Raw genomic sequence first — 115,343 nt, forward strand, 5'->3', positions numbered from 1 at the left:
TGTATTAGTCACAGGCTATGATGAAGATCATATCTATGCAAATGATCCGCTTAAGGAGAAAAATACCCAATACCAAAAGGACAAGTTCATTGCCGGATGGGAACAGATAGGAAGACAGGCAATCACTTATGTGGATAAATAAAAAACCCGGATGTATGGGGATAACTTTTTGTTTTAAATCAAGATCACCTATGTGGATAACTCTATTGTCTTCTTGGATTATCCACTTAGTGTGGATGAATCGGGGTTTAATTGTGGATACTTCAGAATAATTGAAAAAGTCAATGAACTAGTTATGCACATTTTGAAATAATGGGAAGCTCTAACATGAAAATAATCCTAAATCCGTGGATGATTTGTGAATTACAAATTTTAAACTAAGCCGAAAGCTTCGGCCAGCAGTTTGTACGAATTCAGTTTGTCTTGAAAGCCATGAATATTGGTAATGACCATAAACTCATCTGTTCCGTAGATTTCGCTGAGCAGCTTCAATTCCTCTTTTACTTTTGCCGGGGTGCCGACTAACATCCGCTTGCGGTTTTCAGTAATTTTTTCGTTTTCCACATGTGTGAGCTGGATACCTTCAGCTTCTATGCTTGGGATTAATCTCGTATCTCGCCCTTTTTCAACTGCCAGAAGCCACATATCCTGGCTCAAAGCCAGCTTCTCGGCCTCTTCCTGTGTCTCAGCGCATACAACAAAAATACACACATTTGCTTTCGGCTCAGACAAAGCTGATGAAGGATGGAATTGGCTGAAATATGTATCAATTGCTTTCTTTCCGTTGGCAGGATTGATAAAGTGGCCATACGTAAAGGCAGTTCCATATTCCGCTGCCAGTCTTGCTCCCCGATGTGTAATTCCAAGAAGCCACAATAGTGCAGGATCTTCAGCCTGTGGAAAAGCTTTCACTTGCTGATAAGGATGGCCTTCTGGAAGCTCTTTGTTCAAAAACCCCTGCAAATCCCTAAGCTGTCTCGGAAACTCATTTAGACTTTTCCTTACTCCATCTGTCAGCGCAAGCCGGGTGGATGCGGATCCTCCGGGAGACCTCCCAATGCCTAAATCGATTCGTCCAGGAAATAGAGTTTGGAGCACATTAAAATTTTCGGCAATTTTATAAGGGCTGTATTGCGGCAGAAGGATTCCGCCTGAACCGACATTAATTCTGCTGGTGCTTGATGCAATATGGGAGATAAGAATTTCCGGTGAGGAGCCAGCCATTCCATTCGAATTATGATGCTCAGCCACCCAAAAACGGGAGTAGCCAAGCTCTTCTGCCACTTGGGCAAGCTTCACTGTTTTACGAAAAGTTTCAGCTGCAGTATCCCCTTTTGCCACGACAGATTGATCCAAAACACTGAGCTTCATTAGAACACCCCCTTTTATTGAAGATGATCTTATCACAAGAAATACATTTTCCTCAAATGTCTCAACTGCGCAAGCGATTTATTAGGAAATTTACAGCCTTTCTGGTAGTATATGAATGATTTTTTTTGAGGAGGAAAAACAATGCATACATTAAAAGGCAAAACAGCTCTAATTACAGGAGCAGGCAGAGGAATCGGGCGTGCAGCAGCTATCGCGCTCGCGAAAGAAGGCGTCAATATTGGTTTACTTGGCCGCACGATTGAAAATCTTGAAAAAATGGCGGATGAACTTAGCCAGTACGATGTGAATGTATCTGCTGCTGCAGCCGATGTTGCCGACCTTGAAGCCGTTACCCATGCAGTTGAGCATATTAAGTCAGACCTTGGCTCTGTGGATATCCTGATTAACAATGCCGGAATTGCCAAATTTGGAGGATTCCTGGAACTATCTCCTGATGAGTGGGAAAGCATCATCCAGGTCAACTTGATGGGTGTTTATAATGTTACAAGAGCCGTTCTTCCTGAAATGATCGAACAGAAGTCCGGAGACATTATCAACATTGCATCCACAGCCGGCCAAAAAGGTGCACCTGTCACTAGTGCATACAGCGCATCCAAATTTGCCGTTTTAGGCTTAACAGAGTCCCTGATGCTTGAGGTTCGAAAGCATAATATCCGAGTTAGCGCATTGACTCCAAGCACGGTTGCCACTGACCTTGCGATTGAAACAAACCTGACAGACGGCAACCCGGAGAAAGTTATGCAGCCGGAAGACCTCGCAGAATTCATGGTTGCACAGCTGAAATTAAACCCTCGGGTGTTTGTGAAGACAGCAGGCATGTGGTCGACAAATCCATAAGATTTTGGAGAAGCCCCAATCGTTTAATGATTGGGGCTTTATTTTTCTTTTTGAAATAAACTTTTTCTCCCATCAAAAAGAGACTGCCTTAAAGACAGTCTCAACATAACTTAATTTGCACTTCTTTTAAATGGCCACCAATTAGCCTGGCCGAAGTTCTTGACCATAACCGGAATAAATAAAGGCAGCACTACCAGTGCGTAAAGCATTAATCCGACTAGAACGATGGACGCGATCTGCAATAGCGACAGCATTCCGGATGGCATCATTGCCGCGAATGTTCCGCCAAGGATAACGGCAGCTGAGATAATAACTGTGCCCATCTTCTTCATGGACAACAGCATGGCGTCTGCAATTGAAAGGTCACGATATTCATTAAAGCGGTCCATTAAGAAAATGCTATAGTCAACACCAAGTGCGACCAAAATAACGAATGCAAAGAATGGAACCGCCCAGCTGATGCCCGAATATCCGAGCAGATTTACAAAAATCGCTTCATTCATTGCCATACTTGTATAGTAGGTCAAAATCAATGAACCAATTAAATAGATTGGCATTATGATAGACCTGAAAAGGAACACAAGAATGATCGAAATGCCAAGCAGCATCAATACAACTGTACGGGAATAATCCTGATCTGACATTGTACTCAAATCAGCATTCGTGCTAGTAATCCCGCCCACTGCGACAACTGCATTTTCAAGCTTAGTCCCTTTTGCCGCTCTTTCCACAGCTTCTTTGATTTCGTCCACCTGGTTAATGGCTTCGTTGGAGTAAGGATTTGCTTCAAGCACTACATCCATTGTCATCACTTTACGGTCCTCTGACAAATAGACATCAAATACCTGGGCAAACTCTTCATCCTCCAGAACTTCAGGCGGCAGATAGAAACCATCCATATTTTCCGAATTTGATAGGCCTGCCAGATAATCCTGTGCCGAACCGAGACCTTCGGACACCTGTTCCAGTCCATCTGCGCTCTGGCCAAGACCATCTGTCAGCTGGCTGATTTGTCCGCCAAGATCGCCGAATCCTGCCAGCAGCTGTTCCTGCCCGCCATTGATTCCTGCTAAACCATTTGTCAGCTTCGGAAAATTATCGACGATTTGCCCCTGCCCGTCAGCAAGCTGATTGAGTCCTGCCTGCTGGGCTTCAATTCCTTTGATAAGCTGCTGGAGGCCTGCAGCTAATTCCTTTTGGCCGGATATGGCCGCTCCAAAGTTTCTATTCGCTTCGGCCAATCCATTCTGCAGCTTTGTTAAGCCCCCATTAGCAGCATTAATCCCATCTGAAACCTTTGGAAGCTGCTGCTGCAGGCCTGCTACCTGACCTTTAATAGCTTGATACTGTGGATCTTGTGCCAATGCTGGGTCATTTGTTTCAACATAGCCAAACAGTGCATCATTCGACTGTTTGATGCCATCCGATAGCTGATTTAAATTCGTCTGGATTTCTTTATAGCCTGCAATCAGTGAAGGAATGAACTGTTCTGCTGACTGATATCCGACTAGCAGCTTCTGGTGTCCGGCAAGAAGCTCTTCGGCACCAGCCTTGGATTTTTCCAAGCCGGCTTTAATTTGATCTGAACCCGCAGACCCCTGACGAATACCATCTTCAATTTTTGCAAGGTTCGTTTGAATTTCGCCAAGGCCGGACTTGACTTCATTGGTGCCAGAGATCAAATCATTGATGCCTTTTGTGGCATTCTGCAGCTCAGGCTCTGATCTTGACAGTTCGGTGCTTGCTTCACTTAAGCCGTCTGAAATTTTGTTTAATCCGTCCTTACCTTCTCCTAGGCCTTCTTCAAGAGTCTCAGCTTGTTTGGCAACAAAGAAGTCTTCGATTGGCTCTCCAGTCGGTCTTGTGACAGAGCGGACTGTATCCACCAAATCTACTTTTTCAACCTCACGGCTGATTTTTTCAGCCAGGCCTACATATTCTGCGGAATCCATTTCCTCATCGTTTTTCAAGACGATTTGCGTTGGCATGGATTCTCCGGGCCCAAAGCTGTCAGCAATAGCATTAAACGCTTTAATGGAATTAACATCTCCGCCGATTTCCTCAAGGGAGTTGTAAGAAAGTTCTCCGTCATATGTCACCAGGAACGGCACACAAACGGCTGCCACTATTAGCAATGCCAGAAATGGACGCGCAAGCGAGAATCGGCCGACTGTACCCCATAGCTTGCTTTCTCCATGCTCTGCACTCTTCTTCGAAGGCCAGAAAATTTTCTGCCCCAGCACTGCCATAAAGAATGGCACAATGGTAAATAAAGCAATTAATAATATTGCTACACCAATGGCCACAGCTGCTGCTGACTGATAAAGAATAAATTGCGAGAAGCCAATTGCAGCAAAGCCAATCATAACAGCCAAACCGCTGAAAAATACTGTTCGTCCCGCATTTCGGTATGTTGCCACAATGGCATCCGCTGTGCTTTCATTATAAGAAAGTTCTTCTTTAAAACGGCTTAACAGCAGGATACAATAGTCTGTTCCAATCCCAAACAGAATCGCCACAAGGAAAATCTGGGTATAGTTCGAAATAGGAAAATCCAGTCTATCAACTAAAAATGCCACAATGGATTGTGAGGCAAGATAGGTAAATCCAACTGTCAGCAGCGGGATCATTGGCGCAACCACTGATCGGAATACCAGCAGCAGAACAACCAGAATAAAGACGACTGTGATTCCTTCCGTTTTTTTCAGTCCTTCCTGCGAACTGTTCATGAGATCTTCATTAATCAGCCATTCACTCGTATAATAATGATCTACCTTTGCATCATCAATAGCTGAATAAAGCTCTTCACTCAGCTCAGCTGGCTCACGGTCGTTCCAGCTTACATTGACAGAAGCCAAAATGGACTTGCCATCCTCTGAAACCAGCTGTTCTTTCAAGCTTTCTTCATTAAAATGGGTAAGAATTTTCGAAATTCCCATTTCATCGCTCTTATCCTCAAGCGTCCGGATAGCTTTCTCCGCTTCTTTGATTTCTTCTCCAGTGAGCTTTTTATCATTATGGAAAACAAGTGCAACCTGGGTCTCATCCCCGCCGCCTTCCTGCTTCTGCACTTCTTGCATAATATCCCCGGCAAGTGTGGATGAATACTCTTCAGGCACAGTAATCTGCCCTTTATCGCGGACCAGATCTGCCATGTTTGGCGCTGCCATAAACAAGCCGGCAACCACTGCGATCCAAACGGCAATGACAAGCCATTTTCTTTTAATAATTGAATACACTCTTTAATCCCCCGCTTTGTTTTCTGATAAAGTGAAACTTCAATCAGTAGGGGTTCTCTCCCACCCGCTGATTGTTAGTTGAACCAATCTGGCCTATACGGGCAGTTTGTCTCCCGCCCATACTCCTTCGATTGCTCTGAGTCTAAAGCGGGAGTCTTACTGCCCGTTAGACTGCGATAGTACTTTATCCAATTTTTCAAAGGTTTCAATGAACTGCTGGATTTCGGCCTGATCAAATCTGTTTATCAGTGATTCTACAAGGTTATGAATCTTTTCTTCTGCTTTGACGTACAACTCACTCCCTTTTTCGGTAAGTGTCAAATAGACAACCCTGCGATCATTTTCATCTCGTGTTCGCTGAATCAGCCCTTTTTCCCACATGCGCGTGATCATCGCAGTAATCGCGCTCTTTTTCACGTCAAACACTTCTGCAAGCTCTGACGAAGTACAAGATCCCACCTGATTTATGTACCTCAGTGTAAAATGCTGGTCATTGGTCAGGTCGCTGCCAATCTGATTTTTCACAAGTGACGCAGCCTTTTTCTCAACGGAAAAAGAAACCGCAATATACCGGTCGACCAAATCCTTAATATTTGGCACATTCACTTATATATTCACCTCACAAAGAAATTATTCTATCATTTAACTGTTCAACTATTTAACTATTAACGTAGTTAACTTTAATGGAGCGAACTTGGCTTGTCAATAAAAAAATCCAATGCATATTTAGTTTCGCGTCTCACACCTTCCTTCTTCCCGCTAACTGATTGGAGAAGTCTTTTAACGGTGTCTCTTGATTCTATCCCTAAATATTCCTTTGCTTGGGCATTGGAGATTGATTGGTCAATTAGAAGAGAGTAATCCTGAAGGGATTGAATATGCCCATCTTTGGAGAGATGTTTGCAAGCTGAACAGATCCACCTCCCATGCATTCTTATCATCGGAAGGGAAAACATTTCTGGCATTGGACCCCTTGTTTAAGCTCAGCGGGACTTATTTGATATCGCTGGAGGATCTCTGTTAAAAGGGGAGTATGGCTGATTTCAAGTTTGGTGATCAGCTTTTTAAGCTGTCTGGTGGAATAAGCTTCAGCTTTGTATTTATTTGTAAAGTAATTGATTTTATAGGGGATTTCTGAGGAAGGAATAACCAGCTGTGGGTTGATTTTATCGCGGGGATGGAATTTGATGACCGAGCGTTCATTGCCTATAACAACCAGAGGTTCGATCGGCGGCACGGGAAATCTTTGTTCTTCTATCCAGCTTTTTAAATGATAGGCTTGTCTTTTTACCTGTTTGACTGGGTCAGGAAATCCCTCCTCTGTATCTTCGATGGTACGAACCAGCTGGGTAAATACAGGATTAAAGTACAGTGAACCTGAAATGTTTTTAACCTCCAGGATAGAGATGAAAAAAGGGGTGAGAATGAGGATATCTATTTGAAAGTAATGTTTACCAGCAGAGAGCCTTAAATCATGGAAAATATAATAATCCTTCTCTGGAAGATAGCTTAAATGATACTCAAGAGACTTTTCACCTTTGTATCCTGCCCTTTGTTTAGCATAATCCTCTTCGATATACCTCCTTTTTGAATGGTTATCGGGTATTCTGTTCAAAAGTGCCTCCAATTGGTGCAGAAGGAGTGGCTTTGTTTTTGATTTTACAATCATATTTTGACTCCTTTCTTTATAATTCAACTAAAAATTCTGCATGCAAGAATCAGATTCCTCCCTTATGGGCGAAATTTCAATTTTATGAGCGACATTTGAGATTTATGAGCGATTTTATTATTTTATGAGCGAAATTTAAAGTTTATCGGCGAAAAACCAGAATTTATGAGCGAAACAGAAAAAGGCGCGATTCACCATCAACACCCCATCTGCAGTTAAAGCAATAATGTTATGTAAAGTTACTTTCGTTGCTTCCCCAAATATTTTTATGTAAAATTCATAAAAAGACGATAGTAACGAAGGGGCGATTTTGATGAAAGTATTGGCCTTGCTGGGCAGTACCAGAGAACACGGGAACTCGGAGTATTTAGCGAAAAAGATCATAGAAGGTACTGATCACACTTTGGTAAAATTAACAGACCTGCAAATCGAACCGATTGTGGATCAGAGGCATGCGGATGGGGGCTTTACACCGGTTGATGACGACTATGAACAATTAGTGCAGCACATGCTTTCACATGATGTTTTTGTATTCGCCACCCCTTTATACTGGTATGGCATGAGCGGGCCGATGAAGGATTTCTTTGATCGCTGGTCACAGTATCTAAGGGATGAACGCTTTAATCTGAAAGAGGAGCTGGCAAAGAAGAAAGCTTACGTTGTTATTACAGGCGGCAGCAGCGCGAAAGTAAAAGGACTTCCCCTTGTTCAGCAATTCCAATATATCTTCGAGTTTGTGGGTATGGAGTTTGCTGACTATATCATTGGAAGCGGAGTAAAGCCGGGAGAAGTTAAAGAGGACACTCTTGCTTTAGCGAAGGCCGAACAGTGGAATACATTATTTTCAAATTAAAAAGGCGGACCCATGTGTCCGCCTTTTTTCATATCACGATTCCTGTCTTACCCTGGAATCTTTTTTCAGCTGATTTTCCGCATCAGGGTCTAAATATAATTTCCTGCTTGGCATAGCGACATAAACACGTTCATTTTCAAGAATGTCCATGATCTCAAAATTGATTTCTTCCTTAATTTTCAGGAATTCGCCCCAATTTGTCGTTTTGGTAAAGAAGTAAAGGAAGATATCGAGCCCATTTTCTTTGTAGTCGTCAAAGGTCACAAGAATGGTTTCCGGATGAATATCCGGATGATTTTTTAACAAATATTCGATCTGCCCGACCACATTCGCCATTTGATCTTTAGTTGTATCATGAGTAACGCGCAACCTGAAGCTGATTTGCCTTTTCCCCATCTTGCTCCAGTTTGTAATGGATTCATTTGCTAAAGTAGCATTAGGAACTGTAACCAGCGCCTGGGCGAATGTCCTTACCCTGGTGCTTCGAAAAGAAATATCTTCAACCGTTCCCTCCACACTTGGCGTCATAATCCAATCGCCAATCGTGAATGGCTTTTCCGTAATAATGACAAATCCGCCAAACAAATTGCCAAGTACATCCTTGGCAGCAAAAGCAATGGCGACCCCGCCTAAGCCAAGCCCCGCCACAAAGCCATTCACATCATACCCAAACTCCTGGGCAACCACGCTTATACTGATTGCCACAATAACAACTCTCAAGGCCTTTGAGATAAACGGAATGAGAATATCATCAATTTCCAGGTTGTACCTAACCTTTAGACTGGTAAAAAGGGCAGATGATGCGGCTGCCATATTGTACAAGCCCCACGTAAGCAAGATTATGAATGAAGAGCTTATTATATCTAGAAATAGGGAATTATGCTGATTTAAGTAAGGAAAATAACCGACAGAAACATAGATTCCTATAATGATAAATAACCACTGAATCGGCTTTTGAAATGAAACAAATATATGTGAGAAAAAGTCATTTGGCGCTTTTCTGCTAAGCCTTAATAATAGTGTAAATACATATTTGGTGAAAAGCTTCCGGAAAATGAGAAACAGCAGGAAAATCCCAATTGATATTCCCAGATCCACCAATATATCTTCTTTCATGTAAGTTTCCCAGAACATATGATTAACCTCCTTGATGCTATTTGTTATCATAACATAATTCTATAAGACAGGTTATCATACGAAATTCCCTAAAAAACGAATTGGAAAGACCTTTCTTTATCCGAAGAACATGCCGAGTTCAATACCCAGAAAAGCCAGGAGTATCCCCCCGCCATAGCTCAATACATTATAAAGAATGAGCTCTTTTTTCCTTTTATCCATATGGAGCTGTATTGCTTCCAGCTTAAATGTAGAAAAAGTAGTGAAAGCCCCCATAAAACCAGTGCCGAGCAGCATGAAAAAACTTCCTTCTATTCCTGAACCCACCATGATTCCAAGAAGAAGGGAACCCATTAAGTTAATAACAAGCGTAGCAGCAGGGACCCTCGACACAATCCTTTTATTTATAGCCTGACTGACCCACAGTCGACATATCGCTCCAAAGAAACCGCCTATCCCCACCAGAAGAACATGAAACAAACTCATCCAGTTTCTTCTCCTTTCCTGACCTGAAACCCCAATCGGCTCATCCATAGTCCGCCAAAAATGCTGGCTGCAATATACAATACGGCCAGGGATGTCTTTCCATCGAGAAAAAGTGTGACCGTTTCAATGCTTAGTGTTGAAAAAGTGGTAAAAGATCCAACAAAACCAGTTCCGAGTGCTGCTTTTATATGAGCTGGCCAACTAAAGCGCACCAACAGCCCCGTTGTTAGCCAAGCCAGAAGAAAACTTCCCAGTAAATTAACCGTTAAAGTAGCAAATGGAAAAACGGCACTTTCATGAAAGAGAGAAACACCAATAATGTACCGCAAAGAGGCTCCTAAAAATCCTGCGGCCCCAACCCATAAATAAACCATATCCATCCCTCCATTTCTCTTAGTTTATCCAAAACAAAAAGACTCCTGCCAGTTACCACATAACCGGCAGGAGTCATTAGCCAAAAGGCGATTAAAGGTGAACTCCATCACCTTATGATACGTATCTTTACTAACACTATAAAATATTTCACCAAGGATTAAAAGATCTTTATTCATAGCTCAATAAGTATTCCCCTTTTTTATAAAAAACGCTGAAAGAAGCAATCCATATAACAGATGGCCTAAAAGCCAAAAAACTATGGCAGAAACAGATGTAAGTTCTGGGGTGCGGTCGGATAAAGCAGTCGTTGGATAAAGCAGGACTCCTATGGAAAAGGTTATTAATAAAGTGCGGACGATGATTTGGAACCTGTTCCACCGGTATTTCCTTATGATTAGTAATAAGCTGACTGCTAAAACGGCAGAAATGATCAGATGAAATACAAATTCGATTAATTCGGGAAAATGGTAATTTTTCAAAATAGGGAAGTAATCCACATTTAAAAGCAATGTATACACTTTTACTCCAGAGAATAACTCAATCATTTTCAGGAATAAGCCCAGAAAAATTCCAGATAGCAGTCCCGTAAAAACACCCTTTGCCCAAAGTCTCCGCATATTTTCATCTTATCCTTCCCATTGATTGCATACTGAAAAGAAGATCACTATTTATGATGTTCCGGGGCCTGGCCTATCTTAAGCCCAGTCTTGGACTGTCTGATAAAGTCCTGTATTTCCTCAATTGTTAACCCCAGTTGTTTTGCTGTCATAATTAGCTCTACCCATTCTTTATCAATTTTCCCCTCACACGTTTCCATTCCTTTTCCACTCTCCCGTAAAGATTCTGTTCCCCTCAGAAGTCTTCATTGAGTGCTGCTTTTTTTAATCATTCCATATAGGAATAAATGGACAATTTCATTTGCTAAACCTTCTGGAGTTTTTAATCCTTTAAATAATTTGGTTAATGTCAGGCGTTCAATAATCCCTGTCAGACTTTCAGCTACAGTTCCCATATCAATATCTTCCCTGAAGTATCCTGCTTGCTGCTCTGACACGAGGTTGGCTTCAATTTGCCCAGCTAGTATTTCTTTGATTTCCTCGGCATCCGGGGCCATGAAAAAACCGATTCGGGTCAAATTTTGATTTTCCATAAGAAATTTAAAAATAGCAGAGAGGCCTGAGGTTATTCGTTCAGGCAATGCAGGCAAATCAATGCCTGGTTCCAAACGGCTATTGGACGTAAGTTCGGAAAGCCGGTCACGAAAAAGATCGACAAGTTCATGAAATATAGCATCTTTGCTTTCAAAGTACAGGTAAAAAGAAGGCTGTGTCAGATTTGCCTTTTTCACAATCTCGCTTATTTTTGTATGAAAATAGCCCTTCTGTGCAAATTCCTCCGCAGCAATTTCAAGAAGCAGTGCACGGCTCTGCTCCCCGCAGGCCCCTTTTTTCCGTCCTCTATGTCCCATAAATAACATCTCCGTCTGCATTATATTACTCACAAGTATTATCCACTATCACTATTGGGAAAGTCAATTAATTATCTGAATTTTTTACTAATAAATAAAAAAATTATGTTAAAGCCAAAAAAAGGAACATATATTCTTATTCTACACTGGGGGATGTGAAATGGAAAGTTATCGGAAGTACAATTTAAAGGAGAAATAGAAAACTTTTTGAGGAAGAAAGTTTAAAAAAAGACAATAAAAAACCACCAAATATGTATTTGGTGGAGACGGAGGGAGTCGAACCCTCGTCCAGAAATATCGGCACTTAAGCTTCTACGAGTGTAGTCGATATATTCGCGGTTCGCTGATCCTTATGCCTATCGACGGGCGTCCGGCCAGCTAGCCTGGTTGTTCTCTTCCTTCATCCTCAGGCGGTGAAATCCGGCGTAGCCCACTAAAAGTGAGTCCGCTACCCTACCACATGGGCGATGGAGGGGCGAACCGCTAAAGGCCTATTAGGCAGCTAAAGCGAAGTTGTTTTGAGTTTTGCCAGTTATTGGCTTTGACGTTTTAACGAGGCCGATCCCCTCGACTCGCAACCTAAGCTCGAACTATCCCTGTCGAATCCGTAGCGTCCCCATTATAATAGGTCTGCGTCGAATCTTATTCAGCACGCTGACGTTCGGATAAGCTCGAAATAGATGAGCTAAAGATTGTGTCACTCGCTGTGACAATTACTATTATAGCACACTGAGCTAATTTTTCAATTGTAAGGTTCTGGATTTACATTTTCTGCCTTTCGCGGAAAGCACGCTCTACTTCACGCTTGGCTTCTTTCTTCTTCAGATCCTCCCGCTTGTCATATCTCTTTTTACCCCTTGCCAGGCCAATTAAAACTTTTGCATAACCATTTTTGAGGTACATTTTTAATGGAACGATCGAGTAGCCGACTTCCTTAGACTCACCAATCAGCTTGCTGATTTCTTTTCTATGCAAAAGAAGCTTTCTTGTCCTTAGCGGATCGTGATTGTAGCGGTTTCCCTGCTCATAAGGACTGACATGCATGCCGAAAAGATAGATTTCATTGTTTTGAATTCTGGCATATGAATCCTTCAGATTCACCTTTCCTGCACGGATTGATTTAATTTCCGTCCCCTGCAGAACAATACCCGCTTCGTATGTTTCTTCTATAGCATAGTCATGATAGGCCTTTTTATTTTGCGCAACCATTTTGCCAGTTCCTTTTGGCATATTGAATCCCCCTTTGCTCCTCTTTCCTGATAACAGGAAATGCAGCCTCCGTTCTATAGCGGTCTCTCTATTATAGCAAAATTGCATGACCTTCTCAACGAGGAGCCCTGCTGTGAAGGGAAAGAGAGAGCCTTCTAGGCCCTCCCCATTTTCTTTACCGCTTCTTTTTCTTCCGCTTTGCTTTTGGCGCATTTTCGAAATGCTTTTTCTCTTTTTTCTTTCTCGGGCCGCCTGAACTGTTTCCTTTTCCCTGGTCAGACTTGCCTCTGCGCGGCTTTTTCTCGGTGCTGCCTGTCTTGAACACCTTTGGCGCTTCTCTTGATTCCCGTCTGCGGGTTCCCTTCATGCCGACGATTTCAAAATCAATCGAGCGTTCGTCTTTATTTACATTGACGACACGAACAGTGATCTCGTCGCCTATGCGGAACACATTTCCTGTACGCTCGCCAATCATCGCCATCTGGCGCTCGTCATAGCGGTAATAATCGTCCGTCATATAGCTGACATGAATAAGGCCTTCGATCGTGTTTGGAAGCTCGACAAACATTCCAAAATTCGTAACAGAACTGATGATGCCATCATATTCTTCGCCAATTTTATCAGCCATGTATTCCGCTTTCTTAAGCTCATCTGTTTCGCGTTCCGCTTCCACTGCACGGCGCTCCATATTGGAAGAATGCTCAGCAATATCAGGAAGCTGTACGTTCCACTTTTCCCTTGTCGCCTGATCCAGCTTGCCTTCAATTAAATAGGTGCGGATTAGTCTGTGGACAATTAAGTCCGGGTAACGGCGAATCGGTGATGTGAAGTGTGTGTAAAACTCTGTTGATAACCCGAAATGGCCTAGGCTCTCTTCATAATATTTCGCCTGCTGCATGGAGCGGAGCATCACTGTGGATATAACCATTTCTTCCGGCTTTCCCTGAACCTCTTCAATGATTTCCTGGAGAGCACGCGGATGAACGGAATTGGCTGTTCCTTTTACAATATAGCCAAAGTTCGTGATAAACTCGAAAAATCTTCTCAGCTTATCTTCCTTCGGATCTTCATGGATGCGGTAAATGAAAGGTACATCCATCCAATGGAAGTGCTCAGCAACGGTTTCATTGGCTGCGAGCATAAACTCTTCAATCAGACGCTCCGCAATCGAGCGTTCGCGCAATGCCACTTCTGTCGGATTGCCCTCTTCATCCACAATGACCTTCGCTTCTTTAAAATCAAAGTCGATAGCTCCGCGATGCATTCTCTTTTTACGCAAAATCAGAGAAAGCTCCTTCATCAGCTCGAACATCGGCACAAGCGGTTGATACCTGTTGATAAGTTCTTCGTCCTGCTCTTCCAAAATCTTATTCACATCTGAATAAGTCATCCGTTCCGTTGTTTTGATCACACTCTGGAAAATCTCATGATTCACCACTTCCCCGTCCGGTGTGATTTCCATCTCACAAGAAAGGGTAAGACGGTCCACTTTCGGATTCAAAGAGCAGATGCCGTTTGATAAGCGATGCGGAATCATCGGGATCACCCTGTCCACTAAATACACGGAGGTTGCCCGCTCCTCGGCCTCCCGGTCGATTGGTGAGTCTTCGCCTACATAATAAGTAACATCGGCAATATGGACACCCAGTCTGTAATGGCCGTTTTCAAGCTTTTGGACCATTACTGCGTCATCAAGGTCTTTCGCATCAGCACCGTCAATGGTAACGATGACTTCGTCTCTAAGATCCCGGCGGTTTTCCAGTTCACTTGGATCAATCGTATCCGGCGTTTCCTCGGCCTGCTTAAGCACCTCATCCGGAAACTCAAGCGGAAGGCCATGCTTGTGAATAACAGATAGAATATCCACACCCGGGTCATTTTTATGGCCGAGTATGTCAATAACTTCTCCCTCTGCGCTCTTTCTGCCTTCTGGATAAGTGGTCAGTTTTACAACGACCTTGTGCCCTTCAACAGCACCTTTTGATGCTGCTTTGGGGATAAAAATATCACTGGCAAACTTTTTGTCATCCGGGATAACAAATCCAAAATGCTTGCTTTCCGTATAGGTTCCGACAATTTGTGTAACACCGCGTTCTAAGATGCGGACAATTGTACCTTCCCGCCTCTGTCCTGAACTCTCAGTCGTCACACGCGCAAGAACGATATCGCCATTTAAGGCATTATTTGTTTCATTGGGTGGGATAAAAATATCATCCATTCCCTGCTCTTCCGGAATGACAAAGGCAAACCCCTTTGCGTGGCCGGAAAGCTTGCCGCGGATAAGATTCATTTTTTCCGGCAAGCCGTAGCGATTGCTTCTCGTCCTGACGACAAGCCCTTTTTCCTCCATGACAACAAGTGCCTTGACGAAATCTTTGAAGCCAGTGGAATCCTCTATTCCAAACGCTGATTCCAGCTCCTGAACCGTCAATGGCTTATACGCTTCATCTTTCATATAATGAAGCAGCTTGTCGATCAGTTGTTGTATATTATTTTCCATATCTTCATCCCTCCTTGGGGAGTTTTTCTTCTGGTATTATTCTTCCCAATCAAGCTTTTCTAAAAACGCATACACATCTTCATGCAGCTGGTCGCGCTCTTTATCGAGAGTAATCACGTGCCCGGATTCTTCGTACCACGTCAGCTTCTTTAAGTCATTCTCCACTTCATTAAAAATGATATTAGCACTGTCCGTGTTGATCATATGGTCATGTCGTGCCTGTACAACAAATGTTGGGGAGTAAATCATATCCACATGATTGCGCACATCCGCGATCAGCTCCTGGAGTGCCTTTAATGTATTCATCGGTGTTTTTTGGAACTCTTCCATTTCCTGTTTAATTTGATCTTCCGGCTTTCCTTCAAGTCTCTTATATTCTCTTGCGTAGCTCAGAATTCCTTCATACATGACTTCTTCGCTTTTTATGTACATAGGTGCGCACATCGGAATAATACCCTTTACAGGTACAGTGTAACCCAATTTAAGGGAAAATACGCCGCCAAGAGAAAGTCCAGCCACTGCAATTTCTTTATGTCCCTTGTTTTTTAGAAATTCGTACCCTTCCATCACATCTTTCCACCAGTCTTCCGGGCCTGTATGAACAAGCTCTTCCGGCGGAACTCCATGTCCCTTATACTGCGGTGCATGACAGGTATAACCCTTTGTTTCAAGAAATCTTGCCATCATTCTTACATCTGCTGTATTTCCGGTAAAACCATGCAGCAGCAGGACTGCTCTTTTTCCATTTCCAAATGTAAACGGTTTTGGCGCAACAACTCTCATTGATAAAACTCCTTTTACCTTTATAATTCCTATATTTTTATTAATCAAACGTTTGATTAAATCTGCATTCCTTATTTTTAACAAACAGTGGGGCAACATGCCAATAAAAAAGCTTTCTTATGTAAAAAATGTGAACGTTAGCCAAAATAGGCAAATGTACAGAGCCAAAAATAAAAGCCTGACCTTCTGAAGGCCAGGCGCTGCACTCATTTATATCGCAAAATAAGAAACTAAAACAGTAAGGATAAAGAATAAAACAGAAAGAACGATCGTGATGCGGTGAAGAATCAGATCAATTCCGCGTGCCTTTTGCTTTCCAAAAAGCTGCTCAGCTCCCCCTGAAATGGCACCGGAAAGACCTGCGCTTTTACCAGACTGAAGGAGTACAACTACAATAAGGCCAATCGAAACTATGACTAAAAGGGTAATCAATAATGTATGCATGAAGCCACCTCCCGAAAACGTACAATCACATTATTCTTAATTTATCACATTTTTATTGTATAAACAATAAGATTTTGGCAGGACCTGTTAGTTGGAAGGACTTTTATAGCAGTTGAGAGAATCTATATTTTGAAAGGACTGATGCCATTGATCATAAAAGAGCGTAAGATAACAAATTTTATCCTAAGCATGAATGCCTTAATGAGAAGACTGCCGCTATAACATCCGAAAGTGATTTAACGAAGCGAAAAGCAGGTATTCGCGGAGAAGAAGCTGTGGATTACTTATTAAAAGATTTACCTGAGTTCATAATCCTTAAAGATATTCGGCTTTCCAATGGAAACAGCGACTTCTATCAAATCGATGTGCTGCTCCTATGTTCAAACTTCCTTCTTATCCTCGAAATTAAGAATATCTCCGGCACTTTTTGACCCCGCATTTAACCAGCTGATTCAGAGCAAGCAAGAAAATGAAAGAGGTTTTCTTGATCCTTTAATACAAGCTAAAAGGCAGCAAAAGGAACTTGCAAAATGGCTAGCTGATCGAAAGATTCATACACCCAGCAATCTTTCTACTTTTATCAAGACTTCCTCTTATCACAAATTGGCCTTAGAAAAGGTGCTGCATGCGGGCCATCTGATAGAAAGGATTGATAAACTAAAGGAGAAATATCCGGTAGGGAAATTAACAGACAGAGGGATCAGAAAGTTAAGCAGAGCTATTACAAAAAAGCATATCCCTGCGAATTACAATTTCCTAAAATACTATGAAATTGATATAAAAGAGATTATTACCGGCATTCAATGTCCTGCCTGCAGCAGATTTTCAATGAAAAGGGTGCGGGGCACCTGGAAATGCAGAAGTTGCCATACTGCAGATAAGGAAGCACATATTAGAACACTCCATGATTACCTTCTTTTGATTAGTTCCTCTATTACAAATCAACAATTTCGGGAATTCACCCATTTATCTTCCTCAAATATTGCAAAAAAGCTGCTGACTGCGCTGAAACTTCCCTACACCGGAGAAAAAAAGAGCAGGATCTATCAGTTACCGAAGGATCTTTTTAAGTAAATATGCCTGACATTATCGGTCAAAAATGAACAGTTATCGGCCAAATAAGGATGTTTATCGGCCAAATCCAAAGTTTTAACGGCCATGCAGCGATTTTAAGGATTTGAACCTTACAAAAACAGCCGCCCCACCCGGGACGGCTGCACAAGCAAGATTACTTGCTCAAGTTATAGAAAGATTTTAATCCATCATATACAGCTAAATCGCCAAGCTCATCTTCGATGCGAAGAAGCTGGTTGTATTTAGCAATACGGTCTGTACGTGACATTGAACCAGTTTTGATCTGGCCAGCGTTTGTTGCAACAGCGATGTCAGCGATTGTAGCATCTTCTGTTTCACCGGAACGGTGAGATACAACTGCTGTGTAGCCTGCGCGCTTCGCCATTTCGATTGCTTCGAATGTTTCCGTTAATGTACCGATTTGGTTTACTTTGATCAGGATTGAGTTGCCTACGCCCTGCTCGATACCTTGAGCAAGCTTCTTCGTGTTTGTAACGAATAGGTCATCACCAACAAGCTGAACTTTGCCGCCGATGCGGTCAGTTAATTGCTTGTGGCCTTCCCAGTCGTTTTCGTCAAGACCATCTTCAATTGAGATGATTGGGAACTCGTTTACAAGCTCTTCGTAGAAGTTAACCATATCTTCTGAAGTCAAGCCAGTACGGCCTTCGCCTGCAAGATCGTATTTGCCGGTTTCTTTGTTGTAGAACTCAGAAGAAGCAACATCCATTGCAAGGTAGATGTCTTTGCCCGCTTCGTAGCCAGCATTAGTGATTGCTTCAATAATGACTTCAAGAGCTTCACGGTTTGAGCCAAGGTTTGGAGCGAATCCGCCTTCGTCACCTACAGCTGTGTTAAGGCCTTTGCCAGATAAAACTTTCTTTAATGAATGGAAAACTTCAGCACCCATGCGGATTGCTTCTTTGAAAGTAGGAGCACCTACAGGCATGATCATGAATTCCTGGAAGTCCACGTTATTGTCAGCGTGAGATCCGCCATTGATGATGTTCATCATTGGTGTTGGAAGCTGCTTCGCGTTGAAGCCTCCAAGGTAACGGTATAAAGGAAGTCCTACAGATTCTGCAGCAGCATGCGCACAAGCCATAGATACACCAAGGATTGCGTTTGCGCCAAGCTTTCCTTTGTTTTCAGTTCCATCTAATGCGATCATAGTGCGGTCGATGCCAACCTGGTCTGTTACATCCAAGCCGATAACAGCGTCAGCAATTAGGTTGTTCACGTTGTCTACTGCTTTTTGAACACCTTTTCCAAGGTAACGGGACTTGTCGCCGTCACGAAGTTCTACTGCTTCGTGCTCACCAGTGGACGCTCCAGAAGGAACGATGGCACGGCCAAAAAATCCTGATTCTGTTAAAACTTCAACTTCAACTGTTGGGTTCCCGCGGGAATCTAATACTTCACGAGCATATACTTGTTCGATAAATGGCATAGTAATTCTCTCCTTTTTTATAAAAAATTATTTCAGTAAAGTTATTTTTTCAATAAAGAGGTTCCTGTCATTTCGGCAGGCTTTTCCAATCCAAGCAGATCCAGGACAGTTGGAGCAAGGTCTCCTAAAATTCCGTCTGCGCGAAGTTCTGCACCATCCTGTGTAACGATGACTGGAACTGGGTTTGTTGTGTGAGCGGTCATTGGGCTGCCTTCCAAGGTAACAACTTCATCAGCATTGCCATGGTCAGCTGTGATGATCGCTTTTCCGCCTTTAGAAATAATCAGATCAACAATTTTGCCAAGGCATCCGTCAACTGTTTCAACCGCCTTGATCGTTGGCTCAAGCATGCCCGAGTGCCCCACCATGTCCGGATTGGCAAAGTTCAGGATGATTGCATCGAAATTATCAGCCTCTATTTCCTTCAGCAACGCGTCCGTCACTTCATAAGCACTCATTTCAGGCTTAAGGTCATAGGTAGCTACTTTCGGTGAATCGATTAGGATCCGCTCTTCGCCAGGGAATTTCTCTTCACGTCCGCCGCTCATAAAGAACGTCACGTGAGGGTACTTTTCTGTTTCCGCAATGCGGAGCTGTGTTTTTCCATTTTGCGCCAGAACCTCACCCAGGGTGTTATCAAGGTTGGTCGGTTTGAACGCTACATATCCGTCAACTGTTTCACTGAAGTGGGTTAAACAAACGAAGAACAAGTCTTCAGGATGTCCTGGCCCTCTATCAAATGAACGGAAATCTTTATTTGTAAAGGTGTTCGAGATCTGGATTGCCCTGTCAGGGCGGAAGTTATAGAAAATGACTGCATCATTTTTCTTAATTGTTGCAACCGGTTTACCATCTTCTGCTGTTATGACAGATGGAATGACGAACTCATCAAAGATACCATTTTTATAGTTATCTTCAACTAATTCCAGGGGATCGCTGTATGATGGGCCATCGCCATACACCATGGAACGGTATGACTTTTCAACACGCTCCCAGCGTTTGTCGCGGTCCATGGAATAATAGCGTCCGGAAATCGTCGCAAATTCGCCGACACCGTATTCCTTCATTTTTTCCTGCGCTTCTTTAATGTAGCCTGCTGCCGTTTGCGGGCCAACATCGCGTCCATCCAGGAATCCATGAACATAGACATTCTTCACGCCTTCTTCAGCGGCCATACGAAGCAGTGCGAATAAGTGCTGAATATGGCTGTGAACGCCTCCATCTGAAAGAAGTCCCATCAAATGAAGATCCGTGCCATTCTTTTTAACATGGTCAATCGCAGAACGGAACGTTTCGTTTTTCTCAAACTGTCCTTCACGAATGGCCACGTTTACTCTTGTTAAGCTCTGATAAACAATCCGGCCTGCACCAATATTTAAGTGGCCTACTTCAGAGTTTCCCATTTGCCCTTCCGGAAGACCTACTGCTTCACCGCTTGCTGTCAGCGTTGCGTTAGGGTAGGTATTCCAGTAGCGTTCGAAGTTTGGCTTCTTTGCCTGGGCAACGGCATTTCCCATCCGCTCGCCACGCAATGCGAAGCCATCTAAGATGATTAATGCAACTGGAGATTTACTCATTCTTGCCTGCCTCCAATAATTGAAGGAATGATTGCGGCTCAAGGCTTGCGCCGCCTACAAGCGCTCCATCAATATCAGGCTGGCTCATATATTCTTTAATATTTGCAGGCTTTACGCTGCCGCCGTACTGAATGCGGACTGCGTCAGCTGCAACTTGGGAAAATTGCTTCGCAACTACAGAGCGGATATGTGCACATACTTCATTCGCATCTGCTGATGTTGAAGACTTGCCAGTTCCGATTGCCCAGATTGGCTCATACGCAATAACTGTCTGTTTTACCTGTTCTTCTGTTAATCCATTAAGCGCCTTTTCCACCTGAGAGCCTACAAGATCCATTGTTTCACCGTTTTCACGCTGTTCAAGCGATTCACCGACACAAACAATTGGAGTTAAATTGTATTTAAAAGCGGCCAAAGTTTTTTTGTTAACGGCCTCGTCTGTTTCATTAAACATTTCCCGGCGCTCGGAATGACCAAGGATTACGTATTTAACCCCAAGATCCTCAAGTGCTACAGGGCTAATCTCGCCTGTAAAAGCGCCGCTTTCTTCAAAGTGCATGTTTTGCGCGCCGATTTCCACATCATAATTCTTTGCGCCTTCAACAAGGCGCTCCAAGAATAGCGCAGGAGCACATACAACGGTATCTACCTGCTCTTTCCCCGGTACTAAGCCATTAATTTCCTCAAGAAATACTTTCGCTTCCGGAAGTGTTTTATGCATTTTCCAGTTTCCTGCGATAATTGGTTTACGCATGTTGCACGTCCTTTCATGCTTTTTATTATTGTCAAAAAACAGGGCTTAACAGCCCGGGTAATAAATTATTTATCGTTTAAAGCCACTACGCCAGGCAGAGCCTTTCCTTCCATAAACTCAAGGGAAGCGCCGCCCCCTGTTGAGATATGGCTCATGCGGTCAGCAAGATGGAACTTCTCAACTGCAGCTGCAGAATCCCCGCCGCCGATGACTGAATATGTATCATTTGCTTCTGCTAAAGCCTCAGCCACAGCTCTTGTGCCGCCAGCGAATTTTTTCAATTCGAACACACCCATTGGGCCGTTCCAGATTACAAGCTTTGAATTCTGGATTACATCGCTGTAGATTTCACCCGTTTTAGGTCCGATATCAAGGGCTTCCCAGTCAGAAGGAATTTCTTCAATTGCTACTGTCTTAATATTGGCTTCTTCGGAAAAATCGTCTGCTACCACAACATCAACAGGCATATAGAAGTTCACGCCTTTTTCTTTTGCTTTTTCCATAAACGATTTTGCAAGGTCAATCTTATCTTCTTCCAATAGAGATTTCCCTACTTCATGGCCCTGTGCTTTTACAAATGTATAGGCCAGTCCGCCGCCAATGATCAGGTTGTCTACCTTTTCAAGAAGGTTTTCTATTACGCCGATCTTATCTTTAACCTTTGCGCCGCCGATAATGGCTGTAAATGGACGCTCAGGATTTGAAAGAGCTTTTCCAAGTACATCAAGTTCTTTTTCCATTAATAGTCCTGATACTGCAGGAAGATGATGCGCAATTCCTTCCGTTGAGGCATGTGCACGGTGTGCTGCACCAAAGGCATCGTTCACATATACGTCAGCAAGCTCAGCAAATGCCTTTGCAAGTTCAGAATCATTCTTTTCCTCTCCAGGATAGAAACGCACGTTTTCAAGAAGAAGAACATCCCCTTCACTTAGCGTGTCAGCCATTGCTTTTACAGAATCGCCATATGCTTCATCGGCCTTCTTCACTTCTTTGCCAAGAAGCTCGGACAAACGCTTTGCTACTGGTGTTAAACGCAATTCTTCAACAACTGAACCCTTCGGACGGCCCAAATGGCTTGCTAAGATTACTTTAGCACCCTGGTTAGTCAAATACTCAATTGTTGGAAGAGCTGCACGGATACGGGTTTCGTCTGTAACCTGTCCATCCTTCATAGGTACGTTGAAATCAACGCGGCAAAAAACTCGCTTACCTTTTAACTCCACATCTTTTACGCTTTTTTTGTTCACAGCAAAAGGACCTCCTTACTAGAAAAGCGGAAGCGCCTTGCCCGGCGGCTAATAACTTGAGCCTCCAGGTTCCGGAGCTAAACACCATCCAGTTAAATATTTTTACTTTTTGCTTTAAAACAAAAGGGAGAGGGATTGTTTCCCTGCTCCCCTTTTACCCTTATCCATTATAGACGTTAGCGATTTTAATATCCAACAAGATGAGGTATTTTTTTAGAGAAAAAATTCACCTTGAGAATGCTTCGCAAAACGAATATTTTTCTGGTAAAGATTTATTGTATTAAAGTCCTTTTTGAGCGATGTAGTCAACAAGGTCAACTACACGGTTAGAATAACCAGACTCGTTGTCATACCAAGAGATAACTTTTACCATGCTGCCTTCCATAACCATTGTAGACAGTGCATCAATTGTAGAAGAAGCTGGGTTACCATTGTAGTCGCCAGATACTAATGGCTCTTCGCTGTATGCAAGGATGCCTTTTAGTTCGCCTTCAGCAGCTGCTTTAAGAGCGCTGTTTACTTCTTCTGCTGTTACATCTTTGTCAAGCTCAGCAACAAGGTCAACAAGAGAAACGTTTGGAGTTGGAACACGCATAGCTCCACCGTTCAATTTGCCTTTAAGTTCAGGCAATACTAGAGATACTGCTTTTGCAGCGCCAGTAGTTGTTGGGATGATGTTTTCTGCTGCTGCACGGGCACGGCGGTAGTCTTTGTGCGGCAAGTCAAGGATTTGCTGGTCATTTGTGTATGAGTGAACAGTTGTCATCATACCGCGCTTAATTCCGAAGCTGTCGTTCAGCACTTTTGCAAATGGAGCCAAGCAGTTTGTTGTACAAGATGCGTTAGAGATTACATGGTGGTTTGCAGGGTCATATTTATCATTGTTAACACCCATAACCACTGTGATGTCTTCGTCAGTTGCAGGAGCTGAGATGATTACTTTTTTCGCGCCAGCTTCAAGGTGTTTCGCAGCGTCAGCACGCTTTGTGAAACGGCCAGTAGATTCTACTACTACTTCTACGCCAAGATCTCCCCATCCTAATTGAGCAGGATCGCGCTCAGCAAGTACTTTTACTTTATGGCCGCCAACAACAAGATAATCGCCGTCAACTGTTACTTCTTCATTTAATGTTCCGTGTACGGAATCATATTTTAAAAGGTGTGCAAGCATGTTTGCATCTGTAAGGTCATTTACTGCAACAACCTCTACGTTAGGGTTTTTAAGAGCGGCACGGAAAACAACACGCCCGATTCTTCCAAATCCGTTAATACCAACTTTAACTGCCATGATTATTTCCTCCTTAGAAAGGTAGATTTAAATATTTGAAAAGGGATTACCCTTTTAACAACTGTTTTGCTGCACCTTCATCTGTCACTAAAATGGTAGAGGATGGTGCCCGTTTCATGTATGCCGCAATGGCTTTTGCCTTTGATGAGCCGCCTGCCACTGCAATGACATGTTCAATATGGGATAGGTCATCCAGCTGAAGGCCGATGGTCTGAACCTTATGTACAACCTCGCCGCCTTCATTGAAGTAATAGCCAAAGGATTCTCCTACTGCTTGGGCATGCTTGATTTTAACAAAATCTTCTTCACTGGTTTTGCGGCGTTCCGCCATTGTAATAGCGTCCCCAATCCCGTGTAAAACCATGCTTGCAGATTTGATCTGAGTGATTACTTCTTTAATATTGGGTTCTTTAATGATGCTTTCATACATCTCCCTGCTCACCTGGTCCGGTACATAAAGGACGCGGTGTCTGGAATCTGTATGATCAGCCATTTTTGCACAAATGGTGTTAGCCTGATTTTTAACATCTTCCCCAATTCCGCCCCGTGCCGGCACAAACAGCCAATCCCGTTCAGCAAGATCAGGGGTTAGCATCTCTGCTACGGCTGCCATTGTGGATCCGCCGGTAACTGCGATGATATTTTTGCCTTTGAGCCTTGATTTCATACACATCGCTGTGGCCCTGCCAAGCTCCTGCTTCACCCATGGAGATTCATCGCTGTTTCCGGAAACAATAATCGCCTGGCGAATGCCAAGTTTTCGGGATAATTTCTGCTCCATTACGGCTATACCCGATATATCCCTCATTATTCCTTCAAGAGCTTCAAGCAAATCCTTGCCATCGGCAGAAAGGCTCATTCCCGTACTTGAAATGCGGATCAGGTTCTGGTCTTTTAAAAATTCAACCTCACTTCTCAGCACTCTTTCCGTCAGGCCCAAACTTACTGCAAGGCTCCTTCTTCCAACCGGCTCCATCAGCCCTATATAATGAAGGATCCCATGGCGCTTCTGCATAACCGCAAGCATATCAGGCAATAATCTTTTTTGAATATCAATTAGTGAGTACATCCGGAAAGCTCCTTCATCATATGTGGTCATTTTTTGTCCCGCATAGACATATTATGTCCCACTTACCACAAAAAAAATCACCCTTGCTTCTCTTTCATAATAGCAAGAGTGAGTATTGAAATCAACTGATTAATCTCAGTTTTTTTCTGTAAGCGCTTCACTTAACGTAATGACATCAATATTCCCGAACTGCACTTCATCCCCATCAATTTCAACAACCGGGATCATGAGCCCATACTTCTCTGTCAGTTCACCGCTCCCGTCAATGTCTTTCTCAATTAAGTTAAAATCGTACTCTTTCTTTAATTCCATTATTACATCCTTGGCTTTATCACACAGCGGGCATCTGCTGCGTGTATAAAACACGACCTCTGGCTGTTTCAATCAGCAAATCTCCTTTGTCAGTCATACCTTTTCCGTTTAGATGATGATGGGATGCCCAGCTGATCCCGATATTTTGCAATCGTCCTTCTGCTGACAACCATCCCCTCTTCTTCCTTCAGCAGCTTCACAAGCTCCTGATCGGATAAAGGCTTTTGCTTATTTTCCTTTTCTATCATTTTACCAATAATCGTCTTGACCTGCTGTGAAGACGTATTTTCATCGGATGTAGTTTTAATCGTGCTTGAGAAGAACGACCTGAGCTCATACGTCCCATATGGCGTTTGCGCATATTTTTCACGGACAGCACGGCTGACAGTTGATTCATGAATATCGAGCTCATCTGATATTTCCTTCATGGTCATCGGCTTCAGATGTGAAGGTCCTTTTATAAAAAAGTCCTGCTGTTTTTCAACGATTTTAAGGGTCACATTCGCAAGAGTCTCTTTTCTCTGCTCTATGCTCCTCATGATCCATTGATAATCCTGCTGCTTTTCCTGAAGAAAGCGGCTGACATTCCGGTCTCCAGAGGCCGCAAACTTTTTATAATAACCTTCATTAAAACTGATTTTAGGAAGCACTTCATCAAAAACACTTACAGAAAAAGAGCTTCCATCCCACTGAATTATCACGTCCGGTGTTATATATGCGGATTTCTCACTTTGGAAGGATGAAGCCGGCCGTGGATTCAAGGTCTGCACGAGGTCGAATACCTCCTGAATCTCTTTTAGCTCCACACCAAGCTGCCTGGCAATCTCTTTCCATTTCTTCTCCGCAAAAAAGGTAAAGTATTCATCTATAATGATTTCAGCCAGTTCATTTCTCTCTGGCAATCTCTTAATCTGCAGGGAAAGGCACTCCTGAAGATTCCTGGCGCCAACACCAGCAGGCTCGAGTTCCTGCAATTCTTCAAGCATCTGTTCCATATTTACAAGAGGCATCTGGAGAGCCTTGGCGGCTGTCTGTAAGTCTGCTCGCAAGTAACCGTTTTCATCAAGGCTCTCAATAAGATGCTCAATTACTTTTTGTTCGTCCTTGTTTAATTTCAAATGAAGCTGCGACTTCAAATATTCATCCAGCATCATCGTCTTTCCGCAGCCAATCTGCTCAATCCAATTAATTTTATCTTTTTCGACTTTTATTCTTGTCGGTTTGACACGGTCATAACGTGGATCCATCGTCTGGACTTGACCGGACTCTACTTTTAAAAGGGGATTTTCAAGTGCCTTGCTTTCCAAAAAAGCAGAAAGCTCCTGTGTGCTGTATTGCAGAAGGGCAATCGCCTGCGTCAGCTCCTGTGTCATTGTTAATTTCATTGTCTGCTGCTGCCATAACCCAGCTTTCAAATTCATCATACATTCCCCCTGTCCCCATTTTACAATATTCCCGGTAAATGTTGTATGGAAATATCTTGGCAAATACAATCACACCGGCACTTCTCCATCTTTCTGAATACTTCACAATATGCATGGAAGAGGGAAGAATATTCATTTTTCATGGTGAAAACTGCGGATTTTAAGGATTTTTTTGAAATTCAGGCTTAAATTTAGGAAGTTTTTTAGATTTATGTGCGGATAGATGAATTTTATTTGCGGATAAGGCCCATTTTCTTGCGGATAAATTTTTTTATGTGCGCATAGCTGAATTTATTTACGGAAAGCGAAAAAAGTAAAAACTCCCTGTCCAAATCAGACAAGGAGTTTTGGCAGCGCCCTCGGCAGGAATCGAACCCACATCTTAAGAACCGGAATCTCACGTGCTATCCGTTGCACCACGAGGGCAGTATTTTTATAGCTGGCTGACCAAGCGCTCAGCCGCTACGATAACTAATTATATGATATGTTTATTCACTTTGCAAGTCTCCTTTTAGTTTAAAAATTGGAACAATGGGTATCATGGAATGAGATAGCACAGCACAGAAAAAAAGTGTCGAACGAATCAGACACGATTTCCATGCGATTTGTTTGACCTTAATTGACCATCAGTGTATCATGATAATACATAGGAGTTAAAGAATTTTCTTTACTTGGAAGAACATGCTTGATCATCTTGTGTGATGACCTTATCTTGAAGGAGGAATTGGAAAATGAACCTAATCCCTACAGTTATTGAACAAACAAACCGCGGGGAGCGCGCTTATGATATTTACTCCCGCCTTTTAAAAGACCGCATCATTATGCTGGGAAGCGCAATCGATGACAATGTGGCAAACTCAATTGTTGCCCAGCTTTTATTCCTTGAAGCTGAAAACCCTGAAAAAGATATATCCATTTACATTAATAGCCCAGGCGGAAGCATTACGGCTGGTATGGCTATTTATGATACGATGCAATTCATCAAGCCAAAGGTACAAACCATCTGTATCGGAATGGCAGCATCCATGGGTGCTTTTCTTCTTGCTGCTGGTGAGAAAGGCAAGCGTTTTGCCCTTCCAAACAGTGAAGTCATGATTCATCAGCCGCTAGGCGGAGCCCAGGGACAGGCGACTGAAATCGAAATCGCTGCAAAGCGCATTCTTTTCCTTCGCGAAAAACTAAACACAATTCTTTCAGAGCGCACTGGACAGCCGCTTGAAGTCATTGCGAAAGACACTGACCGCGATAACTTTATGACAGCTGAGAGAGCTCTTGAATACGGTTTGGTTGACCAAATCATTACAAGAAACTCTTTGGATGAGAAGAAAGACAAATAAAAAGAATAAAAAAACAACTCGCATCTTCCCGATGCGAGTTGTTTTAGTTTTCCTTTTGAATATAGTTCGCAAGTGCCTCAAGAGCTTCGTTTTCGTCGTTCCCTTCGGCCTTGAGGGTAATGACTGATCCTGAGCTTACAGCCAGGCTCATCAGCCCCATTATGCTTTTGGCATTTACCTTCTTACCGTCCTTCTCCAGAAATATATCGGATGAGAACCGATTGGCCTCCTGTACGAACAATGCAGCCGGACGTGCCTGTAATCCTGTTTTCAGCTTAACCTCAACCTGTTTTTCCGCCATTGTTTATCTCCTCCCTGCTGATCCCTCTGTCAGTGAGCATCTATAGTGTCGCCCACCCGGAGTTTCTCAGCGATTTCATCTATTTTTCTTAATCTGTGATTAATACCCGATTTACTGATATTCCCGCCTGAGACCATTTCCCCAAGCTCTTTTAAAGTGACATCCTGGTAAGCTACACGCAATTCAGCAATTTCCCGCAGTTTGTCAGGCAGAACCTGAAGTCCGACAGTTTGATCGATGAACCGGATATTTTCCACCTGGCGCAGGGCAGCTCCGATTGTTTTGTTTAAGTTCGCTGTTTCACAATTTACGAGTCGATTGACCGAGTTTCGCATATCGCGGACAATCCGGATATCTTCAAATCGGAGCAGAGCTGCGTGTGCACCAATAATATTTAGGAACTCCGTTATTTTTTCGGCTTCCTTTAAATACGTGATATAGCCTTTTTTCCGTTCAAGCGTTTTGCTGTTCAGCCCGAACGTATTCATCAGTTCACACAGGGAGTCATTATGCTCCTTGTAAAGTGAAAATATCTCCAGATGATAGGAGGAGGTCTCCGGATTATTTACCGATCCCCCGGCAAGGAATGCACCGCGCAGATAAGAACGCTTACAGCATTTCTTTTTAATGAGCTCCTTGGAAATATCGTGTGTAAATACGAATCCCTCACTTAGAATTTTCAGATCATCCAGAATCATGCTGGCCTGTTCCGTTAGCCTGACAATATAAACATTGTTCTTTTTCAGCCGCATTTTTTTCCGGACCAGGAGCTCGACCTGAACGTTGTAATTCCTTTTAATCAGAGTGTAAATCCTTCTTGCAATTGCTGCATTCTCCGTCTGAATATCCACAATCAATTTCCGGCTGGAAAAAGAAAGTGAACCATTCATCCTGATCAAGGCGGACAATTCCGCTTTGCCGCAGCAGTCTTTTATTTCCAGGTTCGTCAATTCTTTTTTCGTTTCCGAAGCGAAAGACATCCCTTCACCCCCTATCCGCAAAAGCGCTAAGCCAGTAGCATATAAAAAGATATTCTTCACTAAGCAAACGTATGCACAGTTTATTTTTTACCGGCAAAAGCCCTTTCACACCTGTATATTACGCGTTAAAACGCCTATTGGTTTCATGTAAAAGTAAATTATATAGCATTTGGGCAACTTCTTTTGTATCATGGCGAATGATCCCGCCTTCGTGGCTGACAATTTCACCGTGTATAATTTCAAGGCCCAGTTCCGTAAGAGCGCCTGTATCATATACAACAGGCTTCGCCATTTCCTCGCTGTACCGCTCCTGAATATGGGCAGGAATTTCCTCATTGTTTACCAGAATGGTATTGATAAAAGCACAGTCCATATGATCATACAGTGCTTTTACATGATTACTTGCCGTATAATCGAGCGTCTCTCCTGCCTGAGTCATTAAATTGCATATATACACCTTTTTCGCTTTAGAATGACAGACTTCACGTCCCAGTCTAGGGACAAGCAGGTTTGGAAGAATACTGGTATATAAGCTTCCTGGCCCTATGATGATCATATCAGCCTGTCTGATTGCCTGCAGTGATTCTGGCAGGGCTTTAATATTTTTAGGCGTTAAAAATACCCGTTTAATTTTTTTGCCGGAATAAGGAATCTTTGATTCTCCCGATACTATGGTCCCGTCTTCCATTTCGGCATGAAGGACCACACTCTGGTTGGCAGCCGGCAATACCTTTCCCCTTACGTTTAACACCTTGCTCATCTCCTGAATTGCATGAACAAAGTTTCCTGTAATCGAGGTCATGGCCGCCAGAATTAAATTGCCAAGCGAATGCCCGGATAACTCATTGGATGTCGCAAAGCGGTGCTGGAACATCTCCTCAATAAGCGGCTCCACGTCAGAAAGAGCTGCCAGCACATTTCGGATGTCACCGGGCGGCGGGATATGAAGATCATTTCTCAATCTTCCTGAACTGCCGCCATCATCGGCAACTGTCACAATGGCAGTAATATCAACAGGGTATTGTTTCAATCCCCTTAAGAGGACAGGAAGCCCTGTTCCTCCACCGATGATGACGATTCTTGGCTGTCGGTTCATTTGATGTTTTCCTTTCTCCTCTCGATGTCACGGTGCGTGATTGCCGTATGGTAATCCTTGCTGAAGTGGTCAGCAATATATTCTGTCAGCGCCACCGAGCGATGCTGGCCTCCCGTACAGCCGATTGCAACGACCAATTGAGCTTTCCCTTCCCGTTTATAATGCGGAAGCATGAAGCTCAGCAGCTCCGTAACCTTTTCGAGAAATTTACTTGTTTCGGTCCATTTCAGCACATAGCTGGATACCTCTTCATCTAATCCTGTCTTCGGCCTCATATGCTCAATATAATGCGGATTCGGAAGGAACCGGACATCGAATACCAGGTCGGCATCAATTGGAATTCCATGCTTAAAGCCAAAAGACATGACATTAACCGTAAATATAGTTTTTCTATTCAATGAGAATTCCGTTAGAATTTTCTCGCGCAATTCCCTTGGTTTCATTTGTGATGTGTTATAAATAAGCTGGGCCCTGCCTTTTAATTCTTCAAGCAGCTCCCGTTCAAGCTTTATGCCTTCAAGAGGCAATCCTGATGGTGCAAGGGGATGGAATCGTCTTGTTTCTTTATATCTTCTGACGAGTGTCGAATCATCTGCATCAAGATATAAAATTTGCGGGGTGACCCAGGATGTCTCGGATAATTCATCCAGCGCTTTAAATAAGTGGTCAAAAAATTCACGGCCGCGTAAATCCATCACCAATGCCACCTTATTCATTTTATTCCCTGATTCCTTCATAAGTTCAAGGAATTTCGGCAGCAGAGTCGGCGGCAAGTTATCTACACAGAAGAAGCCAAGATCTTCAAAGCTTTGGATTGCTACTGTTTTCCCTGCCCCTGACATCCCCGTAATAATCACCATTTGAGTATCATTAACTGCACCCGTACTCATTCATAATTTCCCCCTGTATCTGTCAAATTCAGCTTGGATCCAGCCTGTAACTAAGCAGTTCAAAATCAGGCGTATACGTAAACGTTCCATAAATCATGCCCTGTCCATGAATCATATACTCCAAAATATGTGAATCTCCGGCAGCCATCGGCAGATTCTTAATCTCTGAAAACGGATGCCAGCGAAGCTTGCCTTCCTCTGATTCATCCAGGTTCAGCCCATCAGAAGCTGTAGCAAGGAAAGTAAACATCATCCACTCCTGTACAACCTTATCGCCATCCTTCATGATGAACGTGAAAATGCCTTTAATATTCGGATTGCGCAGATAAATGCCTGTTTCTTCCCTGAACTCACGGATGCACGAGTCCCTCACTGATTCACCCGGCTCCATCTTTCCGCCCGGAGCCACCCACCAGCCTCTTCTCGGCTTCTGTAAAAGCAATACTTTATCGTCTTTCAGTAACACACAGTTCGTGACTCGCTGCAACACATTTCACCTCGAATTTTCCGAAATCATACCGCTGCCGCCTTTTCATGAAATCGCTTAAAGTAAGGGCTGGCTAACGTTCTTTTCTTATTCATTTCATTATACTATTTTTGTCTTAGAGCCACAATGAATACAGGTTTCCAAAAAACATTCTTCAAAACATACTGTTACGCAAAAAAAGAGCACAGGCATGTGCCTGTGCTTTAAAAGGATTATATCTTTAAAAGGGGGTCAATTTCTATTCCTATATTACCCGAAATTTATTTCATGAAGGTTACAGGAGAATTAAAACCGCATGACTTTTTGTAAATCTTTTCAACCAGTGGCTATTTTTTCTAAGAAACAAAAGCAGAAGCGCCTTGCCCACCCCCGACACCTCGAGGGGGCAGGCGCTGAGCTGGACGTAAATAAAAGGCATACAGCCCATAGGACCATATGCCTGCTAACATTATTTCTTCGCTTTAAGGCGTTCTTGCAATTCTTCCACATAGTGCTGGGCACTTTGTGCAGCGATGCTTCCATCACCTGTCGCTGTAACAATTTGGCGAAGGGATTTTTCGCGGATATCCCCGGCTGCAAAAATGCCTTCCACCTTTGTTTCCATTCGGTCGTTTGTTTCGATATAGCCATTGCTGTTCGTGATGCCAAGGCTTTCAAATGGCTTGGAAAGAGGAACCATGCCGATATAAATGAAGACACCATCTGCTTTGAATTCTCTTTCATCCCCTGTTTCAGTAGATACAAGCGTTACGCTGCCTACTTTTCCGTCCTTATCATTGACTTCCTTCACTGTAGTGTTCCAGATAAAGTCAATTTTTTCATTATCAAACGCACGCTGCTGCAGAATCGCCTGCGCACGAAGCTGGTCCCGTCTATGAACGATTGTCACTTTAGAGGCGAAACGAGTCAAATATACGCCTTCCTCAACAGCAGAGTCACCGCCGCCGACTACAACAAGCTCTTTGCCTTTAAAGAATGCTCCATCACAGACTGCACAATAAGATACACCGCGTCCGCCAAGCTCTTTCTCACCAGGAATGCCAAGCTTTTTGTATTCGGCACCAGCAGAAATAATGACTGAGCGTGCTTTATATTGCTTCGATCCAGCAACAACAGTTTTATATTCTTCGCCGTCAATGATTTCTTTAATATCTCCATACGCATATTCAGCGCCAAATTTCTTCGCATGATCAAACATTTTGGTGGATAAATCCGGCCCTAAAATATGGCCAAAACCAGGATAGTTTTCAACTTCTTCTGTATTGGCCATTTGTCCGCCCGGAACACCGCGTTCAATCATTAGAGTAGACAGATTTGCACGAGATGTATATACAGCTGCCGTCATTCCTGCCGGGCCAGCGCCAGCGATAATGACATCATAAATTTTTTCTTCAGTCACAGCGATTCACTCCTTCAGTAATCAGAAATCCTGTATTTTAAATAAAATACTCTATAAATACGCATATTATAGTATGACCTTCTTACTGTTATCCTATAAAATTGGCGCGTGTTTCGTCCAAACATCTGCTCACTGAAGGCGGTCGTTCACCGATTTTACATATTTGCCCATCGTCGAAGCGGAAATGCCGTATCTCCCTGCAATTTTTGATTGGGAAACCTTTTCGTTTCGAAGCTTATGCCAGACATACTCAATGGCTGCAGCCCAGGCCTTATTGTTTTTTATATTCTGGCGGTTATTTGTCAATTCAGCAAAAATGGTAAACCACATTAAATATAGGCCGGCCTCCACTGTGCCGATCGGATGGTAGTTTTCATAAAACAGTTCAGCTGTCTCATGCGCAGCCTGAACCTGTGCAGGCACTTTCCGGTCTGTTTTCACAAAAGAAAGGTATTCCTTCTCCATAGCAGAAAACTTATTGTTTCGTACAATTGCTTCAGAGATCAAAATTTCATCTCTTCTGCTGGATACTGACGTAAGGAAAAGGCCGAATAGCCGCTCCTCGATATAGTCGCTTTCCAGCTTTTTTAGAATGGAAGAATAATGATCTTCAAAGCCGCTGCTGGTCACTTTTTCATCGTTCCAGGGCTCAAAGCCTTCTTTTTCCGGATTAATCTCGATGGCTTTCTTCCAAGCTGTTTTCGCCATCTCTTCACGGCCGGTGAAATATGCGGAATAGGATAGCCAGTAATAAAACGGCCCGTCCCCTTCAAAGCCTTTCTTTTGAAGCTTGCGAAGCCATGCGAAGGCAGCCTCATACTCGCCGGTCAAGGCAAAGGTGGCACCAAGCTTGAACTGATGTTCAATTGAAAGCGGCTTAATTTTTTTCAGGGCCTCTTTCAACAAGCGCACATGCCTGAAATCCCGCTCGTAAAAAGCAAAGACAAGCTTGTTGCACAGAGCGTGGAGATTACCCGGATTTTCTTCCAGCACCTTCTCTAAAATATCTGCTGCCTTTTGAACTTCTCCAAGGTAAAAATACGCCAGGGCCAAATTGTTGTATGCGGACCAATACTCCGGATACTCATCAATAACAGAGTTCAGGATCTCAACCGCTTTTGGAAAATGACCGGACTCCAGCAATTCCCGTGCGTGTTCCTGCTTCGTAATCAGGTCATCCTGCTCGTAGAGCTCCTCATCCAAATCTTCCGCTTCAAGCGTCAGAAGTTCCAGCAGATCCTCTGTATCTTCCGTAAACTCTCCGTCCCGATCCAAATCCAGATACGTGTTTGCATGCGTGTAAGCATCCTTGAAAAGACCCATATGAGCATAGTTGTTGGCAAGGAAATAATGGCATTCCACCATATCCTCATCAAGCTCTTCCAATATCATATGAAGCAGCTGATTCGACTCCTGATACTCACCCATTTCTGAATGAACAATCGCAAGCTGGCAGATAATCATCGGTTCACCCGGCTCAAGCTGCATCGCCCGCATTAAATATTTCTTTGCTTTATGAAAATCCCTGCGGTGGTACGCCTTAACCCCTTTGGAAAAGTAGTACTCACCATTCGGGATAAATGACAGTAATTTTCCCTTTTGGTGTCTAGCTTTAGAGTCTTTACTCATGAAATCCTCCATAAATGTTAGTAACTAAAGTAGTATATCACACGAACAAGCCTGTGGAGAAGGGAAGAAATGACAATACTATTTCCCATCGGAATTTTTTATTGGAAATCTTATCGCGATTATGTTTTAAAGGGCTGCTGCGGTGATTTAATAGTGGAGTTAAATTCGGAGATTAACTGGTAGTTTCGAGGCGGGTGATAGCAGCGGACTTTGTTGGTGCCGGTGTGGGGGAGGCTGAGGAATCTAATAATCTTCTGGATATATGAGGAGATTTTAGTTGAAAGAACTTCCAAAAATCCTTATTTGTAATCAAAATCTGTAAGTAGGTTTAGGATCCAGCTTATGAAAATAAAAGTGGTGACAGCCTGCAGTACTGGCTGCTTCCTAAATTGGGCTCCAGTAGTTGGTGATGAGGCTGCCACCACATGCAAAAAGGATTTTAGAATTAAAAGCGGGAAATGTTCTCCGTTTCCGGCTACATTTCTCTTAAATAACCTTCTTGCCTTTTGAATTGCTTTCTTTCACTTTCTCCTCCCAAAAATCAGCACCTTTAATGCCAAGTTTAACAGGATCGAAGACTGGTTCAATGCCCGCTTTCTTCTGTTCTTCATAATCTTTAAACACTTTTAAGGCTGTTTTAGTCAGGAATAGAATAGCGACTAAGTTAAGCCAGGCCATACTTCCGAAGCCAAAGTCTCCGAGCGCCCATAATAGGGATGCATTTTCGACACTTCCTAAATAGATCATTCCCAAGAAAACAATCATTAAGCCTGTTTTTAGCCCTTTTAGATTTCTCTTTCTGCCAAGGTAAACGAGGGTTGTTTCAGAAATATAGTAGTAAGCCATCAGAGTTGTGAAGGCAAAGAAGAAGATAGCAATTGCAACAAACAAACCGCCAAACCCAGGGATAACGCTCTCAACGGCCGCCTGTGTCCACATTGGTCCAGCTTCTACACCTTGGATGTTTTCAACAATCGGCTGCTTTCCTTCTGGCGTAACGCTATACATGCCGGTAATTAGAATCATAAGTGCAGTAGCTGTACAAACAATGATGGTATCAATATAAACTGAGAATCCTTGAACAAGACCTTGTTTTGCCGGATGGGATACATCTGCTGCGGCTGAACTATAAGTTCCTTCCCCTACACCAGCAACGTTAGAGAATACTGCTCTCTTAACGCCCCATGCAATCGCTGCACCGAAAATACCGCCAAACATTTCGTTTGCACCAAATGCACTTGAAATAATCAGCCAAAGCATTGCTGGAATTTCTGCTGCATTTGCAAATAAAAGAACGAAAGTGATAACCACATACCCTAAGGCCATAAAAGGGACAACTTTTTCCGCAACAGTAGCAATTCGCTTAACGCCGCCAAAAATAATGATGCCAAGTAATACAACAAGAATGATTCCAGTGATGCTTTTATGGAGACCAATTGTATTTTCGAAACCAACAGCAATCGTATTGGCCTGAATCCCAGGTACTAAGATTCCGTAGCAGAGGGTAACAACAATCGCAACAAACACCGCAAACCATTTCATATTTAAACCTTTTTCAATAAAATAAGGTGTTCCACCCCGGTACTGCTTACCATCTTTTACTTTATAAACCTGAGCAAGAGTGGATTCAATAAAGGCACTTGCTCCTCCTAATAAGGCCATGACCCACATCCAGAAAACCGCTCCCGGACCGCCAAATGCAATCGCAGTAGCAACCCCAGCTATATTTCCAATACCGACCCGGCCGGCTAAAGCCATTGAAAACGCCTGGAAAGAGGACACACCCGACTCTGGGTTACCCTTTTCTAAAAGAAGCTTAATCATTTCCTTGAAATATCTAAATTGCACAAAACGTGTCATAATAGAAAAAAACAATCCAGCGCCAAGCGCGAACGCTACCAGTCCAAGACTCCAAACCATCCCCGACGCTTTATTCACTAATTCTTCCATCTTATTCCTCCTATTCAAACCTAAGTAGTTAGTTCCTTTTTATTTGTAATATTAATAATTTTCAGACATACAAGAGTATAAATGGGACAATGGAACAAAACGCTGCCCCACTCCCATCCAATTACACAGGATTGATTGTCCAATTGTTCCTTATAATTACTCACCATGCCTGATGTTAACAAATACACTTTTCACTTCCGTATAATTTTGCAGGCCATATTCTCCGCCCATTTCGCGGCCAATTCCTGATTGTTTGTAGCCGCCGAAAGGCATAGTTTCCCATTCAAGACCAAAATCATTAATCCAGACTGTACCTGATTGCATCTTGCTTGCAATATAATGTCCCTTTTTCATATTTTCTGTCCAGATACTTGCAGCTAAGCCATAGTCACTATCGTTCGCCCGTTTAATGACCTCTTCAATCGTATCGAAAACGAAAATGGACATGACTGGTCCAAAGATTTCTTCACGCGCAATAACCATATGATCTTGTACATCAGCAAAAATGGTTGGCTGTACAAAATATCCTTTTTCAAATCCTTTTTCACCCCCTGCCACGAGGCGCGCACCTTCTTTCTTCCCATGTTGAATATAATTAAGAACAGTTTGATGCTGTTTTGCTGAAACAAGCGGGCCCATTTCCGTTTCGGGGTTCATTCCATCACCTAACTTCAATGCTTTCGCCCGTTCCGCTAAGGCTTTTACTACATGATCATAGATGTTTCTTTGTACAAATACACGTGTACAGGCACTACAGTTTTGCCCATGATTGTACATCGTTCCGTTAAATACCCCTTCAATTGCTTCCTCAAGATTAGCATCCTCTAAAACAATGGCTGGAGATTTTCCGCCAAGCTCCAGCGTAACATCTTTAATTTGATCTGCAGCTTTTTTCATTACTTCTTTCCCGACAGCAGTTGATCCTGTGAATGCTACCTTATCGATATCTTTATGTGCAGTGATTGCTTCTCCCGCAATCCTTCCCGTTCCTGGCACAATATTTACAACACCATCCGGGAACCCGGCTTCTTTGAATAGCCTTCCTGCGTAAAGAAGAGATAATGGTGTTTCAGTTGCCGGCTTAATCACAACCGTACAGCCGACTGCAAGTGCAGATCCGAGCTTCCAGGCTGCCATGGCAAGCGGGAAGTTCCAAGGAATAATTTGGCCTGCTACCCCAACCGGCTCGTGTACTGTATAGGTTACATAATTCTTTGAAACCTGAGTTGTCATGCCAATTATTTTCGTGGCCCAGCCCGCATAATATCTAAAATGCTGGATTGTTCCGTCGATATCATCTGCCAAGGCTACCTTGTAAGGCTTTCCGTTATCCAATGATTCCAGTTGTGCAAGTTCCTCTCGATTTTCTTCTAAGAGATCCGCAAATTTATAGATTAGATGGGAGCGTTCTGCGGCATCCATTTTTGTCCATTCGCCTTCATCAAATGCCTTTCTTGCAGCAGCTACCGCAGCATTAATATCTTCCTCTTGCGCTTCACTTACTTTTGCAATCACCTCTTCGTTTGCAGGATTAACAACGGAAAATGTTTTGCCGCTGATTGCCGGTACATAGTTACCGTTAATGTATAATCCTTTCACACCCTCCAAGAATTCTTGAACTTTCGGTTTTAAATTGTAATTTGTTGCTTGCATATTCCCACTCCTCACTATTTTAGTTTTTTACTGTCTCTAAACTTGCAAGCAGGTCTTTTAGCTTTTGATCTTCCTCAGGTGATAGGCCTAAACGAGGATAACGTGCAGGTCCGCCAGCCTGGCCAGTTAATTCCATGGCTCTCTTCACAATTTGCACATACTTTCCAGATCCTTCAAGAAACGCACACAGTGGTAAAATACGATCATTGATGGACCAAGCTTCTTCAAGCTCACCGTTTTGGAAATGGTTATACATGTCTGTAACCAGCTTTGGCACAATATTTCCTGCAACAGAAATCCATCCAGTTGCTCCAACTAAATAAGACTCCATTACAAGCTCTTCAGCACCGCAGAATACTTCAAAGTCTCCTTTTCCTTTTCTTGCAAGATCCCTTACCTTGCCAATTTCACCGCTTGATTCCTTAATGTGAGTTACATTTTCACAATCCTTGCCAATCTGAAGCATTAAATCTGCGCTCATATTAACGCCGGAAGTAAATGGGTTGTTATAAAGCATGATTGGAAGATTAACACTGTCAGATACTTCTTTGAAATGATGGTAGATTTCATTTTCCTTTGGTTTCATGTAAAAAGGATTAATGATTAGAGCACCATCCGCTCCATGTACTTCAGCTTGCTTTGTATACTCGATTGTTTCCCTTGTTGTTTCAGCAGCAGTACCCACAATAACAGGGATGCGTCCGCCTGCTTCCTTCATAACAGTTTCTACCATCTGGTATTTTTCTTCTCTTGATAGACTGACAAATTCACCAGTACTCCCATTGATGACAATTCCTGCCACACCTTGATCCACAAAGTAATTGACATTATTCTTTACTCCGCCCCAATCAATTTCCTGCTCCTGTGTCATCGGTGTAATTAATACTGGATAAGCTCCTCTAATTGTAGTCATTTTAATTTCCTCCCCATATTTATTAGTTTCTTATTTTAATAAAAACCCTGCGAATAATGGATCTGCCGGGTCTAATACATATGTCTGCATACCCGTAATAAATCCGCGGGCTGAAAAACTAAACTCGTAACCGGCTTCAAATTGTGCTGAAAGCCCGGCTGTCAATTTCCCGTTAAAAATGCTCTCATTTTCAATTAGGCTTCCTGCAGATATATCGCCATTTCTTAATAAATAGGTAATGCAGGCAGCTAGAGTGCCAAATCCCGGAGAACGTACAATATACCGATCCGGACGGAAGGTTACCGTTTTGATTTTGCCTTCACTTTTTTGCGAATGATCCATCAAGATTACTCTGCTGAAAGCATGTTTGCCTTCTAAGGCGTCAATCGCCTTTTGCCCCCACTGATTAATGACTGGAAGATCCTCCATCTCAATCTCAAAAGGCAGCTGCGCTTTATCAAAAATCGCATATTGATGGTCGGCTTGGACCAGGGATACTTCTGCCTTTAAATCTAAATAGGACACTGGCATATTGGTTTGTACAACCTGAAATGGCTCGCTTTTTAATTTAACTAATTTCACTTCATCATCTTTCATAGTTGCAGTAACAGCAACAACACCGCTGATTGTTTCAATTCTGTATTCACCTGAAAATTTGGCCTTTAATTGGCCGCACTCTAACAATGCAGTTATGACAGCAACAATTCCGCCATATTGCATCGATACGGTTCCGTTATGATCGAAAAAGATGACAGCTGCATCGGCATCGCTTTTAAAAGGCGGAAAAACCAAACAACCCATCAGTCCAGCAAATCCGCGTGGCTCATTTAAAAGAAGTTTAATTTCCTCCTCATAGGCAAGAAAAATTTGCTCATTCAGCTCCTGTATACTTTGATAATGAATTAATGGTCCATCCTTAACAATACGATAAGCCTGACCTGCTACATGTACATCGGTTGCTGTATAGGTCTTTTGAATTATCATTTCACATCCTCCATTTCATGTTCCATTGGGGGAATAAGCAAGAAGCCTTCTTTAAGCGGATCTTCCTCGTTATAAAAGAACCGGTGCATACCCATTAGCCATGCAGAACCAGTGATTCTTGTAATAACAGCCTCCACACCCTGGACATCTGCTGTTTCAAGGACTTGTCCGCGGAATAAAGAGCCGACAATACTCTCATGTACAAATTCTTCATTGATACCTATCTCCTTTTTGGCATAGAGGACAGATAATTTGGCCGATGTACCTGTACCGCATGGTGAACGATCTATCCCGCCTGGAGGGACAACAACTGTATTTTTCACATCTGCTTCTTCATGGGTCGGCACAGTAAAAAACTCAATATGGGTCAAACCGCGAATAAATGGATATTGGGGATGAACGACCTCTGTTTTTTCGTTAATCGTATTTCTAATTTTGATTGCTTTTTCAATGATTTCTGAGGCATTCTCCGGTTTCAGTTCTAATCCAGCAGATTGGGCATCAATAATTCCATAGAAATTGCCGCCATAAGCAATATCTGCATCAATGATTCCAATTCCCTCAACCTCTACAGAGACACTTTTTAACAGAAATGCTGGGACATTACAGAAGGAAACCTCTTTTGCTTTGCCGTTCTCTACCTTAATCTCAGCCATAACAAGGCCTGCTGGTGTATCAATTTTGATTGAAGTAACTGGCTCTTGAACAGGGAATAGCCCCGCTTCAACTAATGCTGTACACACCCCGATTGTGTCATGACCGCACATTGGCAAATATCCGCCGGTTTCGATATATATAACACCGATATCTGCTTCCGGATGGCATGGATCTGTTAAAAGTACTCCTGACATTACATCATGCCCTCTTGGTTCATTCATCAGGAGCTTACGAACCCAATCATATTCCTTTTGCATATGAAGCATTTTTTCGGCCATTGTCGCTCCTTTTAGTACCGGGAGTCCGCTAATCAATGTCCTTGTCGGATTTCCGCCCGTGTGTGTATCAATGGTTGTAAAAACTCGATTGGCTTTCATCAGGTTCCCACCCTTTCCTTAAATCGAGAATATCTCAGCGGTTCAATTGGAATGCAAGTATCCTTCTCATTAAGCATTTCCTCTATCACTTTTCCAGTGACAGCGGCAAGACTAATTCCGTCTCCCTCATGACCGGCTGCAATATAATAGTTAGGAATTCCTTCCACTTCTGACACAATTGGCAAGTGATCCTCCGTCCAGGGCCGCAAACCAGCATAGGAACGTATGACCATCATGTCAGCCATTCTCGGATAAAATCTAATGGCCCGATTGGCAATGCATTTAATAATTTCATTATTAATCTTTGTATTAAATCCAACAAATTCACGGCTGCTTCCAATCAGGAAGTTTTGACTTTCAGTTGGTTCAAAAACAAGGGCTACTCCGTATTTTTCAGTAATCGGATCAACCTGGCGCTTGCCGCCAAATTTTGATATTAAGTAGCCAAACTCCATCACTTTTCTCGGCCCTACAAAGTCCTGGCGTGAAGCGACAATAATGTGGCCTTTTCTTGGTTTAATCGGGATGGACAAGTCCAGCATTTCACCAATATATGGAGCCCATACACCTGCCGCATTAATGACATAGTCAGCGGTGAAAGTCCCATTGGATGTTTCAACGATAAATGCACCGTCCGTCTTCCTTCTCATTCCAGTAACCTCAGTTTGTTTATGGGCTTTAGCGCCCATCTCCTTTGCCCCCTCAAGAAGGTTAAAGGCAAGAAGATATGGATTAACTGTTGAATCTGTTGCACACTCTAAGCCGCCCAATAAATCATCAGCAAAATATTTGGAATCCTGGCGAATGTCCTGTCTGTCCAGCATCCTGAACGGCAAGCCGGCCTCCCTCTGCCGGTCAACCCATTTTTGTGCGGCTTCCATTTCTTCTTCTGTCTCGCAGACAAGGATGCTTCCAGGAGCACGATATTCAAAAGGCTGTTTCAATTCTCTGCTTAATTCATCTACTAATTTCTGACTGACAAGTGACATTTGACTATCGAAGCCAGGATCTTTATCAATAGCTAAAATATTTCCGTCACAGCGGGATGACGTGCCACTGACAAATTCACCTTTTTCAATAACTGTTACATTTCTTCCAGATTTAGAAGTATAATAGGCAATTGCACAGCCTATGATTCCCCCGCCTATAACCAAAACGTCACAATGATATCTCACAAAATCAACTTCCCTTCGTCTTGTTACATCATTTTATTAATGCAATTAACATGCCAACTTTTGTAACCTTACACAGAAATAAGAACATTCTAACAACTTTGCTGATAACCCAAATATAGATTTTTTCGACATGTTCTTAATTGTCAAAAAATTTGATAAAATTGTGTATAAAATATTAAACAGTGTATAAAAAAATTTACATTCAGGAGGCTGTCATGTTTGAATTACCGTCAGTCAAAGAAATAATTGAAAGTAATTTAATCTGTCTGAACCAAGTTAATAAGAGCACTTTATCAAGGGTTTATTGGGATGATTCTTTTGCTGCATTAGCTGATGCCTGCAAGCGCTATGCAGCCGTTGCCGTTGTAAATTCAAGCGGCGAAGTACTTGGCTGCATTACAAATGAACAAATCATTGATTTTTTGCATGATTCCTACAATCAATTAAAGGCTTTCTATGAAGCTGTCATCAAAACATCGGATGCTTCAGTCACAGTGATTGATGCTGATGAACGTGTCCGCACATGGACAGAGGGAGCTGAAAAAATTTTCTCTGTCAAAAAAGATGAGATTGTGGGCAAACCAATTATAGAATTCTTTGAACATCAGAATCTGCAAATATTAGAATCCTTGTACAAAGGAAAAAGAATCCGGGGAAAGCATCACCAGCCAAGATCTGATCTATTTGTCCTAATAAATTCAAACCCTGTTTACTTTAATGGACGCATTATCGGTGCAGTTGTATCGGAAACTGATGTGACAAGCCAGGTAGTTCTTAATGAAAAATTATTTAATATGTCGACTGAGGTTCACCGTTTAGAACAGGAGATGGCGAAATACAGACCTTCAGACCCCTTTAGATACATTAAAGGGAAAAGCGCTGTAATGGAAAAGACAGTGCAAATGGCGAAAAAGGTGTGCTCTGTCCGATCAACTGTATTGATCTTAGGAGAAAGCGGAGTCGGCAAGGAGGTCTTTGCCAAATCCATTCATGAGGCAACTGAAGGATCTGAAGCACCCTTTATTTCAATTAACTGCGGGGCTATTCCAGCTTCATTATTCGAAAGCGAATTATTTGGCTATGAACGCGGAGCCTTTTCCGGTGCAGACCATAGAGGAAAAAAAGGAAAAATTGGGCTTGCTAAAGGGGGCACTCTTTTTCTGGATGAAATTGGCGAAATGCCTTTAGAAATGCAGGTCAAGATGCTTCGTGTGCTTCAAGAAAGAAAATATTACAAGGTTGGCGGTGAAAAAGAAATTGAGGCTGATTTCCGGGTAATTGCTGCAACAAATAGGGATTTAAAAGAATTAATAAAAGAAGGCCAATTCCGGGAGGATTTATATTATCGGCTAAATGTTGTCAGTTTAAAAATTCCTCCTTTAAAAGAACGCTGTGAGGATATCGTTGAACTAATTCATTACTTTTTAAATGATTTTTCACTTCGCTATCAGCGGCCGATCCATCATTTTTCACAGGAAGTTATGCAAGAGATGCTTCAATATGATTGGCCGGGCAATGTTCGGGAACTTCGTAATGTCGTTGAACGTCTGGTTGTTTTTGCAACAGATGGAGTCATTCGAAAAGAATATTTGCCATTTCACTCAGTAATGAGCTATTCACCTGCATCTGACACGGACCTTCCGGAAAATAACATAGAAATGAAAACGGCCATTGTGCCACTTCAGGAGGAAATGGATCAGCACGAAAAGAAGGTGCTCGAAAAAGCATTGGCATTAACTAAAGGCAACAAATTAGAATGCTCGAGAAAACTGGGAATCACCCGAGCGACCCTTTACAATCGTTTAAAACGTCTTGGCTTAAGCTGATTTAAAATACAGGCTTCAAAGTTGGTACGATTTTTGCATTATATTTTTACATATAACTGAAGAGGAGGATTTCCAAATGAATAACAATGAGGCCCTTGTGATCTGCCGTTGTGAAGAGGTTACCTATGGGCAGGTTTTTGCAACAGCCAAAGAACATCAATGTACATCCAGGGAGCTGAAGCTTAGAACAAGAGCTGGAATGGGGTTTTGTGGAGGACGCACTTGCAGGGTCATGGTCGATCGGATTATTGAAAGTATCGTACCTAATACAGGAGAAGGTGAAATTCCTTTAAAATATCAGCCTCCAATTCGCCCTATAACTTTTGGAACGGCAGGTGAAAAAAATGACTAGAATTATAGATCATCCGGTTTTAGGCAAATTAAATGATAGAAAAAAGATTCCATTCACTTTTGATGGAAAAGAATATGAAGCATATGAAAATGAAACAATCGCGGCAGCTCTGCTCGCAAACGGAGTGAGGACACTGCGTGTTCATGAGGAAAGTGGAACACCAAGAGGGTTTTATTGCAATATCGGCCACTGTATGGAGTGCCGAGTAAATGTTAATGGGCAGTCCAATATAAGAGCCTGTTTAACTCTTGTAAAGGAAAATATGGTTGTTGAAAGAGGAAAACAGCATCCTAATATTGTTAAAAGGATGGTGGAGAATCCATGATAGATGTAATTGTAATTGGAGCTGGACCAGCCGGCTTAGCTGGTGCCATAACCTGTGCTGAATATGGCTTACAAGTAACCGTTATTGATGAATTTGTCAGGCCAGGCGGAAGATTAATCGGTCAATTGCACCAGGAACCGTCTGGAGAATGGTGGAACGGAATAAAAGAATCATCTCGTATGCACAACGAAGCACAGAAACGATCAGTAGATATCCGCTGCGGCGTTTCTGTATATAACCTTGAAAAAGATAAGGATTGCTGGAATGTTCATACTAATATAGGAACACTGATAGCTCCTTATGTGCTGGTAGCAACTGGTGCAGCTGAATTCCCAATTCCTGTTCCAGGCTGGACTCTTCCAGGTGTAATGTCCATCGGGGCTGCACAGGTCATGACGAATGTTCATCGTGTTGAGGTTGGCAAAAAAGGCATCATCATTGGTGCTAACATTTTAGCATTTGCGATTTTAAACGAGCTCCAAATAGCAGGAATTAATGTGGAACATATTGTGCTGCCAGAAAAGAGTCCGCTTAGCCAAAGTGCCGGAGAACCAGAGGAAGTCCTGAAGTCACTTCTAAATGCTTCCCATCTTGCCCCGTCCCCAATCCTGCGTTTCGGCAGTCGCTTTATGAAAAATAAAGGCTTCCGTAAATTAGGAATGAAATTTTATCCTAAAAGAGGCGTTAAGGTGAATGGAACACCATTGCAGCTTAGAAAAGCAGCACTTGAAATTCTTGGAAAGGATCAGGTAGAAGGCGTACTCACTGCAGAAATTGATGCGAGTGGAAACGTAATCAAAGGTACGGAAAAAATTTACGAAGCAGATTTCGTGTGTATCGCAGGTGGCTTGTATCCGTTAGCAGAGCTTACAGCAGTTGCCGGCTGTCCATTCCAATACGTCCCAGAACTTGGGGGACATGTTCCCCTTCATTCTGAAAAAATGGAAACCCCGCTCGAAGGATTATTTGTTGCCGGGAACATCACCGGCATTGAAAGCGGAAAAATCGCCATGGCCCAAGGAACAACAGCAGGTATTTCGATCGCTAAACACGCAGGAAAAGGCAGCACTGACATCAACAAGAAGCTTGATCAGGCATTGAAAAACGTTCATACTGTCCGTCAAAACGCTGCCATCCAATTCAACCCTGAAATTGCAAACGGCCGGAGGAGAATCTATGAACTTTGGAACGATCTTTATGGGAAAAGGCAGGACTCTTTACAGGAAATTGGATAATATGATGCTGATCCACAAGCAAATTTTCGTAAAAAAACCGCCCTCCCTATTCGGAGGCCGGTTCATTTTTCTTTTCATGCCGTTTATTAAGTACTTTCAAGACTTCGCTAAAAGGCAGTTCCTGCTCCCGCAGCAGCACCATCAAATGATAAATCAGGTCGGCCGCTTCCCATTTCAGTTCGTCCTTGTCACGGTTTTTCGCAGCGATGATGACTTCTGCGGATTCTTCGCCGACCTTCTTCAGGATTTTATCCACACCTTTTTCAAAAAGATACGTCGTGTACGCTCCTTCAGGGCGTGTCTGTTCGCGTTCTTCAATGACTTTTTCAAGTGTATAAAGGATTTCGTAGTCAGATAAGCCGCCTGACTCTTCCCCGTATACTCTTTCCTCAAAGCAGCTGAATGTTCCATTGTGGCAGGCAGGACCTGCTGGTTCAACCAGAACCACAATGGCATCCTGGTCACAGTCAAGCTTCATTTCAACAATTTTCTGTGTGTTACCGCTTGTTGCCCCTTTGTGCCATAGCTCTTTGCGGGAACGGCTGAAAAACCAGGTCTCACCTGTTTCCGCCGATTTTAAAAGGGATTCCCGATTCATATAAGCTAACGTTAATACTTCTTTTGTTTTCATATCTTGCACTATTGCAGGGATCAGTCCCTTTTCATCGAACTTTACACTTTCAATATTCATCGGACAACCACCCCTTTTTCCTCAATATATGACTTCACTTCAGCAACAGACGTTTCTTTATAGTGAAAAATCGATGCAGCCAATGCGGCATCCGCTTTTCCATCGATAAATGCTTCAGCAAAGTGATCAGCATTTCCCGCACCTCCTGAAGCAATAACCGGAATCGAAACTGCCTCGCTGACTGCTTTTGTCAGCTTGATATCAAAGCCTTTCTTCTCACCGTCAGAGTCCATGCTTGTCAGTAAAATTTCTCCAGCCCCGCGCTCCGCTGCTTCCTGGGCCCAAGCGATGACCTCAAGATCAGTCGGTGTCCGTCCGCCATGTGTGTGCACGCGCCAAGAACCAAGCTCTTCATCGTATTTTGCATCAATCGCAACAACGATGCACTGTGATCCGAAGAAATTTGCCCCTTCTGTAATTAGACCAGGATTGTTTACGGCAGCTGTATTGAGAGAAACCTTATCAGCCCCTGCCCGCAAAATTCGTTTCATATCTTCCAGTGCGTTTATCCCGCCGCCGACTGTAAATGGAATGGCCAGCTCAGACGCAACAGCCTTAACAACCTCAACCATTGTTTTCCGGCCTTCATGTGAAGCTGAGATATCAAGGAAGACCAGCTCGTCAGCTCCCTGCCCATCATAAAAGCGGGCAAGCTCAACCGGGTCACCTGCATCACGCAGCTGCACGAATTGCACCCCTTTTACCACACGGCCGTCTTTTACATCCAGACAGGGAACGATGCGTTTCGTCAGCATGATTCCTTCACCTCTTTCAGAGCTTCCGCCACGGTAAACCGGCCTTCATAAATGGCCTTTCCGACGATGGCGCCAGCAACACCTTCAGAAGCATACTCCCTCAGCTTCGCCAAATCAGCCAGCTGGCTGACGCCGCCAGATGCAATAACACTTTTCCCGGTATCCCCTGCAAGCAGACGAACCGCTTCAATATTTGGCCCCGATAGCATTCCGTCTGTTGCGATATCTGTAAAAATAAATGTTTCCGCACCTGCGTCGGCAAATCGCCTGCCTAAGTCAACTGCCTTCAATTCAGACGTTTCCAGCCAGCCATGTGTGGCCACAAAGCCATTTTTCGCATCAAGGCCGACTGCAATGGCTTTGCCGTATTTGCGGATCATTTCAATAGCAAACTCAGGATTGGAGACAGCGATACTTCCAATGATTACGCGTGTTACACCATTATCCAGGTAATGCAGGATGTCTTCTTCCGTACGGATCCCCCCGCCGATCTGGACGGAGACGCTAAGCTCGCGGGCAGCCTGGATGACATATTGATCATTAACCCGCTTCCCATCCTTTGCTCCGTCTAGATCTACCATATGAATCCAGTCTGCTCCTTCATCAGCAAACTTTTTGGCCATATCAAAAGGAGAGTCGCCATACACCGTTTCCTTATCGTAATCCCCCTGCAGCAGCCGGACGCACTTGCCGCCTCTCATATCGATTGCCGGATAGATCGTAAAACTCATTTCACAGACATCCTTTCTTCAACCAGCTCGGTAAAATTGCGTAAAAGCGCCATGCCGAGCGAACTGCTTTTTTCAGGGTGGAACTGCATGCCGAACACATTACCCCTTCCAACAACTGCCGGCACTTCTACCTCATACATACTTCTGCTGATAACTACTTCTCTATCTTCTGTATCTACAAAGTAGGAGTGAACGAAATAGACATAATCTTCATCAAGCCCTTTTAAAATCGGCGAACCCTGTAAGAATTCGAGACGGTTCCAGCCCATATGCGGAACTTTATACGTTTCGCCTTCTGCTGTCGCACCGGGAAAACGCCTTACATGGCCGGGGAGAAGCTGAAGGCCTTCCGTCATGCCATTCTCTTCGCTATCTTCAAATAAAAGCTGCATGCCAAGGCAAATGCCAAGGAGCGGCTTGCCTGTATCAGCAAACTCCTTTACCAGATTTGCCAGACCTGTAGAATTTAAGATGGTCATGGCATCTTTGAAAGAGCCGACACCCGGCAGAATCAAGGCGTCTGCTTTCAGGAGCTCGTCTTTATTTTCAGAAAGGAAATAAGGAACCTCCAACCGTTCAAGTGCTTTACTGACGCTGAACAAATTCCCCATTCCGTAATCGATGATGCCGATCATTTACAACATCCCTTTCGTTGATGGAACTCCCTTAATCCTTGGGTCAATCGTTGTTGCCTCATCAAGCGCACGAGCGAGTGCTTTGAAAATCGCTTCGATTATGTGGTGTGTATTCTGTCCATAGTGAACGATGACATGCAGGTTCATTCTTGCTTCAAGCGCGAGCTTCCAAAGGAACTCATGAACAAGCTCGGTATCAAATGTACCGACTTTTTGGCTCGGGAACTCAGCGCGCATCTCCAAGTGAGGGCGATTGCTGAGGTCAACTGCAACTTGGGCCAATGCTTCGTCCATCGGAACGAAAGCATTTCCATAGCGCTTAATGCCTTTCTTATCACCTAAAGCGTCCTTCAGCACCTGGCCTAAGCAGATGCCAATGTCCTCTGTTGTGTGGTGGTCATCCACATCTGTATCGCCATTTGCAACGATGTTCATGTCAAATTGTCCGTGCTTGGCAAACAAGTCCAGCATATGCGTCATAAAAGGCACGCCTGTTTCCAGATCGCTTTTGCCTTCGCCGTCTATATTTAAGGATAGAGTGATATTCGTTTCATTGGTTTTACGTGAAATTTCAGCAGTTCTGGCCATGATTATTCCTCCAGCTTATTTTCTTAGTCTTGTTTCAATGGATCTGGCATGGGCTTCAAGGCCTTCCATACGCGCGAAGGCCGCTATTTTTTCGCCATTATCCTTTAATGCTTTTTCACTGTATAAAAGAATGCTTGATTTCTTTTGAAAATCCTCCACATTAAGCGGACTTGAGAAACGGGCCGTTCCGTTTGTCGGAAGGACGTGATTCGGGCCGGCAAAATAGTCACCGACCGGTTCAGGGCTAAATCTCCCGAGGAAGATTGCTCCGGCGTGACGAATCCGTCCGAGAAGCTCCATCGGATTTTCCGTTAAAATCTCCAGATGCTCAGGAGCCAGACTATTCACCGTTTCAATAGCTTCATCCATGTTTTCTGCTACATAGACCGCACCATAGTTTTCGATTGATTGAAAAGCAATTTCCTGCCTTGGCAGCTCAGCCAGCTGGCGGTCAACTTCTGCTGAGACCTGTTCTGCAAGCGCGTATGATGTTGTCACAAGGACTGCACTTGCCATCGGGTCGTGTTCGGCCTGTGATAAAAGATCTGAAGCCACTTCATCCGCGTGTGCCGTATTATCGGCTAAAATCGCAATCTCACTGGGGCCTGCGATCATATCAATATCAACATCCCCGAAAACTTCACGCTTGGCAAGAGCGACAAAGATATTTCCGGGACCTGTAATTTTATCAACAGGAGCTATGGTTTCCGTTCCATATGCAAGAGCGGCAATTGCCTGGGAACCGCCTGCTTTATAAATTTCTTCAGCCCCTGCAATTTTGGCCGCAGCAAGGACCGCAGGAGGCAGCTTTCCAGTCTTTTTATCGGGAGGAGAGGTGATGACAATCCGTTTGACCCCCGCAACCTTTGCCGGGATTACATTCATAAGGACTGATGATGGATAGGCAGCCGTACCGCCTGGGACATACAGGCCGACTGAATCAAGCGGTGTGATCTTTTGGCCAAGCACTGTGCCATTTTCTTCTGTTGTCATCCAGGAAGGACGCAGCTGCTTTTCATGAAAAGACCGGATATTATCGGCAGCTTCTTTAATGATCTCAAGGATTTTTCCATCCACTTGACCCAAAGCTTCTTCTATTTCAGCCTGCGATACCTTGAAATCATCCAGGGATATGCCATCATATTTTTCAGTGTAATCTTTTAATGCCTGATCTCCGTTTTGGCGGACTGATTCAATAATATCTTTCACAATCGCCCGCTGTTGTTCTGTTCCGTTATCAACAGACCGTTTAATTGAAATCTGGTCATTTACTTTTAAAATTTTCATAGACCTCTACATCCTTTAAGAACGAATTTCTTCTCCAGCTATTACTTCCGTAAGACGTCCAACCAGCTCGCTTATGCGTTCATCCTTCATGCGGTAGCTGACAGGATTGACAATCAATCTTGAAGTGATGCCGACGATGGTTTCATATTCAACGAGCCCGTTCTCTTTTAGCGTTCGGCCGGTTGATACGATGTCCACGATCCGGTCTGCTAGCCCGATCATAGGCGCAAGCTCTATGGATCCGTTCAATTTAATGATTTCCACCTGTTCCCCCTGCTCGCGGAAATACGCTGCCGCAATCTGCGGATACTTTGTAGCAATTTTAGGAGCAACATCATTCAGCCTGGTATTTGGCAGTCCTGCAACAGCGAGATAGCATGCGCTGATTTTTAAATCAAGAAGCTCATAAACATCTCGCTCTTCTTCAAGCATTACGTCTTTCCCGGCAATCCCAAGGTCTGCTACACCATGTTCTACATAGGTTGGCACATCCATCGGCTTTGCAAGGATAAAGCGGAAATTCTCTTCCGGAACATCTATAATCAATTTACGTGAATCATCAAATTCCGGCGGCAATTGAAAGCCTGCCTGGCGGAGCAATTCAGCTGCTTCTTCAAAAATGCGGCCCTTTGGCATCGCAATCGTTAAAACATCACTCATTTTATGGTCTCCTTTCCAGCTTTTCCGACTAAAAAGGTAATATCCTCATAGCTGCTGGTGCAGGCATCGATGTCCTTGACACCGCTAATATCCTGCAGAACCACTTTCTTTCCGGCAGAACGTTCTTTCTTCGCAAAATCGAATGCCTCTTTGCGGCGTTCCGGGCTGTATAAAACGCAGTACACAGGTTCAGCCGCATTGCTGTCTTCCAGAGCTTCCAGCAGGCGGTCCATTCTGATGGCAAAGCCGGTTGCTCCCGTATCTTTTCCGAACTTTTGGAGCAGCAAATCATAGCGGCCGCCATTTCCGATCGGGAAACCAACATTTCCTGCATATACTTCAAAAAGAATTCCCGTGTAGTAGCTCATATGGCTGACGAGCGTTAAATCAAATTTAACTGTGCCTTCCTGGCCGTAGTCCTGCATAATGCCCCAAAGCTGTTCGAGCTCGGCCAATGCTTTTTTTCCTGTGCCGTTTTCCAGAAGGCCATAAGCAATCTCAATGACTTCTTCCCCGCCTCTTAATTTTAGGAAATCGAGAAGCCTTTGTTTATCAATGGATGAAAGAGCCAGGCTCTTTACATGTTCCCTGTACCCGACATAATTTTTCTCATATAAAAATCTTGTCAGGTTTTCCACTCTTTCTTCCGTTCCTAAAATCTGCTGGAAGAAATCCCGGACAAAGCCGATATGGCCGGCTGAAAGCTGGAAATTCTGAAGCCCAGCTTCTTTTAGAGCAGAGATCATCATCGCCATCCCTTCGCCATCCGCACTGATCGTATGGTCACCAATGCATTCAACCCCGATCTGCTCAAATTCAGCCGGCCTGCCGCCCTCCCGCTGCTGAGCGCGGTATACATTGGCAGAATAGGCAAGCCTGATCGGCAGATCGTCTTTTAAAAGACGGGATGCAGCCACCCTTGCGATCGGCGCTGTCATATCCGGACGCAGCACAAGGGTGTGGCCCTGCTGATCAAGCAGCTTGAACAGCTGCTGATCAAGTATTGCTGACGCCGCTCCAACTGTTTCGTAATATTCGAGTGCAGGCGTTTCGATAAACTGATAGCCCCAGCGTTTCATTTCCCCCTGGATGGAAGACCGGACTGCTGCCTTTCTTTCATACAAATCAGGTAATGTATCTCTCATGCCTAACGGCTTTTCAAACATAAATAATCGGCTCAAAAGTATTCACCTCTATGACTTAAAAATTCCGAATCCTTTAGTTCGCTAATATGGTAGCAAATTGAAGTTATATGTAGTTTAACGTGCAAACTCCATGCCGTCAACCAAAAGGAGCAGAAAAATAAAAAAGACTCCCTTTTTTAAAAAGGAGCTTTCTTATAGTCTGTACTTTTTTGGAAATGTTATTTAAGTTAAGGACTTTCATCTAAAAATATCTAGGATCTCTTGTTTTTAATCCAGCATGTTTCGAAATATATCTAACATCTCAATTATAGAAAAAACCCCGACAGCTCTAGGCAAACGGAGTTTTTTCTTTATTAACACCATATATCGGATCATCCGCCCAGCGTGCGGCAAGTTCTTCCTTTGTATAGATGACACGCATCGGATTGCCGCCAACAAAAGCTCCAGATGGGACATCTTTATGGACAAGCGTTCCAGCTGAAACAATCGCACCATCTCCGATCGTGACGCCGGGAAGAATGGTTGAATTGGCGCCAATCATGACTTCGCTGCCAATTTCAACCCTGCCGAGGCGATATTCCTTAATCAAATATTCATGGGCGAGGATCGTAGTGTTGTATCCGATGACCGTGTTGCGGCCAACACTGATTTTTTCCGGGAACATGACATCCAGCATAACCATGAGTGCGAATGATGTCTGATCCCCCACCTTCATTCTCAGGAAATTACGATAGAGCCAATTTTTCATGCCCAGAAATGGCGTGTAGCGCGCAAGCTGGATCACAATAAAGTTTTTGACCACCTTCAAGAACGGAACCGTTTTGTACACATGCCAGAGAGAATTGCCTCCCTCTACCGGAAAACGCTCCGTTTTTCTCATTGGTTTTCTGCCTCAAGAATATCGATCAGGTCTGCCATATTGTCCAGCATATAATCCGGTTCAAAGCGCGCGAGGAAATCCCGGCCTTTCGCTGTCCAGGCAACTCCAGCCGTTTTCGTGCCGGCGTTTTTTCCGCCATCGATATCGTGCGAATTATCTCCGACCATAATTGCTTCTTCCGGCTTCGCATCCAGCAGGCTCAATGCCTTCAAGATTGGCTCCGGATCGGGCTTTGGCTTATCAACATGGTCGAGCGTAACAACCACGTCGAAAAACTGGTCAAGATTTGTCAGCTTTAAGCCCTTTTCAACTACATTGGAAACTTTCGTCGTAACAATGCCCAGTTTATATCCCGATTCTTTTAAAGTCCGAATCGTTTCAAACACACCATCAAATTCCTTCACAAGCACGTCGTGGTTCTTAATATTATACTCCCGGTAAACCGAGATCATCTCCTCCACTTTTTCCGAGTTGATGGACTCGAAGGTTTCATGCAGGGTCGGCCCCATGAACGGGAGAACATCTTCCCGCTGATAGCTGTCTGGATAATATTTTCCCAGCGTATGCAAAAACGAGGAAATAATCAATTCGTTTGTGTCGATCAATGTTCCATCTAAGTCAAATAATAATGTGTTAATGCTCATATGTTGCTTCCTTTCTTTTTGCCAGATCAGCACGCTTCCAGATCGCTGCCACTGCCAATGTCAGGATAATTGCCACACCCAGGCGGATCAGCAGTAGCGGTAATACCGGAATGCCAAGCGGCACAAAAATTAAAGTATCTTCGACGACTGCGTGGCAGGCAACGAGGAAAATAAATGCGATCGTTACGTCTCGTCTGCTGACCCCATCTTCCTCTACTGCCTGAATCATGACACCTGCCCCGTAGGCAAGGCCAATCAGCAAGCCGGCTGCAAGAGTTGTAGACGTATTTTCTTTCATTCCAAGTGCCCTGGTCACAGGCGCCATCCATTTTGAAAAAACAGCAAGCCATTGCTTATCTTTTAAGATTTGAATAATAATCATCAGCGGAATGACGATGATGGCAAGCTGGAGAATCCCGAGCAAAGCAGTCTGCAGTGCATCCTGCAGGATTGGCAATGCACCGGATACCTGCTCTTCTTTTGCCGGAATAAATCCGTACTTAGCAGTTTCGGATCCACCCTGCCAAACAAGGTTGATGACAATCGCGCTTAAAAGCGCCAGTCCAATGCGTACCGCCAGAACGACCCAAAGCTTAACGCCGACCTTCAATGCCACTCCGGTTTCAATCAGCATATTATGGGAAAAAGACAGCATGACGGCAATAATAAATACTTCTTTTACCGAGAGATCGAGCGTTAAAATGGCTCCAATCCCCGCATACAAATTTAAGAAGTTCCCCAATACAAGTGGTATGGCTGCATCTCCTGACAGCCCAATCAGATTCATAAGGGGCGTGATCAGCTTGATAACCCATGGAAGCACTGGCGTATGCTGCAGCAGTGCCACAATCAGCGTGACCGGGAATATGACTTTCCCTAGTGTCCATGTTGTCTTTAAGCCGGCCATCAGCCCCCTTTTGCAAGATTCAACCAGCATTTCTACTCTCCCCTGTCCGTTATTTCCCCTCGGCTTTATCCAAATAACGAGCTTTGGCAAGACCCTCTGCTCTTCGATAAAAAATCAGGACTAGCGCTACAATAATAAGAACTATAGATATCGTCTGAGCAATCCTTAAATTCTCAGTAAGCATCAGGCTGTCGGTCCGCAGGCCTTCTACGAAGAAACGGCCGATCGAATACCAGATTACATACGAGAGGAAAAGCTCCCCGCGCCTTAAGTTTGCTCTTCTTAATAAGATAAGGATGATAAATCCAATGATATTCCAAATTGATTCATATAAAAACGTCGGATGATAATAGGCTCCGTTAATATACATCTGGTCAATGATAAATTCAGGCAATTGCATATTTTCCAGGAATGCCCGGCTGACTTCCCTGCCATGAGCCTCCTGGTTCATGAAGTTGCCCCAGCGCCCGATTGCCTGCCCCAAAATGATACTTGGCGCTGCGATATCGGCCAGTTTCCAGAACGATATCTTCCTTTTCTTTGCAAAAACATAAGCGGTGATGACAGAACCAATCAAGGCTCCATGAATGGCAATTCCGCCATTCCATATTTTGATGATTTCACCCGGATTCTGTGAGTAAAAATCCCATTGAAAAATAACGTAATAGATTCTTGCGGAAATAATCGCAATGGGAATAGCCCACAGCATCAAATCGGCAAAGATATCTTTAGGGAGTCCCCTTCTCTCCCCTTCTCTCATCGCGATAATGAGTGCCAGTGCAATGCCAACACCGATAATCAGGCCGTACCAGTGGACCTGAATCGGCCCAAGGGATATGGCAATCGGATCTAACGGCTGAATACTTTTTTCCATGATCACTTCTCCTTCTCACCGAAAAGCGCAAGGCGCCCGCTTAAAAAGAACGCAGACTAAAACCGCCACGTCCTGTGGCAACGTCTGCATGACCCGCATCCTGCGGGCCTCAAGCATAAGACAAGCCGGCATGAAGGTTGTTCTTTAACCTTTGTGACGGATTGGCTTAGACCCGAGAGCCGATGGCGCCTGGAGCTAGACAGTTATCTAATTTCAAAGATATAAATTCTATTATTGCAAGTAAAGCACAAGCGCCTCTGCGTTGTTTTTTGCCGCAGGCGCATCTGCTATTCTTCAACCAGTCAGGCTTATCAGCTTTCAATCAAACGTTTGATTGAAAGTGTTTTGCCCTCTTTAACGATCATCATGGTCTCCGTCCTCAATCACATCCGACAGGCGGTTCGTGAACTGTTCCGCTGCATTCATCCCCATTCTCTTTAAGCGGAAGTTCATGGCAGCCACTTCAATGATGACTGCCAGGTTTCGTCCGGGTCTTACCGGAATGGTCAGCTTTGTAACTTCTGTATCGATGATTTTCATCTTTTCTTCATCAAGGCCAAGACGATCGTACTGCTTTTTCGGATCCCACAGCTCCAAATTCATGACCACAGAGATTTTCTTATAGCTGCGGACTGCACCAGCACCAAACAGGGTCATGACATTGATGATGCCGAGGCCGCGGATTTCAAGCAGATGTTCGATCAATTCCGGTGAGTTTCCGACCAGATAATCTTCATCTTCCTGTCTGATCTCCACGCAGTCATCTGCAACAAGGCGATGTCCCCGCTTAACAAGCTCAAGCGCCGTCTCGCTCTTACCAACTCCGCTTTTTCCAGTTATCAGTACCCCTACCCCATAAATATCGACAAGGACGCCATGTACGGCCGTGGTTGGAGCAAGCTTGCTTTCCAAAAAGTTGGTCAGCAAACTGGAAAAACGGGTCGTTTTCTGTTTGGAGCGGAGCAGCGGAACCGATTCTCTCTCTGCCGCTTCAATCAGTTCGTCAGGTATATCGAGTCCTCTTGTGACGATTATGCCGGGTGTAATATCTGTACAGAGCCGTTCAAGCCGGATCTCCCGCTCGGAATTATTTAACTTTTCAACGAAAGACAGCTCGGTTTTTCCGACCAACTGAATACGTTCAGCCGGATAGTAATCAAAATAACCAGCCATCTCCAGGCCCGGACGGGAAATATCACTCGTCGTAATCGGCCGGTTAATGCCTTCCTCTCCGGCAATCAATTCGAGCCCAAATTTTTCTATAATATCTTTTGTGCGCACTTTTACCAAAATAGGTTCCTCCTTTAATGCTGGCACTTCTGGATGATCTCTTTATATGTAACTTATAATTTCTAAAAAATTCACTCTGAAGTTTCACTCTATTTTAGCACTTTTTAACGCAGAACCAAATTTCTGAAAACGATTTTTACAAAATTAACACTAGGCCCATATACTTAATCCTTCTCGATAGGGACAATTTCCAGGGATGTTCCGCGTATAAATATGATGATATGCCATTTATAAAAATATTCAGATGGTATAGACAACTATACTAAACCTTGGTAATATGATTATGTAAGCGAATTCATTTACATTTTTTAGCTTTTATTACGTTCATTCATTTTTAAAAAAAGAGGGGGAAAAACTCATGCGTAAAGAAGAACGCTTGGCGAAAGAGATTACGGAGCAGTTGGGCGGCACCGGCAATATCGCGGAACTGGCCTCCTGCATGACCCGCCTTCGCGTGAAGCCGGTCGATGAAAGCAAAGTCAACCTGAATGGCATCAAGGATATTGATGGCGTTATGGGAGTGGTGGAAGCAGAAACACTCCAAATCATCCTCGGACCTGGGATCGTCACCAAAGTAGCTGACGAAGTTTCCAGGATGACAGGCAAAAATGTTTCATCCGTTGATGATGATGACGAAGAGATTGACACTTCATTGGAAGGACTGGCAGCCCGGACGAAAGCCGGACTCAATGAGAAAAACGCTACTCCTTTCAAGTTATTTTTAAGAAAAATTGCCAGTATCTTTATCCCGCTGATTCCAGCTATCGTTGCTTCTGGTTTGATTGCAGGCATCAATAATGTAATCATCAAATCAGGCGGAGATCCGGAATCCACGCTCGTTCAAATGCTTGATTTGATTGGCTGGGGTTTATTCGGTTACCTTGGCGTATTTGTAGGTATTAACACAGCGAAGGAGTTTGGAGGGTCTCCTGCTCTGGGCGGTGCAGCCGGTATTCTATTAATCAACCCTGGCCTTGCCAATATAACTCTTTTCGGTGAAGCATTGGTGCCAGGCCGGGGCGGCTTGATTGGAGTCATGCTCGCCGCTGCGCTAGTGGCCTTTTTGGAAAAAAGAATCCGCAAAGTCGTTCCATCAGCAATTGATATTATCGTAACACCGACACTGGCATTATTAATTACAGGCTTTGCGACATTCTTTGTCCTGCAGCCTGTTGGCGGATTCCTTTCTGACATTATCACAAAAGGTCTCCTTGGCGTTCTAGATGTTGGCGGCATCCTGGCTGGCTTAGTACTTGCCGGAACCTTCCTTCCGCTTGTTGTAACTGGGCTGCATCAAGGTTTAACTCCTGTTCATATGGAATTGATTAACTCAATCGGCGACGATCCGCTCCTGCCGATTCTTGCAATGGGAGGCGCCGGCCAGGTAGGTGCGGCATTCGCCATCTACTTCAAAACAAAAAATGCCCGTCTGAAGAAAGTGATTAAAGGCGGACTTCCGGTAGGAATGCTCGGTATTGGTGAACCGCTTATTTTCGGGGTTACGCTGCCGCTGGGACGTCCTTTCTTAACAGCATGTCTAGGAGCTGCTGTGGGCGGTGCTTTCCAGGCGTTCTTCAAGATTGCTACAGTAGCCATCGGGGTTTCCGGCATACCGCTTGCCTTCCTCGTTCACACAAATCAAATCGTACTGTATCTGATCGGCCTGTTAATTGCCTATGCGTTTGGATTCCTGTTCACATGGATGTTCGGATTCAAAGAGGAAATGGCTAAAAACATATAATAAAACAAGGAGAAGGAGGAGCCATTCCTCCTTCTTTACTTATGAAATCACATTTTTGAAAAATTCAGACTTATAGAGGTGACCATGATGCTTGGAATATCAGTTTATCTATCAGAAGAGCGCCAGCTTCAAAATGCAAAATGGATTGAACGGGCCGCTTCTCACGGCCTCACATCAATCTTCACTTCCCTTCATATTCCCGAAGATGACCACAGCACATATAAACAATTGCTTCAGAACCTCGGTGCTCTTGCAAAGCAGCATCAAATGGAACTCCTCGCCGACGTTTCCCCTCAATCCTTGGACCATCTAGGATTGGACTGGGAATCGCTCGATACTCTTCTTGAATGGGGTCTCTCCGGAATCCGGGCAGACTATGGCTTTACTTCTGAACAGATTGTTGAACTCTCTAAAAAAATGAAACTTGGAATCAATGCGAGTACTATCTCTGCTGCAGAACTGCAGGAGTGGATGGAACTGGGCTTAAACGCCCATAATGTTGAAGCCTGGCATAATTTTTATCCCCGGCCTGAAACGGGTTTGGATAAAGACTTTTTTATAGAGCGAAATCGGTTCCTTAAAAGCGTGGGGATAACCACCATGGCGTTTGTGCCTGGTGACGCTGAACTTCGCGGGCCCATTTTTGCAGGGCTTCCTACCCTTGAGAAACATCGGGGCTGTCCACCCGCTGCTGCGGCGGCTGAATTGATGAACAGCTGCTATACAGACAAGGTGCTGATCGGTGACAATTCGGTAAAAGAAGAGACTCTTGCGCAACTGAAAAAAATCGCCAAGGGTCCTGTACCTCTCCGAATCGAGCTGATTGGCGGACAAATTTATAAGGAGCTTTTTAACAAACCTCATACAAATCGGATGGATCCTGCCCGGGATGTTGTAAGGTCAGTGGAATCAAGGTCATATGCTGGGCAGGGATCAAATAAATGGGAACCTCTGAACCAGCTGGAACGTAAAAAAGGCAGTGTCACAGCTGATAATATCCTATATGGCCGATACGCAGGCGAGATGCAGATTACTTTAACAGATCTGCCCCGGGATGAACGCGTGAATGTGATTGCAAGAGTTATAGATGAGGATCTGCCGCTTCTTGACCAGATCAAGGCAGGAACTAAATTTCAATTAATAGTGAGGGATGAACAATGAATATTACAAAGCTAAATACCGAGCAGCGAAACCCAAAAACAATGGAAATAGATTTAATGACAACCGAAGAAATTATTACAATCATCAACCAGGAAGATACGATTGTTCCTAATGCGATTGCAAGAGAAATCCCTCACATTGTCAACGTGGTGGATAAAATTACGGATAGTTTTAAAAAAGGAGGCCGCTTGATTTACGTTGGAGCTGGCACCTCAGGACGCCTTGGCATTATTGATGCTTCAGAATGTCCGCCAACTTATGGAACGGACCCGGAAATGGTTGTCGGCATTATTGCCGGCGGCAAAGAAGCCATGACCGAGGCAGTTGAAGGCGCCGAGGATGACAGTGAACAGGGACGCCAGGATGTCGCAGATATTCAATTATCGGACAAGGATGTGCTTGTAGGCATTGCAGCGAGCGGCCGTACGCCGTATACGATCGGAGCTCTTCAATATGGAAATGAAGTCGGTGCTGTTACTGTTGCTGTTGCCTGCACTAAAGACTCCGAAATGGGGAGAGTCGCAAAATACACGATAGCTCCTATTACAGGTCCCGAGGTTGTTACAGGCTCTACAAGAATGAAAGCAGGCACTGCACAAAAGCTCGTCCTGAACATGTTAACAACAGCTTCCATGATCAAACTCGGAAAAGTATACGGCAATCTGATGGTAGATGTGCAGATGACAAATGAGAAGCTGTTTAAACGTGCTGAAAATATCGTCAAAATGGCTACAGGTGCATCTGATGAAGAAGCCCAGGGCGCTCTCAAAGATCAAAACCATAATACAAAGGCTGCGATTCTTCAAATTTTAACAGGATTAAAAGGTGAAGCAGCCGCCTGGCTTCTGAAAAAGCATAATGGCTATTTACGGGAAGCCATTGCGGAATATCATACTAAATAAATAATCATATATATTGTATGAAATTCCCTTTAAACTTAAATTAATAGGATAGAAAGCGCCCACCTGCCTTCTATCCTATTTTAGTTGTATAGACCAAAGCATCAGAGTGAGTTAATTCTTTCAACTGGTATAGACATCTAAATCCAAACCTTTTATAATAAAAGTATCATTCAAACGGAGATGAACTAAAAAATGAGCCGTCTATTACTGAAAAACGCTAGAATTATTCTGGAAAACAGCATGATCGATCAAGGGTTTATTCTAATAGAAAAAGACCGAATCTTAAAAACTGGAACTTTGGAGGAGCTTCCTGCCATCGGCCAGGATACAGAAATCATAGAACTTTCCCCTGAGCATACAATCAGTCCGGGGTTTATTGATGTTCACATTCACGGCGCTGGCGGTGCCGATACAATGGATGCAACATTTGATGCACTTAACACGATGGGCACCGTGTTGCCTGAGGAAGGGACCACCAGCTTCCTGGCCACGACTATCACACAGGAAAAGGAAAAAATAGAAGCCGCACTGGTCAATGCAGCTCACTTTCAAAAAGAACAAAATACTCCTGGACAGGCGGAAGTAATCGGAATCCACCTGGAGGGCCCATTTATTAACGAAGCAAGAGGCGGAGCCCAGCCGAAGGATCATATACTCGAGCCCGATATTGAACTTTTTAAGCGCTGGCAGGAAGCAGCAAATGGAACCATCAAGCTGATTACACTTGCACCTGAGAAAGCAAATGGCTATGAATTTATCCGGTACTTAAGTGAAAACGGTGTTGTCCCATCAATCGGCCATAGCGATGCCATTTTTACAGAAATGGAGAAAGCAGTTCAGGCGGGAGCTAAGCAGGTTACTCACCTTTTTAACGGAATGAGAGGCATGCATCACCGTGAACCTGGAGTAGCCGGCGCTTCACTTTTATTCAAGGAATTGATAGTTGAAATGATTGCTGATGGAATTCATGTCCGGCCTGAGATGATCAAGCTTGCACTGAACGCCAAGGGCCCGGATGGAATGATCCTGATAACGGATTCCATGAGAGCAAAATGCCTGAAAAATGGCCATTATGATCTTGGCGGACAGGATGTAAAGGTTGAAAATGGCCAGGCACTGCTTGCTGACGGCACACTGGCTGGAAGTATTTTGAAAATGAAAGATTCCATAAAGAATATGATTGATTTTACTGATATTGGGCTGTCTGAAGCTGTCCAGCTTGCGAGCAGCAACCCTGCAAGACAGCTCAATATGTATAACCGGAAAGGCAGCATTTCGGAAGGAAAGGATGCCGACCTGGTTGTACTCGATGAGAACCTTGAGGTTGCCATGACTTTCTGCAGAGGCGTCAAAGCCTTTGAACGCGAGGTGAAAACACTTTGAAGATCATTCGGACAGCCGATTATAACCATATGAGCCAAAAAGCGGCCCAGCTGATGATTGAAAAAATTCGGCAGCAGCCGGGTATGACATTAGGGCTTGCAACCGGAAGCACACCAAAAGGAGTTTATGCCGAACTGATTAAAGATCATCAAGAGAATGGCACTTCTTATGAAAAAATAACGACGATTAATTTGGATGAATATATCGGCCTGCTTCCTTCTGACCCTAATAGCTACAGGCATTTCATGAATAGTGAACTATTTGATCACCTGGACATCCGGCTGGAACACACGCACCTTCCAAATGGAGCAGCAGAAGATATGCCACAGGAGTCCGAACGGTATGAGCAGCTGATCAAGGATTTGGCAAATATCGATCTGCAGCTGCTGGGAATTGGACGCAATGGTCATATCGGCTTCAACGAACCCGGCACGTCTTTTCACAGCCGTACGCATATCGTGGACCTGGCGGAAAGTACACGTAAGGCGAACGCAAGGTTTTTCAATTCTATTGAAGACGTTCCAGCCCAAGCGATTACTATGGGAATCGCTTCGATTCTTGATAGCCGGGAAATCCTCCTGCTCGCTTCAGGTTCAGCCAAGGCAGAAGCTATCAGGCAGCTGGTTTATGGAGAACCTGATGAACAGTTTCCCGCATCAGCTTTGAAGCTGCATGAGAATGTGACAATCATAGCCGATGAAAAAGCACTTAGTCTTGTCAGTAAGGATGAGCACTACTAATAGTGATAGGAGAATTCCCATGATCGATAAGCAATCACCCATCCCGATATATCACCAATTGGAAGAGTATATTAAACAATTAATAGAAAGCGGCATATTAAAGCCTGATGAAGCAATCCCTTCTGAGCGTGAGTATTCTGAGCAATACCAGATTAGCCGCATGACAGTCAGACAGGCCTTAAACAACCTTGTCAACGATGGCTATCTATACAGGCAAAAAGGACGCGGAACTTTCGTCAACAAGCAGAAGGTCGAACAAAAGCTTCAGGGATTGACCAGCTTTACCGAAGATATGAAAGAGCGCGGCCTTGTGCCGAGCAGCCGTCTCATTTCATTTGAAATCATCCCGGCCGAGCCGCAGCTGGCGAGAAAGCTTGATATAAAAGAAAATACACCTGTTTATGAAATTAAACGTGTGCGGATGGCAGATAATCTGCCAATGGCGCTGGAAACCACCTGCCTGCCTGCTAATCTCGTTAAAGGGCTTACGGAAGAAATCATCAACAAGTCCCTTTACCAGCATATTGAAGAAAAATTGTCTCTGACCATCAGTGAAGCAACCCAGCAAATTGAAGCCTCCATCGCTAAGGAAACGGAAGTAAACCACTTGCAGGTCGAATCTGGGTCGCCTGTACTGCTTATTGTCCGAACTTCCTTTTTAGAGGACGGCACGCCTTTTGAGCTTGTCAAATCAGCATACCGCGCAGACCGCTATAAATTTGTTCATACGATGCAGCGTGCTACAAAATAGGAGAAAGCCCATCAGGGTTTTCTCCTATTTTCATTTTACCATGTCCTTTTGGAAGGTTCGTCCATATTATATACATGAGAATATTTTTTTAGTTGAAAGGAGCGATTAGATGAAAATCATACTGGATGCCGGGCATGGATTCAGTACTTCAGGCAAACGGAGCCCTAACGGAATGAGAGAATATGAATTCAATCGCGCTGTTGCAGAACTAGCGAAGGAGATGCTGGAAAGCTATCAAAACACAGTGGTGTCCTTTGCACACTCGGATATACGGGACGTGCCGCTTGCCGAAAGGACTGCACTGGCAAATAAACAAAACGCGGACTGCTATTTGTCCATCCATGCCAATGCTTTCGGAACGGGCGGATGGAACAGTGCAGGCGGAATTGAAACATATGTCTACCCTTCCAAACCTCGGGAAGCGCTGGCATTAGCCCAAAAGATACAGCGAAACTTAATCAGTTCTACAGGCTTGCGGGATCGGGGAGTCAAAACAGCTGATTTCCAGGTTCTTCGCGAGACAAAAATGACTGCTGTCCTTGTGGAATGCGGGTTTATGACCAATAAAGAAGAAGCTTCCCTTCTCCGAACCCCTCTCTATCAAAAACGCTGTGCACAAGCTATTGTAAAAGCAATCGCTGAACAATACGGCTTAAGAAAAAATGATAAAATCAAACAATATAAAGTTCAAGTTGCATTTTCAGAAAAGCAGCTTGCCGAGAAACTTGCCGGGAATCTGAAGAAAGACGGCTTTAATGCTACCATCATTGAATAGAAAAAATCCAGCATCACTGATGCTGGATTTTTAGCGCATTTATTTTTCCTTCGCCGGTTCAAGAATCGCTTTTTGAATGACAAGATTAACTATTGACATAATCACAGATACAAGAATCGCTGTGCCAAACCCGGCAATTTCAAATGAATCCCCCATAAAGCCATCTGTAATCATTAACGTAACAGCATTGATGACGAACAAAAACAGACCGAGCGTTAAAACAGTGACTGGCAGAGTTAATATAATCAGGATTGGTTTCACGAGTATGTTCAGGATGGAAAGCATGAAGCTGGCACCGATGGCAGCCCCAAATCCTGATAAGTAAAACGAATCCTTAAAAAAGCCGGCGATCGCTACAAATAGGACCGCATTAATCAAAATGCCCAGAATCCATCTCATTTCTTACAGCACCTCTTCATTCGGAAGCACGAACACAAGCAGAGCATAAATGAGTGTCATTGGAAAAACGCCTGTTGTAAATAATAAAACAATGAAGATCACCCTGAGTATGGCAGAATCTATACCAATCGATTTTGATAAGCCGCCCAATACCCCCGCTAATTTTCGGTTGCTGCGGGAGCGAACCAATTTATTCACAATGAATCCCTCCTATCAAGAAAAGCGGAAGCCCCTTGCCCTCGAAGGAACGCAGACTAAGAACGCCACGTCCTGTGGCAACGTCTGCATGACCCCCATCCTAGGGGCCTCACCTCTAGGGGGTAGGCGCTCCTCCTAAAGCTAGCGCTTTTAGCCGTGCGATGATAAAGCTGTCGAAGCGTTCCTTGTGGAGCTAGACAGTAATGTTCAAAATTTTATACTATCTATCAAAAGCCTATTTCTTAGGCTTTACCAGGCTGTTGACCGTTTGATCGTGATCGTACCTGTTTTTGAGTCAGCCCTCAGCTTAAGTCCGCTGCCGCTTTCTTTTACAGACTTGAAGCGCAGCATTTTCTGAATCACTTCGCTCTTTTCTTCTATTACTTCAATACCCTCAATATCAGGGTGGAAACTGCCCAGATTGGTGCGAAGCTCTCCGCTGACAGCAGCAAAATCCGGTACAAACAGGTCGATGCTGCCCGTTGCTGCCTTTGCTTCGATCCATTCGCAGCGTTCATTTTCTGCCCTGCATGTTACATTGCCATTAAAAGATTGGAGTTCGGCTTTTTTGAAGTCTCCTTCAGCTAGAATAGCACCATTTAACGTTTCGGCTTCTACATGATCGATTCGGCTTTTTTGAATGGTAATCTGCCCGTTAGCTGTTTCAGCCTCAACATTTTTACTGTTTAAATCACTAACCATAATCTTTCCATTGGCCGTTTTCGCTTTAAAGTTTTCCACTGTTAAGTTTTGACTTTCAATCGGGCCATTAAACATGCGGATTTTCACATTTTCATATTCAGATCTGGGAATATAGATGACCGCTTCAAGCTTCATCCACTTTTGCTGACTGGAAAATCTAAGCTTCTGCCCTTCAATGGCAAAAATAACATCCTTCAGGAAATTTCTGCGTGCTTCATCCTGATTATCCACACGATAGACTTTAGCTTTGCATTCAACGCGGACATCACTTTGCTCCCATGGAATCACCTTAACTGTCCCATTGGCAACATCAATGTCCAGATCTTTTAAGTATGCGTCTGCATGCTGAAATATATGAGAGATCTCAACACTTTTCCCAAAATTAAAATCAAGATCCAGATCCTTCACTTTCTTAAAGGCAGAATCTACAAAATCAATGATTTTTTCCTTGGCACTTTGATGCTTTGAGCTGTATGGCTCACCCTTTTTAGCTTCTTCAAACTTAACCTCAGCAGAAAGCTCCTTAATTAAATCCTCCTGCTTCTGTTCCATCGTCTGATTTGTTTTTTCAAGCTGCTCCAGCAGAGTTAAAGCTTCCTCTACAGTAAGCTTTCCATCTTCGACCATTTTTAAAATACGTTTGCGTTCCTCTTTCATTTCTTTGGCCCTCCTCTATTATTTCTATTCTTCTATCAGGACTTTTACCCCTTTAATGATATTCCAGATAAGTACAATCAATAGCAGAATGATTGTGATGCCGACAGCTGCAAGAAAAAATACCGGGATTTCCTGACCATTTACAATGAACTGGGTTACACCAGCAAAAACAATAAACGGAACAGGAACCAGCGGAATCAAATGTGATAGGAATGCACTCTTGGCATGCCGCTTCACTTCCGTGTCTTCTGATGCAAAAAATACAATGAGCGGAAAAATAAATCCTGCGAACATAATGCTAAAATAGCTTAAGGCAGACAGAACCTTTCTTGTTTCCATTGTTTTCAGCTCCTTTATCTGTCATACGGAAATGGAGCGCTAAAAGTTTCAGCCTCTTCTTCATTATAGAAAATCAAAGGGGGATTTTCCTCCATATTTCTAAAAATACATCTGCAGGCTGAGGGGTTCCATAGCCTCAAGTCGCATAGCTTTTTCTATAATAAAAACCGCCTTTCTTGTAAAGACGGTTTTATGGATGAGTCCTATTTATAGGCAGCTGCCAGGTCAGTGCGAGGCGCTTCCTTCTTTTTCACTTCGTCGATTTTATTGACAAACATTTGGAATACTTTTCGTTTTTCATCCAAATCACGTATGTATTCTTTCAATTCGTTATACTTCTCTTCGAAAGGCTTATGATACATTTCGCGGATATTATCAATAATCTCTTCGTTCACAGTAGACTGGATAACCTGCTTTGTAATTCCATATTTGTAGGAATATACTTTAAGCTCTTTTTTAACATCCTCATATTCATTATTAATCTGATCCAAAACCTCAGAAATATCTTCTTTCCATTCTTCCAGAGACTTCTCTAAATAATCCTCCATAATGACCTCCCCTTCTGTTTCCAGGCAATAGCTTCCCTTATATAGGAGTATAACGCTGCTTGGTTACATCGATTTTGCTGGAACATTACATTGTGTTATCAATTAATAGAAGGGGAGGCAAAATAAATGGCCAACAAACTAAAATGAGTAATTATCTATAATCTTATCAGCAATCAGCTCATATCCCTTTCCGTTCGGATGAAGGGAATCAGCGAAGTACTGTTTCTTGTTTTTTCCCTTGAACAGTTCATTGGTAGAAACGTAGGTGATCTTTTTATCTTCCGCTGCTTTTTTTCTTATGGATTTGTTCCAATGATCAATATATTTTTCAATTTGGTCGCCGTCCGGGTAGGGATTGTATAGTCCGAGCAGGATAACAGGTGCATCACGGTTGGCGGTTTCCAGTGTTTCCAGGATTCCATTCAGTTTATCCTCATATATGTCTTTAGCTTCAACCAGTTTTTCGTGATGGAGCGGATACAGGTCCCCGCCGTTGCTTTTCAGCAAATCGTTTGTGCCAATATATACGATAAACATATCTGCATTTTTGATATCCTGTGCCACTTTCGGTTTGAGCATTTGCTGGAGGACATCAGAAGATTTATAGCCATAGACTCCATGATTTGTTATTTTATAATTCTTATCCGGAAATGTCCGATCTAGTTTGCTCTGCAGCCTGCCAATGTATCCCTCTTCCGTTTCATCTCCATATCCGTAGGTAAGCGAATCCCCAAAAGCTACTATCGTTTGACTGCTTTCAGCCTTTTTCTCTTCTCCCAGAAATGTGATGGTTAGATAGATGCCGAATCCAAGCAATATAAGGCCTGCCAAAAGGCAGATTTTATTTTTCATAGTGTATGTTCCTTTCTTGGTTGAGATTATTGAAGGTAGCTGCAGACGCATGTTCTATACCCCTCATCCCGGAGAATTAATCTCTTCTACATAAAAAGAAGCAGTACCAAAACGGTACTGCTTCTTCCTAATTAAGCGTTTGTCACGCCCTCTTTTTCTTCAATTTGCTGTTTCATCCTCAGGCGGTCTCTTTCCAGGATCGGTTTGAGGTATTTGCCTGTATAGGATTCCGGAACTTCGGCAATTTTTTCCGGTGTACCGGCTGCTAAGATGGTACCTCCCTTATCTCCGCCTTCAGGTCCAAGGTCAACGATATAGTCGGCTGCCTTGATGACATCAAGATTATGCTCAATAACCAGTACGGTGTCTCCATTTTCAACAAGACGCTGAAGGACCACGAGCAGTCTTGAGATATCATCAACATGGAGGCCAGTTGTCGGTTCATCAAGAATGTACAGGGAGCGGCCCGTTGAACGGCGGTGCAATTCGGAAGCAAGTTTGACACGCTGCGCTTCACCGCCGGACAATGTTGTCGCAGGCTGTCCCAAAGTGATATAGCCCAAGCCAACATCATAAATCGTCTGCAGCTTGCGGCGGATTTTAGGAATATTTTCGAAAAACTCCAATGCATCTTCCACTGTCATTTCGAGAATCTCCGAAATATTCTTCCCTTTATACTTCACTTCAAGCGTTTCCCTGTTATAGCGTTTGCCATGACACACTTCACATGGCACATACACATCCGGCAGGAAGTGCATTTCAATCTTGATGATCCCGTCCCCGCGGCATGCTTCACATCGTCCGCCTTTTACATTGAAGCTGAAGCGCCCCTTTTTGTAGCCGCGAACTTTTGCTTCATTAGTTGAAGCAAATACATCCCGAATATCATCAAACACTCCGGTGTATGTTGCCGGGTTGGAACGAGGTGTCCGCCCGATTGGGGATTGATCGATATCAATGACTTTGTCGAGGTGATCCACACCTTTAATTTCTTTATGCTCACCCGGCTTTGCTTTGGCTCTATGAAGCTTTTGCGCAAGCCCTTTATGCAGAATTTCATTGATTAACGTACTTTTTCCTGAACCGGATACGCCAGTAACGGAAATAAAAGTGCCGAGCGGGAACTTAACGTTCACATTTTTAAGATTGTTTTCTTTAGCCCCTTTAATTTCGATAAAACGCCCGTCGTTCTTGCGGCGCTCGATTGGCAGCGGAATAAATTTCCTGCCGGACAGATATTGACCTGTCAGAGAGTTCGGATCATCCATGACTTCCTGAGGGGTACCAGCTGAAACGATTTGTCCGCCATGAACCCCCGCTCCCGGTCCTACATCGATTAAATAGTCGGCTGCCACCATCGTATCTTCATCGTGTTCTACCACGATCAGGGTGTTGCCGATATCTCTCATATTTTTCAGTGTATCAATCAAACGGTCATTATCACGCTGATGGAGACCAATCGAAGGCTCATCCAGAATGTAGAGTACACCTGTCAGGCGCGAACCGATTTGTGTGGCCAGGCGGATACGCTGTGCTTCACCGCCGGACAAAGTTCCCGCAGCCCGGCTTAATGTCAGGTAATCCAGCCCGACATTAATGAGGAAGCCTAGCCTCTCCTTAATCTCACGGAAAATGAGGTTGGCAATCTTCATTTCTTTTTCAGACAGTGTCAGATTTTCAAAGAAGCTGAATGCTTCCTCAATCGAATATTCTGTGACATGGCCGATATGTTTTCCAGATACAAGCACCGCAAGCGTTTCCGGCTTCAGACGGTAGCCTTTACAGGAAGGACATGGATGCTGGGCCATGTATTTTTCCATTTGCTCCCTGATGTAATCAGAGCTTGTTTCTTTATAGCGGCGCTCCACATTGCGGATGACACCTTCAAAATGGATATAATTCTCCCTTACCTGGCCAAAATCGTTTTCATATCGGAAATAAATGCTGTCCTTGGGGGATCCGTATAAAACCTTATCAAGCAAGTGTTCAGGAATCTCCTTAACCGGCATGTCCATATCAATTCCATAATGATTGCAGACCGCCTCCAGCAGCTGAGGATAATATTGAGAGCTGGTCGGCTCCCATGGCGCAATGGCATTTTGCTTTAATGAAAGATCCTTATTGGGTATGACCAGATCAATATCTACCTCCAGCTTTGAGCCCAATCCGTCACATTCCGTACAAGCACCAAACGGACTATTAAAAGAGAACATTCTTGGCTCAAGTTCGCCGATTGAAAATCCGCATTGAGGGCAGGCGTGGTTCTCGCTGAACAGCAGTTCCTCTTCCCCAATTACATCCACCAGCACCTTGCCATTGCCCAGATTCAACGCGGTTTCCAATGAATCAGCCAGCCGCGGAGCTACCCCTTCTTTTACGACAATCCGGTCGATTACTACTTCTATAGAGTGCTTTTTGTTTTTTTCCAGCTCAATCTCATCACCGAGATCCATCATTTCTCCGTCGACACGGACACGGACAAACCCCTGCTTTTTGACATCCTCAAACACTTTTACATGTGTCCCTTTTCGGCCGGATACAAGCGGAGCCATAACCTGGAGTTTTGTTCTTTCTGGGTACTCCATAATCCGGTCAACCATTTGCTCAATGGTCTGTGAGGAGATTTCAATGTTGTGAATCGGACAGGTTGGACGCCCCACCCGTGCAAATAATAATCGCAGATAATCATAAATTTCTGTCACCGTTCCCACTGTGGAACGAGGATTTCTGCTTGTCGTCTTTTGGTCAATTGAAATGGCAGGAGACAGCCCCTCTATCGCATCCACGTCAGGCTTATCCATCTGGCCGAGGAATTGCCGGGCATAAGCAGATAATGATTCCACATAGCGGCGCTGCCCTTCTGCATAAATTGTATCAAATGCCAGTGAGGACTTTCCTGAACCTGAAAGTCCTGTCAGGACGACAAGCTTATCTCTCGGAATGGTGACATCTATATTTTTCAGGTTATGGGCTCTGGCACCCTTTACAATCAGTTTATCCATCGCCATTTTTACGTCATCCTTCCGCTTTCAGCTCTAATATTAAATCACGAAGCTCGGCAGCCCTTTCGAAATTCAGGGATTTGGCCGCTTCCTTCATTTCTTTTTCCATATCGCCTATCAGCTTCTCCCGCTCTTTCTTGTTCAGCTTGCCGAGCTTTGCTGACGGCTGGTATTCTTCTTGCTCTTCTGCCGCATGGGTTGCACGGATTGAATCGCGTATATCCTTCTGTATAGTCATTGGCGTGATGCCATGCTTCTCATTGTACTCTTTCTGAATGGACCGGCGGCGCTTTGTTTCACTGATGGCTTTTTCCATGCTGTCTGTAATCCGGTCTGCGTACATAACGACATGGCCATTCGAATTACGCGCTGCACGTCCAATCGTCTGGATGAGTGAACGTTCTGAACGGAGGAAACCTTCCTTATCTGCATCAAGTATGGTAACGAGAGACACTTCAGGTATATCCAGCCCCTCTCTCAGAAGGTTGATCCCAACCAGCACATCATACTTGCCAAGACGGAGCTCGCGGATAATTTCAATCCGCTCGAGCGTTTTTACCTCCGAGTGCAGATACTGCACTTTAATGCCGATTTCTTTTAAGTAATCTGTCAAGTCCTCAGACATTTTCTTTGTTAATGTAGTAACAAGCACACGTTCATTTTTCTGAATGCGATCCTGGATTTCGCCGATGAGGTCATCAATTTGTCCTTCGATTGGACGGACATCAATAGTAGGATCAAGCAAACCGGTTGGGCGGATAATTTGCTCAATCATTTCCGGTGTATGCTCAAGCTCATAAGGACCAGGTGTTGCCGAAACAAAGACAGCCTGTTTCACATGCTTTTCGAACTCGGTAAACGTAAGCGGTCTGTTATCCATGGCTGAAGGCAAACGGAAGCCATGGTCCACAAGCACGGATTTTCTTGCCTGGTCACCATTGAACATACCGCGGATTTGCGGCAGAGTTACGTGCGACTCATCAATCACAATTAGAAAGTCTTCCGGAAAGTAATCCAGAAGGGTATACGGTGTTGAACCAGGCGGCCTTAATGTAAGGTGGCGGGAGTAGTTTTCAATGCCGGAACAAAACCCCATCTCCCTCATCATCTCAAGGTCATAGCGGGTCCGCTGCTCGAGGCGCTGGGCTTCAAGAAGCTTATCGTTTTCTCTTAATTCAGCAAGGCGCACTTCCAGTTCTTTTTCAATGTTCTGGATGGCGATCCGCATTTTTTCTTCACGCGTTACGAAGTGGGATGCCGGGAAGATCGCAACATGCTCACGTTCACCCATAATTTCTCCGGTGAGGGCATCTACTTCACGGATCCGGTCTATCTCATCCCCGAAAAACTCTACACGGATACAATGCTCATCCCGTGATGCCGGGAAAATCTCTACTACATCCCCGCGTACACGGAAGGTACCGCGCTGGAAGTCGATATCATTGCGCTCATACTGAATGTCAACGAGCCTGTGAAGAAGCTGGTTCCTCTCAATCTCCATGCCGGTTCTGAGGGATAGCACCATTTCACTGTATTCTTCAGGAGAACCCAAACCATATATACAAGACACACTGGCAATAATAATGACATCTTTGCGCTCAAATAATGAAGAAGTCGCCGAGTGGCGGAGCTTATCAATTTCATCATTGATGCTTGCATCTTTTTCAATAAAGGTATCTGTAGAAGGCACATACGCCTCCGGCTGATAGTAGTCATAATAGCTGACAAAATACTCAACAGCATTGTTTGGAAAAAAGTCCTTAAATTCACTGTATAACTGCCCAGCAAGTGTCTTATTATGGGCAATGACAAGCGTCGGCTTGTTAACCTCTTGTATAACATTTGAAACCGTGAAGGTTTTTCCCGTTCCTGTTGCACCCAAAAGCGTCTGGTGCTTCTTGCCGGCATTAATTCCCTCCACAATTTTTTTGATTGCCCCAGGCTGATCGCCCTGAGGGGAATATTTTGAAACTAATTCAAATTGATCCTTCACCTATAAGCCTCCCGTTCAAATTACTTTTATCTATATATTAATCACAAACCAGCATTGAAAGAATTTAAGATCCGGGATGCATGGCTGATTTGTCAGTTTTTTACTCAAAACTCATATCATCATTCTACCACAAAGAGCCTAAAACAAACCAACAATATGCGAACGGATATTCGTTTTTTTAATTTGCCGAGAAAATATTGCTTGGGAAATATGCCGAATTTTTGAGGGAGATGTCGAAGCAAGGTTAATCAATCGTTTGATTAACCCCCTGAAATTAAATCAATCGTTTGATTGATATTGATTAATAGCTGATTTTACGCAGGCATTAATGCAGCTGAAATTACATTAAGCAAAAAACCTGTCGATGCGTTTATTCGACAGGTTCCGCAAAAATTATTCCGCACTTGGCTTTGTTTTGGGCTTCAGTTTTTGAGCGTACCAAAACCCGACAGTCAATGAAAGTGCGTCTATAACAATCAAGGCAAAAGAATTTGTATACCCTTTATAGACAGAAGCCGCAATCAGTCCCACCGTCAATACAAGCCCAATCACACGATTATAGCTTACTCTCGTAAAGAGCAATACCAGCAGGCCAGGCAGCAGCAGAGCTGACAAGTACTTTAATGCCAACCAAAACACCTTCTTTTGTTTATTCACAAAAATTTAAGGTTTCTATCATTAGAATAGCTTTTCATAAGCAGATGTACAAGTTTTTTCAGGGTTATTCCCTCTGTTCTTTCACATAATAAGAAAAAGTACTTATTATGGAGGAATGCATCATGGCAAGAAGAAAAAAACGCCCGCTTGTGCCGGATTCAAGAGCGGCATTAGACCAGCTGAAAAATCAGGTAATGGCAAACCAGGGATACCATGTTGACAGTGAAAATCCAGATGGCGTGAAATATGAAATTGCCGAGGAGGCCGGTGTGCCATTGAAGCCGGGCTATAACGGCCGTCTTACATCCAAACAGGCAGGAACAGTTGGCGGGAAGATTGGCGGAAGTATGGTGAAGGAGCTTATTCGAATGGCACAGGAACGGATGAAGGAACAGTAGGAAATCGCGAACTTTTGGAAAAGCATTATGAAATTGAGGCAATTAATTGGAGGAGAAGAATCAGCATTTTGGGGCCGAACAACACTCCAATTTGAGGAAATGACTCACTAAAATAAGGAAAAGCTATCCCGCAAAAGGATAGCTTTTATTCTTATTCAGCAGCCTTCCGCTCTAGAAATTCCTGTTTAACGGATTTTAGCAGCTCTGGGTCCGTTACCAGCTGGAAGGCAGTGAGTGCGAGCCCTTTTGCCCCGGTTATCAGTGCTTCGTCTCCTTTTACAGATGCTGCAGCCTCACGAAACGGAACGGTATGGGCAACAAGATCATCAGCACCAATTTTAATATAAGGATGAATGGTTGGCACCACCTGGCTGATGTTGCCTGCATCCGTCGAGCCGATTCCATCTCTGTCCCCTTCCACGACCGTTTCTCCCAGGTCTTCAATCACTTCTTTAAACACTTGGTCATATGTCTTGTTTAACAGCAGGTTATCAACTTCATTTTGAAAAGCAATGACATTGAGCTTTGCTCCTGTTGCCAATGCGGCGCCTTCGGCGACAGCTTTAACCTTCCGTGTTACCTCATTAAGACTGGTTCTGGTTGAAGCACGGATGAAGAATCTGGCTTTTGCATACTCAGGGATAATATTTGGAGCATCCCCGCCATGAGTAATAATGCCATGGATTCGCACATCATCCTTTAATTGCTGACGAAGAGCATTAATTCCGTTAAACAGCTGAATAACTGCATCAAGGGCATTGATTCCTTCCTCCGGTGAAGCCGCCGCATGGGCAGGCTTGCCGATAAACTCGAAGTCAAGCGGATCAACTGCCAGTGATGAACTGGTCAGGCGGGTATGGTTTGATGGATGAACCATTAGGGCCGCATCAATGCCTTCAAGCAAGCCATGCTTCACAAAGCTGCCTTTTGCACTTCCATTTGGGCCGCCTTCTTCTGCCGGGGTTCCAAATACTACTGCTTCTCCTCCGGTCTCATCAATAGCCTTGCTCAATGCAATGGCTGCTGCCACACTTGTCGTGCCAATGATATTGTGACCGCATCCATGCCCTAGCCCGGGAAGGGCATCATATTCTGCAAGGAATGCAATAGACGGCCCCGGTTTATCGGATTTTTTCCGGGCAAGGAAAGCTGTTTCATGCCCGGCCACTGCCCGCTCAACTTCAAAACCCTCCTTCTCAAGGATGCCTGAAAGCAAGCCAGAGGCAAAAAACTCCTCATTTCCTATTTCCGGGTTCGCATGGATCTGGTGGCTTGCGGAAAGATAAAGTTCTTTATTATCCTCAACATTTTTCTTGATTGCTTCTTTCAGTTCAGATAGTGCTTTTACAGGTGCCGCCATCATTGTTCCTCCTTTACAAATAATTTTTACCAGCCAATATCACTTAAAGGAATAAAAGTCGGGATCATGCTTCCGTCATATTCTTTCGTGATGAAATCAGCTACATCATCTTCCTGGTAAAGTTCAGCAATTCTCTTAAGCGTTTTGTTGTCCTTGTCTTCTGTTCTGACAGCGATAATATTTACATACGGAGTAGCGGTTTCGCTTTCCATAAAAACTGAATCCTTAGTTGGGTTAAAGCCTGCTTCTACGGCAATTCCGTTATTGATTACAGAAGCAGAGACATCCGGAAGTGCACGCGGCGTCTGCGCTGATACCATTTCTACAAATTCAAGGTTCTTCGGATTTTCAACGATTTTATTCAAGTCCAGGTTTCCGTCATAGTCCTCGGATAATTTGATCAGGCCGGCTTCCTCCAGTAAAAGAAGGGCTCTTCCGCCATTTGAAGCATCATTTGGAATGGCAATTTTGCCGCCTTCCGGAATGTCTTCTACAGATTTTACTTTTTCAGAATAAAGACCCATTGGTGCTAAAACAGTTGTCGCAATCGGTGAAAGATCCATATTATGCTCTTTAATAAAAGTGTCAAAATAAGCGACTGTTTGGAATGCGTTCACATCAAGATCGCCTTCTGCAAGGGCAACGTTCGGCTGCACATAGTCAGAGAATGTCACAACCTCAATTTCAATGCCTTCCTTTTCAGCCTTCTCTGCAATAAAGTCCCAGATGCGTGTATCTGATCCGCTGACACCTAATTTAATCTTTTTTGTTTCTTCTCCGCCAGTTGTGCTTGAGCATGCTGCAGTGAACACAGCCAATGCTAAAATAATGAATGTTAAGAATAGTTTTTTCATGATGTGTTTCCTCCTAATTTATCTTCTTCTGATTTTTTTGGATAAGATATTTCCGAATGACTGCAGGCCTTGGACCATGACAACTAAGATCGCAACAGTAATCAGCATGACTGTTGTATCGAATCGCTGGTAGCCGTAGGTAATGGCGAGGTCACCAAGCCCGCCGCCTCCGACTGCCCCGGCCATAGCCGATGCTCCGACCAATCCGATTGTCGCAATTGTAAAGCCTAATACCAGCGAACTAAGTGCTTCTGGAATCAGGAACTTTAATATTATCTGGCCCGGTGTTGCTCCCATTGCTTCTGCGGCTTCTATGACTCCCGGGTCTACCTCAAGCAATGAGTTTTCTATTAATCTTGCAATATATGGCCCGGCATAAAAGACAAGCGGCACTACGGCTGCAGCCGTACCAATCGATGTTCCAACAATAAGCCTGGTAATGGGGATAATGGCTACCATTAAAATAATGAAGGGAACCGATCTGAAAATATTAATAATGCTGTTTATGATGTTAAAAACAACAAGGTTTTCCAGCAGATGCCCTTTCCTTGTCACGACAAGCAATATGCCAAGCGGCAGTCCGATAACAGCTGAAAACAGCAATGAGAATGCCACCATTTGAATCGTTTCGATTAAGGCTTCGATGATTTTTTCCTGGTTAACTAGCACGTGTTGTCACTTCCTTTATTGAAACTTTTTCCTGGCTGATGTACTGAATAGCACGTCTGATTTCACTGTCCGGACCTTGGAATTCGACAATCAGGTTACCAAACGGCGTTCCCTGAAGTTCAGTAATATTTCCAAACAGGACGTTGAAGTCGATATTAAACTTTTTGGCAACCTGCGAGAGGAGCGGCTGCCCGGCAGAATTTCCAACAAAGTTGATTCTAAATACCTTTTGAAGCCCTTGCTGTTTTTCAATCACTTCTTTAATAGAGTCAGGGATTTGATCATTCATGACAGTGCTGACAAAGTTCTTCGCTGTTGGTGTTTTTGGTGAGGAAAAGACATTGAAGACGGTTCCTTCTTCGATAATTTTTCCTGCCTCTATTACAGCGACACGATCACAGATCTCTCTGATTACAGACATTTCATGGGTAATGATCAGTATAGTAATGTTGTATTCTTTATTTATTTTTTTCAGCAGCTGCAGGATTGAGCTGGTTGTCTGCGGATCCAGCGCTGAAGTTGCTTCATCACATAATAGAATGGAAGGCTGGGTCGCCAGCGCCCTGGCAATTCCGATCCGCTGCTTTTGCCCGCCTGACAGCTGATCAGGATAGCTGTTAGCCTTGTCTGCAAGCCCCACGAATTCTAATAGTTCATGGACACGCTTTTTGATTTCATCTTTTGGGAGCTTAGCCAGTGTGAGCGGCATCGCCACATTGGCATACACTGTTTTTGAGTTTAAAAGGTTAAAATGCTGAAAGACCATCCCGATGTTTCTTTTCACTTCGCGAATTTCTCTTACAGATAAAGCCATCAGATCATGTCCGCTGACAATGACCTTTCCTGAAGTCGGCTTCTCCAGCCAATTGACACAGCGTATCAAAGAGCTCTTTCCCGCACCGCTGAAGCCGATGACTCCGAAAATCTCACCCTTGTTAATCTTTAAGTCTATTCCATTTAAGGCAGCTACCTGCTGGCCTCCGCTTTCAAAGACTTTCTTTAAATTCTGAAACTCTATCATGCAGCCTCTCTCCTTTTCTAAACGTTATATATAATTATCCCTATATGAAAACTAAGAATTATATCCTGAAATTTACCCCTTCCATCAGAAGAGGTTTTTTGAAGTCCCCTCCTTATCTTTCAGGCTTATCGCCTGCTGGATTTGGCACAGTGCAGTCTGCCTGCTGCCGAAGCTTCATTGGGCCAGGTCCCTCTGCTTCTCTCGATAAGAATTATTCATATGTTTATGAATAGAATCTTGATGCATTTTTTTCGGATAAAAACAAAAACCCTCTTCTAAAGAAAGAAGAGGGCAGCATTTATCAATGGTCCTCTCCTTATCTTTCAAGCAATGCTTGCTGGATTTGGCACGGTACATGCTGTCCGCTGCCGAGGTGTCATAGGGCCAGTCCCTCAACCTCTCTTGATAAGAAGATTTTTATTATTCGGTTGTTTAATATGCTTACTACTTTACCACCTTAAAGAAAAGGATGTCAATCATTATTTCAAATATTTTCGCTTGATCCATTTTCAAAAATTTCTGTTACTTTAACGGAGCTATCTTTACGGTGAATAATCATCACACCTGCTAGAGCGATCATACCACCCGCAATGGATAATATAGTCGGCACCTCTCCCAGCCAAATCCAAGCAATGACAAACGCTATTGCTGGTGTCAGATAAAGAGAGCTTGTCGCTTCAGAAGTCCCTCCTATGGACGCAAGAAAAGCGAGGGCAATATATGGAACTACCGTTGGAAAAATCCCCAAATAGATGACACTAAAAGTGGATTCGGCCGACGCATGAAGGATCCCATTACCAAGCCCTGGAAGATAAATCAGCATAAAACTAGTCCCTGCCCATACCGTATAGGATGTAAATGACAAAAATCCGTATTTATTAAAATATTTAGTCTGAAACACGAAATAGATGCTTTCTGAAACGGAAGCAAGCAGGACGAATAAAACACCGGTTTGGAGTTCAAACCCGCCTCCTGCACCAAGCGAAATAAGTGCGGCACCCGCAAAACTGACTGCGGAACCAGTCCACCTTACCCTTCCAAACCTTTCCCTTAAAAATAGAGCAGCCAAAGCAGCCGAAAAGATCGGCGTCATTGATACAATCAAGCTTGCCGGCCCGGCGCTTACTGTTTTTTCCCCAATGTTGAGTGCTGTGTGATAAACCGTAAAACCAAGGAATCCAAGTATAAAAATAGCAGGAAGATCTCTCATATCCGGAAGGCGCATCTTTGTCAGCAGCGCTAAGACACCAAGTGCAGCGGAACCAACTAAAAGTCTAAAAAGGGCAAGGTGCTCCGGGGAGTACGATTCAAGCCCAGCCCGAATTCCCGGGAATGCGGATGCCCATAGAATGATGATAGAACTATGCGCCCCGATTATCATTAGTTTTTTATGAGCCAACTTCATCCCCCTTATCAACATTTCCAGCCATTATCTGTGCTGCTTTTCATGATAGTTAATAACTGATACAATGTCCTCAACCAATTAGGAAAGAATTTTGCCAGCCAATTTTCATGAAGGCGGTTATGCGGATGGATACAACACAATTGCCAAAATATCAGCAAATTATTGAGACTATTAAAGAGAAGATTTCCAAAGGTGAATGGCCAATCGGAAGTAAAATTCCAAGCCAGCGGAAACTGGCTGAGGAGTTTGGAGTAAACCGAAGCACAATTATCACTGCTCTGGAAGAACAGGCTGCAGATGGACTAATAGAAGGGAAAACAGGGGTTGGCACTAAGGTTATTAATAATACATGGACACTTCTCGCTTCCAGGCAGTCTGCCAACTGGAGTGAATATATCGATACAGGGATACACAGAGCAAGCGAAAAAATCGTTCAGGAAATTAATGACTTAGAAATGGATCCCGCTTTTATACAGCTCAGCAAAGGAGAGCTTTCCCCTGAAATTTTCCCTGTGCAAACGATGCAGAAAGTTCTAAAGGAAGCTGCTGATGAATTGAGTGAACTCGGTTATGAGGAACCAAAGGGATATTTGCCATTAAGACAGGCAGTCAGTGAGTATTTGGCAGCATCCGGAATATACGCTTCTCCTTCCTCCATACTTATTGTTTCTGGAGGTCTGCAAGCCCTTCAGCTTGTTTCACTGGGCCTTGTGCAAAGAGGGGCACCCGTATTTCTGGAAAAGCCCTCTTACTTATATTCATTACAGCTCTTCCGTTCATCAGGCATGAATTTAAAAGGCCTGCCAATGGATAAGGAGGGAATTATTACGAAAAGCATCTCTTTGAAGAAATATGAAAAAGGGAAATCCATTTTATACACGATTCCTTCATATCATAATCCTACTGGAATTTTAATGACAGAAAAAAGAAGGAGGGAACTGCTTGATGTTTGCAGAATAGAACAGCTGCCAATTGTGGAAGACGATATTTACCGTGAGCTTTGGCTTGATGAAATGCCCCCTCCACCATTAAAAGCAATGGACAAAAACGGCCAGGTCCTTTATATGGGAAGCTTGTCGAAAACATTGAGTCCAGGACTTCGAATAGGCTGGGTAGCAGCACCTGAACCTGTTATCGACCGGCTTGCCGATCTTAAAATGCAGACTGACTATGGTTCAAGTTCACTATCACAAAGGGCAGCTGAAAAATGGCTGTCCACCGGGCTCTATCAAAAGCATATAGAAAATGTACGTGAGCAGCTGAGAGTTCGTCGTCATACTGCCCTAAATACATTAGATGAACACCTGTCCGGGATAGCAGAATGGAATTCTCCGGAAGGAGGGTTTTTTATATGGCTGAAAGTACCGTCTACTATTCCAATTCGACTCCTCTATCGGCAGGCTATTTCAAGAAAACTGCTGCTTAATCCCGGCAGCATATACAGTGACGGGCCGAATCATTTTATACGAATTTCATATGCTTATGCCTCCCTGGGGGAACTGCAGGAAGGTATATTGATCCTTGGAGAGGAAATTAGAAAGCTCCTATGAGAATAGTACCTGACAAGGGATCCTTTTCACAGTTTGGCATAGAGTGAAATTTATCCTATATGTCAAACTAAACATGTATTGTATAATGATGGAAAAGTGCTATTTTTCAAAAAGGAGGGACAGAAAATGATCATGACCGAGAACCCAGCAGATTTATTCGCGGACAAAGTCGAAGCGAGGAATCTGCAGCTGGCCATTCAGCATTCCAGCGATGTGGTTGCAAGAGTAACAAAAGAAGGCATTGCTTTATATGTCTCCCCTTCCAGCTTGCCGACGCTGGGGTATTCACAGCAGGACTTTTATCGAAGCAGCCTTTATACATACTGCCATCCAAATGACCGGGATCTCTTAAGAGAGGCATTGGCCGAGCTCGAACAGCTTCCGCATAAACGTGAGACCTTTCGCTTCAGGCATAAGGAGGGGCATTATCTGTGGCTTGAAGCCAATTTTTCAGTCATTAATGACGATAAAGAAATGATGTGCATCATCCGGGATATGACACAGAGAATTATTATGGAAGAGGAGATTCTTGAAACACAGGAGAAGTACCGCTTTCTGGTGGAGTACTCCAAGGATACGATAGGAATGGTGACACAAAAAGGGATTTGGACCTACATCAATAATGAAGGAAAAAAGCTTTTTGGATTCACAAGCATCAAAGAGATGATCGGCACCTCCCTCCACGACTACATTCCTCCTTCAGAACATTCCACCCTCGATGATTTTCTGCAAACAAAGCTAAGTGTGAATTTTGAGCTTAATCTAATCCGGACTGACGGACAAATGAGAAAAGCCGAAGTCCAGCTGATTCCAACCACTTTCAAGAACAGAAAGGTCTACCAAATCATTATTAAAGACGTAACCGGACAAAAGAAGACGGAGGAAAAGCTGCAGAATGCTGAAAAACTTTCAGTTGTCGGCCAGCTTGCCGCAGGCATTGCCCATGAAATCCGCAACCCGCTTACAGCCATAAAAGGCTTTACACAGTTATTATATGAAGAACATAAAGGCGATTTCGCGGAGGTCATCTTAAGTGAGCTGGAACGGATTGAAGGCATTGTCAATGACCTGCTCGTTCTCGCCAAACCTCAAATAACCGAAATGGAAGAAACCTGCCTGACAAACGTTGTGAAAAGTGTGATCACTCTCTTAAGCAGCCAGGCTGTTATGGAGAATATCGTAATCGAACTAACACAGTCACCCGGCGAGTTTTATGTGAAATGTGAAAAAGATAAAATTAAGCAGGTGCTGATTAATATCATTAAGAACTCGATTGAAGCCATGCCGGCGGGCGGAAAAATAAACGTGGATATCCGCCAGGAGGACCATTCTGTCATCATCAGTGTCGAGGATGAAGGAATTGGCATACCCGAGGAACGCCTAGCCAAATTGGGAGAGCCATTTTACAGCACAAAAGAAAAAGGCACAGGCCTTGGCATCATGATCTGCAAAAAAATCATTAAAAACCATGGCGGAAATCTTTACATCCACAGCAGGGAAAATGAAGGCACAACGGTCAGGATTACTTTGCCGCTTGCCTAATGAAAGAAGCCAGATGTCTGAACTGGCTTCTTATTTTTGAATAATAAACTCCTGGTCCTCCGGGCTATCCCCTATATGTACTCTTTCCTTATAAATAATCTCACCATCTGACATCAGCATCACTGTTGAACTCCTGGTTCCGTAGCCTTCGCTTTTGATAAATAAAGGAGACAAAACCCGCTCCCACTCCAGTGAAACTCCTGTTTTCGGAAGCATGTCATCAGGGACAGGATCTGCATTCTGGAGAAGTGTGAACAGGGCTTCCGTAATATCCCCTGATGCATGATCCATTATCTTAGATAACCCTTCCTTCCCCTTTTTCACCTTCGGCCACCCGGTATTCAGCACATGATTACTGACCCCGTACACTCCTGGTTGGAGCTGTTCTATTCTATCTTCTACGTTCGAGTAATAAAAGAGCTCCTCCGAATTTCCCGCAAGCAGATTGTATCCGGGATAGCTGCTGCGGTGTTCGGATGCTACTTTCATAAAATCAGCAGGCGAAGTACTGCCTTTCAAGAAATCCGCCACCAGATCTCCTCTTGACCTTTTGCCATCTGTCACTTCGTTCGGATCACGGTAATTTGTAAGAGCTGCAAATCGTCCATTCTTTGTGACACCCATCCATGTCCCCATCTTGCTTAAATCACGTCCAGCCAGAATGGCAGGATGGTCATCCAAAAAATGGGCCGGTGCAGTCGGCCGCCCATAAAATTCATCACGATTGGCAGCAACAACAAGCTTGTATGCCGGATGGACTTTGTATCCGAAAAGGATTAAACACATTTGGATCACTGCTTTCGTTTTATTTATTATTCTAACTTTTCGGGAGGGAAAAACAAAAAATAACCGCTTTAATTATGTGAAATGTTAGATAAAATAGAGATCATGCCAAATAAAACTTTTAACATGCCAGAAAAACCCAACAAGCTGTAACAAATTTAATGAATCATGTTAGATAAATCCTGAAATAAAAAAAGCCCCTTCTTTAAAAGGAGCTTGCTCAATTTAAGTAACCGCTTCTTCCCTCGCTGTCTTCCTCGCCCTTAAAAATCGAATTGTATTCAACACGATCGTTTTGGTCACAGCATAGGTAGGTATTGCCAGGATCATTCCGAGGATGCCGGCAAGATTGCCTGCAACCAGCAATAGGATGATGATGGTGGCCGGATGTGTGTTTAAGGTTTTTCCGAGAATCAGCGGCGACAGCACATTCCCTTCTATCTGCTGGGCAATCACTATGACTACGACCACCAGAAAGGCTTTAGTCGGCGAGTCAAAAAGTGCGACGATTACGGCAGGTGCACCACCCAGAAACGGTCCGACATAAGGAATGATATTGGTTATGGCAACAACAAGCGCCATGACTAACGCATATGGCAAATCGATGATTAAATATCCTATAAACGAAAGTGTACCAACAAATAATGCTACAGTAATCTGCCCCTGAATGTAGGAAGAAAGTGTCTCCCCTGTTTCCTTAAGCGTCTTAACCCCCTCTTCCCTGTAAGAGGCAGGAAGGAACTTCGAAACAGCAGCAGGGAACTTATCGCCGTCTTTAAACATATAGAAAAGCAGGAATGGCACCGTTACAATTGTAATGGCAATATTGGTGACCAGGCTGACTATTCCTGCTACGCCTTGCGTCACACGGCTTGGCAGGGTATTGGCATATTCCATAATGCGGGCTTCAATTTCTTCAATCGATATGTAGTCCTGCTCCAAAAACCATTTGAACTCTTCTGTGTTAGACATTGAGTTAACAAAGTCTCTTGTCGTCTTTGCATATCCCGGCAGGTCGTTGAATAATTCAGTCACCTGTCTGCTGATAAGCGGAGCAATGTTGCCAATTATCAGCATTACTAACCCGATAACAGCTGCATAGATGATCAATATTGCTGCCGTTCTTGGCACCTTGTAGCGCTGCAGCAATCTTACCAGCGGATTCAATAGGAAATAGAGAAATCCTGAAATAATAATTGGAAAAAACAATGTTGACGCAAAAATGCCCACTGGTTCAAACAGAAAAGAAATTTTTGTTGAAACATAAATGATTGTTAAGATAAGCAGCAATTGCAAAGTCCAGTATTGCAGTTTTTTCTTTGCCACAATGTCACCTTTTTCTTTGAATGGATTAACTAAAGAATATCATATTCGCGTGTTTACTCCTAAGAAGATGCTACTTCTATTACGATTAGAAATTGAAAAGGTTTCGGAAAAAATGATCCATATAATTTAAGAATCACACAACCTTTAATTAGTTATATTCACTCATAAATATCCCATATTGTGGTTTTCAAACCCCGAAACAGGGTATGAAAGACTATAAATCAAAAACTTCCCCCTCTTAAAAGCCAGGAGTGAACAGACACATGAGTACAATAGACATTTTCAAGAAGGAACTCGTATTACTGAATGGCGAATTGAATCGCTGTAAGAATGCAAGGATAAAAAAACAAATTTTTAATGATATCCTTCTCATCCAGAATGCTGTCCAGAACTTACTCTAATCAGCTATAAATTAGAATCCAGCTGCTTTCTTACCTCCCTTGATGAACAAAAAACCAGCATTCATTGGCTGATATACTGGTTTTAGAAGTTATTTTTAAGCTTCTTTATTTTTCGTTATTTTCCGGAACGGCCCCTTATAATCTCACTGTTTTACATTGTACCGTTATTCTAATTTCGCGGAATTAGATACCTGCTAACTAGTTTTATCTATAACAAACGGAATAACTTTTTTTGGAACTGCCTTCTTTAACAATAGCCCCCGCTGTTTAAGGGAATGCTGCCCCTTTTGTTAAAAAGCAGTATTCATATTCAAAAATAAATCAATATAATCTTCACTTAATTGGTATTACATCTGGAGGTAGAACGCCATCCTGAATCCAATAACATTATTCTTCTGCTAAACTGCCCCGTTTGACATGAAGAAAGCTGCCCTTAGAGAATGGCAGCCTTATGAGAATCTACTTTTAGGAAATCCGAATTAGTCATTTTATTTGTCTTATTTTTTTATCAAAAAACCTAGAGCTGCTGCAGCCGCAATTCCAATTGCAGCCCATCCGCCAAAATTCATCTCTCACACCACTTAATACTATTTACAATTCTCGATTCGTAACGAACAGAGCTTGTTGATCATCTTTTCTTTGAATTGCTAAGGGTGGGGATTTGGTGTTACGATATTAAAGCAACTGAATGGAGCCCCATTCAATATACCTTTCTTTGAGATAGTTGTTACAAAAGCTATGGGCTTTGACCTATTAAAAATTTGTAATATTCTTTTCACTATTGTTGAATAGGTCAATTGAAAGCATATTGGGAATCACCTCTATTAAATTCAATCCAATTCTCTGACTGTAAACGGAATAAGATCTCTTTCTATTTTATCCCTTTGTGTCTCATACTGTTCAGGCAGCATTAACTTCTCGCCCATTGTTTCCTGGGATTCATCATTGGAAAATCCTGGAGGATCTGTAGCAATTTCAAATAAGATTTCTCCATGTTCCCTAAAATAAATAGCATTAAAGTAGTTTCTGTCTTGTACTGGTGTGACCCCATATCCATTATCTGCAACATACTTTTGCCAATCCAATTGGTCCTGATCATCGATTGCCCTCCAGGCAATATGATGCACGGTTCCCACACCCATTCGCCCCCGTCCAATTGGAGTTAATTTAAGATCGATGATATTTCCAATATCAGCAGAAGAACGATAACGGATAAAATCCCCTTCTTGGCTAACGACTTCAAGCCCCATAATGTTTTCCAGCAGATCAGAAGTCTTCGCGGGCTGAGTTGATAAGAGGGTTGCTCCTCCGAATCCTTTTATAGATGTTTCAGGGGTAAACTCCCCGAATGTCCAAGAATTTGCTTCCCCTTCTTCTCTTTCAACAATCTCCAAATGAAGTCCGTGAGGATCATCAAATTCCAAATACCGCTCGCCAAAACGTTCCATTTTTGTATAAGGAACCTTAAACTTTTCGAGCCTTTCTTCCCAAAACTTCATGGCACCTAACGGAACAACATACGAAGTAACTCCTACCTGGCCATCGCCAATAACCCCTTGACGGGCACCTGCCCAAGGAAAAAAAGTAATGATTGTTCCTGGCTTACCACTCTCATTTCCGAAGTAAAGATGATATGTGCCCGGATCATCAAAGTTGACTGTTTGTTTGACTAAGCGCAAACCTAAAACTCCTGCATAGAAATCTGCATTTTCTTGAGGATGACCAACGATTGCAGTTATATGATGAATACCCATTGTTTTTTTACCCATCTTTTCGACACTCCTTTAAGATTGGACTGGTTCCTTTATTCATCTCATTGACAAGACTTTAATTCCTTTTTATAAATTGTTGTTTATATGAATAAATTCTGCCCGAGGATTTCCGCTTCGGGTACTTGCCTTCCGCGGGGAAGAATCAGAGCCCTTCTCGGCTCTTCGCCTGGGAGGGCTTCCACTTCCTCTCTTCCCGCTGGAGCCAAGTGCCCTCCGTTACAATTAACTTAGTCGGTAAGTTAGGTATCTATTCGAAAACTACAAACCTAACGAAAACAAATTAACTTAAATAGGTTTTAACTCGGGATAAATTAGAATAATAAGAAATCTAATGCATATCGACCTGGGCCAATTAGTGCAATACCAATGGCTACAGCAAGCAAAGTTAGATTATATTCATATCCATTAGATGTTGCCCACAACCCATTTGGACCATGCACCTTTACAATTGCCATAACCATGGTTCCTGCAATCATTAGTGCTGCGAGCGGGGTTAAAAGTCCTATTGAAAACAAAATCCCCCCAAGTAATTCTGCTAATCCAGCGAAAAAGGCCATCATTACTCCCGGCTTCATCCCTATTGATTCAAACCAGCCACCAGTACCTTTTAATCCATGACCCCCGAACCAGCCAAACAATTTTTGAGTACCATGACCAATAAATAATACCCCAATTACCAACCTAATAATTAATAAACCTAAATCCATCATTTTTTAATCCTCCTAATATTATTTATCTCGAATTCGAGATACTTTACAAAAAAACTCATTGGTTTTTTTCTTGCTTTTTCCAGATGCTTGATTAATGCCTCTGACTCCTCCGAATTTAAAGATCTAAACATATCGTCAATTAACTCCTGAATATCTTTTTATTTTACTTTGTCTAGTAACCCTGATACCCGCAATTTACCATATTGGTTTCATTCTTTGTTTTGCCTGGGCTTTTTTTAACTTTTTCGGAGTTACATCATCTCCTTTAGGGTCAATGATGGTTGTGTTTAATAACAGTTCTTCCATCGATCCGCGAAATTCTTGAATGTATTGACTGCGTAAATTGGCTATTTCAGCATTTTCATATTGTGTTAATCCCTCTGTCTTTCTCTTAAATGCGAGTTCATTTATTCTTTTTAATATTTCATTCATTAGAATTACTCCTTTCAACTAAATTTTACGCTGCAAAATAATCTTTAATTCAAACTTCCTTAATTAATATATCTTGAATTAAAGATAATATATTTCATTTGATATGTCAACATACATCTGTTGATTTTTTTCTGCTGCATAGAAATTTTGATTTCTTTAAAAAATTCGTGGTGGACTATAATTTGAAGTAACTAAAAATAATTTCAAAAAATAAGCCTCAAAAGAACGAAATTTAATTACTTGCATTTATCGTTTATTCTGCTTTGTATTTAGGGTTTACCTAATTTTCAGGTAAAGGGTCTTCAAAATTATAGGACTCATGTTTTATCTTCCTTTGAAGATATTGCAAACCTGAAGTATAGGTTCTATACGCATACCTATATATGCGAATAGAGGATTCTCTCCTTAGGTATGTTTATAAGCTTATTTAGTCATCCTGTTCAGATTGTTCTATTGAAACAATATTTTACGGTTGGGGGAGATAAAGCCAGGGAGCAAGGCAGAATTCCGGGTTTGGGCATCAAATACGCGAATGAGATATGTTCAATGTTAGTGAAAGGAAATCAAATATTGACACTCCCCATCAAAGGATAGGGAGTAAAAATCAAATAATAGAGGGGGGTACGGGGAATTATCTAGATTATATTTAAGTAGTGGTTAATTTAGCATAGATGATAAAAAACAAGGCTAATTCCCCCATTATGACAATGTTTGGGACCACTACTATCAAATTCAAAATAAAAAACGCTGCTAGAATTCCTATAAATAATCCTAAATGGTAAAATTTCAAACGGTTATTTTTATACCTGAATCGATGAAAAACGAGAGAAGTTGCAATGAAATAGAGCAATACAGCACCAAACACAAAATATAATATAAATGAATAATGGACCTCATGTAAAAACAGCAGCTTGACGGATGCTGCAATCATGCTCAAAGTCATTAAAATAAACAGATGTCCATATAAAATGGTTTGACCTGCAGTCTGGATTGACTTGTCCACTTTCTTTTCCACATTATCGAAATACTGCCACCACATGGATATGATTAGAATAAATGAAATGATGGAAAAGCCGATTGAATTCCAATTTCCTTTTTGAGGTTGAATTACTGCAAGGGTACTGACAAGGGCTTCACCAAAGAGAATGATGGTAAATAGGCCAAACCGCTCTAACAGATGGGCCGTATTTGTAGGAACCTTTGCCAAATACCTCCGTCCAAACATGGGGACAATAATATCGATCATGATTCCCGCATATAAAACAACATATCGAATCCAGGAATCAAAAAAGACGGAGAATAATGAAATACTGATTCCGATCCAAAAATACCTGCCCAAATATAGCGCTACTTTTTTCCGTTCTCCATCTTCTATGCGCTGGACAACAAGGTATTGAATCGCAGTCACGGCTCTAACGCCAATATAACCAATTAAAAAAGAAAGATAATAAGGATCAAAATCAACTGACAGGCTGGATGTCATGATCAGCACAAATAGCATTTGAAGGATCAAAAATAACCTTTGATGAAATAGGTCTTGTCCAAACCGGTTAATAAACATGGTTTGCCCAACCCAAGCCCACCAGATAGGAATAAAAATTAATACAAATTTTAATAAATATTCTGGATGTATTATTCCCTCTTCAACGTGAAGTAACACATGAGTCGCAGTTGCAACAGCCGCCACGTACAGTAAATCATAAAAAAGCTCTAACCACGTAACTCTCTTTTCCTCCATATTGTCTTTATTCCCCTTTCTATTCTCTAGTTACCTATAGTATGATAAAAATAATTTAAAAGAAAGAGGGAATATTCCATGACCCAAACAATCGGCCTAATATGTGGAAGTTTAAGAAAAGGTTCATATAATCGAATTATTGCACAGGCATTGACGACCATGGATGATTCCATCGAATTTCGATGGATCGAGCTAAATGATCTTCCTTTATTTAATGAAGATTTAGAAGCAGGCGGTGATCCAAAGTCTGTCTCATTATTTAAGTCTTCTATTGAGGAAGTTGATGGTCTCATTATCGTTAGCCCAGAATACAATTCCGGCATTCCAGGTGTATTAAAAAATGCTCTTGATTGGGCATCAAGACCTTCAAAGTCCTCAGTTCTACATAGAAAACCAGTCGGTGTCATTGGAGCTACCCCTGGAGGTTTAGGAACCGCTTTTTCCCAGATGCAAATCAGACAAACACTTGAAACTATTCAGGCACATGTTCTTCCATTTCAGAAAGTGCTGATCTCCCAAGTACATGAAAAGATTGATACCGATCAAAAGGTTCTTGCTGATGAAAAAACGAAAAGATATCTTCAAGTGTATTTACAACAATTTCGTCTATGGATTAGTAATATTTCTAGCTTAGAAACTAAATAGATTCTTCCATTTTTAGCTGCAGCGAAAATCTGCAGCTTTTTATTTCCCCTTCCTATTTTATCAAGCCATCACCCATGTTGAATACTTACTGTTTTTTATCTCTCATTTTTTACTTATTCTCTATAATCCAATTTTGCTCTGAATCAGAGCTAAAGACTAAACTGTCCCTTGTATCGAATAAGAAAAAGCAATGCTTAATGGGCATTGCCTTCTATCCTCCAAGACTATTAAATAATATTTAATTCTAAAAATCCGTCAGCTTCCTTAAACCCAAACTTCTTATATAAAGGCCTTCCCATATCTGATGCACCAAGCCAGATTCTTGATATACCATATAATTTGACCTCTTCTACTAATTTTGATAATAGATTTTTTGCAATGCCTTGACCTCGGTAATTTTCGTTAGTGTACATATTTGCAATGTATGCTTTTTTCCCAGTTTTATTGGTATAGCTAGGTGGGAAATCATAAAAAATCACTGCACCACAAGCTATAATTTCTTCATCATCTTCTACAAGCCATTGGATAAGCCTGCCCTCACTTAACTTATCTCTAAAGAAAACTAATAGTTCCTTATCAATATCAATATTTGGTTCTAACCCCTCATCAATTAATTGTATTTTTCTTAGTTCAACCATTTTTTCAATATCGTTCAGGTTTGCTCTGCGATAGTTCAACATCTAATCACTCCTAACAATGGATTGTATCGGAAATGTATTCTTCATGCTCAATTATAAATCCTGTTTCCATAAATCTGCCCCTTTGGTTCAATAAAAAATAAGCTGCATTCAACTCTACACTCATTAGTTTCGAGTCTTGATAAATACATGATCCAGACAATGCATTTACCTACATCAATTTTGAAATAAACATTGTGGCAATTCCAAAGTAAATAAGTAATGAGAGTATGTCATTCAGTGTTGTAATCAATGGACCTGAAGCCACAGCAGGGTCAATATTAAATTTATAAAGAATGATTGGAATGATAGTGCCAGCTAAAGTTCCAATGATTAGAGTCATAACCAACGAGCTTCCAACCACTACCCCTAAAACAGCATTTCCTTGCCAAACAAGTGCAATGATGGATATTAATATTCCGCAAATAAATCCAATGATCAGGCCAACTTTTAACTCTCTAAAAATAAGCCTGAAAACCACCCCTTTGTCAATATCACGGGTAACCAGCCCTCTTACGACAACAGCTAAAGATTGGGTGCCTGTATTTCCTGTCATACCTGCTATCATGGGCATAAAGAATGCTAAAGCCACTGCTTTTGACAGCGTTTCTTCAAAACCGCTAATTATTGTTCCGGAAACTATGCCAATAAATAAAAGTAAAATGAGCCAGGGAAGACGGCGATAGGCAGCAACAAATGCCTTCGTCTCAAAATCAATGGCTTTACCTGACGCTGAAAGCTTCTCAATATCTTCATTTGCCTCTCTTATAACAACATCAATAATATCGTCTACTGTAACAATCCCTACCAGCTGGTTATTCCTTTCCACAACAGGAATTGCTAAGAAATCATAACGCTCGATGATGCGGGCTGCTTCCTCCTGGTCGGATTCTGCTGAAACAGAAATGACTCGGCTATACATAATATCGTAAATTTTTTCCTTTTCATCGGCCAGGATTAAATCTCGGTAGGATACTACTCCAACAAGCTTCTTATCGTGATCAATGACATATAAGTAATTTATTGTTTCTGAGTACTCAGCAAACCCTTTTAATTTGTCTACTGTCTCTCGAACAGTGAAATGCTGAGGTATCCAGACAAAACGGTTAGTCATCAATCGCCCTGCTGTTTCAGGAGGATAGTTCATGATGTTTTGAACAATTTGGGACTCTTCCTCCTTCATACCTGAAAGGAGTTCCTCTAATTTGGCAGGGGATAAGTCTTCAAGTAAAGAAGCCAAATCATCATTATCCATTAAGTCCATAACGTGGCCTGACTTTTCTATTCCTAATTTAGTGAGAATCTCCAGCTGAAATGGTTTTTCCAGCTCTTGTATTAAGTCAGCGATTTGTTTAGGAGAAAGCAATAACAGGAAGCGTGTGTGATGTTTTTCTGGGAGCCCCTCGAATACTCTTGCAATATCATAAGGCTGGAGTTCTTCTAAAATCCCATGAAATTCTTTCTTTTTTCCTTCTTTTAAAGACTTTATGATTTGAAGAGTTATTTGATCTGCTTGCATGCTTATCTTCATTTTTTGTCACTCCTTCTGAAAGGAACAAGGGATCATTTCCCTTTTCACATTCTTTTAGATGCATTCTATTTTCATGATGTTTTGAGCAGGGGTCATTTTCCATTACTCCTCACCTCCCGGAAAGATAAAAAAACACCTTCATGTTTGAATGAAGGTGCAGGTTTAAAGATGACAAAATAAGAATAACAAACCTGGTTATTCTGTTCCTCCATTCGTAGAGCTTTAGCACTGTGTGGCATAGGACAAAGCCAGCTACATTAAAAACCACCTTAAGTCGATGGTTTCTGTTGACCCATTGGCGTCTTTCGACATTTTTGGGCAGCAGCATATCTCCAACACAGGAGCCTCACCTAACGAGGTTATTCAGTTTACAAAGTTCAATCTACTGGATTTTTCATTAAAAGTAAACACTTTTTATAAAATTAACTTTTTCTAATTCTTTCTTATTTAGCGTATCATTAGCATTCATTTATAAGTCTCTGGACCTGTCCCTGCCAGGAAAAAAGTGTTTTTCCCCTTTTTCATAAAGCAATAGAAACTTTTCTATAAAGTCGAGACGGGGGACAATATAAGAAACGATTATTGCCGAAACAATGCTTATTAACGCTCCAGCCAAGATATCTGCAGGGTAGTGAACCCCCACCCATATACGGGAAATGCCAACCAAAAGGGCAATGCTGATCCAAAGATATCCCCATCTTTTTTGATAGATGAAAAAAGTCGTACAAAATGCAAAGAATAAAATGGTATGGTCACTTGGAAAGGAATTATCTACTGCTTTCTCTATTAATTTGTTTACATTAGATAATTCTGCAAATGGCTGATGGTTTGAATGGAACTTTCCGGCAATTTTACCGACAATCTCAGCAGCAATAAAGGCGATGGCAGCCGAGATAATCATGAACCTGTTTTCTTTTCTCCTGGTAAACCAGAAAATTAAAGCCATTAACCCAAGGACAAATACCATATACTCAGCTAAAAATATGAAAGTATGGTTTAAATATGTATGTTCTTTACCGAAATCATTAATGATCCTAAACAGTTCCACGTTCATTTGAGTTAAATCCATAATTTTTACTTCCTTCCTGTTTCATCCCTATGAAAGAAGTATAGACAATCTTTTATTTGTAAAAAATCGATTTACCTTACATGAATCTAACAATTGTGTAATATGACGCAGCTTTTGGCATCAGAAGCTGAACCGGACTTGCATAATGAACACAGCAATAAAGCATTTTGGCTCCGTCTTGAGTATAATCTAAACTAACCGCCCCGTTAGTTTCAGTACAACACTTCACATATTTAAAAGAAAAAAGACCCTTCAATAAAATTAATGAAGGATCTCTGAAAGTCTTTCCGGAGGATAAAGTACGTATTCCGGCCGATAATGAAAAATAATACTTATACCGCTTCACTATCCCATTTCTTCTCTTCCTGTACAAACAGCAATCCAAGTTCATGATGATCACCTTCATAAAGAGCGCGCTGCACGAACCGAACCTGGCCGTTCACATCAAGAACCTCAAGTTTGCAATGAGCCCCGTTTTTTTGCAGCGCTTCATAGAAGCCTTTTTCATCTTGGGTCTTCACACCATTGACTTTTGTAACAACCTCTCCCACTTGCAGAGACATTTTATAAGCTGGTGAATCCGGAACTACTCCAAGTATTATGATACCCTGATTGCGCTTGGAAAAGTAAAACGGTGCCTGATCCTCTGCCATTCTCTGGCGGAGAGAGATGAATTCACGCCCAATGATAGCCAGTGCGGCTGCACCCACAGAAGCAAGCGGATACCAGTAGCCTGCAGATGAAATCAGCAAAAGAAGTACGCCAAAAACGCAGATTCTTTGTCCGAGTAATGCTGTTGCCTCTTTAGGAAGCGTGCCCTGAATCCGCTGGTAAAAACCTATCGAAAAAGGAACAAGAATGAGGGAATACGTCTCCCCGCCAATCGGGATCGCTGGCCACCAATCAAACGGCAGCTGCAGTGCCTGACCGGGAATAAGGAGAAACACAGGCACCATCCAGATTCTTTTTGATTCATGAATGCCGATCGTCTGGCCCCGCTTACTCTTTACAAGCCTGGGAGATGTCCCTTTCCGGCCGTTTCTTATAACCAGGAAGCCTTCTGCCATAACAAGAAGAGCCAGGAGAACAGCGATGGACGGAAATATGGAAGAGCCAAGGTCTGCTTCCGACTGGGCGAATGATGGCAATGGCCATTTCTGTTCAGCAGCAAACATTGTTGCGAAAAATGCAAAGCCCAGCGTATAAACAGGCGCCATCCATCTCACTTTTGCCGTAAAGCTCCACAGGAACGTAAGAGCAGCAGTAAAGACAATCGTTTCCACTGGTACGACAAGTCCTGCTCCAACCATCACAACACTCACTGATAGACCTGCCAGGATCCCCAGAGGAAGAAGCTGCCTCAGCTCATAATAAGCATTTTCAGCACGAACAGAAAAGTCTTTGCGCTCACGCTTTACACGGGAAACTCCCAAAAATGCAGCTGCAAAAAACAGGTAATAAAATACCGGATTCAGCAGCAGTTTTCCTGTTCCTTTTAAAAACTCAAAGATCCACTCCTCTATCAAACTTGCCACCAGCCTCTATTAATAAATTCTCATGAATTATGTAACAAAAAAACTCTATTACTCTATATTCTACCAAAAGCTCCTTCCAAAACCTATTACAATCTGGCTCAAATACAAAAATAGCAGAAGGTAAATCCCTCCTGCTAAAGAAAGCTTGCTTTCTACAGAATCCGCTATCTTGCTATATATCTCAGAGCTGTTTGCAGCTGAAGGTCATTCTGCTCTTTCTTCATTTCCTCAATGGCGGCTTGTTCAAGCGCTGCTGCAGTTTTCTTGTCTATCCGGCCGGATGCTTCAAGCTCTTTTTGCTTCTGAAATGCTTTTACAGCGGCTGAGGTAGAATCATTGAAGTAGCCATCTGTCCGTCCAGGAGCATATCCAAGGCCTGCCAGAATTTCCTGTGCATTCTTCACCATTTCATTATTCATATCGATGGCCAAAGGCTTCTCCACCTGCAAAGGATGTGTTTGGTAGATGTCTGGCTGTTTGACCTCGAGGGTTGGCTTGATTCCCTTGTTATGGATCCAGTTTCCGTCCGGTGTCAGCCATTTAAACAAAGTAAGCTTGATATTGCTGCCATCTCCCATCGGAACAGGCTGCTGAACAGTGCCCTTCCCAAATGAATTTTCACCGATTATGGCATAACCCTGCGCTTCCTTTAAAGCCCCGGCAAGAATCTCCGATGCAGATGCACTCCCTTTATCAACAAGTACAGCAATCGGATAGCTTTTAGGCTTTTCAAGTGTGGAAAAATACCTCATTTTTTCTCCATCCCGTTTTTCTATCTGCAGATATGGCTTATCAGCCGTAACCAATTCCTTCAGGATTTCCTGTACTGATGTCAGGAGGCCTCCGGGATTTCCGCGCACATCGATTACTAGACCGTCAATCCCTTCCTTCTCCATTTCACTCAGCTGTTTGGCAAATTCCTTGGATGTCTCTTCGGAAAATGAGGTGATTTCCAGATATCCTACATTCTTTCCTCTTTGCTTCTTGATTTCCGAGTATACTGAGATTTGTGGAATCTCATCTCTTTTAACTTCTACCTTTAAAGGTGCCTTCAGTCCCTGGCGCGCTATTTCAAGTTTTACTTTTGTTCCTTTTTTCCCGCGGATCTTCATGGTAGCTTTATATAAATCAAGACCCTCCACACTTTCCCCATCCACTTTTAAAATTTCATCTTTCGGCTTAAGCCCTGCTTTTTCAGCTGGTGAATCTTTAAATGGTGCAACAATGATTATCTTACCTTCCACCATGCTGACCTCTGCCCCGATTCCTTCAAAAGAAGATTCCAGTGTATCACTGAATTGTTTTGCTGTTTCTTCATCCATATAAACAGAGTAAGGATCTTCAAGGGTGGCTAGCATGCCCTGGATAGCTCCTTCCACGAGCTGCTTTTCCTCTACTTTTTCCACATAGCTACTTAAAATTAACTGATAGGCCGTTTCCATCTTTTCGATTTTCTCTTTTTCAATTTGTATTCCGTCTTCCTTAGAATCTATTAATTGATTTCCGGCCCCTGTCTGCGGAGCTTCCTTTGCCAGCCACTGCATGCCTGCATATGTACCGCCAGCTCCTGTCAGCAAAGATCCCGTCATCAGAACGGCGATCCATTTTCTGCTCATCTTCATCTCCCTTTCTATTTTGCAGCGGTCTCTTAGGCCTTTATAGAAACTTTCCATCATGGATGATGGAATGACCTTGCTCATCACATCCTATGCAGGATAAGGACAAGTTATGTTTTCAATAATCAGGTTAGGCATATGCTCAATATCCCAATTTAAGAATATATAAAGGGGAATTTCACATAAAGGGTGTGTGCAAATGTTCTATCATATTAAAGAACTTCAATACAATGCCAAGCCGGATAAACCAGACTGGGTTTATAGCTTGCTGCGATAAATGAGCTTGAAGCCCAGGAAGGGAAAACCGTGCCAAGCACATTCCCGAAGGAGCTTGAAAAAGAAGAGTTTTCCTATGTATTTATGAACCTTTCAAGAGGAGATGAAAGCAGCCAGGGCCGCTGGGCTCAAGGTCGGAGCATGGATGGCCAGGGAACCTTCCAATACATGCAGGAAGTTCCGCCTTTTGCTCCAGCACCTAAGCTGAAGCCGGCACCTAAGCTGAAGCCGGCACCTCCATATATTCATGACACTCCTCCAAACGTAAAATAAAACGCTAATAATAGGATTAAAGACCTGCTTGACGGGTAAAAGAAAAGTGGAAGAAGCTTAGCTCCTTCCACTTTCACTATTTTTTATAGAGGCACAATGCCTACAGGATTAATCGCATTTGATTTTGCTGCATTCCAAGAACCTCTGTGAAGTTCAAAGTGCAGATGCTGGCCATAAGATTGTCCAGTATTACCCATGATACCGATTTGCTGGCCTTTAGAAACAGTCTGGCCAGAGCCTACTGAACGGCTTCTCATATGAGCGTATACTGTTGTATAAGTTTGTCCGCCTATAGAGTGGGCAATGAAAATGGCATTTCCGTAGCTGCTTGAATAGTATGAACGGATTACGACACCATCTGCAGCTGCCACAATTGGCACTGTACCGCCTGATGCTATATCAACACCATAGTGCTCGCCTAATGAACGGCCGCCAAAACCTGAAGAAAGTCTTCCTGCAGCTGGCTTTGTCCAGGCGCCGCTTGAAACAGAAGGTGCAGAAACCTGCGGGCTGCTTGATAATCCACTGTCAGATGATGAACTGCTTCCTGCTGATGAACTGCCTGCTGACGATGAGCTGCTCTTTTTAGCCGCTTCCTGGGCAGCTTTCTGTTTTGCCAATTCAGCTTGTCTTGCTGCCTCAGCTTGTCTTGCTGCTTCAGCTTGTCTTTCCTGCTCGAGCTTGATTGCTTTTTGAATTGCTGCTTCCTGGGCCGCAAGAATTTCATTTTCTTCTGCTAGTTCAAGCTTATGAGCATGCATTTCCTCTTCTTCATGCTTTAGGGATGCAAGCAGTTTATCTTTCTCTGCCTTTTGGGCATTTAAGTTCTTTTTCATGCTTTCAAGCTCTGCACGCATTTTTTCTAAAGAGGCAAGCTCTTCTTTTACCTGAGCCTGTTTTTTCTCCAGCTCGTCTTTATCCGCCTGATGCGCTTTTAGAATATCCTGGTCAGCTTCTACGATTGTTGCAACTGCTCCAACGCGTTCAACAAAATCTCCAAAGCTTTGCGCACCCATTAAAACATCAATATAGCTCACCATTCCGCCAGTCTCCTGGTAGTTGCGGGCACGATCTTTTAATAGTTCATTTCGCTTTTTGATGCGCTCTACTAATACTTTAATTTCGGCTTCTAATTTTTCAATTTCCTTTTTGGTTTCTGCAATCTGGCCGTTTTTCTCTTCAATCTTTGCTAAAGCATCACTGATGGCTTTATCAAGGCGCTCAATCTCACTTTGTACAGACTGCTGCTCGCCCTGGTTTTCGTTAATCTTTTTATCTGTATCGGTAATCTTCGATTCTACTCCTGAACGCTGCTGGTTAATTTTATCCTTTTGGCTGTTTAGATCGTTTAGTTTATTTGCTGCAGACGCCTTTTCGAGAGGCAGTCCGACTGTTGCGCTGCCAAATCCCAAAATGGCAGCCAGTGATAATGTGATGATGGATTTCTTCAATTTTCCGATTTCTCCTTTCAATGAACACCATATGTACAGGTCAATCGTTCTATTTTTTTAACTATGTCTGAAACATTTAACACTGCTGAATCGTCTATTATTATGAGGCTTGAAGGCGCCTGGACAGGTTCCCCCCGCAGGGCCTTCTAAGCTGGTTTTATACTTTCAGGAACTTTCTGACTGACATCAAGCTTCCCCATACACCAATGAGTGCACCCATCAGGATAATTAGTCCGGAAATCTGATAGACAAACGGACTAAACTCCAGCAGCTTGATAAAGTGCCCTTCAAGCTTTGGCGCCAAATAGTCATAGGCATAATAATAGGCTGTTGATACAAGTGCAATTGGAATAATCGATCCAAGCAATCCAAGCCATAAACCTTCCAGGAAGAATGGCCATCTGATGAAGGAATTGGTCGCTCCTACCAGTCTCATAATCTCAATTTCTTTTCTTCGCGACATGATCGTAATTTTAATCGTATTGGAAATCAGGAACATGGCAGTAAATAATAGGCCGATAATCAAAACAAGGCCAACATTTCGGCCGGCATTGATAAAGTTAAATAGCTTTTCAACCTGCCCCTGCCCATATTTTACTTTTGCGGCATATTCCATTTTTTCAATCTGCTTCGCTGCTTTCATTGTTTCTGCCGGGTTTTTCGTCTTTACGATAAATACATCGTTCAGCGGATTATCCTGTTCGAACAGTTTAAAGGCTTCTCCTTCTTCACCAAGGCTGTCTATTAAACTATTAAGCTCTTTTTCCTTAGTTGAATATTCAACTGTTTTGACTTCGGGTATCCCTTCGATTTTTTGCCGTAAATCTTCCTGATCCTGCTCATTTGCAGCAACATCGATGTGAACGCGGATTTCCACGTCCTCTTCAATGGTTGTAGCCACCTTGTTGAGATTCATCATAATGACGAAAAATACGCCAACCAAAATGAGTGTTACTGTCACCGCACTTGCCGAAGCAAACGTCATCCATCCATTCCGTCCGAGGCTCTTAAAGCTTTCACGGAAGTGCCGGCCCAATGTTCTAGCTTTCATAGCCGTAATCACCTCTTTGCTCGTCACGCACAATCCTTCCGCCCTCAATGGCAATTACGCGGTGCTTAATCGTGTTAACAATTTCTTTATTATGAGTTGCCATGACCACAGTCGTTCCTCTCGTGTTGATTTCATCGAAAATGTTCATGATTTCCCATGAAGTATCCGGGTCAAGGTTTCCTGTAGGCTCGTCCGCTATTACGACCTTAGGAGAATTTACGATGGATCTGGCGATGGAAACACGCTGCTGCTCGCCGCCTGATAATTCGGTCGGAAGCATTCTTGCCTTATGCTTTAAACCTACAAGGTCCAAAGTTTCCATGACTTGTTTTTTAATATTTTTTGGATGCTCTTCAATGACCTCAAGAGCAAAAGCAACATTCTCATAGACAGTCAATGTCTGGAGCAGCTTAAAGTCCTGGAAAACGACACCTATTTTACGGCGCATTAGCGGTACCTTTGCATTCTTTAATGTAGCCAGGTTCACTCCATCAATGGTTATCGTTCCGCTCGAAGGCTTTTCTTCCCGGTACATCATTTTGATAAAAGTGGATTTACCGGCCCCACTCGGTCCTACTACATAAACAAACTCGCCTTGTTTGATATGCACATCAATCCCGCTGGCAGCTGTAACTCCATTGGGGTATCTCTTATAGACGTCTTTCATATCGATCATATATATCACCTAGCATCTAGTGTGTATTAAGAATTAAATAACAGACGGCTTTTTTCGCTAAAAAACGACATCCTTTCGACATAGAGGATGACAAAATACTTGTAAATACTGCCTATTTAGCCATCTAAAATTCTCACACAACCCATTATAACATCATAAGTTGTCAAAATAACGGAAAAAATTATTACAGTTTCTTTTCAATCCCTTAACTATTGTTACTTTCTTCCTGAGTTTCATTAATATTCTAGCGTTTTAATCGCTCAATCGACGAATTTTTCCTTCTTTTTGCATATTGCATTCACTCGATATTTGTCACATATTGTTTTTCCTCAGCACAAGCAGTAAAGAAAATAGCCTTGCATATATTGTTGTTTTTTCACCTTAATGCATTCCGTTGATTTACGCTTCAGGATGCTCGCTTTCCTCTTGCGGGCGCTGAGCCTCATCGGCGCTTCTCGCTGTGGGGTCCCATCTGTCCCACTGCTCCCGGAGTCTCGCACTCTCCGCTCCAATTTACGATGACAGAAAAAATAAAAACGCCCTGCTGAACAGAACGTTTTTATTTTGAACCCTATTATTTCTTGCCTGCTAGCCAAGATGCAACTGCAGAAGCTTCTTCTCCCTGAAGCAATCCTTTAGGCATAGCTCCTTTACCGTTAGCAATTGTGTTTTCAATATCTTCCTTTGATAGGCTGGCACCAATTTTATCTAGTGCAGGTCCTACACCGCCTTCAAGGTTTGCACCGTGGCAGCTTGAACATTTCTGTTCAAAAAGCTTTTGTGCATCACCAGCATCAGCAGTATCAGTCGTTGTTTCACCGCCGCCGTTTGTAGCAGTGTCCTTGTCTTCAGCAGCATCGTCTCCGCCGCCGCAGGCTGCAAGAACTAAAGATGTACCCATCAGTAATGCTAGTAGCTTCTTTTTCACCTATAATTCCCCCTCAGGAAAAAATACTAAGTACAGCTATATTATACCAACACTATACTCGTTTGAAACCCTCGCCCAACACCTCGGAAGCATCCGTAACAATGATAAATGCAGTAGGATCAACGGTTTGAACCAGTTGTTTCAATTTTGTGAACTCCGTCTGGTCCACCACACACATGAGGACTGGGCGTTCATGGTCGGTATAACCACCGTATGCTGATAGTTTTGTCACACCCCGGTCAATTTTATTCAAAATTCCTTCACGAACTTCACTTTGTTTTTCAGTAATGATTAAAGCCATCTTTGTCCGGCTGAATCCAAGCTGTATGAGATCGATTGTTTTGCTTGTTACATATAAAGCAATTAAGGCATACAGCCCCTGCTCTATGTCGAAAATAATCGCAGCCGACAGTACGATCAATCCATCGATTATCGCAACACAAGTTCCAAGAGACAAACCTGTATACTTGTTAATAATCTGTGCTGCAAGGTCTGTCCCTCCTGTTGATGCTTTACCCCGGAAAACGATGCCTAAACCCAGGCCAACTCCAATTCCGCCAAACAGAGAAGCCAGCAGCGGATCGGATGTCCATGGCTCATATTCTTTCGTAAGGAATACAACTAAGGGCAGAAAGATTGTTCCTGCCAGCGTTTTAACCCCAAATTGTTTGCCGAGCAAAAGTACGCCTGCAATAAAAAGCGGTATATTAAATGCCCACTGTACGTATGCGGGCTCCCAGCCAGCAACCGCATCCAGGATTGTACTGATCCCGCTCACCCCTCCTGATGCAATTCGATTGGGCAGCAAAAACATATTAAATGCAATGGCGATAATTCCTGATCCTATTAAAACATATATGTACTCCAGCAATCTCTCCGCTTTTGTACTATAAGTATATTCTCTTCTATTCTTGCCCATTTCTTCTCCCTCCGGTGTCACGATCTATACAGAATTAAGTTCCTATTCCATTTTTACCGTCAGTGAGTATAGCACGGAGTCTTGAGCATGTAAATGCCATTAAACTGCCGTATTAAAGGATGGTAGTCCTCCACCTCTGCTTTTCATTATGTTGTGACAAAAACAGTCAATTTATCATGCCGATTTTTGTATGCAATGTTTATGAACTTTGTTTCGGGATACATCTATACTGCTTTCTCAGCAGCATGAAATTCAGCGGCATGTGGTATAATGTCGAAAGGGAGGTGAGATAAATGGAGAAGATACTTAATGAAATTTTAGGTACCTTAAAGGAGCATTCAAAGAGATTTGATTCGATTGATCATGAATTTGCTGATGTTAAAAACAGGCTCGGGAATGTTGAGGACAGAATTGATAAAGTTGATAACAGGCTCGAGAATGTTGAGAACAGAATTGATAAAGTTGATAGCAGGCTCGAGAATGTTGATAATAGGCTCGGAGTTGTTGAAAATAGGCTCGGAGTTGTTGAAAATAGCATTGAAAGACTTTCTGAACAAATTGAAAACAATGCCACCGAATTCAGAAGCCATTTTAAGCATATTGAAACGAAGTTAGAGCAGCATGAAGAGACTTTCCATATAATTTCGGATACTCTGAAGGGTACAAAAATTGATATTGAACACCTTAGTAAAAAAAGCGGAGTCCACGAAACTGAAATTAATCAACTCAAAAAGCGTATCCACTCCTAGAGCAATCCCCATTCACCGGCTAGCTCAGTTATAATTCCATAAAAAAACAAGCCTATGCCGGTTATACGCCAGCATAGGCTATTTTGTGTATTAGTCCTGAGATAAACTCAATCTTGAGCGTAAATATGCTTTTGTAATCATCTCAAGGCTGCCGTCCATGAATTGGCAATAAACTTAGATGAAACTGATAAAAGTCTCAAAAAAATAAATTATTGCTTACCTCATATATATAATAAATCCCATATAGAATACTGGCTGCTGAAGAAGCCCGCACAAGAATAAGGGGTATCTTTTTTTGTCCCGCTGAAGAAATCAAAAATGGCAACCCAAGAACAGTCGTAAACAGAAGCATACCAATAATTGTCCCTGCTCCAAAAATGAGGATAAAAAGAAATGCTTGCACCTCTGTTTGAGCCCGGGCAGTTGTTAATACAATTAGAGCAGCACTGCCAGCCAAACCATGAATTCCTCCAATGATAAAAGACTTTTTATGATAATGCTGTGTGGCCGATCCCAACTGTTGATTGTCCCTAAAGCCATTAAAGCCAAGATATAAAAGCATTATGCCAACTACCAATTCAAGAGAAAGAGCAAAAGGGTTAGGAATATGCTGTTTAAGTGCTATTACTGTAACCCCCATTAACAAAAGCATTAAAGTATGCCCCAGCCCCCAAAAAACACCGGAAAGTGAAGAGCGAAACAAACGCTTAGTTTGGCTTGCAATTGTTGAAACCGCGATAATGTGATCAGGCTCTGTTGAATGCTTTATTCCTAATGTAAAGCCAAGCAATAATATAGAAAATAATCCGCTTTCAAGCATTTAAATTCTCCCAACAAAATTCTACTTTTTAAGTTAGTTTCAATCAATTTAAGAAATTGTTCCTTCCAGCATTTTATTCATACTTCCGCTTTTATATCCGACCAGGTCCATTGCTACATATTTAAACCCGATGAATCTTAATTGCTCAGAGACTTCATTGTGATATTTTAGCAGCTCATTCATATCCGCCGGATCAACTTCGATCCTTGCAATTTCATGGTGGACTCTGACACGGACTTGCTTAATTCCAAAACCTTTAATAAATTGCTCCGCTTCATCAACTTTCCTTAACTTTTCAATTGTAATTTTTTCACCATATGCAATTCTGGAGGATAAGCATGCGAGTGAGGGTTTATCCCAGGTATCAAGACCCAACTCCTTGGAGCGGATTCTGATATCTTCTTTCGTTATATCAGCCTCGGCCAGCGGGCCTCTTACATTTTTTTCAATAGCAGCCTTTACACCAGGACGATGATCTCCTAAATCATCTTTTATAAGACCAAAAGTCAAGTTATGATAACCTTTTTCAATCATTATTGGATATAGATTCTCAAACAGTCCTTTTTTACAGTAATAGCATCTGTTGGAATCATTCTCCGAATATCCGGGGATAGAGAGCTCTGACATCTTAATAATTTGATGTGGAGCATCAATTGCTTTAGCGATTCGAATGGTTTCTTCCCGCTCGGAAGGAGGAAAAGATTCCGAGTCTGCTGTAATAGCAAGCACATTTTCTTTGCCCAAGGTTTGCAAAGCTACCTTTAATAAGTAGGTACTATCTACCCCTCCTGAAAATGCAATTATAATCCGTTTCATCTCTGAAAGTATTTCCATCAGCCTTTGTTCTTTGACTAAACTGTCATGTATATTCATTTGGGCGCTTCCTCCTCCTGTTATTGTTCTCCGATCACAAACCTGACAACATTTGGGTGGGATTTAAAATCCTTTGTACCTGCACCATACCCGATTTTCTGAACTTTCATGGAAGGCATGTTCCCGAATTCATCGGTTAGGGTACGGACAATGGCAGCACCAGTGGGTGTTGTTAATTCACTTTGGACGTCAGTTTTACGCAAAGGAATGTCTTTTAGAATTTCCAATGTGGCCGGGGCAGGCACAGGATAAAGGCCATGAGCAATATTGATATATCCATTTCCCGCTGCAACCGGTGTGCAGACTACTTTTTCAATGTTTAGAGTATGATAAGCAATTGCGGTCCCTATAATATCAATCATCGAGTCTACACCGCCAACTTCATGGAAATGCACCTTTTCGAGAGTGCTATCATGTATTTTTGCCTCTGCTGCCCCTATAGCTTCAAACATTTTTAAGGCGGTTTCTTTTTCTGCTTCTTCAAGGCCGGATTCTTCGATTGCTTTTTTTATCTGTGTATAATGGCGGTGTGAATGTTTTTCTTCTTCTGTATTAATAATTAATTCCGTACTGGAGATCCCTTTCTTTACAACCTTTTTTGCTGATAACGAAAACTCTTCCTTAATCATGGATTTAAGCTTTCTTTCCACAGCGGATAAATCAACACCTAATTCAGTAAAGGCTGCCAAAGACATATCTCCTGCAATGCCCGAAATACCGCAATCTATAAATAATACGTTCATTTAAAATGTCTCCCTTTGTTTCTATTGTTAGACTCTCAGCATTAAAGAAGCTGAGTAGCCTGCACCAAATCCATTATCTATATTGACAACCGTTACGCCGGAAGCGCATGTGTTAAGCATGCTTAACAATGAGGTAATGCCATTTAAATGTGCACCATAGCCTATGCTGGTTGGCACAGCTATAACAGGAGCGGAAACCAATCCCCCGACAACACTGGGCAGTGCGCCTTCCATTCCTGCTACAACAATCAATACATCACACTTTCTAATTTCTTCTATTTGTGCGAATAAACGATGAATACCCGCTACGCCTATATCATAAAAGCTTACATAACGGTGTCCCATCGCCTCAATCGTCACTTCTGCCTCCCTGGCTACAGGAATGTCTGAAGTTCCTGCACAGATAACTCCAATTTTCTTCTCCGTCTTCAGCTCGTATCCCTCAGGCTTATAAAGAAGAGTTCTGCCGGATGAATCGTATACTGCCCCCTCTACCTGCCTGCATACTTCTTCCGCAGAATTTGCATCAACCCTTGTAGCTAAAACGGTATTCCCCTTATAAACCAAATGTTTAAAAATATGTAAAATTTGTTCTGCTGTTTTCCCTGCACCAAAAATAACTTCAGGAAAGCCTTGTCTGAATTCACGCTCATCGTCCACTTTTGCAAATCCGTAATCTGTAAAGCCCTTCAGTTGTTCCTCCGCTTCCTCAATTGAAAGATGGCCATTTTTTAATTGTGTTAGAATATGTGTAGTATAAGATTGCATTCATTTCTTCCTTTCTTTTCTTCATTTAAAATTCATATCAACTTAAGGAGGCTCGTGAAAAATGCAGCATGGTCAAGAGCATATCGATCATGACATGATCAAAATTGAAGTAAACCTGGATGACATACCTGGAGAATGGCTGGGACATGTTATGGACTTATTGTTTCAATCCGGGGCCAATGATGTCTTTTATATACCGATTTACATGAAGAAAAATCGTCCGGGTACCATGCTTCAGGTTTTGTGTGATAATAAGCAAAAATCCGAGATGATGAATATCATTTTTAGAGAAACCACCACATTGGGCGTGCGATATTATCCACTTTCTGTAAAACGTCTTGGCCGGAAATTCAGAAAGGTCGAAACACCTTGGGGAACTGTCTCTGTTAAAGAGGGGCTGATGGAAGGTGAAATAGTTCAGCAAGCCCCTGAATTCAGTGATTGCAAAGCTATATCTGAGCAATACGGAATTCCATTAAAATTAGTGTTTCAAGAAGTTTGGAAGCAACTAAAATAAATTGCCAGCTAATCCAGTATTCTATTCAAAGGACCTCCACCTACCCTAAATGCAGGTCCTTTTGACATTTATTAAGCTTCCAAAAAACCGCAAAAAAAATAAAAATCAAAAAATGGCTGATTCAGAAAATTGCTTTGCCTTTTCAGTCAGCTTTAAATAATCCTCATCCGAATTTAGATTCTTCGCATTTACTAACGAACTGCCTACTCCTGCGGCAACAGCTCCCGCCTTTAGATAGTCCTGGATATTTCCAACATCCATACCCCCGGTAGGCATTAACGGAATATGGGAAAGCGGACCCTGAAGGCTTTTGAAATAAGAGACACCCATCACATCGGCAGGAAACACTTTAATAAGATCCCCGCCATTTTCATAAGCTGTCAGGATTTCTGTTGGGGTGAGGGCCCCTGGAATACTGAGGACACCATACCGTTTTGCCATTTTAATGGTTTCGGCATTAACGATTGGCGAAAAAATGAACTCCGCTCCAGACATAATGACTGCACGTGCTGTTTCAGGGTCCAGCACGGTCCCTGCCCCGACGATTGCCTGGTTCCCAAACTCGTCTTTTACTTTTTCTATTAACAAGCAAACCTTTGGTGTTTCAACTGTTATTTCAAATGTGCTGACACCGCCGGACAGCAGCGCATGGGCAATGGGCAAAATCTGATCCGAACGTGCACCGCGAATAACAGCAACAATCTTGCTCTTCTTTAACTCTTCTAACTTGCTCACTGATTTTCCTCCTTTTTACCTCGTAACATCCTCCAGGCTGCCGTTCATAAAGGACGCCAGATCAGAGCGATTTGGCAAACCTTCTGCATCCCCATTCACCATCGTTACCATGGCTCCCATCGCGTTGCCCTGCAATACTGCTTCTTCCAACTGTTTTCCGTCCAGCAGTCCTGAAAGCACACCAGCTGCAAATGCATCTCCCGCTCCTACGGGGTCGACTACCCGCTCAACCGTAAAGCCAGGGACTCTTGTCATCGGAACGGATGAGGATGAAATCAGCGCCCCTTCTTTGCCCAGTTTCATAATCACTGTATCAATGCCAAGATCATGAAATTTTTCAGTATATTCCTCTGGAGTACAGGGGCCAAATAAAAATTCTGCTTCGGAAATGCCCGGAAGCACTATATCGCTTTCAGAGGCATATTTTTTGATAAACTGCCGGGCTTCTTCTTCATCCCGCCAAATTTTCAAACGAAGATTTGGATCAAAGACAATTCTCGTTCCATTTCCTTTTGCTATCCAGATTGCCTTTTCCAGCATCTCCCGGCATGAGGCACTGAGTCCTGGCGTAATACCTGTAAGATGAAGATATTCAGCATCTTTAATGGCCTCATCCTCCAGCCATTCAGCTTTCATTTTGCTCGCGGCCGAATCCTTTCTGTAATAATAAACACGCGTATCATTTAACCGCCTGAACTCTTTAAAAAATACTCCGGTCGGTGCACTTTGATCGCGTGTCACATAGGAAACATCCACGCCTTCTCCGCGGATGAATGAAAGCATCGCATCGCCGAACTCATCCTCCCCGAGACGGCTGATCCATCTGGAGCGATGGCCGAGACGGCTCAATCCAATCGCAACATTCGATTCTGCGCCGCCAAATTTCATTGAAAAAGAATGGGTATGACGAAGCATGCCCTCTTCATTCGGTGTAAAAAGAGCCATCGTTTCCCCGATTGTTACCACATCCATGTCTATCAGCCCTCTTCCTTCTGTATATCACCTTTTACGTAATTGGATAGTGTTCCGATGTTTTCAATGGTGATGCTCATTTTGTCACCGTCTTTGAGCCACACCTTTGGATCGCGGCCCATTCCGACTCCTGGAGGGGTGCCAGTTGCAATTAAATCGCCCGGCCTAAGCGTCATCGACTGCGATAAAAAGGAAATGATCTGCGGGATGGTAAATATCAGGTTGCTTGTATTTGAGTCTTGCATGATTTCACCATTAAGTTCCAGTGAGATTGAAAGGTTATGAGGATTACCTGCTTCATCTTTTGTCACGATCACTGGCCCTGTTGGCGCAAAGGTGTCTGCTGTTTTCCCCCTGGACCACTGTCCATCCTTAAATTGCAAATCTCTCGCGCTAATATCATTCATGATAGTGTAGCCAAAAACATAATCCATTGCCTCTTCTTCCGTTACCCGCTTTGCTTCCTTGCCTATGACAACAGCAAGCTCTGCCTCAAAATCGACTTCATTTGAATTGGTAGGAATTTCCACCGCGTCATGATGGCCGACGATGGCATTCGCATATTTTGAAAAGATTACCGGTGAAGCAGGCGGCTCCATCCCGGTTTCCCTGCAATGATCAATATAATTCAGGCCGACACAAATAATTTTTTCCGGAGCTTGTATCGGCGGAAGGATTTTTACATCTGATATCGGAAAAACAGCATCCTCATTGGCACCCTGCCCAATAAGCTGTTCAGCAAGCGGCAGCAGTTCTTCGCTTTTTTCTATAAAGGCTTTCAGGCAAGAAGGAATTTGATTACCCTTCAATACTGTTAAGCTAATGGCTTTCTCTCCTTGGACAACGCCAATATGATGTTGAGAATTAATAGTGATAGCAGCTAGTTTCATATTCAGAATCCATCCTTTCTTACGTTAAGGCATAAGGTGTTTTTTCACCTTTTATAACCTGCACGATGTTTTTGGCAGCCTTTTGCCTTAGCTCCACCATGGCTTCCTCTGAATACCAGGCGCTGTGCGGAGTAATGATGACATTTTCCATCTGGAGAAGCGGGCTATCGATGCTAATCGGCTCTTCTTCGGTTACATCAAGAGCCGCACCTGCTATAACGCCTTTTTCCAATGCTTCTATTAGGGCCTTTTCATCAATAATCGGACCGCGGGCAGTATTAATGATGACCGCACTTTTCTTCATTTGGCTAAAGCACTTTGCATTTAAAAGATGGAAGGTATCCTTAATAAGCGGTACATGTAGAGATAAATAGTCTGCTTCCCGGATGATTTCGTCCAGTTCCATTTTCTGCACTCCTGCAGCTGCCATATCCTCAGCAGAAACAAATGGGTCATATGCAGCCAACTTAAACCCAAGAGGCTTTACCTTTTCAATAAACCTTCTCGGAATGCGGCCGAATCCAAGAACCCCTACTGTTTGATTGTTAAAACGATGAATAGGGACACAGGCTTTGAAATCCCAGTTGCCTTTTTTCACTTCATTATTTAATAGGGTTACTTTGCGGGCCCATGCTAAAAGCAGGGCTAATGCATGGTTTGACACCTCTTCCATCCCATAGTCAGGAACATTAGCAACTGTAATGCCTTTTTTATTGGCAGCATCCAAATCAATCGTGTTAACACCAACACCATAGCGGGATATCACCTTGGCCTTTTCAAGGGATTCAATTACACGGCGGGAAATTGGCGCATATTGATTTAAAATCGCATCCGCATCTTTTGCCTGCTCGATCACATCCTCTTCCGTTTTACACTGTGCTTTGATGAATTCAATATCTAGTCCACTTTCTGCAAAAACGTCTTCTTCATATTTTAGATTTTCAAATTCATAGTCTGTTAAAAGTACTTTAAATGCCATTCTTTTCACCCCTGAAATAATAGTAAGAAATCCCTGGAAGGGATGGAGTCCGTTCCAGGGATTGGAAATTATTTAGCTAACGCTTTTTCAGCCTTTGGAATCCCAAGCCCCGCTGCACCCAACTTTGAAGTCAGAGCTTCCGGATAGTAGCGTTCAATCATTTGAATGCCTAGAGAGGCACGGCGGACACGTTCTTTTACCAGTGAAATATTCGTGCTTTCCCATTGCTTACCGGAAGGATACACATCCGGGTGATTGCGAAGGCCAAATTTAATATAAACGGGGGCAAGCACCCGAATGATTTCCGGAATTTCGTAGTAGCGGAGGAATCCTCCGAAATTATCTGGAACCTCCACATAAAGGTCGATTGGAATATCAATGGCCTGCCGGATGGCTGCAAGCTTTGCGAGCGGCAATGCGGAAGGAACATTATAAGTATTTGCGCCAATGTCCTGCATAAGCTTCACTGATACCGGATTAGCGGAGCCCATTTGAACGGATACCTTTATAAAGAAATCTTCCGGAAGCTGGCCTTTTCTTTTCATTTCTTTGGTTAACAGAAGCAGCCCTTCATCAGCAACAAGTGCGCCTCTCAAGCCCAGTGCGGCACCGCGCTTTAGATCCTCCATGGCATAGACAAGCTGATCCGCTCCTTCATGGCGCAGTGCCTGAGATTTACCGCCGGATGTAAACGGAGCTGCACTGATATCCCATGTGCCTCGAGGGCCTACGAATAAGCTAAGCTCCATTCCGCGTTCTGCAGTCAATTCACACATCTCTTTGATTTCCTCATCTGTTTGCAGCATAATGCCGCTTCCCTGGGAGACGCGGTGAATCGTCAAGCCGAGGCGGTCAATTTCTTCAAGGGTGGCCTTTAACGCTTCTGGCCCTTCAACACTCGGAATCTCAACCCGGTATTGTGCGCCGTCCGGGAATCTTTTTGCGGAAGTCGGCAATTCCTGAAAATCGCTGGAAGGGTAGCCTAATTGTTCAAGCAATTCGCGGGATTCTTTCATAATTGGACGCCTTCTTTCGTTTCGATAGTTTTTAATAGACTTCTGACATTTTCACGTAAATTCGCAGGGTATACATCAAACGGAGCACGATGACCTGCTGCTGTCTCAAACCAGCGCTGGTGAACAGCTTCTTTCATCGTGGTAAAAAATGTCGGGCAATAGGTGTAAACATCCATAAGCTTGGAAATCAGCTGATGGTTCCTCTGTGCTTCAGCAAAATCACCTCTTTGATAAGCTTCAAATAAGTCCACTGATATTTCCGGGGCAAACACGGCGCTGCCATTAATGCTGCCAGCTGCACCGATCATTTGAGCCGGAAGCATATGCTCATCAAATGCAGAGAAGATAAGGAAATCAGGACGGACTTTTTTCACCTCAGTGAGCACCTGGCGAATGTGGCCAAAATCACCGACTGTTTCTTTAATGCCTGCAATATTTGGATAATCTTTGGCCAATTTAACGATTAGCTCAACCGGCAAATTTTGGCCGGTCAATTGCGGGATATTATAAATAAACACTGGCAGCTCAGTATGGCTGGCAACCGTTGAATAAAAGCGGTAAAGTTGCTCATCTGAAAGCTTCCAATAGTATGGGCTGACAGCCAGTACACCATCCGCTCCCAGTTCCTCTGCATAAGAAGTCAGTTCAAGGACTTCCTTGAGCGCCGTATGGCCCACACCAACCATTACTTTTACGCGCCCATGAATATGTTTAATCATTTCCCTTACATACAGTTTCCGCTCTTCGATGGAAAGAGAAGAAAACTCGCCTGAGCTGCCCATCAGCAAAATACCATGAATATTCTGTGAAATCAGCTTATCGAGATACCGTCTATTCATCTCCAAATCCAAATTTCCCGCTTCATCAAATAAAGTGACAACCGGGGGGATAATTCCATGAAAGCTCATTTTTACTCCTCCTCATTTACCATTCGGCAATGCTGCCATCTTCATGGCGCCAAATAGGATTTTTCCAATCATGTCCGGCTTCCGCTGCCTGTTTGACTTTTTCCTCGTTTATCTCAATACCCAGGCCAGGCTGATCCGGAATGTTCACATAGCCATCTTCATAGGCGAATACTTCAGGATTATGAATATAGTCGAGAATGTCCATTCCCTGATTATAGTGAATGCCAAGGCTTTGTTCCTGGATGATGAAATTAGGGGTTGAGGCATCCAGGTGAACCGAAGATGCCAGCGTCATCGGCCCAAGAGGGCAATGCGGCGCAACCGACACATCGTACGCTTCTGCCATTGCTGCGATTTTTTTTCCTTCCAAAATACCTCCCGTGTGAGAAAGATCAGGCTGGATAATATCCACATAGCCGTCTTGCAGAAGCTGCTTAAACCCCCAGCGCGTATACATTCTTTCCCCAGTGGCAATCGGGCAGGTTGTGTGCTGCGCAATTTCACGCAAAGCTTCGTTGTTTTCCGGAAGCACCGGCTCTTCTATGAACATCGGGCGATAAGGCTCCAGCTCTTTCACAAGCGTTTTGGCCATGGTTTTATGAATCCGGCCGTGGAAGTCAACGCCGATGCCAAAGTCCTTGCCGAGTGCCTCGCGAATGGATGCCACACGCTCAATCACCGCTTCTACTTTTGAAAAGCTGTCTATGTAGTTCATTTCCTCGGAGGCGTTCATTTTAATCGCTTGAAAACCCTGTTCCTGCTTTTCTTTTGCTGCTGCAGCAACTTCAGCCGGCCGGTCCCCTCCAATCCAGGAATACACCTTTATTTTCTGGCGTGCTTTGCCGCCAAGCATCTCATAGACTGGAATATTGTAATATTTTCCTTTAATATCCCAGAGGGCCTGTTCAATTCCGGAGATTGCGCTCATCAGAATCGGTCCGCCCCGGTAAAATCCTCCCCTATACAGGGTTTGCCAAATATCTTCAATGTCATTTGGATTGCGGCCAATGATATAATCTGATAGTTCATTGACGGCCGCCTTCACGGTTTCAGCCCGCCCTTCGACAACAGGCTCTCCCCAGCCGGAAATGCCTTCATCTGTTTCTATTTTTAAAAACAGCCATCTCGGGGGAACTTTATATAATAAAAGTTTCGTAATCTTCATTTGGATACCTCGCAACTTTTTTATAAAAGGAGATTTCTATTCTGGAAATCTCCTTTTTATGGCGGAATGGTGCACTATACCTAATAGTTTTTAAGAACCTTTTATGAAAACTGTTTTAATGGCTGTATAAAATTCCTTCGCAGCTTCACCCTGTTCGCGTGAGCCAGTGCTTGAAGCTTTCATGCCGCCAAATGGAGCCTGCAGCTCTACACCAGCGCTTTCTGCATTGATACGGACAAGGCCTGCTTCAATTTCATCGATAAATTCGAGAATGGAGCTGATATCTGAAGTAAAGATGGATGCGCTCAATCCGTATTTCGTATTGTTCGCCAATTCGATTGCTTCTTCCAGATCAACGGCTCTGATAAGCGCAATGACCGGTCCAAAGATCTCTTCCTGGGCAATCGTCATTTCAGGTGTTACTTCTTCAAAAATCGCCGGTTTAACGAAGAAGCCTTTATCATATTCTCCGCCTGTCAGCACTTCGCCGCCATGGACCAGTCTTGCTCCTTCGTTTTTCCCAATTTCAATATACTTATTGAACGTGTTAAATTGGCTTTCGCTTGCACAAGGTCCCATCCAGATGCCCTCTTCAAGGCCATTGCCGACGGTGATCTTTTCAGAGGCTTCGATTAGCTTTTGCTTAAATTCGTTATAAACCTCAGATTCCACGATTACGCGGCTTGAAGCGGTACATTTTTGGCCGGAAGAGCGGAACCCTCCGCTGATGACAGCTTCAACAGCCTGGTCAAGATTGGCATTTTTCGTGACAATAACAGGATTCTTTCCGCCCATTTCAAGCTGGAACTTGATGCCGCGTGCAGCTGCGGCTTTCGCTACACTCTGCCCGACACTTTCTGAGCCTGTAAACGTAATGGCGTTCAATTTAGGGTGATCGATCAATCCCTGGCCAATAACAGAGCCTGAACCCGTTACGAAGTTTAAGACACCTTCAGGGAAGCCGGCTTCTGCAAAGCATTCGACCACCTTTGCAGCCGTGACAGCCGCTTCACTGGCAGGCTTGAATACAACGGTATTTCCGTACACAAGAGCAGGCGCAATTTTCCAGATTGGAATCGCAACAGGGAAGTTCCAAGGAGTGATGACACCTACAACACCAAGCGGAGTACGCTTTGTGAACATAAGTGCATCTTTATCTGTTGATGGAATAACATCCCCGTCTTTGCGCATTCCTTCTCCTGCATAATAACGAAGAATGGCAATGCCCCTGGCAGTTTCCCCTTTTGCTTCAGGAAGGGTTTTTCCCATCTCCCTTGTCATGCTTTCAGCAATTTCATCCAGCCGTGCTTCCAAGATGTTTGCTGTCTGGAACAATAGCTGTCCTCTTGCTGCCTGGCCCAGCTTGCGCCATGCTTTCTTCGCATTGTACGCAGCTTCTACAGCCTGATTCAGCTCTGCCTCAGAAGATTTTTGTACATATCCTACAGCTTCCTTTGTAGCCGGGTTAATACTTTCAATAACTTTTCCGGATGCGGATTCTATCCATTCATTATTAATAAAGTTACTGTACGTTTTTGTCTCAATTGTAGCTTTCATGTTTTAACCTCTCCTTTTTAA

Annotated in this window: 113 protein-coding genes, 1 tRNA gene, 1 other RNA gene, 2 pseudogenes and 4 riboswitches (1 of these 121 cut by a window edge); of the genes and pseudogenes, 24 read left to right on the top strand and 93 right to left on the bottom strand. The window is 43.1% G+C overall.

Annotation, left to right across the window (positions count from 1 at the left end; all coding sequences use genetic code 11):
* Positions 1–142 carry the 3' portion of a C39 family peptidase gene (locus tag DFO72_RS20100; RefSeq protein WP_113883680.1) on the top strand. It extends 551 nt beyond the left edge of the window, so 142 of the gene's 693 nt are visible here — the last part of the coding sequence; the start codon falls outside the window, past its left edge; the stop codon is at positions 140–142.
* A gap of 230 nt (positions 143–372) precedes the next feature.
* Here DFO72_RS20100 and DFO72_RS20105 read toward each other — a convergent pair whose 3' ends face one another.
* Entirely contained in the window at positions 373–1,371 is a 999-nt protein-coding gene (locus DFO72_RS20105; protein WP_113883681.1) for an LLM class flavin-dependent oxidoreductase, read from the bottom strand.
* Between the two features lie 141 nt (positions 1,372–1,512).
* Between DFO72_RS20105 and DFO72_RS20110 the strand changes: the two genes are divergently transcribed.
* The gene (locus tag DFO72_RS20110; RefSeq protein ID WP_009331790.1) at positions 1,513–2,229 is read left to right on the top strand and encodes a 3-ketoacyl-ACP reductase; all 717 of its coding nucleotides are present in this window, start codon (positions 1,513–1,515) and stop codon (positions 2,227–2,229) included.
* 110 nt (positions 2,230–2,339) lie between these two features.
* On the opposite strand, the gene DFO72_RS20115 is transcribed toward DFO72_RS20110, so the two are convergent.
* The 3 genes from DFO72_RS20115 to DFO72_RS20130 all read right to left on the bottom strand — a co-directional run bounded on the left by DFO72_RS20115 (position 2,340) and on the right by DFO72_RS20130 (position 7,137).
* Positions 2,340–5,468, bottom strand: a complete 3,129-nt coding sequence (locus tag DFO72_RS20115; protein ID WP_113883682.1) for an MMPL family transporter — start codon at positions 5,466–5,468, stop codon at positions 2,340–2,342.
* Positions 5,469–5,624: 156 nt separating this feature from the next.
* Positions 5,625–6,074 (bottom strand): MarR family winged helix-turn-helix transcriptional regulator, encoded by a 450-nt coding sequence (locus tag DFO72_RS20120; RefSeq protein WP_113883683.1) that lies wholly within the window; start codon positions 6,072–6,074, stop codon positions 5,625–5,627.
* Between the two features lie 331 nt (positions 6,075–6,405).
* Positions 6,406–7,137, bottom strand: a complete 732-nt coding sequence (locus DFO72_RS20130) for a nuclease-related domain-containing protein (protein WP_113883685.1) — start codon at positions 7,135–7,137, stop codon at positions 6,406–6,408.
* Between the two features lie 313 nt (positions 7,138–7,450).
* Between DFO72_RS20130 and DFO72_RS20135 the strand changes: the two genes are divergently transcribed.
* Entirely contained in the window at positions 7,451–7,990 is a 540-nt protein-coding gene (locus tag DFO72_RS20135; RefSeq protein ID WP_113883686.1) for a flavodoxin family protein, read from the top strand.
* 33 nt (positions 7,991–8,023) lie between these two features.
* Here the strand turns inward: DFO72_RS20135 and DFO72_RS20140 are convergent, their stop codons facing one another.
* The 11 genes from DFO72_RS20140 to secG form a co-directional block, all read right to left on the bottom strand.
* Positions 8,024–9,124, bottom strand: coding sequence for a mechanosensitive ion channel family protein (locus tag DFO72_RS20140; RefSeq protein WP_113883687.1), 1,101 nt, complete (start codon positions 9,122–9,124; stop codon positions 8,024–8,026).
* Positions 9,125–9,223: 99 nt separating this feature from the next.
* Entirely contained in the window at positions 9,224–9,592 is a 369-nt protein-coding gene (gene crcB, locus DFO72_RS20145) for a fluoride efflux transporter CrcB (RefSeq protein WP_113883688.1), read from the bottom strand.
* Complete coding sequence (locus tag DFO72_RS20150; protein WP_113883689.1) at positions 9,589–9,966, bottom strand: fluoride efflux transporter FluC; 378 nt, start codon at positions 9,964–9,966, stop codon at positions 9,589–9,591. Before DFO72_RS20150 ends, crcB begins: the two co-directional genes overlap by 4 nt.
* Before the next feature lie 60 nt (positions 9,967–10,026).
* Positions 10,027–10,087, bottom strand: a riboswitch (Fluoride riboswitch).
* A 59-nt stretch (positions 10,088–10,146) separates the two neighbouring features.
* Positions 10,147–10,584, bottom strand: a complete 438-nt coding sequence (locus DFO72_RS20155; protein WP_113883690.1) for a hypothetical protein — start codon at positions 10,582–10,584, stop codon at positions 10,147–10,149.
* A gap of 47 nt (positions 10,585–10,631) precedes the next feature.
* A complete protein-coding gene (locus DFO72_RS20160; protein WP_113883691.1) occupies positions 10,632–10,784 on the bottom strand; it encodes an anti-repressor SinI family protein in 153 nt (50 codons plus the stop codon).
* A gap of 45 nt (positions 10,785–10,829) precedes the next feature.
* The gene (locus tag DFO72_RS20165; RefSeq protein WP_113883692.1) at positions 10,830–11,435 is read right to left on the bottom strand and encodes a TetR/AcrR family transcriptional regulator; all 606 of its coding nucleotides are present in this window, start codon (positions 11,433–11,435) and stop codon (positions 10,830–10,832) included.
* A gap of 258 nt (positions 11,436–11,693) precedes the next feature.
* Positions 11,694–12,053: a transfer-messenger RNA gene (ssrA, locus tag DFO72_RS20170) on the bottom strand.
* A 144-nt stretch (positions 12,054–12,197) separates the two neighbouring features.
* The gene (gene smpB / locus DFO72_RS20175) at positions 12,198–12,665 is read right to left on the bottom strand and encodes an SsrA-binding protein SmpB (protein WP_113883693.1); all 468 of its coding nucleotides are present in this window, start codon (positions 12,663–12,665) and stop codon (positions 12,198–12,200) included.
* 154 nt (positions 12,666–12,819) lie between these two features.
* Positions 12,820–15,144, bottom strand: coding sequence for a ribonuclease R (gene rnr, locus DFO72_RS20180; protein ID WP_113883694.1), 2,325 nt, complete (start codon positions 15,142–15,144; stop codon positions 12,820–12,822).
* 36 nt (positions 15,145–15,180) lie between these two features.
* Complete coding sequence (locus DFO72_RS20185; protein WP_113883695.1) at positions 15,181–15,927, bottom strand: alpha/beta hydrolase; 747 nt, start codon at positions 15,925–15,927, stop codon at positions 15,181–15,183.
* Between the two features lie 210 nt (positions 15,928–16,137).
* Positions 16,138–16,371, bottom strand: coding sequence for a preprotein translocase subunit SecG (gene secG, locus DFO72_RS20190; protein ID WP_009331810.1), 234 nt, complete (start codon positions 16,369–16,371; stop codon positions 16,138–16,140).
* Positions 16,372–16,646: 275 nt separating this feature from the next.
* On the opposite strand from secG, the gene DFO72_RS30740 reads away from it, so the two are divergent.
* Positions 16,647–16,802, top strand: coding sequence for a nuclease-related domain-containing protein (locus DFO72_RS30740; protein WP_166672524.1), 156 nt, complete (start codon positions 16,647–16,649; stop codon positions 16,800–16,802).
* Positions 16,803–17,599: 797 nt separating this feature from the next.
* On the opposite strand, the gene eno is transcribed toward DFO72_RS30740, so the two are convergent.
* The 9 genes from eno to DFO72_RS20245 form a co-directional block, all read right to left on the bottom strand.
* On the bottom strand, positions 17,600–18,895 hold the full coding sequence (eno, locus tag DFO72_RS20205) for a phosphopyruvate hydratase (RefSeq protein ID WP_113883698.1): 1,296 nt from the start codon (positions 18,893–18,895) through the stop codon (positions 17,600–17,602).
* A 41-nt stretch (positions 18,896–18,936) separates the two neighbouring features.
* Positions 18,937–20,472, bottom strand: a complete 1,536-nt coding sequence (gene gpmI, locus DFO72_RS20210; protein ID WP_113883699.1) for a 2,3-bisphosphoglycerate-independent phosphoglycerate mutase — start codon at positions 20,470–20,472, stop codon at positions 18,937–18,939.
* Positions 20,465–21,226, bottom strand: a complete 762-nt coding sequence (gene tpiA, locus DFO72_RS20215) for a triose-phosphate isomerase (RefSeq protein ID WP_113883700.1) — start codon at positions 21,224–21,226, stop codon at positions 20,465–20,467. Before tpiA ends, gpmI begins: the two co-directional genes overlap by 8 nt.
* Before the next feature lie 65 nt (positions 21,227–21,291).
* Positions 21,292–22,476 carry a phosphoglycerate kinase gene (locus DFO72_RS20220; RefSeq protein ID WP_113883701.1) on the bottom strand — a complete coding sequence of 395 codons (1,185 nt, stop codon included), beginning with the start codon at positions 22,474–22,476 and terminating at the stop codon, positions 21,292–21,294.
* A 280-nt stretch (positions 22,477–22,756) separates the two neighbouring features.
* Positions 22,757–23,764, bottom strand: coding sequence for a type I glyceraldehyde-3-phosphate dehydrogenase (gene gap / locus DFO72_RS20225; RefSeq protein WP_113883702.1), 1,008 nt, complete (start codon positions 23,762–23,764; stop codon positions 22,757–22,759).
* A 46-nt stretch (positions 23,765–23,810) separates the two neighbouring features.
* On the bottom strand, positions 23,811–24,833 hold the full coding sequence (locus DFO72_RS20230) for a sugar-binding transcriptional regulator (protein ID WP_113883857.1): 1,023 nt from the start codon (positions 24,831–24,833) through the stop codon (positions 23,811–23,813).
* A 135-nt stretch (positions 24,834–24,968) separates the two neighbouring features.
* Positions 24,969–25,217: a glutaredoxin family protein gene (locus tag DFO72_RS20235; RefSeq protein WP_113883703.1), complete on the bottom strand. Its 249-nt coding sequence runs from the start codon at positions 25,215–25,217 to the stop codon at positions 24,969–24,971.
* A 17-nt stretch (positions 25,218–25,234) separates the two neighbouring features.
* On the bottom strand, positions 25,235–26,566 hold the full coding sequence (gene rpoN, locus DFO72_RS20240) for an RNA polymerase factor sigma-54 (protein ID WP_113883704.1): 1,332 nt from the start codon (positions 26,564–26,566) through the stop codon (positions 25,235–25,237).
* A 357-nt stretch (positions 26,567–26,923) separates the two neighbouring features.
* Positions 26,924–26,995, bottom strand: a tRNA-Arg gene (locus DFO72_RS20245).
* Positions 26,996–27,300: 305 nt separating this feature from the next.
* Here DFO72_RS20245 and clpP point away from each other — a divergent pair.
* Positions 27,301–27,906 (top strand): ATP-dependent Clp endopeptidase proteolytic subunit ClpP, encoded by a 606-nt coding sequence (clpP, locus tag DFO72_RS20250; protein ID WP_113883705.1) that lies wholly within the window; start codon positions 27,301–27,303, stop codon positions 27,904–27,906.
* A 43-nt stretch (positions 27,907–27,949) separates the two neighbouring features.
* Here the strand turns inward: clpP and DFO72_RS20255 are convergent, their stop codons facing one another.
* The 13 genes from DFO72_RS20255 to DFO72_RS20315 all read right to left on the bottom strand — a co-directional run bounded on the left by DFO72_RS20255 (position 27,950) and on the right by DFO72_RS20315 (position 42,397).
* Positions 27,950–28,207 carry an HPr family phosphocarrier protein gene (locus DFO72_RS20255; protein WP_009331822.1) on the bottom strand — a complete coding sequence of 86 codons (258 nt, stop codon included), beginning with the start codon at positions 28,205–28,207 and terminating at the stop codon, positions 27,950–27,952.
* 29 nt (positions 28,208–28,236) lie between these two features.
* Positions 28,237–29,187, bottom strand: coding sequence for a DNA-binding protein WhiA (whiA, locus tag DFO72_RS20260; RefSeq protein ID WP_113883706.1), 951 nt, complete (start codon positions 29,185–29,187; stop codon positions 28,237–28,239).
* A gap of 118 nt (positions 29,188–29,305) precedes the next feature.
* Positions 29,306–30,283 (bottom strand): gluconeogenesis factor YvcK family protein, encoded by a 978-nt coding sequence (locus DFO72_RS20265; RefSeq protein ID WP_113883707.1) that lies wholly within the window; start codon positions 30,281–30,283, stop codon positions 29,306–29,308.
* The gene (rapZ, locus tag DFO72_RS20270; protein WP_113883708.1) at positions 30,280–31,173 is read right to left on the bottom strand and encodes an RNase adapter RapZ; all 894 of its coding nucleotides are present in this window, start codon (positions 31,171–31,173) and stop codon (positions 30,280–30,282) included. Before rapZ ends, DFO72_RS20265 begins: the two co-directional genes overlap by 4 nt.
* Positions 31,174–31,201: 28 nt before the next feature.
* Positions 31,202–31,660, bottom strand: coding sequence for an 8-oxo-dGTP diphosphatase (locus tag DFO72_RS20275; protein WP_113883709.1), 459 nt, complete (start codon positions 31,658–31,660; stop codon positions 31,202–31,204).
* Positions 31,661–32,108: 448 nt separating this feature from the next.
* Positions 32,109–33,059: a thioredoxin-disulfide reductase gene (gene trxB, locus DFO72_RS20280; RefSeq protein ID WP_113883710.1), complete on the bottom strand. Its 951-nt coding sequence runs from the start codon at positions 33,057–33,059 to the stop codon at positions 32,109–32,111.
* 129 nt (positions 33,060–33,188) lie between these two features.
* On the bottom strand, positions 33,189–34,688 hold the full coding sequence (locus DFO72_RS20285) for a tetratricopeptide repeat protein (RefSeq protein ID WP_113883711.1): 1,500 nt from the start codon (positions 34,686–34,688) through the stop codon (positions 33,189–33,191).
* A 486-nt stretch (positions 34,689–35,174) separates the two neighbouring features.
* Positions 35,175–36,638 (bottom strand): alanine/glycine:cation symporter family protein, encoded by a 1,464-nt coding sequence (locus tag DFO72_RS20290; protein ID WP_113883712.1) that lies wholly within the window; start codon positions 36,636–36,638, stop codon positions 35,175–35,177.
* A 156-nt stretch (positions 36,639–36,794) separates the two neighbouring features.
* Entirely contained in the window at positions 36,795–38,291 is a 1,497-nt protein-coding gene (locus DFO72_RS20295) for an aldehyde dehydrogenase family protein (RefSeq protein ID WP_113883713.1), read from the bottom strand.
* 19 nt (positions 38,292–38,310) lie between these two features.
* Complete coding sequence (gene dapA / locus DFO72_RS20300) at positions 38,311–39,204, bottom strand: 4-hydroxy-tetrahydrodipicolinate synthase (protein WP_113883714.1); 894 nt, start codon at positions 39,202–39,204, stop codon at positions 38,311–38,313.
* A gap of 30 nt (positions 39,205–39,234) precedes the next feature.
* Entirely contained in the window at positions 39,235–40,188 is a 954-nt protein-coding gene (locus DFO72_RS20305; RefSeq protein ID WP_113883715.1) for a proline racemase family protein, read from the bottom strand.
* Entirely contained in the window at positions 40,185–41,222 is a 1,038-nt protein-coding gene (locus tag DFO72_RS20310; RefSeq protein WP_113883716.1) for a proline racemase family protein, read from the bottom strand. The genes DFO72_RS20305 and DFO72_RS20310 overlap by 4 nt, the downstream gene beginning before the upstream one ends.
* Complete coding sequence (locus DFO72_RS20315; RefSeq protein ID WP_113883717.1) at positions 41,222–42,397, bottom strand: NAD(P)/FAD-dependent oxidoreductase; 1,176 nt, start codon at positions 42,395–42,397, stop codon at positions 41,222–41,224. Before DFO72_RS20315 ends, DFO72_RS20310 begins: the two co-directional genes overlap by 1 nt.
* Positions 42,398–42,612: 215 nt before the next feature.
* Here DFO72_RS20315 and DFO72_RS20320 point away from each other — a divergent pair, with 215 nt between their 5' ends.
* From DFO72_RS20320 to DFO72_RS20335, 4 genes are all read left to right on the top strand, one after another.
* Positions 42,613–44,223: a sigma-54 interaction domain-containing protein gene (locus DFO72_RS20320; RefSeq protein ID WP_113883718.1), complete on the top strand. Its 1,611-nt coding sequence runs from the start codon at positions 42,613–42,615 to the stop codon at positions 44,221–44,223.
* Between the two features lie 76 nt (positions 44,224–44,299).
* Positions 44,300–44,575, top strand: coding sequence for a (2Fe-2S)-binding protein (locus DFO72_RS20325; RefSeq protein ID WP_113883719.1), 276 nt, complete (start codon positions 44,300–44,302; stop codon positions 44,573–44,575).
* Positions 44,568–44,900 (top strand): (2Fe-2S)-binding protein, encoded by a 333-nt coding sequence (locus DFO72_RS20330; protein ID WP_113883720.1) that lies wholly within the window; start codon positions 44,568–44,570, stop codon positions 44,898–44,900. The genes DFO72_RS20325 and DFO72_RS20330 overlap by 8 nt, the downstream gene beginning before the upstream one ends.
* Positions 44,897–46,135 (top strand): NAD(P)/FAD-dependent oxidoreductase, encoded by a 1,239-nt coding sequence (locus DFO72_RS20335; RefSeq protein WP_113883721.1) that lies wholly within the window; start codon positions 44,897–44,899, stop codon positions 46,133–46,135. Before DFO72_RS20330 ends, DFO72_RS20335 begins: the two co-directional genes overlap by 4 nt.
* A gap of 46 nt (positions 46,136–46,181) precedes the next feature.
* Here the strand turns inward: DFO72_RS20335 and hisIE are convergent, their stop codons facing one another.
* From hisIE to hprK, 13 genes are all read right to left on the bottom strand, one after another.
* The gene (gene hisIE, locus DFO72_RS20340) at positions 46,182–46,826 is read right to left on the bottom strand and encodes a bifunctional phosphoribosyl-AMP cyclohydrolase/phosphoribosyl-ATP diphosphatase HisIE (RefSeq protein WP_113883722.1); all 645 of its coding nucleotides are present in this window, start codon (positions 46,824–46,826) and stop codon (positions 46,182–46,184) included.
* On the bottom strand, positions 46,823–47,581 hold the full coding sequence (hisF, locus tag DFO72_RS20345) for an imidazole glycerol phosphate synthase subunit HisF (protein WP_113883723.1): 759 nt from the start codon (positions 47,579–47,581) through the stop codon (positions 46,823–46,825). Before hisF ends, hisIE begins: the two co-directional genes overlap by 4 nt.
* Positions 47,575–48,312: a 1-(5-phosphoribosyl)-5-[(5-phosphoribosylamino)methylideneamino]imidazole-4-carboxamide isomerase gene (gene hisA / locus DFO72_RS20350; protein ID WP_113883724.1), complete on the bottom strand. Its 738-nt coding sequence runs from the start codon at positions 48,310–48,312 to the stop codon at positions 47,575–47,577. The genes hisF and hisA overlap by 7 nt, the downstream gene beginning before the upstream one ends.
* Positions 48,309–48,947 carry an imidazole glycerol phosphate synthase subunit HisH gene (gene hisH, locus DFO72_RS20355; protein WP_113883725.1) on the bottom strand — a complete coding sequence of 213 codons (639 nt, stop codon included), beginning with the start codon at positions 48,945–48,947 and terminating at the stop codon, positions 48,309–48,311. The genes hisA and hisH overlap by 4 nt, the downstream gene beginning before the upstream one ends.
* Complete coding sequence (gene hisB / locus DFO72_RS20360; RefSeq protein ID WP_113883726.1) at positions 48,948–49,535, bottom strand: imidazoleglycerol-phosphate dehydratase HisB; 588 nt, start codon at positions 49,533–49,535, stop codon at positions 48,948–48,950.
* Positions 49,536–49,550: 15 nt separating this feature from the next.
* Positions 49,551–50,822 carry a histidinol dehydrogenase gene (gene hisD / locus DFO72_RS20365; RefSeq protein WP_113883727.1) on the bottom strand — a complete coding sequence of 424 codons (1,272 nt, stop codon included), beginning with the start codon at positions 50,820–50,822 and terminating at the stop codon, positions 49,551–49,553.
* Positions 50,823–50,837: 15 nt separating this feature from the next.
* Entirely contained in the window at positions 50,838–51,482 is a 645-nt protein-coding gene (gene hisG / locus DFO72_RS20370; RefSeq protein ID WP_009331845.1) for an ATP phosphoribosyltransferase, read from the bottom strand.
* A complete protein-coding gene (locus DFO72_RS20375; RefSeq protein ID WP_113883728.1) occupies positions 51,479–52,663 on the bottom strand; it encodes an ATP phosphoribosyltransferase regulatory subunit in 1,185 nt (394 codons plus the stop codon). Before DFO72_RS20375 ends, hisG begins: the two co-directional genes overlap by 4 nt.
* A gap of 292 nt (positions 52,664–52,955) precedes the next feature.
* Positions 52,956–53,507: an acyltransferase gene (locus DFO72_RS20380; protein WP_113883729.1), complete on the bottom strand. Its 552-nt coding sequence runs from the start codon at positions 53,505–53,507 to the stop codon at positions 52,956–52,958.
* The gene (gene ppaX, locus DFO72_RS20385; RefSeq protein ID WP_113883730.1) at positions 53,504–54,151 is read right to left on the bottom strand and encodes a pyrophosphatase PpaX; all 648 of its coding nucleotides are present in this window, start codon (positions 54,149–54,151) and stop codon (positions 53,504–53,506) included. The genes DFO72_RS20380 and ppaX overlap by 4 nt, the downstream gene beginning before the upstream one ends.
* Positions 54,141–55,088: a nucleoside recognition domain-containing protein gene (locus DFO72_RS20390; protein ID WP_113883731.1), complete on the bottom strand. Its 948-nt coding sequence runs from the start codon at positions 55,086–55,088 to the stop codon at positions 54,141–54,143. Before DFO72_RS20390 ends, ppaX begins: the two co-directional genes overlap by 11 nt.
* A gap of 19 nt (positions 55,089–55,107) precedes the next feature.
* Positions 55,108–55,932 carry a prolipoprotein diacylglyceryl transferase gene (gene lgt, locus DFO72_RS20395; RefSeq protein ID WP_113883732.1) on the bottom strand — a complete coding sequence of 275 codons (825 nt, stop codon included), beginning with the start codon at positions 55,930–55,932 and terminating at the stop codon, positions 55,108–55,110.
* A gap of 354 nt (positions 55,933–56,286) precedes the next feature.
* A complete protein-coding gene (gene hprK, locus DFO72_RS20400; RefSeq protein WP_009331851.1) occupies positions 56,287–57,222 on the bottom strand; it encodes an HPr(Ser) kinase/phosphatase in 936 nt (311 codons plus the stop codon).
* Between the two features lie 358 nt (positions 57,223–57,580).
* On the opposite strand from hprK, the gene DFO72_RS20405 reads away from it, so the two are divergent.
* From DFO72_RS20405 to DFO72_RS20435, 7 genes are all read left to right on the top strand, one after another.
* Positions 57,581–58,963, top strand: a complete 1,383-nt coding sequence (locus tag DFO72_RS20405) for a PTS transporter subunit EIIC (protein ID WP_113883733.1) — start codon at positions 57,581–57,583, stop codon at positions 58,961–58,963.
* Between the two features lie 87 nt (positions 58,964–59,050).
* Positions 59,051–60,124, top strand: coding sequence for a DUF871 domain-containing protein (locus tag DFO72_RS20410; RefSeq protein ID WP_113883734.1), 1,074 nt, complete (start codon positions 59,051–59,053; stop codon positions 60,122–60,124).
* The gene (gene murQ / locus DFO72_RS20415) at positions 60,121–61,026 is read left to right on the top strand and encodes an N-acetylmuramic acid 6-phosphate etherase (RefSeq protein WP_113883735.1); all 906 of its coding nucleotides are present in this window, start codon (positions 60,121–60,123) and stop codon (positions 61,024–61,026) included. Before DFO72_RS20410 ends, murQ begins: the two co-directional genes overlap by 4 nt.
* A 192-nt stretch (positions 61,027–61,218) precedes the next feature.
* A complete protein-coding gene (nagA, locus tag DFO72_RS20420) occupies positions 61,219–62,409 on the top strand; it encodes an N-acetylglucosamine-6-phosphate deacetylase (protein WP_113883736.1) in 1,191 nt (396 codons plus the stop codon).
* The gene (gene nagB, locus DFO72_RS20425; protein WP_113883737.1) at positions 62,406–63,149 is read left to right on the top strand and encodes a glucosamine-6-phosphate deaminase; all 744 of its coding nucleotides are present in this window, start codon (positions 62,406–62,408) and stop codon (positions 63,147–63,149) included. The genes nagA and nagB overlap by 4 nt, the downstream gene beginning before the upstream one ends.
* 19 nt (positions 63,150–63,168) lie before the next feature.
* Positions 63,169–63,900 (top strand): GntR family transcriptional regulator, encoded by a 732-nt coding sequence (locus DFO72_RS20430; RefSeq protein ID WP_113883738.1) that lies wholly within the window; start codon positions 63,169–63,171, stop codon positions 63,898–63,900.
* A gap of 109 nt (positions 63,901–64,009) precedes the next feature.
* A complete protein-coding gene (locus DFO72_RS20435) occupies positions 64,010–64,675 on the top strand; it encodes an N-acetylmuramoyl-L-alanine amidase (RefSeq protein WP_113883739.1) in 666 nt (221 codons plus the stop codon).
* Positions 64,676–64,714: 39 nt separating this feature from the next.
* Here DFO72_RS20435 and DFO72_RS20440 read toward each other — a convergent pair whose 3' ends face one another.
* The 9 genes from DFO72_RS20440 to DFO72_RS20480 all read right to left on the bottom strand — a co-directional run bounded on the left by DFO72_RS20440 (position 64,715) and on the right by DFO72_RS20480 (position 73,995).
* Positions 64,715–65,074 carry a phage holin family protein gene (locus tag DFO72_RS20440; protein ID WP_113883740.1) on the bottom strand — a complete coding sequence of 120 codons (360 nt, stop codon included), beginning with the start codon at positions 65,072–65,074 and terminating at the stop codon, positions 64,715–64,717.
* A gap of 3 nt (positions 65,075–65,077) precedes the next feature.
* Complete coding sequence (locus DFO72_RS20445) at positions 65,078–65,272, bottom strand: PspC domain-containing protein (RefSeq protein ID WP_113883741.1); 195 nt, start codon at positions 65,270–65,272, stop codon at positions 65,078–65,080.
* 249 nt (positions 65,273–65,521) lie between these two features.
* The gene (locus DFO72_RS20450; RefSeq protein ID WP_113883742.1) at positions 65,522–66,631 is read right to left on the bottom strand and encodes a DUF4097 family beta strand repeat-containing protein; all 1,110 of its coding nucleotides are present in this window, start codon (positions 66,629–66,631) and stop codon (positions 65,522–65,524) included.
* Positions 66,632–66,655: 24 nt separating this feature from the next.
* Positions 66,656–66,970 (bottom strand): DUF4870 domain-containing protein, encoded by a 315-nt coding sequence (locus tag DFO72_RS20455; RefSeq protein WP_113883743.1) that lies wholly within the window; start codon positions 66,968–66,970, stop codon positions 66,656–66,658.
* 203 nt (positions 66,971–67,173) lie between these two features.
* Entirely contained in the window at positions 67,174–67,518 is a 345-nt protein-coding gene (locus tag DFO72_RS20460) for a hypothetical protein (protein WP_009331863.1), read from the bottom strand.
* Positions 67,519–67,656: 138 nt separating this feature from the next.
* A complete protein-coding gene (locus tag DFO72_RS20465; RefSeq protein WP_113883744.1) occupies positions 67,657–68,421 on the bottom strand; it encodes a GDSL-type esterase/lipase family protein in 765 nt (254 codons plus the stop codon).
* A gap of 80 nt (positions 68,422–68,501) precedes the next feature.
* A complete protein-coding gene (gene uvrA, locus DFO72_RS20470; RefSeq protein WP_113883745.1) occupies positions 68,502–71,378 on the bottom strand; it encodes an excinuclease ABC subunit UvrA in 2,877 nt (958 codons plus the stop codon).
* 7 nt (positions 71,379–71,385) lie between these two features.
* The gene (uvrB, locus tag DFO72_RS20475) at positions 71,386–73,365 is read right to left on the bottom strand and encodes an excinuclease ABC subunit UvrB (protein ID WP_113883746.1); all 1,980 of its coding nucleotides are present in this window, start codon (positions 73,363–73,365) and stop codon (positions 71,386–71,388) included.
* Between the two features lie 393 nt (positions 73,366–73,758).
* A complete protein-coding gene (locus tag DFO72_RS20480; protein ID WP_009331867.1) occupies positions 73,759–73,995 on the bottom strand; it encodes a DUF2198 family protein in 237 nt (78 codons plus the stop codon).
* 149 nt (positions 73,996–74,144) lie between these two features.
* Here DFO72_RS20480 and DFO72_RS20485 point away from each other — a divergent pair, with 149 nt between their 5' ends.
* Positions 74,145–74,420 carry an alpha/beta-type small acid-soluble spore protein gene (locus tag DFO72_RS20485; RefSeq protein ID WP_113883747.1) on the top strand — a complete coding sequence of 92 codons (276 nt, stop codon included), beginning with the start codon at positions 74,145–74,147 and terminating at the stop codon, positions 74,418–74,420.
* A 151-nt stretch (positions 74,421–74,571) separates the two neighbouring features.
* Here DFO72_RS20485 and DFO72_RS20490 read toward each other — a convergent pair whose 3' ends face one another.
* The 5 genes from DFO72_RS20490 to DFO72_RS20510 form a co-directional block, all read right to left on the bottom strand.
* Entirely contained in the window at positions 74,572–75,780 is a 1,209-nt protein-coding gene (locus tag DFO72_RS20490) for a M20 family metallopeptidase (RefSeq protein ID WP_113883748.1), read from the bottom strand.
* 26 nt (positions 75,781–75,806) lie between these two features.
* Complete coding sequence (locus tag DFO72_RS20495) at positions 75,807–76,634, bottom strand: MetQ/NlpA family ABC transporter substrate-binding protein (protein WP_113883749.1); 828 nt, start codon at positions 76,632–76,634, stop codon at positions 75,807–75,809.
* Between the two features lie 18 nt (positions 76,635–76,652).
* Positions 76,653–77,303 carry a methionine ABC transporter permease gene (locus DFO72_RS20500; protein ID WP_019383329.1) on the bottom strand — a complete coding sequence of 217 codons (651 nt, stop codon included), beginning with the start codon at positions 77,301–77,303 and terminating at the stop codon, positions 76,653–76,655.
* The gene (locus tag DFO72_RS20505) at positions 77,293–78,324 is read right to left on the bottom strand and encodes a methionine ABC transporter ATP-binding protein (protein ID WP_113883750.1); all 1,032 of its coding nucleotides are present in this window, start codon (positions 78,322–78,324) and stop codon (positions 77,293–77,295) included. Before DFO72_RS20505 ends, DFO72_RS20500 begins: the two co-directional genes overlap by 11 nt.
* Before the next feature lie 109 nt (positions 78,325–78,433).
* Positions 78,434–78,535: riboswitch (SAM riboswitch) on the bottom strand.
* Between the two features lie 102 nt (positions 78,536–78,637).
* Positions 78,638–78,736, bottom strand: a riboswitch (SAM riboswitch).
* Between the two features lie 72 nt (positions 78,737–78,808).
* Complete coding sequence (locus DFO72_RS20510) at positions 78,809–79,723, bottom strand: DMT family transporter (protein WP_113883751.1); 915 nt, start codon at positions 79,721–79,723, stop codon at positions 78,809–78,811.
* A gap of 113 nt (positions 79,724–79,836) precedes the next feature.
* Here DFO72_RS20510 and DFO72_RS20515 point away from each other — a divergent pair, with 113 nt between their 5' ends.
* Together DFO72_RS20515 and DFO72_RS20520 are read left to right on the top strand one after the other, a co-directional pair.
* Positions 79,837–81,279 carry a PLP-dependent aminotransferase family protein gene (locus DFO72_RS20515; RefSeq protein WP_395858193.1) on the top strand — a complete coding sequence of 481 codons (1,443 nt, stop codon included), beginning with the start codon at positions 79,837–79,839 and terminating at the stop codon, positions 81,277–81,279.
* 126 nt (positions 81,280–81,405) lie between these two features.
* The gene (locus DFO72_RS20520; RefSeq protein WP_113883753.1) at positions 81,406–82,821 is read left to right on the top strand and encodes a PAS domain-containing sensor histidine kinase; all 1,416 of its coding nucleotides are present in this window, start codon (positions 81,406–81,408) and stop codon (positions 82,819–82,821) included.
* A gap of 30 nt (positions 82,822–82,851) precedes the next feature.
* Here the strand turns inward: DFO72_RS20520 and DFO72_RS20525 are convergent, their stop codons facing one another.
* A complete protein-coding gene (locus DFO72_RS20525; protein ID WP_113883754.1) occupies positions 82,852–83,607 on the bottom strand; it encodes an NRDE family protein in 756 nt (251 codons plus the stop codon).
* 222 nt (positions 83,608–83,829) lie between these two features.
* Complete coding sequence (locus DFO72_RS20530) at positions 83,830–84,930, bottom strand: AI-2E family transporter (RefSeq protein ID WP_113883755.1); 1,101 nt, start codon at positions 84,928–84,930, stop codon at positions 83,830–83,832.
* Positions 84,931–85,193: 263 nt separating this feature from the next.
* Between DFO72_RS20530 and DFO72_RS29610 the strand changes: the two genes are divergently transcribed.
* On the top strand, positions 85,194–85,331 hold the full coding sequence (locus DFO72_RS29610) for a hypothetical protein (RefSeq protein WP_166672525.1): 138 nt from the start codon (positions 85,194–85,196) through the stop codon (positions 85,329–85,331).
* Between the two features lie 656 nt (positions 85,332–85,987).
* On the opposite strand, the pseudogene DFO72_RS30040 reads toward DFO72_RS29610, so the two are convergent.
* The 5 genes and pseudogenes from DFO72_RS30040 to DFO72_RS20555 all read right to left on the bottom strand — a co-directional run.
* Positions 85,988–86,138: pseudogene (locus DFO72_RS30040) on the bottom strand (flavin reductase family protein); the annotation flags it as partial.
* Positions 86,139–86,161: 23 nt separating this feature from the next.
* Positions 86,162–87,100 carry a ring-cleaving dioxygenase gene (locus DFO72_RS20540; protein ID WP_113883756.1) on the bottom strand — a complete coding sequence of 313 codons (939 nt, stop codon included), beginning with the start codon at positions 87,098–87,100 and terminating at the stop codon, positions 86,162–86,164.
* 314 nt (positions 87,101–87,414) lie between these two features.
* Positions 87,415–87,813 carry a DoxX family protein gene (locus DFO72_RS20545; RefSeq protein ID WP_113883757.1) on the bottom strand — a complete coding sequence of 133 codons (399 nt, stop codon included), beginning with the start codon at positions 87,811–87,813 and terminating at the stop codon, positions 87,415–87,417.
* A gap of 195 nt (positions 87,814–88,008) precedes the next feature.
* Positions 88,009–88,245, bottom strand: a complete 237-nt coding sequence (locus tag DFO72_RS20550) for a DUF896 domain-containing protein (RefSeq protein WP_113883758.1) — start codon at positions 88,243–88,245, stop codon at positions 88,009–88,011.
* Between the two features lie 646 nt (positions 88,246–88,891).
* Positions 88,892–89,983, bottom strand: a complete 1,092-nt coding sequence (locus DFO72_RS20555; protein ID WP_113883760.1) for a low temperature requirement protein A — start codon at positions 89,981–89,983, stop codon at positions 88,892–88,894.
* A 78-nt stretch (positions 89,984–90,061) separates the two neighbouring features.
* On the opposite strand from DFO72_RS20555, the gene DFO72_RS20560 reads away from it, so the two are divergent.
* Positions 90,062–90,628, top strand: coding sequence for an NADPH-dependent FMN reductase (locus DFO72_RS20560; protein ID WP_113883761.1), 567 nt, complete (start codon positions 90,062–90,064; stop codon positions 90,626–90,628).
* Between the two features lie 227 nt (positions 90,629–90,855).
* Here the strand turns inward: DFO72_RS20560 and DFO72_RS20565 are convergent, their stop codons facing one another.
* From DFO72_RS20565 to DFO72_RS20585, 5 genes are all read right to left on the bottom strand, one after another.
* A complete protein-coding gene (locus DFO72_RS20565; RefSeq protein ID WP_113883858.1) occupies positions 90,856–91,305 on the bottom strand; it encodes a GNAT family N-acetyltransferase in 450 nt (149 codons plus the stop codon).
* A gap of 172 nt (positions 91,306–91,477) precedes the next feature.
* The gene (gene mgtE / locus DFO72_RS20570; RefSeq protein ID WP_113883762.1) at positions 91,478–92,836 is read right to left on the bottom strand and encodes a magnesium transporter; all 1,359 of its coding nucleotides are present in this window, start codon (positions 92,834–92,836) and stop codon (positions 91,478–91,480) included.
* Between the two features lie 199 nt (positions 92,837–93,035).
* Positions 93,036–93,201: riboswitch (M-box (ykoK) riboswitch) on the bottom strand.
* Positions 93,202–93,305: 104 nt separating this feature from the next.
* Positions 93,306–93,905: an undecaprenyl-diphosphatase gene (locus DFO72_RS20575; protein WP_113883764.1), complete on the bottom strand. Its 600-nt coding sequence runs from the start codon at positions 93,903–93,905 to the stop codon at positions 93,306–93,308.
* 332 nt (positions 93,906–94,237) lie between these two features.
* A complete protein-coding gene (locus DFO72_RS20580; RefSeq protein ID WP_113883765.1) occupies positions 94,238–95,431 on the bottom strand; it encodes a PDZ domain-containing protein in 1,194 nt (397 codons plus the stop codon).
* Between the two features lie 173 nt (positions 95,432–95,604).
* Positions 95,605–97,056 (bottom strand): S41 family peptidase, encoded by a 1,452-nt coding sequence (locus DFO72_RS20585; protein ID WP_113883859.1) that lies wholly within the window; start codon positions 97,054–97,056, stop codon positions 95,605–95,607.
* A 264-nt stretch (positions 97,057–97,320) separates the two neighbouring features.
* On the opposite strand from DFO72_RS20585, the pseudogene DFO72_RS20595 reads away from it, so the two are divergent.
* Positions 97,321–97,605: pseudogene (locus DFO72_RS20595) on the top strand (manganese catalase family protein); the annotation flags it as partial.
* An 83-nt stretch (positions 97,606–97,688) separates the two neighbouring features.
* On the opposite strand, the gene DFO72_RS20600 reads toward DFO72_RS20595, so the two are convergent.
* The 5 genes from DFO72_RS20600 to DFO72_RS20620 form a co-directional block, all read right to left on the bottom strand.
* Positions 97,689–99,056: a murein hydrolase activator EnvC family protein gene (locus DFO72_RS20600; protein ID WP_113883768.1), complete on the bottom strand. Its 1,368-nt coding sequence runs from the start codon at positions 99,054–99,056 to the stop codon at positions 97,689–97,691.
* Positions 99,057–99,213: 157 nt separating this feature from the next.
* Complete coding sequence (gene ftsX / locus DFO72_RS20605) at positions 99,214–100,107, bottom strand: permease-like cell division protein FtsX (RefSeq protein WP_113883769.1); 894 nt, start codon at positions 100,105–100,107, stop codon at positions 99,214–99,216.
* Positions 100,097–100,783, bottom strand: coding sequence for a cell division ATP-binding protein FtsE (gene ftsE, locus DFO72_RS20610; RefSeq protein WP_009331896.1), 687 nt, complete (start codon positions 100,781–100,783; stop codon positions 100,097–100,099). The genes ftsX and ftsE overlap by 11 nt, the downstream gene beginning before the upstream one ends.
* A gap of 574 nt (positions 100,784–101,357) precedes the next feature.
* Complete coding sequence (gene cccB, locus DFO72_RS20615) at positions 101,358–101,711, bottom strand: cytochrome c551 (RefSeq protein ID WP_113883770.1); 354 nt, start codon at positions 101,709–101,711, stop codon at positions 101,358–101,360.
* 52 nt (positions 101,712–101,763) lie between these two features.
* Positions 101,764–102,630 (bottom strand): YitT family protein, encoded by an 867-nt coding sequence (locus DFO72_RS20620; protein WP_113883771.1) that lies wholly within the window; start codon positions 102,628–102,630, stop codon positions 101,764–101,766.
* A 293-nt stretch (positions 102,631–102,923) separates the two neighbouring features.
* On the opposite strand from DFO72_RS20620, the gene DFO72_RS20625 reads away from it, so the two are divergent.
* Positions 102,924–103,379 carry a hypothetical protein gene (locus tag DFO72_RS20625; protein ID WP_113883772.1) on the top strand — a complete coding sequence of 152 codons (456 nt, stop codon included), beginning with the start codon at positions 102,924–102,926 and terminating at the stop codon, positions 103,377–103,379.
* Between the two features lie 196 nt (positions 103,380–103,575).
* On the opposite strand, the gene DFO72_RS20630 is transcribed toward DFO72_RS20625, so the two are convergent.
* From DFO72_RS20630 to larB, 4 genes are read right to left on the bottom strand one after another with little or no spacing between them, the layout of a single operon-like run.
* Positions 103,576–104,199, bottom strand: a complete 624-nt coding sequence (locus DFO72_RS20630; protein ID WP_113883773.1) for an urease accessory protein UreH — start codon at positions 104,197–104,199, stop codon at positions 103,576–103,578.
* Between the two features lie 48 nt (positions 104,200–104,247).
* Positions 104,248–105,072 carry an ATP-dependent sacrificial sulfur transferase LarE gene (gene larE / locus DFO72_RS20635; RefSeq protein ID WP_113883774.1) on the bottom strand — a complete coding sequence of 275 codons (825 nt, stop codon included), beginning with the start codon at positions 105,070–105,072 and terminating at the stop codon, positions 104,248–104,250.
* Between the two features lie 20 nt (positions 105,073–105,092).
* Positions 105,093–105,815, bottom strand: coding sequence for a LarC family nickel insertion protein (locus DFO72_RS20640; protein WP_113883775.1), 723 nt, complete (start codon positions 105,813–105,815; stop codon positions 105,093–105,095).
* A 27-nt stretch (positions 105,816–105,842) separates the two neighbouring features.
* Positions 105,843–106,583 carry a nickel pincer cofactor biosynthesis protein LarB gene (gene larB, locus DFO72_RS20645; RefSeq protein WP_113883776.1) on the bottom strand — a complete coding sequence of 247 codons (741 nt, stop codon included), beginning with the start codon at positions 106,581–106,583 and terminating at the stop codon, positions 105,843–105,845.
* A 61-nt stretch (positions 106,584–106,644) separates the two neighbouring features.
* On the opposite strand from larB, the gene larC reads away from it, so the two are divergent.
* Entirely contained in the window at positions 106,645–107,100 is a 456-nt protein-coding gene (larC, locus tag DFO72_RS20650; RefSeq protein WP_113883777.1) for a nickel insertion protein, read from the top strand.
* A gap of 105 nt (positions 107,101–107,205) precedes the next feature.
* On the opposite strand, the gene DFO72_RS20655 is transcribed toward larC, so the two are convergent.
* The 8 genes from DFO72_RS20655 to gucD all read right to left on the bottom strand — a co-directional run bounded on the left by DFO72_RS20655 (position 107,206) and on the right by gucD (position 115,322).
* A complete protein-coding gene (locus DFO72_RS20655) occupies positions 107,206–107,835 on the bottom strand; it encodes a bifunctional 4-hydroxy-2-oxoglutarate aldolase/2-dehydro-3-deoxy-phosphogluconate aldolase (RefSeq protein WP_113883778.1) in 630 nt (209 codons plus the stop codon).
* Positions 107,836–107,850: 15 nt separating this feature from the next.
* Entirely contained in the window at positions 107,851–108,807 is a 957-nt protein-coding gene (locus DFO72_RS20660; RefSeq protein WP_113883779.1) for a sugar kinase, read from the bottom strand.
* 5 nt (positions 108,808–108,812) lie between these two features.
* Positions 108,813–109,697: a fumarylacetoacetate hydrolase family protein gene (locus DFO72_RS20665; protein WP_113883780.1), complete on the bottom strand. Its 885-nt coding sequence runs from the start codon at positions 109,695–109,697 to the stop codon at positions 108,813–108,815.
* A 19-nt stretch (positions 109,698–109,716) separates the two neighbouring features.
* On the bottom strand, positions 109,717–110,676 hold the full coding sequence (locus DFO72_RS20670; protein ID WP_243856221.1) for a C-terminal binding protein: 960 nt from the start codon (positions 110,674–110,676) through the stop codon (positions 109,717–109,719).
* 68 nt (positions 110,677–110,744) lie between these two features.
* Entirely contained in the window at positions 110,745–111,692 is a 948-nt protein-coding gene (locus DFO72_RS20675) for a U32 family peptidase (RefSeq protein ID WP_113883782.1), read from the bottom strand.
* Positions 111,689–112,600, bottom strand: a complete 912-nt coding sequence (locus DFO72_RS20680; protein ID WP_113883783.1) for a dihydrodipicolinate synthase family protein — start codon at positions 112,598–112,600, stop codon at positions 111,689–111,691. Before DFO72_RS20680 ends, DFO72_RS20675 begins: the two co-directional genes overlap by 4 nt.
* A 16-nt stretch (positions 112,601–112,616) precedes the next feature.
* Positions 112,617–113,765, bottom strand: coding sequence for a galactonate dehydratase (gene dgoD / locus DFO72_RS20685; protein ID WP_113883784.1), 1,149 nt, complete (start codon positions 113,763–113,765; stop codon positions 112,617–112,619).
* 90 nt (positions 113,766–113,855) lie between these two features.
* Positions 113,856–115,322 (bottom strand): alpha-ketoglutaric semialdehyde dehydrogenase GucD, encoded by a 1,467-nt coding sequence (gucD, locus tag DFO72_RS20690; protein WP_113883785.1) that lies wholly within the window; start codon positions 115,320–115,322, stop codon positions 113,856–113,858.
* Between the last annotated feature and the right edge of the window lie 21 nt (positions 115,323–115,343).

Source organism: Cytobacillus oceanisediminis (assembly GCF_004366035.1).
Taxonomy (GTDB): Bacteria; Bacillota; Bacilli; order Bacillales; family Cytobacillaceae; genus Cytobacillus; species Cytobacillus oceanisediminis_C.

Excerpts from the sequence above, each read along its gene's own strand:
- DFO72_RS20105 (WP_113883681.1), bottom strand. The coding sequence starts at position 1,371 with ATGAAGCTCAGTGTTTTGGATCAATCTGTCGTGGCAAAAGGGGATACT.
- DFO72_RS20110 (WP_009331790.1), top strand. The coding sequence starts at position 1,513 with ATGCATACATTAAAAGGCAAAACAGCTCTAATTACAGGAGCAGGCAGA.
- DFO72_RS20130 (WP_113883685.1), bottom strand. The coding sequence starts at position 7,137 with ATGATTGTAAAATCAAAAACAAAGCCACTCCTTCTGCACCAATTGGAG.
- DFO72_RS20135 (WP_113883686.1), top strand. The coding sequence starts at position 7,451 with ATGAAAGTATTGGCCTTGCTGGGCAGTACCAGAGAACACGGGAACTCG.
- DFO72_RS20140 (WP_113883687.1), bottom strand. The coding sequence starts at position 9,124 with ATGTTCTGGGAAACTTACATGAAAGAAGATATATTGGTGGATCTGGGA.
- crcB (WP_113883688.1), bottom strand. The coding sequence starts at position 9,592 with ATGAGTTTGTTTCATGTTCTTCTGGTGGGGATAGGCGGTTTCTTTGGA.
- DFO72_RS20150 (WP_113883689.1), bottom strand. The coding sequence starts at position 9,966 with ATGGTTTATTTATGGGTTGGGGCCGCAGGATTTTTAGGAGCCTCTTTG.
- DFO72_RS20155 (WP_113883690.1), bottom strand. The coding sequence starts at position 10,584 with ATGCGGAGACTTTGGGCAAAGGGTGTTTTTACGGGACTGCTATCTGGA.
- DFO72_RS20160 (WP_113883691.1), bottom strand. The coding sequence starts at position 10,784 with ATGGAAACGTGTGAGGGGAAAATTGATAAAGAATGGGTAGAGCTAATT.
- DFO72_RS20165 (WP_113883692.1), bottom strand. The coding sequence starts at position 11,435 with ATGGGACATAGAGGACGGAAAAAAGGGGCCTGCGGGGAGCAGAGCCGT.
- smpB (WP_113883693.1), bottom strand. The coding sequence starts at position 12,665 with ATGCCAAAAGGAACTGGCAAAATGGTTGCGCAAAATAAAAAGGCCTAT.
- rnr (WP_113883694.1), bottom strand. The coding sequence starts at position 15,144 with ATGGAAAATAATATACAACAACTGATCGACAAGCTGCTTCATTATATG.
- DFO72_RS20185 (WP_113883695.1), bottom strand. The coding sequence starts at position 15,927 with ATGAGAGTTGTTGCGCCAAAACCGTTTACATTTGGAAATGGAAAAAGA.
- secG (WP_009331810.1), bottom strand. The coding sequence starts at position 16,371 with ATGCATACATTATTGATTACCCTTTTAGTCATAGTTTCGATTGGCCTT.
- eno (WP_113883698.1), bottom strand. The coding sequence starts at position 18,895 with ATGCCATTTATCGAACAAGTATATGCTCGTGAAGTATTAGATTCCCGC.
- gpmI (WP_113883699.1), bottom strand. The coding sequence starts at position 20,472 with ATGAGTAAATCTCCAGTTGCATTAATCATCTTAGATGGCTTCGCATTG.
- tpiA (WP_113883700.1), bottom strand. The coding sequence starts at position 21,226 with ATGCGTAAACCAATTATCGCAGGAAACTGGAAAATGCATAAAACACTT.
- gap (WP_113883702.1), bottom strand. The coding sequence starts at position 23,764 with ATGGCAGTTAAAGTTGGTATTAACGGATTTGGAAGAATCGGGCGTGTT.
- DFO72_RS20230 (WP_113883857.1), bottom strand. The coding sequence starts at position 24,833 with ATGTACTCACTAATTGATATTCAAAAAAGATTATTGCCTGATATGCTT.
- rpoN (WP_113883704.1), bottom strand. The coding sequence starts at position 26,566 with ATGAATTTGAAAGCTGGGTTATGGCAGCAGCAGACAATGAAATTAACA.
- clpP (WP_113883705.1), top strand. The coding sequence starts at position 27,301 with ATGAACCTAATCCCTACAGTTATTGAACAAACAAACCGCGGGGAGCGC.
- DFO72_RS20255 (WP_009331822.1), bottom strand. The coding sequence starts at position 28,207 with ATGGCGGAAAAACAGGTTGAGGTTAAGCTGAAAACAGGATTACAGGCA.
- whiA (WP_113883706.1), bottom strand. The coding sequence starts at position 29,187 with ATGTCTTTCGCTTCGGAAACGAAAAAAGAATTGACGAACCTGGAAATA.
- DFO72_RS20265 (WP_113883707.1), bottom strand. The coding sequence starts at position 30,283 with ATGAACCGACAGCCAAGAATCGTCATCATCGGTGGAGGAACAGGGCTT.
- rapZ (WP_113883708.1), bottom strand. The coding sequence starts at position 31,173 with ATGAGTACGGGTGCAGTTAATGATACTCAAATGGTGATTATTACGGGG.
- DFO72_RS20285 (WP_113883711.1), bottom strand. The coding sequence starts at position 34,688 with ATGAGTAAAGACTCTAAAGCTAGACACCAAAAGGGAAAATTACTGTCA.
- DFO72_RS20290 (WP_113883712.1), bottom strand. The coding sequence starts at position 36,638 with ATGGAAGAATTAGTGAATAAAGCGTCGGGGATGGTTTGGAGTCTTGGA.
- DFO72_RS20295 (WP_113883713.1), bottom strand. The coding sequence starts at position 38,291 with ATGCAAGCAACAAATTACAATTTAAAACCGAAAGTTCAAGAATTCTTG.
- dapA (WP_113883714.1), bottom strand. The coding sequence starts at position 39,204 with ATGACTACAATTAGAGGAGCTTATCCAGTATTAATTACACCGATGACA.
- DFO72_RS20305 (WP_113883715.1), bottom strand. The coding sequence starts at position 40,188 with ATGATAATTCAAAAGACCTATACAGCAACCGATGTACATGTAGCAGGT.
- DFO72_RS20310 (WP_113883716.1), bottom strand. The coding sequence starts at position 41,222 with ATGAAAGCCAATCGAGTTTTTACAACCATTGATACACACACGGGCGGA.
- DFO72_RS20320 (WP_113883718.1), top strand. The coding sequence starts at position 42,613 with ATGTTTGAATTACCGTCAGTCAAAGAAATAATTGAAAGTAATTTAATC.
- DFO72_RS20325 (WP_113883719.1), top strand. The coding sequence starts at position 44,300 with ATGAATAACAATGAGGCCCTTGTGATCTGCCGTTGTGAAGAGGTTACC.
- DFO72_RS20330 (WP_113883720.1), top strand. The coding sequence starts at position 44,568 with ATGACTAGAATTATAGATCATCCGGTTTTAGGCAAATTAAATGATAGA.
- DFO72_RS20335 (WP_113883721.1), top strand. The coding sequence starts at position 44,897 with ATGATAGATGTAATTGTAATTGGAGCTGGACCAGCCGGCTTAGCTGGT.
- hisIE (WP_113883722.1), bottom strand. The coding sequence starts at position 46,826 with ATGAATATTGAAAGTGTAAAGTTCGATGAAAAGGGACTGATCCCTGCA.
- hisF (WP_113883723.1), bottom strand. The coding sequence starts at position 47,581 with ATGCTGACGAAACGCATCGTTCCCTGTCTGGATGTAAAAGACGGCCGT.
- hisA (WP_113883724.1), bottom strand. The coding sequence starts at position 48,312 with ATGAGTTTTACGATCTATCCGGCAATCGATATGAGAGGCGGCAAGTGC.
- hisH (WP_113883725.1), bottom strand. The coding sequence starts at position 48,947 with ATGATCGGCATCATCGATTACGGAATGGGGAATTTGTTCAGCGTCAGT.
- hisB (WP_113883726.1), bottom strand. The coding sequence starts at position 49,535 with ATGGCCAGAACTGCTGAAATTTCACGTAAAACCAATGAAACGAATATC.
- hisD (WP_113883727.1), bottom strand. The coding sequence starts at position 50,822 with ATGAAAATTTTAAAAGTAAATGACCAGATTTCAATTAAACGGTCTGTT.
- hisG (WP_009331845.1), bottom strand. The coding sequence starts at position 51,482 with ATGAGTGATGTTTTAACGATTGCGATGCCAAAGGGCCGCATTTTTGAA.
- DFO72_RS20380 (WP_113883729.1), bottom strand. The coding sequence starts at position 53,507 with ATGAGAAAAACGGAGCGTTTTCCGGTAGAGGGAGGCAATTCTCTCTGG.
- ppaX (WP_113883730.1), bottom strand. The coding sequence starts at position 54,151 with ATGAGCATTAACACATTATTATTTGACTTAGATGGAACATTGATCGAC.
- DFO72_RS20390 (WP_113883731.1), bottom strand. The coding sequence starts at position 55,088 with ATGCTGGTTGAATCTTGCAAAAGGGGGCTGATGGCCGGCTTAAAGACA.
- lgt (WP_113883732.1), bottom strand. The coding sequence starts at position 55,932 with ATGGAAAAAAGTATTCAGCCGTTAGATCCGATTGCCATATCCCTTGGG.
- DFO72_RS20405 (WP_113883733.1), top strand. The coding sequence starts at position 57,581 with ATGCGTAAAGAAGAACGCTTGGCGAAAGAGATTACGGAGCAGTTGGGC.
- DFO72_RS20410 (WP_113883734.1), top strand. The coding sequence starts at position 59,051 with ATGCTTGGAATATCAGTTTATCTATCAGAAGAGCGCCAGCTTCAAAAT.
- murQ (WP_113883735.1), top strand. The coding sequence starts at position 60,121 with ATGAATATTACAAAGCTAAATACCGAGCAGCGAAACCCAAAAACAATG.
- nagA (WP_113883736.1), top strand. The coding sequence starts at position 61,219 with ATGAGCCGTCTATTACTGAAAAACGCTAGAATTATTCTGGAAAACAGC.
- DFO72_RS20430 (WP_113883738.1), top strand. The coding sequence starts at position 63,169 with ATGATCGATAAGCAATCACCCATCCCGATATATCACCAATTGGAAGAG.
- DFO72_RS20435 (WP_113883739.1), top strand. The coding sequence starts at position 64,010 with ATGAAAATCATACTGGATGCCGGGCATGGATTCAGTACTTCAGGCAAA.
- DFO72_RS20440 (WP_113883740.1), bottom strand. The coding sequence starts at position 65,074 with ATGAGATGGATTCTGGGCATTTTGATTAATGCGGTCCTATTTGTAGCG.
- DFO72_RS20450 (WP_113883742.1), bottom strand. The coding sequence starts at position 66,631 with ATGAAAGAGGAACGCAAACGTATTTTAAAAATGGTCGAAGATGGAAAG.
- DFO72_RS20455 (WP_113883743.1), bottom strand. The coding sequence starts at position 66,970 with ATGGAAACAAGAAAGGTTCTGTCTGCCTTAAGCTATTTTAGCATTATG.
- DFO72_RS20460 (WP_009331863.1), bottom strand. The coding sequence starts at position 67,518 with ATGGAGGATTATTTAGAGAAGTCTCTGGAAGAATGGAAAGAAGATATT.
- DFO72_RS20465 (WP_113883744.1), bottom strand. The coding sequence starts at position 68,421 with ATGCGTCTGCAGCTACCTTCAATAATCTCAACCAAGAAAGGAACATAC.
- uvrA (WP_113883745.1), bottom strand. The coding sequence starts at position 71,378 with ATGGCGATGGATAAACTGATTGTAAAGGGTGCCAGAGCCCATAACCTG.
- DFO72_RS20485 (WP_113883747.1), top strand. The coding sequence starts at position 74,145 with ATGGCAAGAAGAAAAAAACGCCCGCTTGTGCCGGATTCAAGAGCGGCA.
- DFO72_RS20490 (WP_113883748.1), bottom strand. The coding sequence starts at position 75,780 with ATGGCGGCACCTGTAAAAGCACTATCTGAACTGAAAGAAGCAATCAAG.
- DFO72_RS20495 (WP_113883749.1), bottom strand. The coding sequence starts at position 76,634 with ATGAAAAAACTATTCTTAACATTCATTATTTTAGCATTGGCTGTGTTC.
- DFO72_RS20505 (WP_113883750.1), bottom strand. The coding sequence starts at position 78,324 with ATGATAGAGTTTCAGAATTTAAAGAAAGTCTTTGAAAGCGGAGGCCAG.
- DFO72_RS20515 (WP_395858193.1), top strand. The coding sequence starts at position 79,837 with ATGAAGGCGGTTATGCGGATGGATACAACACAATTGCCAAAATATCAG.
- DFO72_RS20520 (WP_113883753.1), top strand. The coding sequence starts at position 81,406 with ATGATCATGACCGAGAACCCAGCAGATTTATTCGCGGACAAAGTCGAA.
- DFO72_RS20525 (WP_113883754.1), bottom strand. The coding sequence starts at position 83,607 with ATGTGTTTAATCCTTTTCGGATACAAAGTCCATCCGGCATACAAGCTT.
- DFO72_RS29610 (WP_166672525.1), top strand. The coding sequence starts at position 85,194 with ATGAGTACAATAGACATTTTCAAGAAGGAACTCGTATTACTGAATGGC.
- DFO72_RS20540 (WP_113883756.1), bottom strand. The coding sequence starts at position 87,100 with ATGGGTAAAAAAACAATGGGTATTCATCATATAACTGCAATCGTTGGT.
- DFO72_RS20545 (WP_113883757.1), bottom strand. The coding sequence starts at position 87,813 with ATGATGGATTTAGGTTTATTAATTATTAGGTTGGTAATTGGGGTATTA.
- DFO72_RS20550 (WP_113883758.1), bottom strand. The coding sequence starts at position 88,245 with ATGAATGAAATATTAAAAAGAATAAATGAACTCGCATTTAAGAGAAAG.
- DFO72_RS20555 (WP_113883760.1), bottom strand. The coding sequence starts at position 89,983 with ATGGAGGAAAAGAGAGTTACGTGGTTAGAGCTTTTTTATGATTTACTG.
- DFO72_RS20560 (WP_113883761.1), top strand. The coding sequence starts at position 90,062 with ATGACCCAAACAATCGGCCTAATATGTGGAAGTTTAAGAAAAGGTTCA.
- mgtE (WP_113883762.1), bottom strand. The coding sequence starts at position 92,836 with ATGAAGATAAGCATGCAAGCAGATCAAATAACTCTTCAAATCATAAAG.
- DFO72_RS20575 (WP_113883764.1), bottom strand. The coding sequence starts at position 93,905 with ATGGATTTAACTCAAATGAACGTGGAACTGTTTAGGATCATTAATGAT.
- DFO72_RS20585 (WP_113883859.1), bottom strand. The coding sequence starts at position 97,056 with ATGAGCAGAAAATGGATCGCCGTTCTGATGACGGGATCTTTGCTGACA.
- ftsX (WP_113883769.1), bottom strand. The coding sequence starts at position 100,107 with ATGAAAGCTAGAACATTGGGCCGGCACTTCCGTGAAAGCTTTAAGAGC.
- ftsE (WP_009331896.1), bottom strand. The coding sequence starts at position 100,783 with ATGATCGATATGAAAGACGTCTATAAGAGATACCCCAATGGAGTTACA.
- DFO72_RS20620 (WP_113883771.1), bottom strand. The coding sequence starts at position 102,630 with ATGGGCAAGAATAGAAGAGAATATACTTATAGTACAAAAGCGGAGAGA.
- DFO72_RS20625 (WP_113883772.1), top strand. The coding sequence starts at position 102,924 with ATGGAGAAGATACTTAATGAAATTTTAGGTACCTTAAAGGAGCATTCA.
- DFO72_RS20630 (WP_113883773.1), bottom strand. The coding sequence starts at position 104,199 with ATGCTTGAAAGCGGATTATTTTCTATATTATTGCTTGGCTTTACATTA.
- larE (WP_113883774.1), bottom strand. The coding sequence starts at position 105,072 with ATGAATATACATGACAGTTTAGTCAAAGAACAAAGGCTGATGGAAATA.
- DFO72_RS20640 (WP_113883775.1), bottom strand. The coding sequence starts at position 105,815 with ATGAACGTATTATTTATAGATTGCGGTATTTCGGGCATTGCAGGAGAT.
- larB (WP_113883776.1), bottom strand. The coding sequence starts at position 106,583 with ATGCAATCTTATACTACACATATTCTAACACAATTAAAAAATGGCCAT.
- larC (WP_113883777.1), top strand. The coding sequence starts at position 106,645 with ATGCAGCATGGTCAAGAGCATATCGATCATGACATGATCAAAATTGAA.
- DFO72_RS20660 (WP_113883779.1), bottom strand. The coding sequence starts at position 108,807 with ATGGATGTGGTAACAATCGGGGAAACGATGGCTCTTTTTACACCGAAT.
- DFO72_RS20665 (WP_113883780.1), bottom strand. The coding sequence starts at position 109,697 with ATGAAACTAGCTGCTATCACTATTAATTCTCAACATCATATTGGCGTT.
- DFO72_RS20670 (WP_243856221.1), bottom strand. The coding sequence starts at position 110,676 with ATGGCATTTAAAGTACTTTTAACAGACTATGAATTTGAAAATCTAAAA.
- DFO72_RS20675 (WP_113883782.1), bottom strand. The coding sequence starts at position 111,692 with ATGAAAGAATCCCGCGAATTGCTTGAACAATTAGGCTACCCTTCCAGC.
- DFO72_RS20680 (WP_113883783.1), bottom strand. The coding sequence starts at position 112,600 with ATGAGCTTTCATGGAATTATCCCCCCGGTTGTCACTTTATTTGATGAA.
- dgoD (WP_113883784.1), bottom strand. The coding sequence starts at position 113,765 with ATGAAGATTACGAAACTTTTATTATATAAAGTTCCCCCGAGATGGCTG.
- gucD (WP_113883785.1), bottom strand. The coding sequence starts at position 115,322 with ATGAAAGCTACAATTGAGACAAAAACGTACAGTAACTTTATTAATAAT.